The following is a 115343-nucleotide window of genomic DNA, read 5'->3' on the forward strand; positions in this document are numbered from 1 at the left end:
GAAACTAATCCACCATGACAGTTTATTTCAACTACATCCTCACGTGTGAATGTTTTTGGCCCACGCATCAGCGATAGCATTACTTCCTCTACTACCTCATTAGTTTTAGGATCGACTAAATGTCCATAATGAATAGTGTGCGAATCTTTGGTTGTTAAACTTTTTCCCCCGGGTGATTTGAATATTTTATCTGCAATCGTCACAGCCTCGTCTCCACTTAAACGAACGATGGCTATTGCACCTTCACCCATCGGTGTGGATATCGCAGCAATTGTATCGAACTCCATTTAATGACCTCCTCAACGTTATCCACATGTGGATAATCAAAACCGACCAATACTTACTAACACCTTAGACTAACATATTTTCAACAAAATCTAAAGTAAGGATCATTTCCAAATGTGGATAAAATCAATTTTTCGCTAATCATATTTTCGACAAAATTTGCTATGTTTCATTAAAAAAGGTCATTTTATCTAAAAGATAAAATGACCTTTCAAAATATATTGTCTGTATGATTATGTGAAACAGTTTAATTATTTTTTTACTGGTTCGATTACTAAATAACGATTAGGCTCGGTACCTTCTGAATACGTTTCAAGATCTAGACGATTTGCTAATTGATTATGAATTATCTTTCGTTCGTAAGACGGCATTGGTTCAAATGCCACACGTTGATTTAAGCGTAATGCTTTATCCGCCATTCGATCCGCAAGTAATTCTAAAGCTACTTGTCGACGCTCGCGATAATTTTCTACATCCAGTTTCACCATTAAGAACTGCTTTGCGCTTTTATTTAATACGAGTTGTGTTAATTGCTGTAAGGAATTTAATGTTTGACCTCGTTTCCCTATAAGCAGGGCAGCTTTCTCACTTTTGAGTTGAAAAAATACATATTTCCCTTCGCGTGTCGTAGCAATTTCAAGATCATGAATAGCCAATTGTTCAGCGATACTACTTATATAAGCCTTTGCCTCTTCAATTGGATTTGCTGAGTCTCCATCCTCATCTTGTTCTTTAACGACTTGTTGAACTTCTTCCATTTCACTTGGTTGTTCAGAAACTTGTGAACTTAGCGTTTCAACATCATCTACTACTATTGGTTCATATAATTGAGTTACTACCTGCAAGTGAGCATTGTCGCTTTCAATTGTTGGAACCTGAACTTCTTTTACTGTTACACGTACCTCTGCAGAACGTGCACCAAAACCTAAAAATCCTTTTTTACCTTCTTGTAAAACTTCAACATCTACTTGTTCACGGGTTTTGCCAAGTTTCTGTAACGCCAATGAGATCGCTTCTTGTGTTGTTGCGCCTATTTGCGTAAGTTGTTTCACTTTTTAGCCCCTCCATTTTGAGCAGGTTGTGTTTTATCTTTATTCCAAGGTTTATAAATGTACAAGTTTTGGAAAATCGAAATAATGTTTCCGATTACCCAGTATAATGATAATGCAGCTGGTAAGGCCATACCAAAACCAATAATCATGAATGGCATAATATACATCATAATTTTCATTTGAGGATTATCCATTGCTGGTCCTGTACGTAACACGATAAATTGCATTAAGCCAGCTGTAATAGCTAATGCAGGTGCAGGATCTGCTAGCGGGAAGATAAAGAAATTCCCTAAATCAAATGTTGATGTTGCATTCATACGGCTAATTGCATGATAGAAACCAATTAAGATTGGCATTTGAATGATTACTGGTAAGCATCCTGCAAGTGGATTTACTCCAGATTCACTCATTAACTTCATCATTTCTTGCTGATATTGTTGTTGTGTCTGAGCATCCTTAGAAGCATACTTCTTTTGCAGTTCCTTCAATTTTGGTTGAATTTCTTGCATCTTTTTAGAACTCTTTGTTTGTTTGATCATCAATGGCAAAATTGCTAAACGAATAATAATCGTTACGGCAATGATCCCCCATGCATACGTACCTAGCAGATCAGCAAAGTATTTTATTGCTGATACCAACGGCCAAACAATGAATTCATTCCAGAAGCCTGTGCTTTCTTTGGAAATTGGTTCATTGAATTCTGTACAACCAGAAAGTAGTAAGGCTACTGATACTAGTGACAAAATTACCCAATGTTGTTTTTTCAACCTTCTTCCCCCTACAATTCCTATTCACTTTTTCTTACTTCTATATGCTTCTTTTTGTACCGACAGTTTCCTATCACATAATCGGTTAAATGACAGTAGCCTTATCTTTATTTCAGTCCACTTTTGAGAGTCCTGGATGAAGATAAAGTTATCAGTTATTTTATCATGCCTATAACATTCACTCTACTAAATATTCTAACTACACACGCTTATTCCTAAGATAAGATGTGAATTTTACATATTATTAAGCGAAAACTCTCGCCACGAATACCCCCGTGCGTATAATTCTCTTACATATAATTTTATGCAAAATCACATCTTATCTATTCTATTGCTAACAGTACAGGCGTAATTTCACCACTTGGTTGCATACATTACACTTTTTTCATTACCTTTGCGATTCGTAGTACATGCTGCAAACTTTGTTTCACTTCATGAAAATCCATAGTGGCCGCCGGATGTCTGGCGATAATAACATAATCCATATTCGGCTTTAGATCATCTTTTAATTCATGAATACTTTGTCGAATATAGCGTTTTACTTGGTTGCGTGTTACCGCATTCCCAAGCTTCTTACTAACTGATAAACCTACACGAAATTCCGTTTGTCCCTCTTTTACTAAAAAATAAACGACAAACTGACGATTAGCGAAAGATTTACCTTTTTTAAACACCTTTTGAAAATCATCATTCTTCTTCACTCGTTGGCGTTTTTTCATTTCTTTCACCTGCTATTAGATAATATCTTTTGATCCTCATTTCTAGGTTTACCAAAAATAAAGAAAAAAAAGACCACTGATGTGGCTCAGTGGACTTATTTTATGCTGATAAAACTTTTCTTCCTTTACGACGACGAGCAGCAAGAACTTTGCGACCGTTTTTCGTGCTCATACGTGCGCGGAAACCGTGTACTTTGCTGTGCTTACGTTTTTTTGGTTGGTAAGTACGTTTCATTTATATAGACACCTCCTGATATGAGTTGAATTTTTCAACATACAGACTCGAATATTATATAAAGTATCTAGTTATTTTGTCAATGAATTTCACAAATTTCTTTTAATCGGTCGAACTATCTATTTATTCTATTCTTAATTTTCTAGTGTTCGGCTCTCTACTAGAAATATTTTTTCTTCATAAACATAAAAATATTTATCCACAGAGTACTTGTTTTTTTTACACAGAGTTGTGTATAGTATTTTTTGCATTATTTTTTATCCACAACAATTATCTACAGGTTTCTCACATAAGCAGTGCTTGTGGACAACTATAAAGTGCATAACTGCAAACTATGTGGATAAGTTTCACAAACTATTGAAATAGCTTTGTTTTTCTGATACGATTACTGTGCTTCACTTTGTTGAAAACTAAAACGAACATTTTAATTATCCACAACTGTTAATATGCTGTGGATAATTTTCATCACAGCCTTTGGTTAACTTTTATCCACAACTTGTGATTATGTGGACGAGTTATAAAATGAACGTATTTACAATTCTATAAATGCGATTTTTTTTTGTATTGAACACTGTAAAGGAGATTAGCAGCTTGGAACATTTAGAAGAACTATGGAACAATGTCCTGGCTCAAGTTGAACAAAAAATTTCTAAACCAAGCTTCGAAACGTGGCTAAAGTCTACGAAGTTACTATCTTACAATGGTAGTGGGTCCACTGTGACAATTGCTGCGCCAAATTCGTTTGCTCGAGACTGGCTTGAAAATCATTATATTCATTTGATTACAGGTATATTAACGGAGCTAACAGGCGAAGACTTGCTTATTAAATTTGTTGTTCAAAAAAACCAGGATTCGGACGATTTTGATTTGCCAGCGCCGATTATCCAAGCAAAAAATAATGAACATCATGATATTTCACCAGGTATGTTAAACCCGAAATATACTTTTGATACGTTTGTTATTGGCTCTGGTAACCGCTTTGCACATGCAGCTTCGCTAGCTGTAGCTGAAGCACCTGCTAAGGCATACAATCCATTCTTTATATATGGGGGAGTAGGGCTAGGTAAAACGCACTTAATGCACGCTATTGGGCATTATGTACTAGAACATAATCCAAATGCAAAAGTAGTGTATTTATCATCCGAGAAATTTACAAATGAATTTATTAACTCAATTCGTGATAACAAAGCACTTGATTTTCGCAATAAGTACCGCAACGTGGATGTACTGCTAATTGATGATATTCAATTCCTTGCTGGAAAAGAATCAACTCAAGAAGAATTTTTCCACACTTTTAATACTTTACATGAAGAATCCAAACAAATTGTTATTTCAAGTGACCGGCCTCCTAAGGAGATTCCTACTTTAGAAGATCGGCTCCGTTCACGTTTCGAATGGGGGTTAATAACTGATATTGCGCCACCCGATTTGGAAACTCGTATCGCTATTTTGCGTAAAAAAGCAAAAGCAGACGGTTTAGAGGTACCAAATGAAGTAATGCTTTATATTGCGAACCAGATTGACTCCAATATTAGGGAGCTTGAAGGTGCGCTTATTCGCGTCGTTGCCTACTCATCACTTGTAAACAAAGATATTACTGCGACATTAGCTGCCGAGGCCTTGAAGGATATCATTCCTAATTCAAAACCGCGAACAGTGACAATATTAGACATTCAAAATGCAGTAGGGGAACATTTTAGTATACGCTTGGAAGATTTCGCTGCCAAAAAACGTACTAAATTAATTGCTTTTCCACGTCAAATCGCTATGTACTTATCACGCGAGTTGACAGATTTTTCGCTGCCCAAAATTGGCGAAGAATTTGGCGGCCGCGACCATACGACTGTCATCCATGCGCACGAAAAAATATCTTCTATGTTGAAAAATGACGTGCAACTTCAACAAGATGTTAAACAAATTCGTAGTATGCTAGGCAAGTAATTGCTGTGGACAAACTAACTATTTAAACACAAACTTATACACAGTCTATCTACATGTGGATAGACTGATTTTATTCATAAAAATACACTTATCCACAAATCCACAGGGCCTATTACTATATCTTTTTATTTTATATAAATAAATAATATAAATATGTGAGGGAAAACGAATGAAATTTGATATTTTACGTGACCGTTTATTAGAAGGTTTAAATGATGTCATGAAAGCAGTAAGTTCAAAAACAACTATTCCAATTTTAACTGGGATTAAAATTGACGTAACAGAGGAAGGTATCCGCTTAACTGGTAGTGATGCTGATATAACTATTCAAACATTTATTCCAGTAGAAGAAGATGGACAACAAATTATTCACATTACAGAAACAGGTTCAATTGTTGTACAAGCACGTATGTTTAATGAAATCGTACGTAAATTACCAACAAACGATGTTGAAATACAAGTAACACCTGGTTTCCAAACGCATATTCGTTCAGGGAAATCTGAATTCCATTTAATTGGCTCAGATGCAGCAGAGTATCCTTTATTACCAGAGCTTACAGAAGATCAAAAATTTACTATTCCTGCTGATCTCTTAAAAACAATTATCCGTGAAACAGTATTCGCTGTTGCCACTTCAGAAAGTAGACCCGTGTTGACAGGTGTAAACTGGCAGATCAAAAATGAAACATTAATCTGTGTTGCAACAGATAGCCATCGTTTAGCAAGACGTAAAGTGCAACTCGAAAATTTACCAGAAGTTGAACATAGTGTAGTAATTCCAGGGAAAAGTTTGAATGAATTAAATAAAGTTCTTGAAGATTCTACAAATCTTGTCCAAATCGTTATTACAAGTCAGCAAGTATTATTTAAAACTGGTGATGTATTATTCTTCTCTCGCTTACTGGAAGGAAATTATCCTGACACAACTCGTTTAATTCCCGAAGAGTATCAAACAAATGTAACAATTAATGGTAAATCTTTATTACAAGCTATTGACCGTGCATCACTTGTTGCACGAGGAGATCGTAATAATGTTGTCCGTTTTGAAATTTTAGATAACCAAGCAGTTGAAGTTTCTTCTAACTCTCCTGAAATCGGTAAAGTACAAGAAGAAATTCCTGTGGAAGCATTAGAAGGGGAAGGTTTGAAAATCTCATTCAGTGCAAAATATATGATGGAAGCATTAAAAGCAATAGATGGACAAGACGTAGTTATTCAATTTACTGGGGCAATGAGACCGTTTATTTTACGTTCTGTTCATGATGATGCTATTTTACAATTAATTTTACCTGTACGAACTTACTAAAGAATATAGGATCTGTTAAGATAGTCGCTCATAGTGACTATCTTTTTTTACTTATGGCGTAATTTTAGGTATGATAGAGAGATAGACAGTCTGTATTCGGAGGGGAACACACTATGCAAGACATTAAAATTGATGAGGAGTTCATCACGTTAGGGCAACTTTTAAAAATTACTGATGCCATTAGTTCAGGTGGAATGGCCAAGTGGTTTTTACAAGAACATGCTGTATATGTAAATGGAGAAGTAGACGATCGTCGAGGTCGAAAATTACGTAACGGAGATATTGTAAATATTCCTGGATGTGGTCGTTTTCAAATTATAGGACCAACTGGACAATAAATTATGTATATTGAGCAAATAAAACTTACAAATTACCGTAACTATGATGCCTTAGCTTTAAACTTCTCTCCAAAAATTAATGTTTTCATTGGTGAAAATGCACAAGGAAAAACAAATGTTATGGAGTCCATCTATGTTTTAGCAATGGCTAAGTCCCATCGAACAACGAACGATAAAGAATTGATACGTTGGGATTCAGACTATGGTAAAATAGAAGGGGCCGTTAAAAAAAGGCATGGTATTTTACCGATCGAACTTACGATTACAAAGAAAGGTAAAAAGGGCAAGATAAATCATATAGAGCAAAGTCGCCTTAGTCATTATATTGGTCAAATGAATGTCGTTATGTTTGCGCCAGAGGATTTGAACGTTGTAAAGGGAAGTCCGCAAATACGTCGGCGTTTTATTGATATGGAGATTGGGCAAATTTCGCCTGTCTATTTACATGATTTATTAACCTTTCAAAAAGTTTTAAAACAACGTAACCATTTTTTAAAAATGAACCAAGGCAAGTCCATGTCCAATGATGTGATGTATGAGGTCTACAATGAACAATATATTCACGCTGCTACCCAAATTATTCGTAAAAGATTTCAATTTATGGATTTATTGCAGGAGTGGGCGGAACCCATACACGCAGGTATATCACAAGGTAAGGAAACACTTGTTATAAAATATCGTACGGTAGCTGGTATTGAAAAAGAGCACTCTACTAGTGAAATTGAAAATACTTTACATCAAAAATTAATTGAAGCGAGAGAACGTGAATTTGATAGAGGCGTGACACTAGTTGGTCCACACCGAGATGATTTACAGTTTTTAGTCAATGGCTATGATGTCCAAACTTATGGTTCACAAGGGCAACAGCGAACTACAGCATTATCTTTAAAGCTTGCTGAAATTGAATTAATTAAACAAGAAACAAAAGAAACACCCATACTACTTTTAGATGATGTGTTATCGGAACTCGATGATTATCGCCAATCGCATTTATTAAATACCATTCAGGGTGAAGTCCAAACCTTTGTTACAACCACAAGTGTGGAAGGAATTCATCATGAAACGATGGAACAGGCTCAACTGTTCCACGTGAAACAAGGTGCGATTGAAAGAAGTTAGCCAGGGTAGTTTTTTAGATTACAAAAAGAATGGTAATAGTCAGCTCGGTTGACTGTTCATTCATTTACACACAATGATGTTATGAAGGAGTAGATGAAAGCCGTGGCTATAGAGAACGAAGGTTTACAAAACCAAGCTTATGAGGCCGATCAGATACAGGTATTAGAAGGTTTAGAAGCAGTACGTAAAAGACCAGGGATGTATATCGGTTCAACAAGCTCTAAAGGGCTTCACCATTTAGTATGGGAAATTGTTGATAATAGTATCGATGAAGCACTTGCAGGATTTTGTACAGATATCAAAGTAACAATTGAAAAAGAAAACTGGATTCGTGTAGAAGATAACGGTCGTGGTATTCCAGTTAGTATTCAAGAAAAAATGGGTAAGCCTGCTGTTGAAGTTATTATGACTGTTTTACATGCTGGTGGTAAATTTGGCGGTGGAGGCTATAAAGTTTCTGGTGGTCTTCATGGAGTTGGAGCATCAGTAGTAAATGCACTTTCTGTTGAAACAATTGTTCAAGTACATCGTGAAGGTCATATCCATGAAATAAAATTTGAACGTGGAAAAACAGTTCAAGAGTTAATGGTTATCGGTGACACAGATCATAATGGTACAACAACGCGTTTTAAAGCTGACCCAGAAATATTTAAAGAAACTACTGTTTATGAATATGATATTTTAGCTCATCGTATTAGAGAATTGGCTTATTTAAATCGTGGTATTAAGATTACGATTGCTGATGAACGTGAAGAAGAGATTCGCTCAACAACATATCACTATGAAGGTGGTATTCGTTCTTATGTTGAGCATTTAAACCAATCTAAAGACCCAATCCATGATCCAATTGATGTTCTTGGAGAGAAGGATGGCATCACAGTAGAAATTGCTATGCAATATAATGCTGGATTCTCTTCTAATATTTTTTCATTTGCTAATAACATTAATACGTATGAGGGTGGTACACATGAATCAGGGTTTAAAACAGCCCTTACACGCGTTATTAATGACTATGCACGAAAAAGTGGATTACTAAAAGAATCTGACGCTAATCTTACAGGTGAGGATGTACGAGAAGGGTTAACAGCTATAGTTTCTGTTAAACATCCAGATCCTCAGTTTGAAGGACAAACAAAAACAAAGTTAGGGAATTCAGAAGTAAGTCAAATTACCAATTCTTTGTTCTCAGATGGCTTTGAGCGTTTTATGTTAGAAAATCCAACGGTTGCACGGAAAATTGTGGAAAAAGGATTAATGGCAGCACGTGCTCGTGTAGCTGCGAAAAAAGCACGTGAGTTTACTCGTCGTAAAAATGCTCTCGAAGTATCTAGCTTACCGGGTAAATTAGCTGATTGTTCTTCTACTAACCCAGCTGATTGTGAAATTTATATTGTTGAGGGTGATTCTGCCGGTGGTTCGGCTAAATCTGGACGTGATCGACACTTTCAAGCAATTTTACCTTTACGAGGTAAAATCCTTAACGTTGAGAAAGCTCGACTAGATAAAATTTTATCGAATGCGGAAATCCGTGCAATGATAACAGCATTCGGCACTGGTATTGGTGAGGAGTTTAATTTAGAGAAAGCTCGTTATCATAAAATCATTATCATGACTGATGCCGATGTCGATGGGGCACATATTCGTACATTACTTTTAACATTCTTCTTCCGTTTCCTTCGACCACTAATAGAAGCAGGCTATATTTATATTGCACAGCCACCACTTTATCAAGTGAAACAAGGTAAACATATTGAGTACTGCTATGATGAAGAGACATTAAAAGAAATTTTAGAACGGCTACCAAAAATGCCAAAACCAAATGTGCAGCGTTATAAAGGTCTTGGTGAAATGAACGCTGAGCAGCTTTGGGAAACAACAATGGATCCTGAGTACCGCACATTATTACAAGTAGAATTAGATGATGCAATTAAAGCAAACCAAGCATTTGAACGTTTAATGGGCGATGAAGTTGAACCTCGTCGTCAATTTATCGAGGAAAATGCCGTATACGCTAATTTAGATATCTAATTTTTCTTGAGAGGAGGTCTACACTTTGTCAGAACAAGAACGCTCCGGTGTTAAAGGAATTAATATAACAGAAGAAATTGAAACATCCTTTCTTGATTATGCAATGAGTGTAATTGTATCACGTGCATTACCTGATGTACGTGACGGATTAAAACCAGTTCATCGTCGTATTTTATATGGGATGCAGGAATTAGGTAATACAGCAGATAAAGCCTACAAAAAATCAGCACGTATCGTTGGGGATGTAATGGGTAAGTACCATCCACATGGTGACTCTTCCATCTATGATGCAATGGTACGTATGGCACAAGATTTTAGCTATCGCTACATGCTTGTTGATGGTCACGGAAACTTTGGCTCTGTTGATGGTGATGGCGCAGCAGCCATGCGATATACAGAATCACGTATGTCTAAAATAGCAATGGAAATGCTCCGTGATATTAATAAAGATACAATTGACTATACAGATAACTATGATGGATCAGAAAAAGAACCAATAGTTTTACCAAGTCGCTATCCAAATCTTTTAGTCAACGGTGCTGCAGGGATTGCTGTAGGTATGGCAACAAATATTCCACCACATCAATTGGGTGAAACAATTGATGCTGTTATAGCACTTTCTGAAAATCCAGCCATTACGACTGAAGAGCTAATGGAAATCATTCCTGGCCCTGATTTTCCTACTGGTGGATTAATTTTAGGACGTAGTGGTATTCGTAGAGCCTATGAAACTGGTCGAGGTTCCATTATCATCCGTGCGAAAGTGGAAATTGAGCAAAAGGCAAATGGTAAGGAAACTATTCTTATTCATGAATTGCCTTACCAAGTGAATAAGGCTAAGCTCATTGAAAAAATTGCAGAGCTTGTACGTGATAAAAAAATAGATGGAATCACAAATTTACGTGATGAATCAGACCGTCGTGGTATGCGTGTAGTGATTGAAGTTCGTAAAGATGCAAATGCTAATGTTGTACTAAATAATTTATATAAACAAACAGCTATGCAATCTAGCTTCGGTATCAATATGCTATCTTTAGTAAATGGTCAGCCTAAAGTATTAGGCTTAAAAGAAATGCTATACCATTATTTAGAACACCAAAAAGTAATTATTCGTCGTCGTACAGAGTTTGATCTTCGAAAAGCTGAAGACCGCGCTCACATTTTAGAGGGCTTACGAATCGCACTCGATCATATTGATGAAATAATCGCTATTATACGTGGTTCACGTAGTGGTGAAGAAGCAAAACCTCAATTAATGGAACGTTTTAGCTTATCTGAGCGTCAGGCTCAAGCTATTTTAGATATGCGCCTTGTTCGGTTAAGCGGCTTAGAACGTGAAAAAATTGAGGCAGAATATCAAGAGCTTCAAGTTCTTATAGATGAATTAAAGGCAATCTTAGCAGATGAAGAGAAAATTGTAGATATTATTCGTACTGAAATCTTAGAGTTGAAAGAACGTTTTAATGATACACGCCGTACTGAGATTACATCAGGTGGAATTGAAATGATTGAGGATGAGGATTTAATTCCTGTTGAAAACTCAGTTGTTACTTTAACACATAATGGCTATATCAAGCGTTTAGCTGCGAATACATATCGTAGTCAAAAGCGTGGTGGTCGTGGTGTACAAGGAATGGGTACAAATGAAGACGACTTTGTAGAGCATCTAATGAATACTTCTACCCACGATACAATTTTATTCTTCACGTCTAAAGGTAAAGTATTTAGAGCAAAAGGATATGAAATTCCTGAGTTCGGTCGTACTGCTAAAGGGTTACCTATCGTAAACTTGCTCAATATAGAAAAAGGCGAAAAAGTAACAGCTATGATTCGTGTTGCGTCGTTTGATGACGATGCTTACTTTATCTTTACCACAAAAACAGGTATTACAAAACGTACTCCTGTATCGCAATTTGCTAACATCCGAACAAATGGTTTAATCGCAATCAGCTTGAGAGAAGACGACGATCTTATTTCTGTACGTCTTACAGATGGAGAGAAACAAGTCATTATTGGTACACGCGATGGCATGCTCGTTCGTTTCCAAGAAGACGACATTCGATCTATGGGCCGTACAGCTGGTGGTGTACGAGGCATTAAGCTACGTGATGGTGACGAAGTAGTGGGTATGGAGATTGTTGAGCCAGGGCAAGAAATTTTAGTAGTAACTGAAAAAGGTTACGGTAAACGTACTTCTGAAGAGGACTATCGTTTACAAAGTCGTGGTGGAGTAGGACTGAAAACTATCCAGATTACAGATAAGAATGGTCCAATGGTCGCTGTAAAAACCGTCGATGGTTCTGAAGATTTAATGCTTATAACTATTAATGGTATGCTTATCCGTATGGATGTGAACGATATTTCATTAATTGGGCGCAGTACGCAAGGTGTACGTTTAATTCGACTAGGAGATGACGAATTGGTTGCAACTGTCGCTAAAGTGGAAAAAGCAGAAGAGTCTTTAGAAGACGAAGAGGAAGTCGAAGAATAATATAATCCGATGATGACATTATTGAATGTCGTCATCGGTTTTTTTTACGTAAATAATGAAATATAAGTAATTATTTTGAATTCCATGATAAAATGAAAATACCTTATTTTGAAGCAAGAAATAGTGGAGAGGTGTTCATTCCGTGGAAACTATACATGTTCCAATTTCAGAGCTAGGTGTTGGCAAGGTAATTTCTGAAGATATATTTGCTAATACACAGTATCCGATTATTTTCAAAGATACAATGATTTCTTATGTACACTTACAAATTTTTCATGCATTTAATATTTTCACCGTCCCCGTTTACAAAAGTGAAAATGATATTCGTGTAGAAAAGAATGAGAGTGATGTCGAAGTTACAATAGAAGAAATTCCGACTTTTAGGAAAATCTATAATCATTCTGTTGAACAGTTTAAAAAAGAGTTTAAAAACTGGGAAGCGGGAGCTAAGGTTGATATTGCAAAGGCCAGAACAATTATTTTACCTCTGGTAGAGATGGTACTAGAAGATCGTACTATTATTTTTGATTTAAATGAGTATTCAAATCCAAAAGACTACCTGTATCATCATTGTGTAGCAACTGGTTTAATTGCCTCAGTTATTGCTCAAAAACTTGGTTATGATAGAGGGACAACTATTCAAGTAGCCATCGGTGGTTTATTAGCTGATTGTGGTATGGCTAAAGTACATCCTCGTATCAGGGATAAGAAGACACCATTAACAGAGCAAGAATATGATGAGATTTATAAACATCCCATTTATAGCCATAATATGGTGAAAGATTTGACGATTTTAAAAGAAACGATGAAAGAAGCAATCTTCCAACATCATGAACGTTTAAATGGTAGTGGATATCCGAAGAACGAAAAGATCGCCAATATTTCTATATTTGCACAAATCATTGCTGTTGCAGACGTTTTTCATGCTATGACATGTGAACGAGTGTATAGAACAAAACAATCTTCATTTAAAGTGATAGAAATGATCAATGAATCTGAGTTTGGTAAATTTGATATTAAAGTAGTACGTGCATTAATTGATATTGTTGCAGATCTTCCAATAGGTACAATTGTAGAACTTTCTAATTTAGAACGTGGGGAAGTAATGTTTGTAAATAAATTTGCCCCAACAAGACCACTTATTAAATTAATTCATTCAGGGGAAATTTTTGATTTAGGGAAAAATCGTAGCTTTTATATTTCACGTATCATAACTAATTTATAGATAAAGGGGCAAACTATATTATGCGGTTTGCCTTTTTTATCAGGTAAGAGACTTACTCTACGCAAGTGCTAGTATAAATAGCTGAGATATTAGTATTTTCCTTAAGAATCATTTCGCAATATTAATCAATTAAATAGTGAGGATTTTAACCATAATTGTGTTTTGAAACATTTATATATATTTTATTAAAATATTTTTTGAGAAAGTGTTGACTTTGTTTTAGAATCTTGATATTATAAATGAGTCGCCAAGAGGTGACGACGAAATAAAGAACATGAACCTTGAAAACTGAACAAGCAAAACGTAATCAATAAAGTTTTAAGTAGCTAGCTTTGCTAGTGAACGAAACACAATTTTGGACATCAAACATGATGCCAGCAAAACAATTTGAGCTAATCAAATTTCTTTTATGGAGAGTTTGATCCTGGCTCAGGACGAACGCTGGCGGCGTGCCTAATACATGCAAGTCGAGCGAACAGAAAAGGAGCTTGCTCCTTTGACGTTAGCGGCGGACGGGTGAGTAACACGTGGGCAACCTACCTTATAGTTTGGGATAACTCCGGGAAACCGGGGCTAATACCGAATAATCTCTTTTGCTTCATGGCAAGAGACTGAAAGACGGCATCTCGCTGTCGCTATAGGATGGGCCCGCGGCGCATTAGCTAGTTGGTGAGGTAACGGCTCACCAAGGCGACGATGCGTAGCCGACCTGAGAGGGTGATCGGCCACACTGGGACTGAGACACGGCCCAGACTCCTACGGGAGGCAGCAGTAGGGAATCTTCCACAATGGGCGAAAGCCTGATGGAGCAACGCCGCGTGAGTGAAGAAGGTTTTCGGATCGTAAAACTCTGTTGTAAGGGAAGAACAAGTACAGTAGTAACTGGCTGTACCTTGACGGTACCTTATTAGAAAGCCACGGCTAACTACGTGCCAGCAGCCGCGGTAATACGTAGGTGGCAAGCGTTGTCCGGAATTATTGGGCGTAAAGCGCGCGCAGGCGGTCCTTTAAGTCTGATGTGAAAGCCCACGGCTCAACCGTGGAGGGTCATTGGAAACTGGGGGACTTGAGTGCAGAAGAGGAAAGTGGAATTCCAAGTGTAGCGGTGAAATGCGTAGAGATTTGGAGGAACACCAGTGGCGAAGGCGACTTTCTGGTCTGTAACTGACGCTGAGGCGCGAAAGCGTGGGGAGCAAACAGGATTAGATACCCTGGTAGTCCACGCCGTAAACGATGAGTGCTAAGTGTTAGGGGGTTTCCGCCCCTTAGTGCTGCAGCTAACGCATTAAGCACTCCGCCTGGGGAGTACGGTCGCAAGACTGAAACTCAAAGGAATTGACGGGGGCCCGCACAAGCGGTGGAGCATGTGGTTTAATTCGAAGCAACGCGAAGAACCTTACCAGGTCTTGACATCCCGTTGACCACTGTAGAGATATAGTTTCCCCTTCGGGGGCAACGGTGACAGGTGGTGCATGGTTGTCGTCAGCTCGTGTCGTGAGATGTTGGGTTAAGTCCCGCAACGAGCGCAACCCTTGATCTTAGTTGCCATCATTTAGTTGGGCACTCTAAGGTGACTGCCGGTGACAAACCGGAGGAAGGTGGGGATGACGTCAAATCATCATGCCCCTTATGACCTGGGCTACACACGTGCTACAATGGACGATACAAACGGTTGCCAACTCGCGAGAGGGAGCTAATCCGATAAAGTCGTTCTCAGTTCGGATTGTAGGCTGCAACTCGCCTACATGAAGCCGGAATCGCTAGTAATCGCGGATCAGCATGCCGCGGTGAATACGTTCCCGGGCCTTGTACACACCGCCCGTCACACCACGAGAGTTTGTAACACCCGAAGTCGGTGAGGTAACCTTTTGGAGCCAGCCGCCGAAGGTGGGATAGATGATTGGGGTGAAGTCGTAACAAGGTAGCCGTATCGGAAGGTGCGGCTGGATCACCTCCTTTCTAAGGATTATTTCGGAATACAAACCTTGGGTTTGTAAGATTACGTTTTGCGTTCAGTTTTGAAGGTTTATGAAATTTAATAAAACTTCCAAGAGGGCCTATAGCTCAGCTGGTTAGAGCGCACGCCTGATAAGCGTGAGGTCGATGGTTCGAGTCCATTTAGGCCCACCATATATACCTCTTGGGGCCTTAGCTCAGCTGGGAGAGCGCCTGCCTTGCACGCAGGAGGTCAGCGGTTCGATCCCGCTAGGCTCCACCATTTTTTTGTTCTTTGAAAACTGGATAAAACGACATTGAAATTGTAACAAACACATTTATTTTTTAAGTTTTTTTATAGGCTTAATAACTTGGTTAAGTTATTAAGGGCGCACGGCGAATGCCTTGGCACTAGGAGCCGAAGAAGGACGGCACTAACACCGATATGCTTCGGGGAGCTGTAAGTGAGCTTTGATCCGGAGATTTCCGAATGGGGGAACCCACTACGTTTAATCGCGTAGTATCTTGACGTGAATACATAGCGTCTTGAAGGCAGACCCAGGGAACTGAAACATCTAAGTACCTGGAGGAAGAGAAAGAAAAATCGATTCCCTGAGTAGCGGCGAGCGAAACGGGAAGAGCCCAAACCAAGAGGCTTGCCTCTTGGGGTTGTAGGACACTCAATACGGAGTTACAAAAGAGCGAGTTAGATGAAGCGACTTGGAAAGGTCCGCCAGAGCAGGTAAAAGCCCTGTAGTCGAAAGTTCGTTCTCTCCTGAGTGGATCCTGAGTACGGCGGAACACGTGAAATTCCGTCGGAATCCGGGAGGACCATCTCCCAAGGCTAAATACTACCTAGTGACCGATAGTGAACCAGTACCGTGAGGGAAAGGTGAAAAGCACCCCGGAAGGGGAGTGAAAGAGATCCTGAAACCGTGTGCCTACAAGTAGTTAGAGCCCGTTAATGGGTGATAGCGTGCCTTTTGTAGAATGAACCGGCGAGTTACGATTACGTGCAAGGTTAAGCTTTAGAAGGCGGAGCCGCAGCGAAAGCGAGTCTGAATAGGGCGAAGTAGTACGTGGTCGTAGACCCGAAACCAGGTGATCTACCCATGTCCAGGGTGAAGGTGAGGTAACACTTACTGGAGGCCCGAACCCACGCACGTTGAAAAGTGCGGGGATGAGGTGTGGGTAGCGGAGAAATTCCAATCGAACTTGGAGATAGCTGGTTCTCTCCGAAATAGCTTTAGGGCTAGCCTCGTGATGAGAATACTGGAGGTAGAGCACTGTTTGGACTAGGGGGCCATCCCGGTTTACCGAATTCAGACAAACTCCGAATGCCAGATATTTATACACGGGAGTCAGACTGCGAGTGATAAGATCCGTAGTCAAAAGGGAAACAGCCCAGACCACCAGCTAAGGTCCCAAAGTAATCGTTAAGTGGAAAAGGATGTGGCGTTGCACAGACAACCAGGATGTTGGCTTAGAAGCAGCCATCATTTAAAGAGTGCGTAATAGCTCACTGGTCGAGTGACGCTGCGCCGAAAATGTATCGGGGCTAAACGATTCACCGAAGCTGTGGATTGACATCTACGATGTCAGTGGTAGGAGAGCGTTCTAAGTGCGTTGAAGTCAGACCGGAAGGACTGGTGGAGCGCTTAGAAGTGAGAATGCCGGTATGAGTAGCGAAAGACGGGTGAGAATCCCGTCCACCGTATGACTAAGGTTTCCTGAGGAAGGCTCGTCCGCTCAGGGTTAGTCGGGACCTAAGCCGAGGCCGATAGGCGTAGGCGATGGACAACAGGTTGATATTCCTGTACCACCTCCTCACCGTTTGAGAAATGGGGGGACGCAGTAGGATAGGGTAAGCGCGCCGTTGGTTGTGCGCGTCCAAGCAGTAAGGCGTGTGTGTAGGCAAATCCGCACACTGTAACGTTGAGCTGTGATGGCGAGTCCGTATGGACGAAGTTCCTGATTTCACACTGCCAAGAAAAGCCTCTATCGAGGTGAGAGGTGCCCGTACCGCAAACCGACACAGGTAGTCGAGGAGAGAATCCTAAGGTGTGCGAGAGAACTCTCGTTAAGGAACTCGGCAAAATGACCCCGTAACTTCGGGAGAAGGGGTGCTCTTGAGCGTGCAAGCGCATGAGAGCCGCAGTGAATAGGCCCAGGCGACTGTTTAGCAAAAACACAGGTCTCTGCAAAACCGTAAGGTGACGTATAGGGGCTGACGCCTGCCCGGTGCTGGAAGGTTAAGAGGAGTGGTTAGCGCAAGCGAAGCTGCGAATTGAAGCCCCAGTAAACGGCGGCCGTAACTATAACGGTCCTAAGGTAGCGAAATTCCTTGTCGGGTAAGTTCCGACCCGCACGAAAGGCGTAACGATCTGGGCACTGTCTCAACGAGAGACTCGGTGAAATTATAGTACCTGTGAAGATGCAGGTTACCCGCGACAGGACGGAAAGACCCCGTGGAGCTTTACTGTAGCCTGATATTGAATTTTGGTACAACTTGTACAGGATAGGTAGGAGCCAGAGATCTCGGAGCGCCAGCTTCGAAGGAGGCGTCGGTGGGATACTACCCTGGTTGTATTGAAATTCTAACCCATGCCCCTTAGCGGGGCAGGAGACAGTGTCAGGCGGACAGTTTGACTGGGGCGGTCGCCTCCTAAAAGGTAACGGAGGCGCCCAAAGGTTCCCTCAGAATGGTTGGAAATCATTCGTAGAGTGTAAAGGCACAAGGGAGCTTGACTGCGAGACCTACAAGTCGAGCAGGGTCGAAAGACGGGCTTAGTGATCCGGTGGTTCCGCATGGAAGGGCCATCGCTCAACGGATAAAAGCTACCCCGGGGATAACAGGCTTATCTCCCCCAAGAGTCCACATCGACGGGGAGGTTTGGCACCTCGATGTCGGCTCATCGCATCCTGGGGCTGTAGTCGGTCCCAAGGGTTGGGCTGTTCGCCCATTAAAGCGGTACGCGAGCTGGGTTCAGAACGTCGTGAGACAGTTCGGTCCCTATCCGTCGTGGGCGTAGGAAATTTGAGAGGAGCTGTCCTTAGTACGAGAGGACCGGGATGGACACACCGCTGGTGTACCAGTTGTCTTGCCAAAGGCATCGCTGGGTAGCTATGTGTGGACGGGATAAGTGCTGAAAGCATCTAAGCATGAAGCCCCCCTCAAGATGAGATTTCCCATTACGCAAGTAAGTAAGATCCCTCAAAGACGATGAGGTAGATAGGTTCGAGGTGGAAGTGTGGTGACACATGGAGCTGACGAATACTAATCGATCGAGGACTTAACCAAAAAAGTTTGAAACATTCAATGTGCCGTTTATCCAGTTTTGAAAGAGCAAATCTTTCTAAAAAGAGAGCTTCTAGTCACAGCAATACGCCGTGTATGGAAGGTCGACCATAGTCTAGTGATGATGGCAAAGAGGTCACACCCGTTCCCATACCGAACACGGAAGTTAAGCTCTTTAGCGCCGATGGTAGTTGGGGGCTTCCCCCTGTGAGAGTAGGACGTCGCTAGGCAACAAAACAGTCAGCTGTGCGCTGACTGTTTTTTTATTGTATCTTTTGAAAACTCCTTGCTATGCGAGGGGCTTCAAATGGATAATAAAAATTTAGCACACACTACATGGAATTGTAAGTATCACATCGTCTTTGTGCCAAAATATAGAAGGTAGATATAGGTAGAATTCTTCGTCGGTTATGTGAAAGAAAAAAGGAGTAGAAATCATTGAAGCTACAGTCTATCCTGATCATATTCGTATGTTGGTGAGATTCCGCCCAAAATAAGTGTTCCATCGTCTGTGGTTTATTTGAAAGGGAAGAGTAGTTTAATGATATTCGATTGCCAGATGAACCTGAAATAGAGATATGGAAATAGGAAGTTTTGGTGTCGCGGATATTATGTAGATACAGTAGAACGAAACAGAAAAATCATACAGGAATATATAAAATCAATTGCAAGAGGATAATCTTGAGGATCAAACGACCATGAAAGAATTCATTGATCCATTTACAGGAGAAGAAATACAAGCTAAAATAATAAAACCACTTTAGTGGTAGCGTCATGGGCCAGTACCCCAGCGTTTTAGACTGGTGGTTCTGATTCATTGTAATCTTAGCACTATATAGCAGAGGTTAGAAAGCTATTAACTAAGTCAGTTTAAAATTTTCAGGCCTTCAGTGAAAGGATAAAATTGGAAGTAAACAACAGCGTAACTTTTTTTCAATTAATTAATATTAATACCACCAGTAAACCCTTATAAGACATAGTTAATATAGATAAGAGCTTTCATTACTGTTAGGGGCTTGAGCCCTTTTTTTCTTATTAAAAATATGTTCTACACTAAAAATTTTCGAAACTGAAATTATTGTTGCAACATAAATTACCATTTAAGTAGATCTATACATTTATTAGAATAACCATATTTCGCTGCATATTCTTATATGGAATTTTAGCTAAACACTTGGTTAGAGTTTGCTGCTATCTACATAAGAAACGTCAAAAAAGTAGAAAATTTAGTTCTATTCGTCATTCTTCATCCTTATACTGTAAAGATTACATCAAAAAGGAGAGGAAATTTTGTGGATTGATGGCGTATTTTCTGGTGGCGGTTTGAAGGGCTTTGCATTAGTAGGGGCATATCAAGTACTAGAAGCTGAACATTTTCGATTTAAACGTGTAGCTGGTACAAGTGCAGGTGCCATTTTAGCTGCCTTTATTGCAGCAGGATATAGTGGAAAAGAGATAGAAATGATGCTAGAAGAGTTAGATGTTCCTTCATTACTTGATCCAAGAAGAACAATTTTACCTTTTCCTTTTATGAAATGGGTAAATGTTTATAATCATTTAGGTCTCTATAAAGGAAAGGCGTTAGAAAAATGGTTTTTCCAAAAGCTAGCGGCAAAAGGAGTATATACTTTTGGTGATCTGCCTAAAGATTCACTTAAGTTAGTAGCTTCAGATTTAACGAATGGTAGAATGATTGTTTTACCAGACGATTTGCATAAATATCAAATTGAAGCAGAGAAATTTTCAGTTGCTTGTGCGTTACGCATGAGTTGTGGTATACCTTTTTTCTTTGAACCAGTTACATTAAAGACTGGGAAGGGGGAATCTGTAATAGTGGATGGTGGTGTTTTAAGTAATTTTCCACTATGGATATTCGATGATAAAGAAGGTCGGAAAGTACGTCCGATTTTAGGCCTGAAACTGAGTAGAAGAAGAGAAGAACAATGCCCTCAAGAAATTAAGAATGGTCTAAATTTATTTGAGGCACTATTTTCAACTATGAAAGATGCACATGATGAAAGGTATATATCAAGACGACACGAAAGAGATATTATTTTTATTCCTGTAGAAGATTATAGTGCTACCCAATTTGATTTAAATGAAGAAACAAAAGAAACTCTATTAGAAATAGGAAGAAACCGTACAATTCAATTTTTACGAAATTGGCCAAGGTTGAGGTTATAATTCTTTTTAAGAAATAGTTATAAAACTATTGACCAATGACAAATAGGGTGTTATTATATAAAAGTTGCTGTTGAGATATGCAGCTACTAAAATATAAAATAAAATAACTGTTTGACATTAAATATAAAACATGTTATTATATAAAAGTTAACTCTTACAGAAGAGTAAACAAAATGAACCTTGAAAACTGAACAAGCAAAACGTAATCAATAAAGTTTTAAGTAGCTAGCTTTGCTAGTGAACGAAACACAATTTTGGACATCAAACATGATGCCAGCAAAACAATTTGAGCTAATCAAATTTCTTTTATGGAGAGTTTGATCCTGGCTCAGGACGAACGCTGGCGGCGTGCCTAATACATGCAAGTCGAGCGAACAGAAAAGGAGCTTGCTCCTTTGACGTTAGCGGCGGACGGGTGAGTAACACGTGGGTAACCTACCTTATAGTTTGGGATAACTCCGGGAAACCGGGGCTAATACCGAATAATCTCTTTTGCTTCATGGCAAGAGACTGAAAGACGGCATCTCGCTGTCGCTATAGGATGGGCCCGCGGCGCATTAGCTAGTTGGTGAGGTAACGGCTCACCAAGGCGACGATGCGTAGCCGACCTGAGAGGGTGATCGGCCACACTGGGACTGAGACACGGCCCAGACTCCTACGGGAGGCAGCAGTAGGGAATCTTCCACAATGGGCGAAAGCCTGATGGAGCAACGCCGCGTGAGTGAAGAAGGTTTTCGGATCGTAAAACTCTGTTGTAAGGGAAGAACAAGTACAGTAGTAACTGGCTGTACCTTGACGGTACCTTATTAGAAAGCCACGGCTAACTACGTGCCAGCAGCCGCGGTAATACGTAGGTGGCAAGCGTTGTCCGGAATTATTGGGCGTAAAGCGCGCGCAGGCGGTCCTTTAAGTCTGATGTGAAAGCCCACGGCTCAACCGTGGAGGGTCATTGGAAACTGGGGGACTTGAGTGCAGAAGAGGAAAGTGGAATTCCAAGTGTAGCGGTGAAATGCGTAGAGATTTGGAGGAACACCAGTGGCGAAGGCGACTTTCTGGTCTGTAACTGACGCTGAGGCGCGAAAGCGTGGGGAGCAAACAGGATTAGATACCCTGGTAGTCCACGCCGTAAACGATGAGTGCTAAGTGTTAGGGGGTTTCCGCCCCTTAGTGCTGCAGCTAACGCATTAAGCACTCCGCCTGGGGAGTACGGTCGCAAGACTGAAACTCAAAGGAATTGACGGGGGCCCGCACAAGCGGTGGAGCATGTGGTTTAATTCGAAGCAACGCGAAGAACCTTACCAGGTCTTGACATCCCGTTGACCACTGTAGAGATATAGTTTCCCCTTCGGGGGCAACGGTGACAGGTGGTGCATGGTTGTCGTCAGCTCGTGTCGTGAGATGTTGGGTTAAGTCCCGCAACGAGCGCAACCCTTGATCTTAGTTGCCATCATTTAGTTGGGCACTCTAAGGTGACTGCCGGTGACAAACCGGAGGAAGGTGGGGATGACGTCAAATCATCATGCCCCTTATGACCTGGGCTACACACGTGCTACAATGGACGATACAAACGGTTGCCAACTCGCGAGAGGGAGCTAATCCGATAAAGTCGTTCTCAGTTCGGATTGTAGGCTGCAACTCGCCTACATGAAGCCGGAATCGCTAGTAATCGCGGATCAGCATGCCGCGGTGAATACGTTCCCGGGCCTTGTACACACCGCCCGTCACACCACGAGAGTTTGTAACACCCGAAGTCGGTGAGGTAACCTTTTGGAGCCAGCCGCCGAAGGTGGGATAGATGATTGGGGTGAAGTCGTAACAAGGTAGCCGTATCGGAAGGTGCGGCTGGATCACCTCCTTTCTAAGGATTATTTCGGAATACAAACCTTGGGTTTGTAAGATTACGTTTTGCGTTCAGTTTTGAAGGTTCATTCTATCTGAATGAAACACTTCAAAACTTGTTCTTTGAAAACTGGATAAAACGACATTGAAATTGTAACAAACACATTTATTTTTTAAGTTTTTTTATAGGCTTAATAACTTGGTTAAGTTATTAAGGGCGCACGGCGAATGCCTTGGCACTAGGAGCCGAAGAAGGACGGCACTAACACCGATATGCTTCGGGGAGCTGTAAGTGAGCTTTGATCCGGAGATTTCCGAATGGGGGAACCCACTACGTTTAATCGCGTAGTATCTTGACGTGAATACATAGCGTCTTGAAGGCAGACCCAGGGAACTGAAACATCTAAGTACCTGGAGGAAGAGAAAGAAAAATCGATTCCCTGAGTAGCGGCGAGCGAAACGGGAAGAGCCCAAACCAAGAGGCTTGCCTCTTGGGGTTGTAGGACACTCAATACGGAGTTACAAAAGAGCGAGTTAGATGAAGCGACTTGGAAAGGTCCGCCAGAGCAGGTAAAAGCCCTGTAGTCGAAAGTTCGTTCTCTCCTGAGTGGATCCTGAGTACGGCGGAACACGTGAAATTCCGTCGGAATCCGGGAGGACCATCTCCCAAGGCTAAATACTACCTAGTGACCGATAGTGAACCAGTACCGTGAGGGAAAGGTGAAAAGCACCCCGGAAGGGGAGTGAAAGAGATCCTGAAACCGTGTGCCTACAAGTAGTTAGAGCCCGTTAATGGGTGATAGCGTGCCTTTTGTAGAATGAACCGGCGAGTTACGATTACGTGCAAGGTTAAGCTTTAGAAGGCGGAGCCGCAGCGAAAGCGAGTCTGAATAGGGCGAAGTAGTACGTGGTCGTAGACCCGAAACCAGGTGATCTACCCATGTCCAGGGTGAAGGTGAGGTAACACTTACTGGAGGCCCGAACCCACGCACGTTGAAAAGTGCGGGGATGAGGTGTGGGTAGCGGAGAAATTCCAATCGAACTTGGAGATAGCTGGTTCTCTCCGAAATAGCTTTAGGGCTAGCCTCGTGATGAGAATACTGGAGGTAGAGCACTGTTTGGACTAGGGGGCCATCCCGGTTTACCGAATTCAGACAAACTCCGAATGCCAGATATTTATACACGGGAGTCAGACTGCGAGTGATAAGATCCGTAGTCAAAAGGGAAACAGCCCAGACCACCAGCTAAGGTCCCAAAGTAATCGTTAAGTGGAAAAGGATGTGGCGTTGCACAGACAACCAGGATGTTGGCTTAGAAGCAGCCATCATTTAAAGAGTGCGTAATAGCTCACTGGTCGAGTGACGCTGCGCCGAAAATGTATCGGGGCTAAACGATTCACCGAAGCTGTGGATTGACATCTACGATGTCAGTGGTAGGAGAGCGTTCTAAGTGCGTTGAAGTCAGACCGGAAGGACTGGTGGAGCGCTTAGAAGTGAGAATGCCGGTATGAGTAGCGAAAGACGGGTGAGAATCCCGTCCACCGTATGACTAAGGTTTCCTGAGGAAGGCTCGTCCGCTCAGGGTTAGTCGGGACCTAAGCCGAGGCCGATAGGCGTAGGCGATGGACAACAGGTTGATATTCCTGTACCACCTCCTCACCGTTTGAGAAATGGGGGGACGCAGTAGGATAGGGTAAGCGCGCCGTTGGTTGTGCGCGTCCAAGCAGTAAGGCGTGTGTGTAGGCAAATCCGCACACTGTAACGTTGAGCTGTGATGGCGAGTCCGTATGGACGAAGTTCCTGATTTCACACTGCCAAGAAAAGCCTCTATCGAGGTGAGAGGTGCCCGTACCGCAAACCGACACAGGTAGTCGAGGAGAGAATCCTAAGGTGTGCGAGAGAACTCTCGTTAAGGAACTCGGCAAAATGACCCCGTAACTTCGGGAGAAGGGGTGCTCTTGAGCGTGCAAGCGCATGAGAGCCGCAGTGAATAGGCCCAGGCGACTGTTTAGCAAAAACACAGGTCTCTGCAAAACCGTAAGGTGACGTATAGGGGCTGACGCCTGCCCGGTGCTGGAAGGTTAAGAGGAGTGGTTAGCGCAAGCGAAGCTGCGAATTGAAGCCCCAGTAAACGGCGGCCGTAACTATAACGGTCCTAAGGTAGCGAAATTCCTTGTCGGGTAAGTTCCGACCCGCACGAAAGGCGTAACGATCTGGGCACTGTCTCAACGAGAGACTCGGTGAAATTATAGTACCTGTGAAGATGCAGGTTACCCGCGACAGGACGGAAAGACCCCGTGGAGCTTTACTGTAGCCTGATATTGAATTTTGGTACAACTTGTACAGGATAGGTAGGAGCCAGAGATCTCGGAGCGCCAGCTTCGAAGGAGGCGTCGGTGGGATACTACCCTGGTTGTATTGAAATTCTAACCCATGCCCCTTAGCGGGGCAGGAGACAGTGTCAGGCGGACAGTTTGACTGGGGCGGTCGCCTCCTAAAAGGTAACGGAGGCGCCCAAAGGTTCCCTCAGAATGGTTGGAAATCATTCGTAGAGTGTAAAGGCACAAGGGAGCTTGACTGCGAGACCTACAAGTCGAGCAGGGTCGAAAGACGGGCTTAGTGATCCGGTGGTTCCGCATGGAAGGGCCATCGCTCAACGGATAAAAGCTACCCCGGGGATAACAGGCTTATCTCCCCCAAGAGTCCACATCGACGGGGAGGTTTGGCACCTCGATGTCGGCTCATCGCATCCTGGGGCTGTAGTCGGTCCCAAGGGTTGGGCTGTTCGCCCATTAAAGCGGTACGCGAGCTGGGTTCAGAACGTCGTGAGACAGTTCGGTCCCTATCCGTCGTGGGCGTAGGAAATTTGAGAGGAGCTGTCCTTAGTACGAGAGGACCGGGATGGACACACCGCTGGTGTACCAGTTGTCTTGCCAAAGGCATCGCTGGGTAGCTATGTGTGGACGGGATAAGTGCTGAAAGCATCTAAGCATGAAGCCCCCCTCAAGATGAGATTTCCCATTACGCAAGTAAGTAAGATCCCTCAAAGACGATGAGGTAGATAGGTTCGAGGTGGAAGTGTGGTGACACATGGAGCTGACGAATACTAATCGATCGAGGACTTAACCAAAACGTTTGAAACATTCAATGCACCGTTTATCCAGTTTTGAAAGAATAATTCTTTCAACAAAAAAGAGAGCTTCAAGACGCCGTAATACGCCGTGTATTGGAGGTCGAATAAAAGTCTAGTGATGATGGCAAAGAGGTCACACCCGTTCCCATACCGAACACGGAAGTTAAGCTCTTTAGCGCCGATGGTAGTTGGGGGCTTCCCCCTGTGAGAGTAGGACGTCGCTAGGCAACAAAACAGTCAGCTGTGTGCTGACTGTTTTTTTACTTTCTCTTGATAACTTTTAACTTTACCAAAGAGTTTGATTAAATGTGTTTTTTGAATTTAAAAAATGCAAATAAGTGCCTCGAAATTGTAGTTAATTATTTGTATTGTTTATCTTAATTGTTATTTGTTAAAAATCTGAATTATCTTTCTTTTATAAGTTCCTTGACAGTAGCAGTCCACGTTGTTAATCTTACAATTAATATTCTTTTAACTATAGGAGGAAGTTACGAAAATGTGGGAGACTAAATTTGCCAAAGAAGGTTTAACTTTTGATGATGTACTATTAGTACCAGCTCATTCCGAAGTACTACCGAAAGATGTTGATTTATCAGTTCAATTAACACCAAAGATTAAATTAAACATCCCAATGGTCAGCGCAGGTATGGATACAGTTACAGAGTCTAAAATGGCGATTGCTATGGCACGTCAAGGCGGTATCGGTATTATCCATAAAAACATGGGAATTGATGAGCAAGCTGAACAGGTAGAAAAAGTAAAACGTTCTGAAAATGGTGTTATTACAAACCCATTCTTCTTAACTCCTACACATCAAGTTTTCGATGCTGAGCATCTAATGGGTAAATACCGAATCTCTGGTGTTCCTATTGTTGATAGTATGGAAAATCAAAAGCTAGTAGGGATTATTACAAATCGAGATTTACGTTTTATCTCTGACTACTCTTTAAAAATTGAAGATGTAATGACGAAAGAAGATTTGATTACAGCACCAGTTGGAACGACTTTAGAGGATGCTGAAAAAATTCTTCAACAATATAAAATCGAAAAGCTTCCAATTGTAGATGAAGAAGGTAGATTAACTGGACTTATTACAATTAAGGATATCGAGAAAGTGATTGAATTCCCGAATGCTGCGAAAGATACACATGGCCGTTTACTAGTAGGCGCGGCTGTTGGTGTATCAAAGGATACGATGGTACGTATTGAGAAGCTTGTAGAAGCACAAGTTGACATTGTTGTAATCGATACAGCCCACGGTCATTCAGAAGGCGTATTACAAACAATTCGTTCAATCCGTGAGACTTACCCTGAGCTAGAAATCATCGCTGGTAATGTTGCTACAGGAGAAGGCGCACGTGCATTATTTGAAGCAGGAGCAGATGTTGTTAAAGTAGGTATCGGTCCTGGTTCTATTTGTACTACACGTGTTGTAGCAGGAGTAGGTGTCCCACAAATTACAGCAGTATATGATTGTGCTACAGTAGCTCGTGAGCTAGGTAAAACAATAATTGCTGATGGTGGTATTAAATACTCTGGTGATATCGTAAAAGCACTAGCAGCTGGAGGCAACGTTGTAATGCTTGGTTCTCTTCTAGCAGGTACATCTGAATCTCCTGGAGAAACAGAAATCTTCCAAGGACGTCGCTTTAAAGTTTATCGTGGTATGGGTTCTATCGGCGCAATGGAAAAAGGTTCTAAAGATCGTTACTTCCAGGAGGATGCAAAAAAATTAGTACCTGAAGGTATTGAAGGCCGTCTTCCTTATAAAGGACCATTAGCGGATACAATCTACCAACTGATTGGTGGTATTCGCGCTGGTATGGGTTATTGTGGAGCTCCACATCTTGAACACCTACGCGAGAATGCACAATTTGTTAGAATGACAGGTGCTGGTCTACGTGAATCACATCCACATGATGTACAGATTACAAAAGAATCACCAAACTATTCCATGTAATATATTACTTGCAACTTTTATGCTTTCGCATCGTCTACAAAGATGGCGCGAGAGCATTTTTTATGGTAGAGAGTCAACACGTTTGTTGTTATCTATGATAAAATGTCGAGGACAAGATTATTTTTTGGAGGGCTTTAAAGGTGAAAAAGAAAATGAACACCGTATTACGCTTACTCCTAATTCCTGTTTTATTATTTAGTATTTTTGCAGGTATTCCTGCAAAGGCAAATGCGGAAACAGATTTAGGATTAACCGTGGATGCTGCGATTTTAATTGATGCAGATTCAGGGAAAATTTTATTTGAACAAAATGCAGATACTTCACTAGGTATTGCAAGTATGACAAAGATGATGACTGAATACCTGTTATTGGACGCGATTGATGCAGGGAAAGTTAAATGGGATCAAGAATATCACGTAACAGATTATACGTATCGTATGTCTCAAAATCGTGCATTAAGTAATGTACCTTTACGTAGAGATGGCTCTTATACGATTCGTGAGTTATATGAGGCAATGGCAATCTATTCAGCAAATGCAGCAACCGTAGCTATTGCTGAAACGATCGCAGGTTCTGAAACTGAATTTTTAAAGTTAATGAATAAAAAGGCAGAAGAACTTGGTTTAGAGGGCTATAAATTTGTCAACGCTACTGGTCTTAATAATGCTGATTTATTTGGTATGCATCCATCAGGCACAGGCCCAGAAGATGAAAATGTGATGCCTGCAAAATCTGTAGCAAAATTAGCGTATCATTTATTAAAAGATCACCCAAAGGTATTAGAGACATCTAAAATTGCAAAAAAGACATTCCGTGAAGGGACAGAAGATGCAATTAAAATGTCTAACTGGAACTTTATGTTACCGGGGTTAGTGTATGAATATCAAGGTGTAGATGGATTAAAGACAGGTACAACAAACTTTGCAGGTCACTGCTTCACAGGTACTGCAGAGCGCAATGGTACTCGTTTGATTGCAGTTGTAATGAAAGCTGTTGATGCAAAGGGACAAGGGTCATATGAAGCTCGCTTTGATGCCACTGCGAAACTATTTAACTACGGCTTTTCACAATTCTCAAAGCAGGAAATTTTACCAGGGAACTATACATTCAAAAATCAAAAAACAGTTAAAGTAACAAAAGGTAAAGAAGACAAAGTATCGATAGCAGTAAAAGAACCAATTTCATTTATGATTAAGTCTTCTGATAAAGACTTATATAAACCTACATTGGTTTTAGATAAAAAGAGTTTAGAGGCAGACGTTAAAAAAGACACTGTTGTAGGAAAGGTCGTTATTGAACGCACAGAAGGCACAGATTACGGCTTTATCGATGGCAAGGATATTTCATCCGATGTTGTCACAACAGAGGCTGTAGAGCGTGCTAGCGGTATCTCATTGTTCTTCCAAGGTGTAGGTAACTTCTTCGGTAATTTATGGGGAGGCATTACAGACTTTGTTGGTGGATTATTTTAATATTTAAATAAGAGCACATGAATGTACTTAAGCATTCATGTGCTTTTTCACATTTTTACACGCTACAGCATACACTAATAGGCGAAAGGATGTGGCTAAATGTGTGGCATTACAGGCTGGGCTAGTTTTCAAAAGGATTTAAGAACAAGTGACACAATATTAAAATCGATGACGCAAACATTAAATAAGAGAGGGCCAGATGATGAAAATATTTGGTGTAGTGAGCATATAGCATTTGGCCATCGACGGTTGGCTGTTATTGATTTAATCGGTGGTAAACAACCAATGAAAAAAATCCATGATGGTTTGAACTATGTCATTACATATAATGGCGAACTTTACAATACAGAAGAGCTACGTAAGGAACTCCAAAAAAGAGGGCACAGTTTTACAACACAATCAGATACTGAAGTACTATTAACTGCCTATATTGAATGGAAAGAGCAGTGTGTAGAATTTCTAAATGGTATTTTTGCCTTCGGTGTTTGGGATGAGCAAACACAGTCTTTATTTTTGTGTCGAGACCGACTAGGCGTAAAGCCCTTGTATTATACAGAGCAACAAGAAGGTGTACTTTTTGCATCTGAGGTGAAGGCTCTGCTAGCACACCCCACGGTTCAAGCATGTGTAAATGTTGAAGGGTTGGCAAGTATGATGGCTGTAGGACCTTCTAGAGAGCCAGGTAAAACCCATTTTCAAAATATTAAAGAATTACGGCCTGGCTATGCTATGCGATTCTCTAGAGAAGAAGGTTTAAGAAAGTGGCCGTATTGGCAGCTACAAAGTCGTAGACATGAAGAAACATTAGGAGAAACAATTGAACATGTTCGTTTTTTGTTAACGGATGCTATAGAACGTCAGCTAGTTTCGGATGTACCCATTTGTACGTTTCTTTCAGGAGGACTAGATTCCAGTATTATCACCGGCATTGCAGCAAATAGATTCCAGCAGCAAAGCCATCAGTTGCATACGTATTCTATTGATTATGAAGATAATGAGCGATTCTTTAACCCACATTCTTTCCAAACCTCCACAGATACGTACTGGATTCAAAAAATGACAGAAACTTTCAATACAGCTCACCACGCAGAGGAAATCACTCAGCAACAGTTAATTGATTTATTAGTGGAATCGGTCATTGTTCGCGATTCCCCAGGTATGGCAGATGTAGATTCTTCGTTATTATGGTTTTGTCGGGAAATAAAAAGGGAATTTACTGTAGCGCTATCAGGAGAGTGTGCAGATGAAATTTTTGGTGGTTATCCATGGTTTAAAGATAGGACTACTGGTTTCCCTTGGATCCGTTCATTGTCTGAAAGAAGTGCATTACTCCAAGAGAAGTGGAACAAAAAATTAAAAATTGAAGCCTATGCACAACAACTATATACACAAACAATAGCTGAAGTTCCTTTGTTAGATGGAGAAGGTCTAGCAGAGGCAAAGCATCGCGAAATGTCCTACTTAAATATGCTATGGTTTATGCAAACATTATTAGAGAGGAAAGATCGTATGAGTATGGGGGCAAGTTTAGAGGTACGTGTCCCTTTTGCAGATCATCGGCTTGTAGAATATGCCTGGAATATTCCGTGGGAAATGAAGAATTTAGATGGAATAGAAAAAGGATTACTTCGAAAATCAATGGCACATCTATTGCCGAATGAAGTGTTATATCGTAAAAAAAATCCTTACCCAAAAACATATCATCCTGTCTATACAGCAGGAGTGCAAAAATGGTTGAAGGAAATTCTACATGATAAAAACTCAATTTTGCATGAACTATTTGAACGACAAAAGCTTGCGGAGTTAATTGAATCGGGAGGTAGCTCTTTTAATGTTCCGTGGTATGGGCAATTAATGGCAGGTCCCCAGCTTTTAGCTTATCTAGGGCAAATTCATACTTGGTTTGAGCATTATCAAATTCAATTAATTGAGACTTAATATAAAACGACCCATCTACGTAGATGGGTCATTTTTTTGTATACTCCAGCAATCCATCAACTGCTCAATGGATGATTCGATTGCTTGTACGGGAATCCCTCCAAAACCTAATAAAAATTTAGCTTGTGAAGATTCATAATCATCTAGTCTATAGGCTGATAATGGGTAAATACCGATCTCTGCTTGAGAGGCGAGCTGTTGTAATTTTTTTTCTGAGAATGTGTGTTGAACCTCTAATAAAATATGCATACCCGCTTGTTCACCAGTAATGTTAATGGATGATGAATATTTTTCTAAAATAGAAGTTAGTTTATCATGTTTTTTACGATAAATTTTACGCATACGATTGAGATGCTTTGCAAAATGTCCATCACCCATAAAATTTGCCACAATATGCTGATCAAAACGAGGCACAGTTGATGAGTAATAATTAAAGACATCGTTATAAGTAGCAAGTAGCTTAGGTGGAAGTACAAAATAAGCTACTCGCAAGGATGGCATTAAAGATTTGGTAAAAGTACTCATGTAAATAACTTTATCGTTTCGATCTAATGCGTGTAGGGCAGGAATTGGTTTTCCAGCATAACGAAATTCCGAATCATAATCATCCTCAATAATATAACGAGAGGTGCTTTGTGCCGCCCAATTTAAAGCCTGTGCTCGTCTTGTAGCAGATAATACAGCTCCAGTTGGGAACTGATGTGAGGGTGTAATATACACAACATTAGCATCTGTTTTTTCAAGATCATGAATAATTATGCCCTCTTCATCAACTGCAATTGGATAAACTTTTCTTTTATGCTGTGAAAACATTCGATGGACGGCAGGGTATCCTGGATTTTCTAATGCAAAGCTGGTGTCCTCACTAAAAAGACGGAGAATCATAGGGAGGAGCTGCTCTGTCCCTGAACCAATAACAATTTGTTCAGGGTGACATACAACACCACGGGATTGATATAAATAATTAGCAATCTCTGTGCGTAAAGACAGTTCTCCTTGTGGTTCCCCTGTTAATAATAGCTCCTTTGAGGTATCGTCAAAAAGCTCTTTTGCATACTTTCTCCATGTTTGAAATGGAAAAGCATCGATATCAATAGATCCTGGATTAAAATCGATTTTGTAAGACTTTTTCTTAGGATGTTCATTAATGGACGCCACAGTATCTTGTTGAATGTAGGGCAGTTCATCTATTTCTTCTACAAAATAGCCAATACGTGATTTGGACATAATATAGCCTTCAGCTAATAGCTGAGCATAGGCAATTTCAATTGTTGTTTGGGAAATGTTTAAAAAATCTGCTAATTTTCTTTTTGAAGGCAGTTTTTCTCCTACAGTTATTTTCTTAGAAATAATAGCTTCTTTAATACCGTTATAAAGCTGATCATAAAGCGGTTTATCACTATCTCTTTCAAGCTGGAATAAAAGCATATCCATGATTTGGAACCTCCTGACCTTATAGATATTTTGGAAACTGGATATTTTGATATGGTCAATTTCTATTATACTAAACTTCATCATAAAGGTGGAGGTTAGAAAATGAAACGAACAGGTACAGAGCTAGTAAAACGTGGAATGGCAGAAATGCAAAAAGGCGGCGTCATTATGGATGTCATTAATGCAGAGCAAGCAAAAATTGCAGAAGCTGCAGGTGCTGTAGCAGTTATGGCATTAGAAAGAGTACCTTCAGATATTCGGAAAACAGGTGGCGTTGCACGCATGGCTGATCCTCGGATTGTTGAGGAAGTAATGGGAGCGGTAACTATTCCTGTGATGGCCAAAGCACGTATTGGGCATATTGTTGAAGCACGTGTTTTAGAAGCAATGGGTGTTGATTATATTGATGAAAGTGAAGTTTTAACACCAGCAGATGAAGAATACCATTTATTAAAAAGTGAATACACAGTACCGTTTGTGTGTGGCTGTCGTGATTTAGGGGAGGCAGCCCGTCGTATCGGGGAAGGTGCCTCGATGTTACGAACAAAAGGTGAACCAGGAACAGGGAATATTGTGGAGGCAGTTCGCCATATTCGTAAAGTAAATGCACAGGTTCGTAAAGTCGTAGGTATGACAGAGGATGAATTAATGACAGAGGCGAAATTACTAGGGGCTCCTTTCGAGTTATTAAGAGAAATGAAACGTCTTGGTCGTTTACCAGTAGTAAACTTCGCAGCAGGAGGAGTGGCGACGCCTGCCGATGCAGCCTTAATGATGGAACTTGGAGCAGATGGCGTTTTCGTTGGTTCAGGTATTTTTAAATCTGAGAACCCTGAAAAATTTGCACGTGCCATTGTAGAGGCGACTACTCATTATAAAGACTATAAGCTTATTGCGGAAATATCAAAAGAACTCGGCGTGCCAATGAAGGGGATTGATATTGCACAGCTTGGACACAACGAGCGTATGCAAGAGCGAGGTTGGTAGCATGAAGCGAATTGGTGTATTAGCATTACAAGGAGCAGTTCGTGAGCATATAAAAATGTTAGAGGCTCTTGGTTGTGAAGCAATTCAAGTAAAACAAAGAAAGGATTTAGGAAACCTAGATGGACTTGTGTTACCAGGTGGAGAAAGCACAACAATGAGAAAATTGCTGGATCGATTTGATCTGCTAGAGCCAATTCGTGGACTTGCACAGCAAGGATTATCAATACTTGGTACATGTGCGGGATTAATTTTATTAGCCAAGGATCTAATTGAAGATGAACCACATTTGGCTGTGATGGACGTGACTGTAGCAAGAAACTCATATGGACGTCAGTTGGATAGCTTCGAAGTACAACTAGATATTCCTAAAATAGGTATAGGGATTCCAGCGGTATTTATTCGTGCACCTCATATTGAAGCCGTAGGTAAAGGTGTTGAAATTCTTGCACAACATGAAGGGAAAATAATCTTGGCACAAGATGGCCATTTATTGGGTTGTTCGTTTCATCCCGAATTAACAGAAGATACACGAATTCTTGAATATTTTGTATCCTCTATGGTATGACTTGCAAAATTTGTTTTCATATAGTACAGTATGGTTAAATTTTAAATAACTGAACACGATGATGGGAAGTAGTAGCAAGCACGTTTTTTTTAGAGAGTCAGCGGTTGGTGGAAGCTGATAAAAGCACTTGTGAATCCGTCCTGGAGTTGCACAGTCGAAGTGAATGAAGTAGGCTGTAGCCGGCTGAAATGCCGTTATGAAATAAGTGGATTAGGCAGAAGTATGTCTAGTCAATTAGGGTGGCAACGCGGGTAGCTCTCGTCCCTTTTTAGGGATGAGGGCTTTTTTGTGTTCATTTCACTGCAACAATTTTCCATCATGAAGAAACTATTGGAGGTATGAAGATGTTAGATATTAAACGCGTACGTGAGAATTTCACGGAAATTAAAGAGATGTTATTAACACGTAATGAGGACTTGGGAAATTTAGATGACTTTGAAGACTTAGATGCAAAACGTCGGGAATTGATTGCCAAAACAGAAGATTTAAAAGCAGAGCGCAATAAAGTATCTGAACAAATCTCAGTTATGAAACGTAACAAAGAAAATGCTGATGAAGTCATTACTCGTATGCGTCAGGTTGGCGATGAAATTAAAGAATTAGATGTGCAATTAAATGATGTGGAAGAACGCTTTAAAGATATGATGATGCGTTTACCAAACATCCCACATGAATCTGTACCAGTAGGCACAACAGAGGACGACAATGTTGAGGAATATACATGGGGTGAAATTCCGACATTTGATTTTGATATTAAAGCACACTGGGACCTTGCTACGGATTTAAAAATTGTAGACTTTGAACGCGGCGCGAAAGTAACAGGTAGCCGTTTCTTATTCTATCGTGGTCTTGGTGCTCGTTTAGAACGGGCATTAATGACTTTCATGATGGATTTACATGCAGAGGAGCATGGTTACGAGGAAATGCTACCACCTGTCATTGTTAATCGTGATAGCCTAACAGGTACAGGGCAACTTCCGAAATTTGAGGAAGATGTATTCAAATTAGAGGAAACAGATTATTTCATGATTCCAACGGCAGAAGTACCAGTAACGAACTTCTATCGAGATGAGATTTTACCGGCTGAAGCTTTACCACAAGGCTTTGCAGCGTATAGTGCGTGCTTCCGTTCAGAAGCGGGTTCAGCAGGTCGTGATACACGTGGTTTAATTCGTCAACACCAGTTCAATAAAGTAGAATTAGTACGTTTTGTAAAACCAGAGGAGTCATACGAACAATTAGAGCTATTAACAAGTCATGCAGAAAAAGTATTACAATTATTAGGCTTACCATATCGTAAGTTAAAAATGTGTACAGCTGATTTAGGTTTTACTGCAGCGAAAAAATATGATTTAGAAGTTTGGATTCCTGCACAAAACATGTACCGTGAAATTTCTTCTTGCTCTAACTTTGAGGATTTCCAGGCACGACGCGCAAATATCCGCTTCCGTCGTGAGCCAAATGCTAAACCAGAATATGTGCATACATTAAATGGTTCAGGTCTTGCCATTGGCCGTACAGTTGCTGCTCTTCTAGAAAACTACCAACAAGCTGATGGCAGCGTAGTAATTCCTGAAGTTTTAAGACCTTATATGGGTGGTAAAGAAGTAATCGCACCAAAATAAACAAGAGATAAAGCTATTTTAGACAATTCCTTTATGAATGTTCTAAAATAGCTTTTTTGTGTTGCAAAAATTGAATTCTCTCATAATTTTTGAAAATTCGTTATAATGGGTAATATTCATGGGGACAAGGGGGAGAAATTCATGGAATTGCAACAATTTGCACAGGCTTTCAGTGAATTTGATAATGTTTTAATTACAGATGATAAAGGCTGTGCAATCTTTTATGACTTAGCAGATTTAAATATATTATTGGAAATCGGCTTAACACCAGATGAATTTTTTCACAGCACTGTGACTGATAATTATCAAAATTTATCACCTGAGACAAGTACTGTCTTTCAAGTCATACAAACAGGGCAGCCAGTTTTATACTATGAACAACAACTTACAACATTAAACGGATTTAGTTATTTATCACTGAGTTCGACCTATCCCATTATGGAGCATGGAAAAGTCATGGGTGCCATTGAGTTTTCAAAACATTTTTATGAAACTAAGCAAATTAAATACTTAGATAATTTCCTGGGACATAAATTATATCGAGATAATCATACGACCTACCGTTTGGAGGATTACATTACGACAAACGCCGAAATGAAAACTCAACTTGAAAAGGCACGTCGTAGTGCTCAAAAAAGTGCACCAGTTTTACTAACTGGGGAAACTGGAACTGGGAAAGATATTATCGCACAAGGCATACACAATGAAAGTGAACGCTATACAAAGCCGTTTATTACTTTGAACTGCTCAACATTAACAGAGGATAATATATTTACTCAGCTATATGGCTCAGACAATGAAGCAAAAAGTGGAAAGTTACAGGAGGCTAATGGTGGGACACTACTCATTGACCACCTAAATTTATTGGATATATCTTTGCAGGCGAAACTTTTACATGCGGTAGATATAAAAGTGTTAAATGGTGAGCCCTTAGATATACGGTATATTACTACTGTCAATGAAGATGTAGATAAACTATTAGCTGAAAAAAGGCTACGTGAGGACTTATTTTATCGCTTAAATGTTCTCCAAATTGATTTGCCGCCGCTAAGATTAAGGAAGGAAGATATTCCACTTATCCTTGATTTTTATATACAATTTTACAATGAACATACACTACAGAAAAATGTAAGCTACCGTAATGAAGTAATTCAATTATTTTATGCCTATCATTGGCCGGGGAATGTGCGTGAACTAAAAAATGCCCTTGAATCGGCATATAATAATTTGCTTGGGGATGAAATACTTGTTGAACATGTTCCAGAGAGGATTAAAAAAATGTTCAACATTCAACTCAATCGATCATGCAAAACAACCAATCTGGACATTTAAGAGATTTAACGGAAGCCTACGAGCGTCTAATAATAGCGGAAAAGTTGCGTGAAACGGATGGCCGATTAGCGGAAACAGCTAGACGTTTAGGTATTTCTCGTCAATTACTAAAATATAAGTGTTTAAAATATGAATTGTTGTAAAAAAAATTTTACAAAAAGGGGATAAAAATTTATCTCCTTTTTTCGTGTTCTTAAATTTTTTATTATTTAGATAAATCTTCTGTAAACGATTATAAAGGGGTTGAGGATATGTCTAAAGTTGTGCAGCATACGATAATCGTGGGGCTAGCCTTATTTGCTATATTTTTTGGTGCTGGGAATTTAATATTTCCGCCATCCATAGGAAATAGTGCAGGGGAATCTTGGATTTCCGCTTTGATGGGCTTTAGCTTAACGGGTGTTATTTTACCTGTGCTTGCGGTGTATGCAATTTATAATACTGGGGGAACTGTGGAAGCGCTCACAAGACCAATCGGAAATTGGTTTTATAAAGCCTTTAATACGGTCATGATGGTTTGTATTGGGATGGTTGTCACAATACCGAGGATGTCAGCGACAACTCATGAATTAGGGGTATCCCAAATTATTCCGAGCGTCCCTTTAATTGTGTCAGTATTAGCATTTTTCGCGATTTGCTTTTATTTTGCGATGGACCAATCAAATGTGATCGATAAGATTGGGAAATGGTTGACGCCTGTTCTTGTTCTTATCCTTATCATCCTCATTGGTAAAGGAGTACTAGACCCAATAGGAGGGGCAATTAATACAGGAGCAGAAAGGGTTTTTGCCAACTCCATAATAGCAGCCTATCAAACAGGAGATGTGGGAACAGGTATTCTTTGTGCGCCAATCTTTTTAGCAGCAATAGTTGGCTATGGCTATAAAGGGAAACAATCTAAAAAGGTCGCGCTTGGTGGAATGGCTATTGCTGCAATAGGGTTAATTGCAGTATATGGTGGCCTGCTCTATTTAGGGGCTACAAGTAGTGGTATCATCACCAATCCTGGCAGTGATACAGAACTATTAGCGGGCATTGCCTTTAGTGTCATTGGTAATTTGGGTAAAGCGTTACTAGCTATATGTGTTGTTTTTGCCTGCTTAACATCAGCGATTGGCGTCATGGTCATATCATCACAGTTTTTAAATGAACTAACAAAAGAGAAGCTTGGCTATAGAACGTGGGTCTTTATTATGTGTGTAGTAGGCGCAACTATTGGCTCCTTAGGTGTAGGTGCCATCGTTGAAATAACATTGCCGATTTTCTTGGTAATTTATCCTGTCATTATTGTACTTGTGCTACTGGGAGCCTTTGATCGTTTTGTACCAAATGCAGGAGCCTATAAAGGGACTGTACTATTTGCATTTTTAGTAAGCATTGTTGAAACATTCGCTAGCTATGAAATTACGATACCTGGTGTGACACAGTTGGTCATGCATTTACCATTGCAGTCTAGTGGTTTTGCTTGGATCGTGCCATCTATTGTTGGCTTTATTATCGGTACTATTTTGCATAGGGTACTGAAAGCAGAAGATCCTGAAAAATCTACTTTTGGTATGGAAGAAATAGGAGTTGAAAAATGATGAAAATTATTTGTAACGCAAAGATTTACACGGCAGATACTAATCAGCCATCTGCAACGGCTATGGTAATTGAAGAAGGAAAGGTACTTTGGATTGGACAACAGGAAGATTTACCTCCCTATCAGGGAGAAGTAATAGATGTACAAGGAAAGCTCATTATTCCTGGGATTATTGACGCTCATATGCATCCCATTATGTTAGCGGATGTTTTGGAACAAGTGGCTTGTTTACCTCCGTATATTTATTCTATTGAGGATATAATTAATGCACTAGCAAACTATGATGCAAGTCAGCGGGGATGGCTATTAGGCTGGGGCTATGATGAAGGGAAACTAAAGGAAAGAAGAGCGCCTTTAAAAGAGGACTTAGACCGTGCCTCTACAGAACTACCTGTCATTGTTATGCGTACATGTGGTCATATTATATCGGTCAATAGTAAAGCATTAGCAATCGCAGGTATTACGAAGGATACGCTTGATCCACAGGGTGGACAAATCGATCGGGATGAAAATGGAGAACCTACAGGCGTACTGCGTGAAAATGCACGTAATCTAGTACTACAGCATTTACCTACACCATCTGAAGAAGAGATTGTCAAAAGGCTCCTAAAGCTATCACAAACTTTGGCATCCTATGGTGTAACAAGTATTACAGAATTAATGGCTACGGTAGCACCAATTGATTATTTAGGCCTGTATCGTAAAGCCCGAGAAAAAGGTTTTAAGCAACGCGTAGCAGTTTATTATATCTGGGAAGATATTCAACGATATGAGCTGTTGACAGCAAATACTATTGATCGTTCTGCAGGAGCCTATATCGGAGGCATCAAGCTATTTTCGGATGGGAGTGTTTCAGGCCGTACAGCACTTGTTTCTGAGCCATTTTTGGGAAGTGATGAAAAAGGCATAGCGATGACTTCGAAAGAGGAGCTGCTAGTGGCTGCTGCGGTAGCAAAAGAATATGGTATTCAATTAGTGGTTCATGCAATGGGGGACAGAGCCATTGATCTAATTGTCGACACATTTTATGAGGAAAAGGCTTGGTTAACAGATGCACCGTCTGTTCGTATTGAGCATGCAGCCATGCCATCTAAAAGTGCCTTGCAAAAAGCTGCTGAATGGGGGATAGGCTTTGTGCCACAACCGATCTTCTTATTTTGTGAAATTGAGAGTTATTTAGAGAATCTAGGTCTAGAAAAAACACAGACATTATATGGTGTACAAACATTTCTCAAGAGGGGGATTGCGACAGCGCTCTCTTCAGATGCGCCTGCTACATCATGGGCAGAAGCGGCTAATCCCTTTGTTACGATACAAGCAGCTGTTACACGAAGAGCCTATGATGGAACAGATTTAGGCGCGGCAGAAAAAATCTCTGTAGAGGAGGCATTACAGCTATATACAGTTGATGCCAAGACGATGATTCGTATGGAGAACGTTGGTCAGTTAAAAGAGGGCTATGAAGCTAATTTTGTTGTACTAACAGAAGATTTGCTGACGCTTTCACATAACCAGCTTATGCATGTAAAACCATTTGCTACATATATCGAAGGAGAATGTGTTTTTACACAATCCACTATTCAAGCTCAATAAATTAGTTATGAAGATGTTCGCTGCTACGACACATTTTATATATATCGCCATTCCCTTAAATATTAAAGAAGGTGTCTCATTAGGAGGCACCTTCTTTAATGACCATTTACATCGTTGGAAGCTAATCGCGCTTTTTTCTCAGCTTTTTTACGATCTCGTAATGCCTTAAAAAAGTCTGTTAAAATTTGACCACATTCCTCGGCTAAAATCCCTTCTGTTACATCACAATCATGATTAAAACGTTCATCATTTAATAAATGGTAAAGAGAATCTACACAACCAGCTTTTTGATCTCTTGCCCCATAAACAACTCGGGGTACACGTGATTGGAGAATGGCTCCTGCACACATTGGACAAGGCTCCAATGTAACATAAAGAGTAGTATCCTCCAGTCGCCAACTCCCTATTTTTTTGCAGGCTTCTTGAATCACTAACAGCTCCGCATGTGTTGTTGCATTTTGCGTTGTTTCTCTTAAATTATGCGCACGTGCAATGATTTTTCCTTCATAAACAAGTACTGCACCAATTGGTACTTCCCCAAGTAAGGCAGCCTGTTGAGCTTCCTCTAATGCTTGTTTCATAAATAAACGATCTGCGTCAAAAATATCCACTCATATCTCTCCTTAACAGTAGTGTAGCGTGCTGAATTGGTAATTGCTACTGTTAACTTCTTTTCGGATGTTATATTCATCTAAAATCATTGCAGCCATGCGTAAGTGATTGACCTGTAATATGTCGAAGCATAAATACTTGTTGACATTCCTTATATATCCATATATATTTATATATGAACACATGCTCATATATAAATATTGAAGAATGGGGTAAACTTCTATGGATGAAAAATTAAACAGTTCAGAAATGCAAAAAAATATTGATCAGCATTTAGATGAAGAGACATTATTTGTAGTATCTCAGACTTTTAAAGCATTGAGTGATCCAACACGAATTCGTATTTTAAACTTACTTTGTTCAGATGAACATTCTGTTAATGATATTGCAGAAATTTTAGATTTAGGCCAATCAACCGTTTCCCACCAATTACGCTTTCTTAAAAATTTAAGATTGGTGAAATTTAGGAGAGAAGGAACAACCATATATTATTCTAAGGACGATGATCACATTATGAATTTATTGAAGCAGGCTATTGAGCATGCGGCTCATAATTAAAATGAAATGGGGGAATAACAATGGGACATCAACACGACCATGGCCATGATCATACACATGGTGCAAATAAAAAGGTATTATTACTGTCATTTATTATTATTACAGGGTATATGGTAGTAGAAGCCATTGGTGGCTTTTTAACAAATAGTTTGGCTCTTTTATCAGATGCAGGGCATATGTTAAGTGACTCTATCTCTTTAGGTATAGCAATGTTAGCTTTTATGTTTGGGGAAAAAGCTGCAAGCTATAGTAAAACATACGGCTATAAACGATTTGAGATTTTAGCTGCAGTATTGAATGGCATTACATTAATAGGAATCGCATTATTTATTTTCTATGAAGCAATTGAACGATTTACAAACCCACCAGAAGTAGCTACAACTGGAATGCTTATAATTAGTATAATTGGTTTGTTCGTTAACATTTTAGTTGCTTGGATTATGATGCGTGGAAGTGATACAAAGGATAATTTAAATATGCGCGGAGCATTTTTACATGTACTAAGTGATATGCTAGGGTCTGTAGGCGCTATTGTTGCGGCACTATTAATTATGTTTTTCGGCTGGGGATGGGCAGATCCTCTTGCAAGCGTTATTGTTGCATTATTGGTCGTACGAAGTGGCTACCATGTCACAAAAGCCTCCATTCATGTCTTAATGGAGGGGACACCTTCAAATGTAGATGTTCAGGAGATTATTCAGTTAATAGAACAGACTGATGGAATAGAAAGTATCCACGATTTACACATCTGGACAATTACTAGTGGAACGAATGCATTATCCTGTCATGCGGTTGTCAATGATCAATTGAAAATAGCTGAGAGTGAGCATATCTTGCGGAAAATTGAACATAATCTTCAACATAAGGGCATTAAGCATGTAACAATTCAATTAGAAACATCCTTACATCGACATGATAATTCCATTTTATGTAAATTAGAAAGTGACCATGAACATCATCATGATGATAAATAAAATTTTCAATGACTTGCATACCCTTCTTGGGTATAGTATGATAATTCCAAATAGGAGGTGTAGTGAATGGAGGAGACAGTAAAAGAGGATGCTTGTCATACAGAGGAAGCTACGTCTTGCCGAAAAAGTCATCACCCTGAGCGTGTGAAAAAGGATCTAACAACTCGCTTAAATCGAATTGAAGGTCAGATTCGTGGTATTAAGGGAATGATTGATAAAGATGTTTACTGTGATGATATTATTACGCAACTATCTGCTACACAATCTGCATTAAATAGTGTGGCAAAAATATTATTAGAAGGTCATTTAAAGGGCTGTGTTGTGGATCGTCTATCAGAGGGCGATGAAGCAGTATTAGATGAGTTAGTAATAACGATCCAAAAGTTAATGAAAAAATAGATTGAAAACATACAAAAGGAGAGATTTTTTTATGCAAAACGTAACATTAAACGTACAAGGAATGTCATGTGGTCATTGTGTAAATGCTGTGGAAAAAAGTGTTGGTGCTCTAGCTGGTGTTGAACAAGTAAAAGTTAATTTAGCAGATGGCTTAGTGGATATTGCATTTGATGATGCACAAGTATCACTTGACCAAATTAAAGAAACAATTGATGACCAAGGATATGACGTAAAATAATAATTGTAGAGTGCTCTAGTAGCACTCTCTTATTTTCAAAATTATATACCCCCTGTTGGTATAAGGAGAGGTGAATGGTAAATGAGTTCTGCTAGTAAAGAAGCTAATTTGCAAATAACGGGTATGACATGTGCAGCCTGTGCCACTCGTATAGAAAAAGGTTTAAATAAAATGGATGGTGTAGAACATGCAACAGTAAATTTAGCACTTGAAAAATCATCTATTAAATATGACCCAACTAAACTATGTGAAGCAGATTTTGAAAAGAAAATAGAAGCACTTGGCTATGGCGTTGTTAAACAAAAAGCTGAACTTGATATTACCGGTATGACATGTGCAGCCTGTGCAACTCGCATTGAAAAAGGATTAAATAAATTAAGTGGTATTTCCTCTGCTAATGTCAACTTAGCACTGGAAAAAGCGATGATTGAGTTTAATCCTTCGGAAGTGTCCATCGCAGATATCATTACAAAGGTTGAGAAGCTAGGCTATGAGGCACATCAAAAGGCAGATGAACAGGAAACCGTAGATCATCGCGAAAAAGCTATCAAACAGCAACAACATAAATTTATTATATCGGCTATACTTTCTTTACCACTGCTTTGGACGATGGTTGGTCATTTTTCCTTTACGTTATTTTTATACGTTCCAGAGTTTCTAATGAATCCTTGGGTCCAAATGGTATTGGCTACGCCTGTGCAATTTATTATTGGTAAACAATTTTATGTAGGGGCATATAAAGCATTACGCAATGGTAGTGCAAATATGGATGTGCTTGTTGTTATGGGGACATCAGCGGCCTATTTCTATAGTGTCTATCAAGCGATTGTAACGATAGGATCACACCATGGTCCACATCTTTATTTTGAAACCAGTGCTGTATTAATTACACTTATTTTATTAGGTAAATTATTTGAGGCAAAGGCAAAAGGACGTTCATCTGAAGCCATAAAAAAATTAATGGGACTTCAAGCAAAGACAGCGATCGTTGTACGTGACGGTATAGAAAAGGAGATCCCATTAGAGGAAGTTATCATTGGCGATGTTATTTTAGTGAAACCAGGTGAAAAAATTCCTGTAGATGGTGAGGTAATAGAGGGGACAACAGCTGTTGATGAATCGATGTTAACAGGAGAGAGTCTACCAGTTGATAAAAAGCAAGGTGATCAATTATTTGGCTCAACTATTAACAAAAATGGTTTTATTAAAATGACTGCAACAAAGGTTGGTCGTGATACAGCATTAGCACAAATTATTAAAGTGGTCGAAGATGCTCAAGGATCGAAGGCACCTATTCAACGTTTAGCAGATCAGATCTCAGGAATTTTCGTACCTATTGTTGTTGGCATAGCCATTGTAACCTTTTTCATTTGGATTATTTGGGTCCGTCCAGGGGAATTTACACCTGCTTTAGAGGTATTAATCGCAGTTCTTGTCATTGCTTGTCCATGTGCACTTGGGTTAGCAACACCAACTTCAATAATGGCAGGCTCTGGACGTGCAGCTGAGTTTGGTATTTTATTTAAAGGTGGAGAACATTTAGAGCAAACACAAGGCATAGATACAGTTGTTGTAGATAAAACAGGAACAGTGACACATGGTAAACCTGAGCTTACAGATGTTCTGTTAGCGCCAGAGCAAGATGAAGCACGTTTTTTATCCTTAATCGGGGCAGCAGAGAAGCAGTCAGAGCATCCACTAGCAGAAGCCATTGTTCAAGGCATAGAAAAACGCGGCATAGCTTTAGGTGACGTTCAGTTCTTTGAAGCAATACCGGGTTATGGTGTGCAGGCAACTGTCTCAGGTCAAGGTGTTATCATTGGCACACGTAAATTAATGCAACAATATGATATTCGTATTAATGATATTTTACCAACAATGGAGCAACTAGAACGAAATGGTAAGACAGCCATGTTAGCAGCCATCAATGGGCAATATGCAGGTTTAGTAGCTGTGGCTGATACCGTGAAAGATACATCAAAAGAAGCTATTCGTCGTTTACAGGATATGGGTATTACGGTCATCATGATGACTGGTGATAACGAGCGTACTGCTCAAGCAATTGGAACAGAGGTAGGCGTGAATCATGTTATTGCAGAAGTCTTACCAGAAGGTAAAGCTGATGAAGTGAAAAAACTTCAAGCCCAAGGGAAAAAAGTAGCGATGGTAGGTGATGGTATTAATGACGCACCTGCCTTAGCAACAGCGAATATTGGGATGGCAATTGGTACAGGGACAGATGTTGCAATGGAAGCAGCAGATATTACGCTAATTCGTGGAGATTTAAATAGTATCGCGGACGCCATTCTAATGAGTAGAAAAACAATGCGTAATATTAAACAAAATCTATTTTGGGCATTTGCTTATAATACATTAGGTATTCCAATTGCTGCACTCGGTCTGCTTGCTCCATGGGTAGCAGGCGCAGCGATGGCCTTTAGTTCAGTTTCGGTCGTATTAAATGCACTTCGTTTACAACGAGTGAAATTATAAGTAGGTATAAAGGCATCGGGAAGTAGATTCTCGATGTCTTTTTTCTATGTCACCAGGAGAAGAATACCACAGGTAAATTTACTAGAACAATAGGTTGATTCTGTTTTTCATTTTCCTACTATGATAAAATGAAAGGTACTGATTCATTTTATGTAGGACACAATGATCGAATCCATAGAACAAAAGGAGGAGCTTCTGGTGACGGTTCCATTTGTTACGGTAGAAGGTCCGATTGGTGTTGGTAAAACCTCTTTATCGAAAGAGATAGCAGCGACATTTAATTACCATCTATTAAAAGAAATTGTAGACGAAAACCCTTTTTTAAATAAGTTTTATGAAAACATTGAGGAGTGGAGTTTCCAAACGGAAATGTTCTTCCTTTGTAATCGCTATAAGCAACTAACTGATATTAAAAAATTTCGTTTAGCACATGCCAAACCTGTTGTAGCAGACTATCATATTTTTAAAAATTTAATATTTGCGAAGCGTACATTGGCACCAACAGAATACGAGAAGTATGAAGAGATCTATAGAATTTTAACGAAAGACATGCCTGTTCCAAATGTAGTGGTTTATTTACATGCCAGCGTTGAGACATTAATGAAGCGTATCGCCATGCGAGGGCGAGAGTTTGAAAAGATGATTTCACGTGATTACATGGAGCAGCTTGTGGCCGACTATCATTCTTTTATCGAGCATTTTGAAAGCATGCATCCCGAAATTCCAGTTATTCGATTTAATGGAGATCAGCTTGATTTTGTAAAAAATCCAAATGATTTAAATCATGTTTTAAAAATAATTAAAGATACGTTACAACAAAGGAGTTTGCAATAATGAATCTAAGAGAGAAGTACGATATTCCACCACAAACGGTTATTACAATTGCTGGTACTGTTGGGGTAGGAAAATCGACGATGACAAAGGCTTTAGCAGAGGCACTGAACTTTCGTACCTCGTTCGAGAAAGTAGACACAAATCCATACCTTGATAAATTTTATGAGGACTTTGAAAAATGGAGCTTTCATTTACAGGTCTACTTTTTAGCAGAGCGTTTTAAAGAACAGAAGCGTATTTTTGAATATGGTGGAGGATTTGTACAAGATCGTTCTATTTATGAGGATACTGGCATTTTTGCTAAGATGCATTATGATAAGGGAACAATGAGCCCAACAGATTATGAGACTTATACAAATTTGTTTGATGCAATGGTGATGACACCTTATTTTCCACATCCAGATTTGCTTGTTTATCTTGAAGGACCTATTGAAGCAGTTATTGGACGTATTCAAGAGCGTGGACGTACAATGGAGCAACAAACACCAAATGATTATTGGATAGAAATGCATGAACGCTATGAAAATTGGATAAACAATTTTAATTCTTGTCCAGTTCTACGTTTAGATATTAATGATTATGATTTATTAAAAAATCCTGATGCCATTGAATCAATTGTAAGCCGTATCAGTCATATGCTAAAACAAACAAGCCATTTACGAAAATAAAAGTAAAATAAATGACCAAAAAACGTGAGACAATATATAGCCGATTGTTTCACGTTTTTTGAATAGGAGGGATTATTATAAGAATCGCAGTGTATTGCGGATCCGGTTTGGGTAAAAGCCCTATTTATGCAGAGAAAGCGGCTGAGCTTGGTACAGCATTGGCAAAAAATGGTCACGGGGTTGTCTATGGTGGTTCTAAAACAGGCCTAATGGGGAAGGTGGCCGATGCTGTTTTAGCAGCTGGAGGAGAAGTGATTGGTGTGATGCCAACACATTTACAAAAGCGTGAATTGGCCCATGCCTCATTAACAGAAATTCATATCGTAGACTCTATGCATATTCGTAAAGCTAAAATGGCCGAGTTAGCAGATGCTTTTATTGCTCTGCCAGGTGGCGCAGGCACTTTAGATGAATATTTTGAGGTATTTACTTGGGCTCAGATTGGACTTCATACCAAACCTGTCATTTTATATAATGTCCATGGTTTCTATGATGCACTTCTACAGCATTTTAAAACAATGCTAGAGGAAGGCTTTATACGTGCAGAGCAAAAGAAGTTCTTACGTGTAGCGGCTACCTCTGAAGGGATTTTACGTTTATTAAAAAAACATGGATGAACACTCTCCATGTTTTTTATCTTGATGCAGCAGGTACACTAACATCCGCTGCAATTACACTGAGGCATAATTAATGTAATATAAAAGTAAAATAGTTAAATTTTAAGAAAAAATTAGTAATGGATGGGGTGTTCTTTATGCATAGTGTAGAGGCTCAAGTAACCGATGATTTAGTAGTACAGGCTATTGAACGCAATATAGCCATTATACGCTTCGATATGGATAGAAGAGTAGCGTATGTCAATGAACTATTTGCTCAAACATTAGGCTATACAGTGCAGGAAATGCTAGGAAAACATCATCAAGACTTTTGTTTGCCTGATTTCATTAATAGTATGGAGTACGATAAATTTTGGCGCAACCTAACGGCAGGAAACAGCTATCAGGACAAAATAGAAAGAATTGATGCTAGAGGTAATATAATTTGGCTGGAAGCGACATATATGCCTGTCTTCGCAAATAATGCAAGAAAAGTAATAGGTGTATCCAAAATAGCTACCAATATCACTGAACGGCAACATGAGATTGTTAGTGTTGCTAACAAGTTGAAGGGCATGTCTAATAAGCTTTACCAGCGTTCAGAGGCGGGCATTCAAAATAGCCAAGATCTACTAGAAACCATTAAAGTAGTTTCAAAGGAATCAAATGAAAATGTAAGTAATCTTGTGCAACTTCAGAAACAAGCAGATTCTATTAAAGGAATAGTCAAGACTATACAAGAAATTGCCTCACAAACTAATTTATTGGCATTAAATGCAGCTATTGAAGCCGCTAGGGCTGGAGAATATGGTAGAGGTTTTGATGTAGTAGCGAAAGAGGTACGCAAGCTTTCTGTAAGAGTTGAACAATCTATTTCAGAAGTGAAGGATAATGTAGAGGGCATTGAGCGAGAAATTGGTCAGGTGACTGATAGTATTACAAAAATAGCAGAAAAAATAGATAAAACAAATGAACAAATTACTGTCACAGCGAAAGACTTTAGTGAAATAGCGTCTGCTGCTGAAGCCTTAGACGAGCAATCAAAGCAATTTATTGAAATTATTTAACTCTACTAATGACTACTATTTTCGAGATATATTGAAATAGGATATATTTTTTATTTACAATACTAGTGTAAGTCATTAATCATAATAGGGGTGTTATGTATGACAAAAATGGAAGTAAGCTTTCAGCATTTACCAACAACAGCTATTTCAGATGCAACAGGCGGACATACTAATGTGCGAAGTGATATTAAGCCGTTAGCAGACCATTTTAAAGTTGCTGGGCGAGCTGTAACTGTACGTTTACCAGATGGTGAAAATGGGGCAGTTTTGGAAGCGATTAGGGCTGCAAATGAAGGGGATATTTTAGTCATTGATGCAAAAGGAAATACAAACCGAGCTGTTGCTGGAGATTTTGTAATCTCCTTAGCAAAAGGGATAGGTGTACAGGGTTTTGTTGTGGACGGCGTAATCCGCGATATTGCAGCAATTCGTGAATTAAATTTCCCTGTATTTTCGTTAGGCACTACTGTAGCAGCAGGCAATAAAAACGGCGGTGGACAAGTAAATGTACCGATCGCCATTGGAGGAGTTACGGTTCATCCTGGTGATTATATTATTGGGGATGTGGATGGTGTAATTGTTGTGCCACAACAAGATGCTGAAAAAATTGTTGTAGCAGCAGAGGCTAAGCTTGAAAAAGATGAAAAGCGCGCTCAAGAAGCACATGCCAATGGAAAAGAATCAATTATCGCTTATTTAGATAAAGTGTTAGCAAAATAAAAAAACCCTCACGATGCCATCCAACATCGTGAGGATTTTTTTAAATTACGCTAGATTTTCATTATCATTAAAGTAATTTTTCATTTTTTCTCGATCGAAACGGCCTTCCCACTTAGCCATTACTAATGACGCTAATGAGTTACCAATTACGTTAACAACTGTACGTCCCATATCAAGAATACGGTCAATACCAGCAATGAAGGCTAGTCCCTCAAGTGGAATACCTACAGTACCTAAAGTTGCTAGAAGTACTACGAATGATACCCCTGGAACACCTGCAATACCTTTAGATGTAACCATTAATACAAGCATTAACGTAATTTGTTCACCAATGCTTAGGTGTATACCGTACATTTGAGCAATAAATAATGCTGCAATGGCTTGATATAGTGTTGACCCATCTAAGTTAAAGGAGTAACCGGTCGGTATAACAAAAGATACAATATCCTTTGGCGCCCCTAATTTCTCCATTTTCATCATAACACGTGGTAATACAGCTTCAGAACTTGCTGTTGAGAAGGCTAAAATTAGCTCATCTTTTAATACTTTAATTAAATAGAAGATGCTGATTCCTGCGAATTTTGCCACAAGTCCAAGAACGATAAAGATAAAGAATAGCATTGTTGCATAAACAAGAATAGCCAATTTGGCAAGTGGAACCAGTGAAGCAAACCCATATTTGGAAACGGTTACACCAATTAAACCAAATACCCCTAGTGGAGCGAATTTCATTACGAGGTTTGTTACCCAGAACATAGCATCTGCTACCCCTTGGAAGAAGTCTAAGACTGGTTTCCCTCGATCACCTACTGCAGCAACCCCTAAACCGAAAATAACTGAGAAGAAGATAATTGCTAGCATATTACCTTCAGCCATTGACTGAATAATATTTGTTGGGACAATGCCTACAATGATATCAAATGGTCCTTCATGCTGTACTTCCTCAGTTGTTGATACATACTTCGAAATATCCCCTTGAGATAATTCATTCATGTTAATACCTGCACCAGGTTGGAAAATGTTTGCAGAAAGTAATCCAACTACGATTGCAACTGTAGTAATAATCTCAAAGTAAATTATTGATTTCCCGCCTAATCGTCCAAGTTGCTTCATATCTCCAGTACCAGCAACACCAACGATTAATGTCGAAATAATAATCGGTACAACAATCATCTTAATAAGATGTAAAAATATATCCCCTAATGGTTGTAGATATGTCTCAATTTTGGGGTTTCCGTAAAAGATACCACCAACAATGATCCCTAAAATCAAACCGATTAAAATCTGAGCGGCTAAACTGACTTTAAATTTCTTTTTCAAATCCTTTGTACCTCCCCTAATATTAAATTTTTAGGACACGCCTTACTTTAATAATACGGAGGACTTATGGAATCCGACAAAATCCGAGAAAATTAATTTACTTTTGTTAAAATGTCTGAATATAACACTTGAATAAACTTCTTAATATTTACCTTTGCTTTACGATTATCGTGATCTTCAATCTGTGTCATGAGCTGACGAATTTCTTTAAAATCAAAATAACGAGGAGCATAGTACTCGAATTCTGAGTTTGTGTAATCAACAACCCCTAAATTAGCAAGATTAATCATGGCAGCTAATATTGTACGACGCACACGCTGCTCGATGGCCTTACTCTCTTTTAAAATTTCATCTGGCGTAGCCTTGGTCACAGCTGCAATTTCTTCATAAAGCTCCTTTAATGGAGGAAGGGGTGCAATCTTGTGCTGGTGGGCAAGTAATGTTTCTATAATGGCAATGATATCCTCACTACCAATTTCGCCGACAATCCCCATATCATTCAAAATAGATTGAATATGGTCTCGTGATGTAGCTTTATGAGTCTTTTGTTCACTTAACTCAATGTTTGTAAGTGATTGACGTATCACTAATAGTGAATTTTTAAGTCGAAATTGTTCAGTTGTTTTTTTTAAAACATTTTCAACTTCAATACGATTGATTGGTTTATGAATGAAGAATTCAATTCCTTGCTCATATGCTTCGCCAACCATGTCCTTATTCACTACCTGTGAAATCATAATAAATTGTCCCTCGAAACGATTTTGCATAAGTTGTTCCACAGTTGCGATACCATCAAGCTTAGGCATCAGTAAATCAATAAGTACAAACTCTGGCTGTGTCATTAAAATTTGTGGAATGGCATCTTCACCATTTCGAGCCTCACCAATAACTGTTCCTAACCCGCTATCTTCAATAATTTGCTTTAACATAACACGACTTGCACGATCATCATCTACAATAAAATACCTCATTTAAGTCTCTCCCGTTTGAATAGTTTGCGTAGGAATTATGATTTTAAACGTTGTGTATTGATTGTTTGATTCAACGGTTATTGAGCCTTTTAATTTTTCTACTAGTTCAGCAACATGTGAAAGCCCAATGCCAGTTGCTGCAACACCATCAACATTGAATTTAGTGGTGTATCCAGGTTCAAAAATAACAGAAATATCTGCTTGTGAAATCCCTTGTCCATTATCACATACTGTTATTACAGTATTATCCTCTTGGCGCTCAATAGCAATAGAAATGATCCCTTGCTTTTCAATAGCCTCAACAGCATTGGCTGATAAATTATTTAATAGAGCAAGCAATGCAATATGATCTTTCGTTTGAAAATCGAAGTCTATACATGTATTAAATTGTATTTCCTTACCGAGTAATTCTGCATACTTCCTATTACCTTCTTCAATATAATGCAATAATTCAGATAATACGAAAGGGCCAAAGCTCTTTTCACCGACAATCTTTGAAATCCCAGCATATATCCGTTGAGAATCCTTTTTCACTTCATGGATTTCCTGGGCAATATGAAGTGCTTGTAAACTCTCGGCTCGAAAACCTAGCGTCTTTAACTGACGATATAATTCATAACCACTACCTGTAATTGTTTCAATATGATTCATTGATTTTTTTAAATATAGTGTCTCCACATAGAGGTCAGATCCAATATTCAGCATTTCTTGTACCCGTTTTTTTTGTTCCGCTACCAAAATAGAGCTATAAATCCCTACTACAAAAAAGCTTCGTAATAATGCTACTGCTAATAGGATCAAGAGATCATGGAGAAATAAAAAAGTATATGTTTGGACAAAAAAGCGGAAAATTTGTTCAGCTAAATTACTGATGACCTCACTAAAAGCAACGAGTAAACCAAGTTTTAGTGGTTTTTCTCTGTATTGTTGAATATCTAAAACTTGCAGGCATACTGCAAACAATACATAAAATAAACCGGCTGGTAAATGGTTAAATATACTCTCGGCAATCGGAACATCATGTAATGTCGAATTAATAACCCGAAAAATAGTTGTCACAATACTGGTAGCTACACCAGCTAAAATAATTGGTGTAGGTTTAATTAATGTGCATAAAAAGAAGACAATTGTTCCTAAACCAAAACGGAATGTTGTATTAGCAAAAGGCATAATTTTAATTTCACTACCTATTGCGGTCATAACAGCAATAATGAAAATCCAAGTAAGGGAAGCACGTGTCATAAGTAATTTCGATTGCAATTCAACAACCTCCCATCATTGATATAATAAAAAATACCACAACCGAGGCGGAAGTGGTATCTAACAAGTAATACATACAATTTAGGCAAAAAAAAACGGCTACATTCGTAGTCGGAGATTTAAAACTGGAGGAGGTAGAGGGATTCGAACCCCCGCGCGGTGTTACCCGCCTGTCGGTTTTCAAGACCGATCCCTTCAGCCAGACTTGGGTATACCTCCATGTTATATTGCTTTACTGTCTTATCGACAAAAATAAATTTATCATAACTAGAAACGAACGTCAAGATAATTTTTAAAAAAATATATATTGTTTAAATCGTCACTTAGAAATAAATAATTTGTGCATTAAGTTGCATTTTATACAAACAGTCAGTATACTAGTTATTGCCGTGCTAGGTGGGAAGGTAGCGGTGTCCTGTAACTCGCAATCCGCTCTAGCGAGACTGAATTCCTTTTTCGAGGCTGTCCGTATTGTTTGGTCTGCCTTTTGCACGTAGTGTTGACGATTGGGTCCTGCGCAATGGATACCCATGAACCATGTCAGGTCCGGAAGGAAGCAGCATTAAGTGGTCTTATTCATGTGCCGCGGGGTTGCCTAATCTGAGCTAACGACAAGAGTAACGCTTATGTGCGGCTGTCAAGGAAAGGTGCACGGCATTAAATTGCCAATTCAAAGCATCCGTCTATTATAGGCGGATGCTTTTTTATTTTAAATTTAGCAACTTCATTTTCTATATAATGCAGCAAATGCTATAATAAAAGTATTCAATTAAATGGAGAAGGAGAGAGGAAGTCAGTGACGTATCAAGCATTTTACCGTGTGTATCGACCGCAATCTTTTCGAGAAATGTCTGGTCAAACACATGTCAAAAGAACGCTACAAAATGCTCTCCTAGCAAATAAAACAACACACGCTTACTTGTTTTCTGGGCCCCGTGGTACAGGGAAAACAAGTACTGCTAAAATCTTTGCGAAGGCCTTGAATTGTGAACATGCACCGTCGAAAGAGCCGTGTAATGAATGTGCTACATGCATAAGTATTACAGATGGTTCACATCCAGATGTTATTGAATTTGATGCAGCCTCAAATTCACGTGTTGAAGAGATTAGGGATATCATAGAAAAGGTTCGTTTTGCTCCCGCAAGCAGTAGATATAAGGTGTACATCATAGACGAAGTGCATATGCTTTCTACAAGCGCTTTTAACGCTCTTTTAAAAACGTTGGAAGAACCACCTCCTCATGCTGTGTTTATTTTAGCAACTACAGAGCCTCATAAATTGCCTGCTACGATCATTTCTCGTTGTCAGCGCTTTGATTTTAAACGACTTTCTACTAATGATATTATTGAACGTATGAAGGTTGTTTTAGAAGATATTGACTTACCATATGAAGAACAAGGTTTAAAGGTGATTGCACAATCAGCCGCAGGGGGAATGCGTGATGCTTTAAGCTTATTGGACCAAGTTGTGTCTTTTAGCGGCGAAAAATTAAAACTTGAGGATACGTTATTAGTGACAGGTTCTATTAGTCAGGATATTTTTTATGATCTAGCAGAGGCACTCAAAGTAAAAGATGTTGCGCAAATGCTTGCCCTTTTAGAGCAACTAATAGCTGACGGTAAGGACCCTTTGCGGCTCTCAGAAGATTTAATTACATTTTTCCGCGATTTATTATTACTTCAAACAAGTGATGATTTAGCTGAACTTTTAGAGCTTGTATCTCCTGAGGAACGTGTATTCACTTTAGCACACGAATTTGCACCAAATATGCTTTATGGGTATATTGATATACTTGCAAAGACACAGCAAGAGATGCGTTTCTCTCACCATACTAAAATTTATTTAGAGACGGCTTTGCTTAAAATGGTACAGTTTTCAGGAGGGATAGCCCATCAGACGGTGACTACAAATGAAATGGGAGAAAACCCTGATCTCACTCAAAAAATTGTAGCTCTTGAACAGCTGGTTCAGCAACTATCCTTACAACTGCAAACGGGGACACCTATGCAAACGACGTCGACAGCACAAAAAGAGCAACGGCCTCGAGCTAAAAGTCCGAATGGTTATAAAGCACCTACAGGTCGTATTCAGGAAGTGCTGAAAGATGCCACAAAGCAAGATGTGCAACGTATTAAGTCCATTTGGGCACAAGCCTTAAGTCAAATGCAAAAATCACAATCTGCTCTTTTGGCAGAAGCCGAACCTGTTGCGGCATCTTCAAGTGCTTTTGTGTTAAAATTCAAGTATGATATTCATTGTCAGATGGTTGCCGACAACCAGTCTTTAAAGGCTCACTTTACACAATTAATTGCAGGGCAAACTGGTACAATGTACGAAATGCTATGTATACCAGAAGAATCATGGTTAAAAATGCGTGAAGAGTTTATTCGTGATCATGGTCTGCAGCAAAAGAAATCACAGACTGAATCAGAGCATGGAGAAGAATTATTAGAGCCACCACCGGCAGAAATGCCAGAAGAACCATTTATCGATGATGCCCAACCTCTTGCTTCACAAGATCCACTTGTGACAGAGGCTGAAAAGCTCTTTGGTAAAGATTTTGTTGAAATTATTGAAGATTAAATTTTTAGGAGGAAACATTTATGCGTGGAATGGGAAATATGCAAGGTATGATGAAAAAAATGCAAAAAATGCAAAAGGAAATGATGGAGGCTCAAGAAGCTCTAAATGCTGAGCAATTTGAAGGTGTTGCAGGCGGCGGTATGGTGAAAGTAACAGTTTCTGGTCAGCGTGAAGTAGTTTCAGTAAATCTAGATGAATCTGTAGTAGACCCAGAAGATATCGAAATGCTACAAGACCTAATTGTTATTGCAACAAATGAAGCGTTGAAAAAAGTAGAAGAAAAAACAAACTCAACTATGGGTAAATTCACGCAAGGCTTAAACCTTCCGTTCTAGGAGGTATTCATATGTACTACCCAGAACCAATATCTAAATTGATCGATAGTTTTATGAAATTGCCAGGTATCGGGCCGAAAACTGCGGCTCGTCTGGCGTTTTTTGTGTTAACAATGAAGGAAGATGATGTATTATCTTTCTCTAAAGCACTGATTGATGCTAAACGAAACCTAAGCTACTGTTCTGTTTGTGGCAATATAACAGATGTAGATCCATGTCACATATGTACAGATAAGCAACGAGATCATTCTATTATTTGTGTTGTACAAGATACAAAAGATGTGATTGCAATGGAAAAAATGCGTGACTACAACGGTATGTACCATGTACTTCAAGGAGCAATTTCACCAATGGATGGTATTGGTCCAGAAGATATTAATGTTGCTTCTTTGCTAGTGCGCTTGCAAAATGAAAGTGTCCAAGAACTTATTTTAGCTACAAATTCAACAATCGAGGGTGAGGCAACCGCTATGTATATTTCTCGCCTTGTCAAACCGTCAGGCATTCGTACAACTCGTATTGCTCATGGATTGCCAGTAGGTGGAGATCTAGAATATGCAGATGAGGTTACGCTGTCTAAGGCAATGGAAGGCCGACGCGAGTTATGAGTGAGGGATTAGTATGTTCTTCCGTAGTAAAGGGAAATTAAAAAAGGAATTTGATGATAAGCTTGTGAATCTGATTAAAGAAACAAAAGAGGATTTACAACAGGCAAAGATAATAGAAGAATTAATGGATGATTATGACCTAGGTGTAATTGCTCAACGCAAAACAGCCGAAAGTATTCATTTCTATTTGTTTAAGGAAGCCAGAATTCGTAAGGTATTAATAAAATAGGTCTTTGTAAAATATTCATAGAAGCAAAACAGGAAACATAAACTTTCATAATTATTTAATTGAGGGGGCAACTATATGTCTGAGTTAGTAATTATGAGTATTTGTATTCCTGTCGGGCTTCTTTTTCTTTATGTAATAATAAGACATGCTAAAATGGGTAAAATCTTAGAAGGATTATCGGTGTTTTGGTTTAGATTTGCATTTGCTTTTCTACTATTATTCGTAATCCATTTAGGTATTGGTTATATAGGATATAATGTGCCAATCAATCTGTTTTCGGTCTTAACAATTGCTGTTTTAGGTATTCCTGGTGTCTTAGGAATAACAGCTTTAATATTTATTTTATAAAAGGCTTGCAATATAAAAAGATTATGGTATATTTATATAAGTCGCTAATACAACTGATTGAAACGAAAAAATAATTTTAAAATTATTGTTGACACGGTGTGCAGCGCATGATATTATATAAGAGTTGCTGCTGAAACAGCAGTAAACAAAATGAACCTTGAAAACTGAACAAGCAAAACGTAATCAATAAAGTTTTAAGTAGCTAGCTTTACTAGTGAACGAAACGCAATTTTGGACATCAAACATGATGCCAGCAAAACAATTTGAGCTAATCAAATTTCTTTTATGGAGAGTTTGATCCTGGCTCAGGACGAACGCTGGCGGCGTGCCTAATACATGCAAGTCGAGCGAACAGAAAAGGAGCTTGCTCCTTTGACGTTAGCGGCGGACGGGTGAGTAACACGTGGGCAACCTACCCTATAGTTTGGGATAACTCCGGGAAACCGGGGCTAATACCGAATAATCTCTTTTACTTCATGGTGAAAGACTGAAAGACGGCATCTCGCTGTCGCTATAGGATGGGCCCGCGGCGCATTAGCTAGTTGGTGAGGTAACGGCTCACCAAGGCGACGATGCGTAGCCGACCTGAGAGGGTGATCGGCCACACTGGGACTGAGACACGGCCCAGACTCCTACGGGAGGCAGCAGTAGGGAATCTTCCACAATGGGCGAAAGCCTGATGGAGCAACGCCGCGTGAGTGAAGAAGGTTTTCGGATCGTAAAACTCTGTTGTAAGGGAAGAACAAGTACAGTAGTAACTGGCTGTACCTTGACGGTACCTTATTAGAAAGCCACGGCTAACTACGTGCCAGCAGCCGCGGTAATACGTAGGTGGCAAGCGTTGTCCGGAATTATTGGGCGTAAAGCGCGCGCAGGCGGTCCTTTAAGTCTGATGTGAAAGCCCACGGCTCAACCGTGGAGGGTCATTGGAAACTGGGGGACTTGAGTGCAGAAGAGGAAAGTGGAATTCCAAGTGTAGCGGTGAAATGCGTAGAGATTTGGAGGAACACCAGTGGCGAAGGCGACTTTCTGGTCTGTAACTGACGCTGAGGCGCGAAAGCGTGGGGAGCAAACAGGATTAGATACCCTGGTAGTCCACGCCGTAAACGATGAGTGCTAAGTGTTAGGGGGTTTCCGCCCCTTAGTGCTGCAGCTAACGCATTAAGCACTCCGCCTGGGGAGTACGGTCGCAAGACTGAAACTCAAAGGAATTGACGGGGGCCCGCACAAGCGGTGGAGCATGTGGTTTAATTCGAAGCAACGCGAAGAACCTTACCAGGTCTTGACATCCCGTTGACCACTGTAGAGATATAGTTTCCCCTTCGGGGGCAACGGTGACAGGTGGTGCATGGTTGTCGTCAGCTCGTGTCGTGAGATGTTGGGTTAAGTCCCGCAACGAGCGCAACCCTTGATCTTAGTTGCCATCATTTAGTTGGGCACTCTAAGGTGACTGCCGGTGACAAACCGGAGGAAGGTGGGGATGACGTCAAATCATCATGCCCCTTATGACCTGGGCTACACACGTGCTACAATGGACGATACAAACGGTTGCCAACTCGCGAGAGGGAGCTAATCCGATAAAGTCGTTCTCAGTTCGGATTGTAGGCTGCAACTCGCCTACATGAAGCCGGAATCGCTAGTAATCGCGGATCAGCATGCCGCGGTGAATACGTTCCCGGGCCTTGTACACACCGCCCGTCACACCACGAGAGTTTGTAACACCCGAAGTCGGTGAGGTAACCTTTTGGAGCCAGCCGCCGAAGGTGGGATAGATGATTGGGGTGAAGTCGTAACAAGGTAGCCGTATCGGAAGGTGCGGCTGGATCACCTCCTTTCTAAGGATATTTTCGGAATACAAACCTTGGGTTTGTAAGATTACGTTTTGCGTTCAGTTTTGAAGGTTCATTCTTCTGAATGAAACACTTCAAAACTTGTTCTTTGAAAACTGGATAAAACGACATTGAAATTGTAACAAACACATTTATTTTTTAAGTTTTTTTATAGGCTTAATAACTTGGTTAAGTTATTAAGGGCGCACGGCGAATGCCTTGGCACTAGGAGCCGAAGAAGGACGGCACTAACACCGATATGCTTCGGGGAGCTGTAAGTGAGCTTTGATCCGGAGATTTCCGAATGGGGGAACCCACTACGTTTAATCGCGTAGTATCTTGACGTGAATACATAGCGTCTTGAAGGCAGACCCAGGGAACTGAAACATCTAAGTACCTGGAGGAAGAGAAAGAAAAATCGATTCCCTGAGTAGCGGCGAGCGAAACGGGAAGAGCCCAAACCAAGAGGCTTGCCTCTTGGGGTTGTAGGACACTCAATACGGAGTTACAAAAGAGCGAGTTAGATGAAGCGACTTGGAAAGGTCCGCCAGAGCAGGTAAAAGCCCTGTAGTCGAAAGTTCGTTCTCTCCTGAGTGGATCCTGAGTACGGCGGAACACGTGAAATTCCGTCGGAATCCGGGAGGACCATCTCCCAAGGCTAAATACTACCTAGTGACCGATAGTGAACCAGTACCGTGAGGGAAAGGTGAAAAGCACCCCGGAAGGGGAGTGAAAGAGATCCTGAAACCGTGTGCCTACAAGTAGTTAGAGCCCGTTAATGGGTGATAGCGTGCCTTTTGTAGAATGAACCGGCGAGTTACGATTACGTGCGAGGTTAAGCTTTAGAAGGCGGAGCCGCAGCGAAAGCGAGTCTGAATAGGGCGAAGTAGTACGTGGTCGTAGACCCGAAACCAGGTGATCTACCCATGTCCAGGGTGAAGGTGAGGTAACACTTACTGGAGGCCCGAACCCACGCACGTTGAAAAGTGCGGGGATGAGGTGTGGGTAGCGGAGAAATTCCAATCGAACTTGGAGATAGCTGGTTCTCTCCGAAATAGCTTTAGGGCTAGCCTCGTGATGAGAATACTGGAGGTAGAGCACTGTTTGGACTAGGGGGCCATCCCGGTTTACCGAATTCAGACAAACTCCGAATGCCAGATATTTATACACGGGAGTCAGACTGCGAGTGATAAGATCCGTAGTCAAAAGGGAAACAGCCCAGACCACCAGCTAAGGTCCCAAAGTAATCGTTAAGTGGAAAAGGATGTGGCGTTGCACAGACAACCAGGATGTTGGCTTAGAAGCAGCCATCATTTAAAGAGTGCGTAATAGCTCACTGGTCGAGTGACGCTGCGCCGAAAATGTATCGGGGCTAAACGATTCACCGAAGCTGTGGATTGACATCTACGATGTCAGTGGTAGGAGAGCGTTCTAAGTGCGTTGAAGTCAGACCGGAAGGACTGGTGGAGCGCTTAGAAGTGAGAATGCCGGTATGAGTAGCGAAAGACGGGTGAGAATCCCGTCCACCGTATGACTAAGGTTTCCTGAGGAAGGCTCGTCCGCTCAGGGTTAGTCGGGACCTAAGCCGAGGCCGATAGGCGTAGGCGATGGACAACAGGTTGATATTCCTGTACCACCTCCTCACCGTTTGAGAAATGGGGGGACGCAGTAGGATAGGGTAAGCGCGCCGTTGGTTGTGCGCGTCCAAGCAGTAAGGCGTGTGTGTAGGCAAATCCGCACACTGTAACGTTGAGCTGTGATGGCGAGTCCGTATGGACGAAGTTCCTGATTTCACACTGCCAAGAAAAGCCTCTATCGAGGTGAGAGGTGCCCGTACCGCAAACCGACACAGGTAGTCGAGGAGAGAATCCTAAGGTGTGCGAGAGAACTCTCGTTAAGGAACTCGGCAAAATGACCCCGTAACTTCGGGAGAAGGGGTGCTCTTGAGCGTGCAAGCGCATGAGAGCCGCAGTGAATAGGCCCAGGCGACTGTTTAGCAAAAACACAGGTCTCTGCAAAACCGTAAGGTGACGTATAGGGGCTGACGCCTGCCCGGTGCTGGAAGGTTAAGAGGAGTGGTTAGCGCAAGCGAAGCTGCGAATTGAAGCCCCAGTAAACGGCGGCCGTAACTATAACGGTCCTAAGGTAGCGAAATTCCTTGTCGGGTAAGTTCCGACCCGCACGAAAGGCGTAACGATCTGGGCACTGTCTCAACGAGAGACTCGGTGAAATTATAGTACCTGTGAAGATGCAGGTTACCCGCGACAGGACGGAAAGACCCCGTGGAGCTTTACTGTAGCCTGATATTGAATTTTGGTACAACTTGTACAGGATAGGTAGGAGCCAGAGATCTCGGAGCGCCAGCTTCGAAGGAGGCGTCGGTGGGATACTACCCTGGTTGTATTGAAATTCTAACCCATGCCCCTTAGCGGGGCAGGAGACAGTGTCAGGCGGACAGTTTGACTGGGGCGGTCGCCTCCTAAAAGGTAACGGAGGCGCCCAAAGGTTCCCTCAGAATGGTTGGAAATCATTCGTAGAGTGTAAAGGCACAAGGGAGCTTGACTGCGAGACCTACAAGTCGAGCAGGGTCGAAAGACGGGCTTAGTGATCCGGTGGTTCCGCATGGAAGGGCCATCGCTCAACGGATAAAAGCTACCCCGGGGATAACAGGCTTATCTCCCCCAAGAGTCCACATCGACGGGGAGGTTTGGCACCTCGATGTCGGCTCATCGCATCCTGGGGCTGTAGTCGGTCCCAAGGGTTGGGCTGTTCGCCCATTAAAGCGGTACGCGAGCTGGGTTCAGAACGTCGTGAGACAGTTCGGTCCCTATCCGTCGTGGGCGTAGGAAATTTGAGAGGAGCTGTCCTTAGTACGAGAGGACCGGGATGGACACACCGCTGGTGTACCAGTTGTCTTGCCAAAGGCATCGCTGGGTAGCTATGTGTGGACGGGATAAGTGCTGAAAGCATCTAAGCATGAAGCCCCCCTCAAGATGAGATTTCCCATTACGCAAGTAAGTAAGATCCCTCAAAGACGATGAGGTAGATAGGTTCGAGGTGGAAGTGTGGTGACACATGGAGCTGACGAATACTAATCGATCGAGGACTTAACCAAAAAAGTTTGAAACATTCAATGTGCCGTTTATCCAGTTTTGAAAGAACAAATCTTTCAATAAAAAAAGAGAGCTTCAAGACGCCGTAATACGCCGTGTATTGGAGGTCGAATAAAAGTCTAGTGATGATGGCAAAGAGGTCACACCCGTTCCCATACCGAACACGGAAGTTAAGCTCTTTAGCGCCGATGGTAGTTGGGGGCTTCCCCCTGTGAGAGTAGGACGTCGCTAGGCAAATTAGTAACCACTGAGAATTCAGTGGTTTTTTTGTTTATATAGAAACCTATAAAATGTTAAAGTTTAATAGAGCGATAAAAATAAACAAAGGGGTGCAATGGAGTGGCAACAGGACAATGTAGTAAGGAAATCAATATACAGAAAGAAAAATTAGAGAATTTTATTCAAAATAGAGAACAATGGGCTGTTTTAATACCAGGTTACTTACATCACGAATTACTAAATGAAGACGATATGATCTGGGTTTTCCAAGGAGACTTTGGCATAATTAAAAAAGCTGTTAAAGTAAAACTTAAAGTAAAAAAATCTGATGCTCATCAAATACAGTTTGATTTAGAGGGTTTATCTGATCCGATAATTGGTAATGGGTCTTTTGAAATAATGCAAAATCAAAATGAATCACCACAACTGATTGGTAATTTAACAATGAAAGCTAGTGGATTTTTAGCAGGAATGATGAATCCAGTATTAGATAATTTTGTACCTCGACTGATAGAGCAATTAGTGGAAGCAATGGCCATTCAAGCATTACAAGACTAGTGATATGAAAATAAGTGGTTAACCGATTATTACAGATAACAGCAATAATCGGTTTTATTTTAACAAGCAACTTTTACGGCTGCAAAAAGATGATTTAGGTATAGATGACTCTATTTTTGGATGAAGCGTCAACGATAATGATATCAAACGGTGATTAATTTTGATGAAAAGGTTGTTTACTAAATAAAGTGGATTACCTTGTGGAAGGATAGCTTTTTTCTCTCGTTATAATTTCGTATAATTAAACGAGAATCTAACGAAAATGGGTGTTTGTTTTGCAAAAGAAAAAACCAATTATAGAAGGGTTAGAACGTTTTCGACAGCAACAAAATATTTCTTTTCATGTCCCAGGTCATAAATATGGCGAACTGTCCCACCTTCCTCAAGCATTTAAAGATGTAATGCGTTATGATGTAACTGAATTATCGGGATTAGATGATCTACATTACCCTGAGAAAATGATCTTAGAAGCCGAAAATCTATTGGCAGATACATATGGGGCAACGAAGAGCTTCTTTTTAGTAGGAGGGTCTACTGTTGGCAATTTAGCAATGATTTATGCTACTTGTAACAAAGGTGATACCATTATTGTTCAGCGTAATGCACATAAATCAATTTTCCATGCTATTGAACTTGTTGGGGCTAAGCCAATTTTTGTGTCGCCGCTATGGGATGAACGGACATTGTCGGCGACACATGTAACTTATAGAGATTTAAAAGAAGCCGTAGAAAATTATTCAGAGGCGAAAGCAGTAGTTTTAACATATCCTACTTATTATGGGATGACTTCGAATGAAATACAGCAACAAATTGCTTATTGTCATGACAAGGGAATACCTGTATTGGTGGATGAAGCACATGGCGCTCATTTTAATGCATGTACGCTATTTCAGCCATCTGCATTGACACTTGGAGCAGACGTTGTTGTTCAATCAGCCCATAAGACTCTACCTGCTATGACGATGGCTTCTTTTATGCATGTTAAGTCGCAATTGATAGAGGCTGACAAAATACATCACTACTTACGCATGTTACAATCTAGTAGCCCATCTTACTTATTATTAGCATCATTAGATGATGCTCGTTATTATGTACAGACATATATGGAGAGTGATGGGGCATATATAATAGAAAAAAAGAATCAATGGATAGATGCATTACGAGCAATTGGATCATTAGAAGTAATTGAAGTAGATGATCCACTTAAAGTATTGTTACGTGTTAATGGTTATAGTGGCTTTCAATTACAGGAGGCATTAGAGGCAAAGCATGTGTATGGGGAACTGGCAGATGCCAATCAGGTTTTATTTGTGTTACCTTTGCTGAAGCAAGGACATACCTACCCATTTGCTGAAATCAGGGTTCGTATAAAAGAGGCTATATCAACGCTATTAAACACAGCTAAAACAGATAGCATAACGGCTTCTCAAACAGCCTATCATTTTGTACCGATTACTGAGCCTCTATATACCTTTAATGAGGTTGCATCATTAAAGAAAGAATGGTTACCATATATGCGTACAATGGGGCGAATTTCAGCAAATATGATCATTCCTTATCCACCTGGGATACCATTATTAGTACCAGGAGAAAGAATAACAGTAGCTAAGTTAAGTCAATTGGAAGAGCTACTAGCAGCAGGTGCAACATTCCAGGGGAATCATCGTTTAGCAGAAAAAATGATTCAGGTTATTAAATAGTTGGAGGCAATAACAGCATGAATAGCAATTTATTTATCACATTTGAAGGACCAGAGGGAGCAGGAAAAACAACGGTCATTCAAATGATAGCAAAGCGATTAACAGAAAAAAATATTGAAGTTCTAGCAACAAGAGAACCGGGTGGAATTGAGATTGCAGAAAAAATAAGAACGATTATTTTGAATCCTGCACATACTGCTATGGATGAACGAACAGAGGCATTGTTATATGCTGCAGCAAGAAGCCAGCATTATTTTGAAAAAGTACGTCCTGCATTAGATGCAGGGAAGTTAGTGATATGTGACCGTTTTATCGATTCCTCTTTAGCCTATCAAGGATATGCAAGAGGTATAGGTGTCAATGAGGTGCTTTCTATTAATGAATTTGCTATTGGGAAGAAATTACCTGACGTGACCATACTATTTGATCTTGCTCCAGAGGTTGGCTTAGCGCGTATTCATGCAACTGGCAATCGGGAAGTAAACCGCTTAGACGTTGAAAGCTTGCCGTTTCATCAGAAGGTACGTGAAGGATATTTACAATTAGTAGAGCAGTATCCAGAGCGAATACGTGTAGTCAACGCAGATCAAGATATTGAAAATGTTGTGGAAGATGTATGGTTATTATTATTGGAAGCAATGCAGTAAATGCATGAAGTTGTCTACAACAATGTGATATAATGATATTATCCATTAATTTATCTTCACTAAGAGGGCATCATTTGTGGAAGTACCTATTAGGTCTGACACACCTTTGTGTAGATACATTATGTGTTTAGGGAACCTTGTAGATGTCTCTTTTAAAACTTTCTTATAGAGTTTTTATGTCAACATGCTGATGTTCCTCTAGTTCAACAGTAGTTTAAACTTTCGATGAACTAAGATAATTATTTATAAGCTAAGACTTACGAATAGAATTGAAATCTATCTAGTGAATTTTATAAAAGGGGTGAGTGCGAATGAAGTTAGTCGTAGCTGTAGTGCAAGATCAGGATAGCAGCCGCTTATCAAATGCTTTAACGAAAAATCAGTTTCGCGCAACTAAATTAGCGAGCACAGGAGGATTTTTACGTTCAGGAAATACGACATTTCTTATAGGAACTGAAGACTCTCTCATACCCAAACTTTTAGATATTATTCGGGATAATTGTCGGGCAAGAGAGCAAATGGTTGCACCCGTTTCTCCGTTAGGAGGAAATGCTGATTCCTATATACCTTACCCTGTGGAGGTAGAGGTGGGAGGAGCTACCGTATTTGTTTTACCGATTGAACAATTCCATCATTTTTAAAAAGTAGCCTCCGAAGCTAAATCATGAATTATTTGTTACTATGAAACATTTTATTTAAAAACGATTATGCCTAGGAGAAATAGATAAAACTGTGGGGGCGAAACTAGCTTGAAGATTAATCAAGATATACGTGTCGGGTTAAATACAAATCGCAAAGAGCCACTACAAAATAATAATCAAAATAACCGATTTGGAGATATGGTCGTCAAGCAAGGTAATAAGCTGCAAACAGAACAACTCACGCGTTTGTTAGGGGATATATCTACTGCAGGGGACCGAGTAGCTAGATCACGTAATTTACGAGAACTTGCTAGGTTTAAAATGCTTGTTAAACGATTTCTACAAGAGACAGTAGAACATGGTATGGAGTTAAAACAATCACATACTTGGAATCGTTTTGGTGAAGGAAGACGTCTGAAAATCATTGAAACCATTGATACACGTCTTGTCGAACTTGCACAGGATCTTTTAGACGAAGAAAAAGAAGCAATAGATCTTCTTGATAAAATCGGTGAAATTAAAGGCTTACTAATTAATTTATATATGTAAAACCCGTGTCTCATTCTCATTTAGGCGCGGGCTTTTTTCAAATGTTGATATGGCTACTCGTCATTAAAGTAAACAACTGCAATATTTCTTTACAAGAGTGCAAGAAAGTATCACTTTTTGTTGTAGAGACAGGAAGGAATTTAAATGTATGGCCAAGAATGTTGAAGAGCTACTCACACTGCAACCAGTCGTAATGAAGCAGCTTCAAACAATATTTGACAAGAATAGATTAGCACATGCATATATTTTTGATGGCGAAAAAGGGACAGGCAAGGCAGATATTATGCACTTTTTTGTCAAATTAATGTTATGCGAGCAACCAAATGGAAATGTTCCATGTGAAACATGTCGAAATTGCAAACGTGTAGATTCGGGAAATCATCCAAATATTCATCAAATTTATCCAGATGGTCAATTCATAAAAATTGATCAGATGCGAGAGCTCATTGGAGAAATGAAAATGGTGGGTGTAGAAGAAGGACGTAAGATTTATGTGCTTCATCATGCAGACCGTCTTAATACAGCCTCTGCAAATATGATACTAAAATTTTTAGAGGAGCCAGAAGGAGAAGTAACTGCCATATTACTAACAGAGCAAATGCAGTCAATACTTCCAACTATCCGTTCTCGTTGTCAACATATCAAATTTCAAAAAATGCCACGTCATGTTTTGTTGAAGCATTTACAGGAAAATAATATCTCTCATTCAATGGCCTCAACAGTAAGCATGATGACAAACGAGGTAGAAACAGCGATATTTTTAGCAAATGATGAGCAGTTTGCACTCGCTCGAAAAACAGTGTTAAAATTAGTAGAGGCCATTCGGCAAAATGTACACGAAGCATTGCTTATTGTGCATGAAGAGTGGTTGCCTCACTTTAAAGAAAAAAGTGAGATGGAGCAAGCATTGGATTTACTACTATTTGCTTACCGTGATATAGTGTCAATAAAAGCTAATCCCGAGGCAGCTTGTACTTATCCAGACATGTTACCACTATTTAAAGAAGTTGCGCTATATTCCACTTATGAGAGATTATCAAATCAGATGGAATCTATTTTACAAGCACGTGCCTCTTTACAGCGTAACATGAATAGGACGTTATTGATGGAGCAGTTAATGCTAAATCTGCAGGAGGGATATACATTTGTATAATGTAGTAGGAGTCCGCTTTAAAAAGGCGGGTAAAATATATTATTTTGATCCGGCATCATTTCTACTAGAGGATAGTCAATATGTTATTGTAGAGACAGCCCGCGGTGTAGAGTATGGAAAAGTAGTTGTCCCTCAAAAGGTAGTGGGTGATAATGATGTTGTATTACCACTAAAACAAGTACTTAGACCAGCAGATGATCGTGATCGTATACAAGTAGAAGAAAATGCAGCGGAATCAAAGCGTGCATTTGAGCTCGCTAGTACGAAAATTATAGAGCATAATTTAGAAATGAAACTTGTAGATGTTGAATATACATTTGATCGTAATAAAATTATTTTTTACTTTACAGCTGAAGGACGAGTTGATTTTAGGGATCTAGTAAAAGATTTAGCCTCGGTTTTTAGAACACGTATTGAACTTCGTCAAATCGGTGTGCGTGATGAAGCCAAGCTTTTAGGTGGTATCGGTCCATGTGGTAGAATGCTTTGCTGCTCCACATTTTTGGGTGATTTTGAGCCTGTTTCTATTAAAATGGCTAAAGATCAAAACTTATCATTAAATCCTTCAAAAATATCTGGCCTTTGTGGACGTTTAATGTGTTGCTTAAAGTATGAAAATGATGAATATGAAGAAGCAAAAGAGGGCATGCCAGATGTTGGTGAGATAACAATGACACCAGATGGCCGTGGGAAAGTAGTAGGGCTAAATGTGCTGGAAAGACTTATTCAAGTATATTTACATGAGCAGGAACGCACAGTTGAGTATACACTAGAAGAACTGCTAGCATGCGAAAAAAATCTTATTTAAGATAGAGAATTTAACGAGGTGGCTTGGGTGAAGGACCGTAATTTCTTAGATACCGTTATGGAGTTCGAACAACAGCTCGAAGCAATGCAAGAGCAATTTGGTGCATTGAAACAATTTGTAGCGTTAATGATGGAAGAGCATAAGGCACTTGAAACAGAAAATCATCATCTACGTACACGTCTAGAAGAACTACTTTCTAATACAAACTCCGTACAAGCTGCTGAAGTAAAGAAAGAGAGTCCGCTAGATATTGGTGAGGGATATGATAACTTAGCTCGCCTCTACCAAGAGGGCTTCCATGTTTGCCATGTTCATTTTGGAAGTTCACGTAAGGGTGAGGATTGTCTGTTTTGTCTATCATTTTTAAATAAACAAAATGTGTAATAAAAGGCTGATTCCCGCTAAGGTGGTGTCAGTCTTTTGTTTTGTAGTGTAGGAGGAGTAAGCATGGAAAAATGGCTAAAAGGTGACGAGCGGTTAGATTATTTGTTGGCTGAGAATTTACGTATTATTCAAAGTCCCTCTGTCTTTTCGTTCTCATTAGATGCAGTACTGCTTTCGAAGTTTGTCAGTATTCCTTATCATAAAGGAAAAATTGTTGATTTATGCTCAGGAAATGGTGTGATACCACTTTTTTTAAGTGCACGTACAAAGGGACAGATAACGGGAGTAGAAATTCAGCCACGTTTATTTGAGATGGCAGAGAGAAGTATCCGTTACAATCAGCTAGAACAGCAAATTCAAATGATTCTTGGAGATGTTAAAGAAATACCGAAACAACTTGGCATTGAAAAGTATGATGTGGTTACCTGTAATCCGCCCTATTTTTTAGCACATGAAGCAAGTGATAAAAATCTTAGTGAGCATCATGCCATAGCACGCCATGAATTGTATTTAACATTGGAAGAAGCCATTCAATCAGCAAGTAAATTATTAAAGCAAGGGGGCAAGGCCGCATTTGTCCACCGACCAGGGCGATTATTAGATATTGTGACAGCTATGCGAGCAAATCGCTTAGAGCCTAAACGGATGCAGCTCATTTATCCGAAGGAAGGGAAAGAGGCGAATACATTATTAATAGAAGGAATAAAAGATGGAAAGCCTGATTTAAAAATTCTGCCGCCGTTGTATGTTTATGATGCTAAAAATGAATACACGGCAGAAGTGAGAGAAATTCTTTATGGAAAAGAGCAATAATCACTACTTTTATGTGTTAGAGTGTGCTGATCAAACTCTTTATGCAGGGTATACAAATAATATAGAAAAACGTGTTGCTGTACATAACGCTGGTAAAGGAGCAAAATATACAAGGGCTAGAGGTCCAGTGAAATGTATTTATAAAGAAATATTTGAGACAAAGCAAGAAGCAATGCGTGCTGAATATGCCTTTAAGCAATTAACAAGAACACAGAAAATTAATTATATAAGGAGGGGCGAATCGTGAAATCACAAAAAAGTACAATACACGAACAGACAGGTTGTTTATATCTGGTAGGAACACCTATTGGTAATTTAGAAGATATGAGTGTGCGTGCACTTCGCATTTTAAAAGAAGCCGATATTATCGCGGCAGAAGATACTAGAAACACCAAAAAGCTGTGTAACTACTTTGAGATTGAAACACCGCTAATCAGCTATCACGAACATAATTTAGCCGTAGGTGGAGAAAAATTGTTAACATTACTACAGGAAGGAAAAACAATTGCATTAGTAAGTGATGCAGGTTTACCTTGTATTTCTGATCCAGGTGCAGATATAGTTGAAAAAGCAATTGCTCAAAACTTTTCTGTTGTACCAGTGCCAGGGCCTAATGCAGCGATTTCAGCATTAATTGCATCTGGGTTATCGCCACAGCCGTTTTTCTTTTATGGATTTTTGAATCGCGGAAAAAAGGAACGTCGCCAGCAATTAGAACAATTAAAAAAACGCCAAGAAACGATTTTACTCTATGAGGCACCACATCGCTTAAAGGATACATTAAAAGATATGGAAGCTATACTCGGGGAACGTCGTATTGTTTTAGCTCGAGAGCTGACAAAGAAGTTTGAAGAGTTTTTAAGAGGTACTTTGTCTGAAGCTGTAGAATGGTCACAAACAGAGGAAATACGAGGAGAGTTTTGTATTGTTCTTGAAGGTAATAGCTGTGTAGAAGAGGAAGATCATGAAGAAGCTTATTGGCAAAACATGTCCATTGTTGAACATGTTGATTTCATTATCAATCAATCGAATGTATCTTCAAAAGAAGCCATTAAAGAAGTAGGTAAGTTAAGGCAAGTGTCAAAGCGAGATGTTTATAATGAATATCATAGTAATTAATAGTAAAGAGTTACCTTATTAGGGTAGCTCTTTATTTTTATTTAGTTCATGACTTCGAAACTTAAAAGTTGAGAAGTAATAATTTTGAGACTCAATTTTAAATTGATAATAATTGTAAATAATAGTAACCTAAAATAGAAAGGTCTGACATGGACATTATAAGGGATTAAGAAATTGGTTATATTAATAAACAGAAACACCTAAATCACTGTTTTGATTTAGGTGAGTAACTAATTATTTTTTTAAGTTAGATTGAATTTCTTTAACTAACATTTCAGCGCCTTCTGGACTTAAAATTAATTTGCCTCCAACTAGACGGAAGTTATCATCTGAAACTTCACCAGTAACAGCACATGTCATATTAGGCATATATTTTTTTAAGATGATTTTATCATCATCCACATAGATTTCTAAAGCGTCCTTTTCAGCAATTCCTAGCGTACGGCGTAACTCGATAGGAATTACTACACGACCTAACTCATCGACTTTACGAACAATCCCTGTTGATTTCATAATAGATTTCCTCCTAATTTATAAAAGTTATATTGGTATTTCGTCAAATTTCGACATTATTTCTTTGTCTGATAGTTATCATACCAAGTAATGCCATAAACGTCAATTAATTAATGCACTAATATTATGCTTTTAAAAAAAATTTTTGAGAAGAATGCAGGTATTTTAATTTTTTTAAAAGGTTTTTAATAAATATTTTTGTTAGTAGTAAAAAAGGTTCTTATTTAAGTCATTTAATGGATTAAATATATTATTCGACAATTTTCGCGATTAATAAACTTTCATTGAAACGAATTTCGTACTTCGTTAGAATAGAAAGTATATTGTAAAACAATGGAGGCAGTTCTAGTGAGTGAACAACAAAAAACATTCTATATAACAACACCCATTTACTATCCAAGTGGGAAATTTCATATTGGTACGGCATATACAACAGTAGCATCTGATACTATTGCACGCTATAAACGTTTAAAAGGTTATGATGTACGCTTTTTAACAGGAATGGACGAACATGGCCAAAAAATTCAAGAAAAAGCAGCAGAAGCGGGCAAACATCCTCAAGATTATGTAAATGAAATTGCAGATGCTGCGAAAAAACTTTGGGGTTTAATGGATATTTCTTATGATGACTTTATTCAAACAACCCAGGATCGACATACGAAAGCTGTCGAAAAGATTTTCCAAAAGTTTTTAGATAATGGTGATATCTATAAAGGTGAGTATGAAGGCTGGTACTGTACACCGTGTGAATCATTCTTTACTGAGACTCAACTAGTTGACGGGAACTGTCCTGATTGTGGTCGTCCGGTGCATAAAGTTAAAGAAGAATCGTACTTCTTTAATATGAAGAAATATGCAGATCGTTTATTAGCTTATTATGAAGAGAACCTTGAATTTATTGAGCCAGAATCACGAAAAAATGAAATGATTAACAACTTCATTAAACCAGGACTAGAGGATTTATCGGTATCAAGAACATCCTTCGACTGGGGAATTAAAGTACCAGGAGATCCAAAGCATGTTATTTATGTGTGGGTTGATGCATTAACGAATTATATTACAGCCTTAGGTTATCTATCAGAAGATGAATCATTATTCAACAAATATTGGCCAGCAGATGTACATGTAGTAGGGAAGGATATTGTTCGTTTTCATACGATTTATTGGCCAATCTTCTTAATGGCACTAGATTTGCCATTACCGAAAAAAGTATTTGCTCATGGTTTTATTATGATGAAAGACGGTAAAATGTCTAAATCAAAAGGTAATGTAATTTATCCTGAAATGTTAATCGAGCGTTATGGTCTAGATGCGACACGTTATTTCCTATTACGAGAATTACCATTTGGCTCTGATGGGGTATTTTCACCAGAATCATTTATTGAACGTACAAACTTTGATCTGGCTAATGATTTAGGGAACTTATTAAATCGTACAATTTCAATGATTAATAAATATTTTGATGGGATTATTCCGACAGAAAATCTTCAACCGACAGAATTTGATGCAGCTTTAAAAGAGCAAGCTGAGTCGGTACGTATTAAATATGAAGAAAGTATGGAAAAAATGCAATTTAGTGTCGTTCTGGCAGACTTATGGACGCTTGTTTCACGCACAAATAAGTATATAGATGAGACACAACCATGGGTGTTAGCAAAAGAGGAGTCAGACAAGCCAAAATTAGGTGCAGTTATGCGAAATTTGGCAGAAAGCTTACATCAAATCGCTGTCATGTTGCAACCATTTATGACAACAACTCCGAAACGTATGATCGATCAGTTAGGATTAGATGACAAATTCTTAGCATGGGATACAATTGAAACATTCGGCAATACTATTCCAGCAAACATTAAAGTGGTAGAAAAAGGGATACCGATTTTCCCACGCTTAGAAAATGAGGTTGAGATTACTTATATTCGTGAGGAAATGCGTGGCTCTGTGAAAACACCACAGGATGAAGAAATTAAAAAGGTAGCAAAAACTGAAGAAAATCCAGAAATTCCTGAAATTACTATTGATGATTTTATGAAAGTAGACTTGCGTGTAGCTACTGTGACTGCATGTGAAACTGTTCCGAAAGCAGATAAATTATTAAAGCTTCAAGTTGATCTAGGATATGAGCAACGTCAAGTAGTTTCAGGTATTGCGAAATTCTATACACCAGATGATTTAATAGGTCAAAAAGTAATTGTCGTAGCAAATTTAAAACCAGTAAAATTACGTGGTGAAATATCACAAGGAATGATTTTAGCCGGTGAGAAAGATGGAATTTTAAAATTAGCATCAGTTGATCCTAAACTCGAAAATGGTGCAAAAGTAAAGTAATGAACTTAAGGAAGGCCTGCTGAATATGAATTATTCAGCAGGCTTTTCAAATCTGTTAGAGAAAATGGAATTAAATTATTTTGAAATAATTTGCGGTATGTGAAAAATATAGTTTTGTGGGTTTAAAGAACTACTTTAGGTAATGTCGATTAAGTGGAATGTCACAATGTCGAATAGTTTGTAATGAAATTGTAATGATCACGAAAAATATGAAATAATAAATTTTAATAAAATCAATGTTAGGAGAATGAAGATGTATATAGATACGCACGTACATTTAAACGCAGATCAGTATGAGGAAGATCTTCAAGAAGTGATTGATAGAGCTCTTGAAGCTAAAGTAGAAAGAATGGTAGTTATTGGTTTCGACCGTAAAACCATTGAGAGAACAATGCAATTAATAGAGCAATATGATTTTGTTTACGGTGTCATTGGCTGGCATCCCGTAGACGCTATTGATTGTACCCAACAAGATTTAGAGTGGATTGAGCAATTAGCTTCACATCCAAAAATAGTTGGCATTGGTGAAACGGGATTGGACTACTATTGGGATAAGTCTCCAAAAGACGTTCAACAGGAACTTTTTCGCAAGCAAATTCAATTAGCTCAAAAGATCAATTTACCAATCGTTATTCATAATAGGGATGCAACAGGTGATGTTGTACAAATTTTACGTGAAGAAAATGCTGCATCCGTAGGGGGTGTTATGCACTGCTTTAGTGGAAGTGTAGAAACAGCGCGTGAATGTATAGCTATGAATTTTAAGATTAGTCTTGGGGGACCAGTGACATTTAAAAATGCACGTCTACCAAAGGAAGTAGCGACAGAAATAGCTCTTGAGCACTTGATGATTGAAACAGACGCTCCTTATTTAGCTCCACATCCACATCGAGGTAAGCGCAATGAACCCGCTTTCGTGCCTTTAGTTGCTGAGGAAATCGCACGTTTGAAAGGGTTGACAATTGAGGAAATTGCACAAGCAACTACAGCCAATGCGAAAAATTTTTTTGGGATTGACAATTAACTAGCTTAGATGCCTCCAATACAGGGTTTGTGGTTGGCAAAAAACAAGAAGTCAATTTTCAGAGAAATACTTTCGGGTTGACAGTGCCAAAACTAGTCCGTATAATCCAACCTTGTATTAAGGAGGCGTTTTTTCATGTCAAATAATTCCATGAAAAACTTGTTCTTAGGATCATTGAGGAGTAAGCAAACAGTGATAAGAATTATTTCACTTGTCCTGTTTGTGTCTGTAATCTCTTTCGTGCTTTATCAGGGTACGAAAAAATCCGTTAAGCTTGAAGCAAATGGAGAAACAATCGAAGTATCAACACATGCCAAAACTGTAGAACAATTATTACAAAATCAAAATATAGATATAGCAGAGCATGACAAAATTTCACCCTCTCTGAACACCAAAATTGTTAATGGATTAGCAATTACATGGGAACAGGCAAAAGAAGTAACTATTTCAGTTGATGGAAATCAGTCAAAAGTTTGGACAACTGAAACACTTGTGAAGGACATTTTGAAGGAAGCAAATATTAAAGTATCTGAACATGACTCTTTAGCGCAAGGTCTAGATACTGAACTAGGAGCAGAAAACAAAATCGATATTCAAAAAGCGTTTCAAGTAGCGCTTGTCGATGGCGTAAATAAAAGACAAGTATGGTCCACTTCGACTACGGTCGCTAACTTTTTAAAACAACAAGGAATTCAGCTAAATGAATTCGATCGTGTCGAAAATAACCTGGAGAACGTCATTACTCCGGAGAGTAAAATCACAGTAGTTCGCGTAGAAAAGGTTATCGATGTAGTGGAAGACTCTTTAGATTTCGCAGTTGAAAAGAAGCAGGATGCTTCATTGCAAAAGGGGAAACAAAAAGTAGTAGCAACGGGCGAGAAGGGTTCGGTTTCTCGTACGTATGAAGTTGTAAAAGAAAACGGTAAGGTTGTGGCAAAAAACCTGCAATCTGAGAAAGTATTAAAAGAACCGAAGAAACAAGTGGTTGCAGTAGGCACAAAAACAATCGTTGCAAGTGCAGCAACTGTGTCACGTGGTTCTGCAGAGCCTGCTAACGGTAAAGAATTTTATGTAACGGCAACAGCATATACACCATATTGCAACGGTTGTACTGGTACATCAGCAACTGGTATAAACCTACGTTCAAATTCTGGCTTGAAGGTGATAGCAGTTGACCCTTCTGTTATTAAGCTAGGATCAAAGGTTTGGGTAGAAGGCTATGGAACTGCTATAGCTGGGGATACTGGTGGGTCAATTAAGGGTAATAAGATTGACATACTTGTACAAACAGATGCTCAAGCACGTAACTGGGGACGTAAGAAAGTGCGCGTTAAAGTATTAAATTAAAAAAATTGTAAAATTAATCAAAATGTTTTTCACAAATGGAGCTTTCCTGTTTTGACTGGCGGGAGGGCTTCTTTATTTTTTTTAGCAAATGATGCTGTAAGGTATGTAGAGAGTAAGTTGAATAAGATAAGCTCATCGGGACCTTGTATTCCTGTACAAATCGTATAGAGCAGTTGTAAAATGGTCAGAAGATAAGGTAGATAGAAAAGAGGAGCCTTTTTGCAAATTAAAGAAATTATTGTTGTTGAAGGAAAAGATGATACGACAGCTATTAAACGTGCTGTACAAGCAGATACTATAGAAACAAATGGATCTGCAATTTCTGAAGAAACGTTAAAGCGAATTCAACATGCCCAAGAAAAACGTGGAGTTATTGTATTTACTGATCCAGACTATCCAGGACGTCGAATACGGGCCATTATCGAGGAGCGTGTAAAAGGGGTGAAACATGCCTTTTTACCAAAAGCGAAAACGATTGCTAAAAACGGTAAAGGGTTAGGGATTGAGCATGCTGCTGATGAGGATATACGTGAGGCATTACAACATGTCTATACCCCTATACATGAGGTGTTAAACAAAGAGGTAATTACACTGGAAGATTTAATGACTGCTCGTTTAATTGGACATCCACAAGCAAAGCAGCGTCGTGATAGACTAGGGGAAATCTTAAATATAGGTGCTACAAATGGTAAACAACTTCATAAAAGATTGAAAATGTTTCAGATTACAGAGGAGCAATTTGGTGCGGCTATCGCACAGTTAGATCAGGAGGAAAATGATGCATAAGGATATTGCGACACCAATTCGAACACAAGAAATTTTAAAAAAGTATGGGTTTTCATTTAAAAAAAGTTTAGGTCAAAACTTCTTAATTGACCCGAACATTTTAAGAAATATAGTGAGTCACGCCAATTTAACTGAGAATAGTGGCGCAATTGAAGTTGGTCCTGGGATTGGGGCATTAACTGAGCATTTGGCGAGAAGCGCTAAAAAGGTAGTTTCCTTTGAAATTGACCAACGTTTATTACCGGTACTAGAAGATACGCTTAGTCCATATAATAACGTGTCTATTATTCATTCTGACATACTTAAGGCAGATGTGGAGAAAGTAATTGCAGATGAGATGCCAGGTATTGATGATATTATGGTTGTAGCAAATTTACCGTATTATGTAACGACTCCAATTTTACTGAAATTACTCAATGACCGATTACCGATCCGTGGTTTTGTTGTGATGATGCAGAAAGAGGTAGCAGACCGTATAACGGCTAAGCCAGGGACGAAAGAATATGGTTCTTTATCAATTGCAATACAATATTACGTGAAAGCAGATATTGCGATGACAGTGCCAAAAACAGTTTTCATGCCTCAACCTAACGTCGACTCTGCAGTAATTCGCCTTATCAAGCATGAGGAACCACCGGTAAAAGTAATAGATGAGGATTTTTTATTTGTTGTAACGCGTGCCTCATTCGTACAGCGAAGAAAAACAATCTATAATAACCTGCAATCTGGTTTACCAAATGGAAAGGCACAGAAGGATCACATTTTACAGGCATTAGAGCTAGCGAATATTGAGCCAACTCGCCGTGGAGAAACACTTTCAATTCAAGAGTTTGGGAAATTAGCCGATGCACTGCATCCTGTTTTTGCAAAGTAAAAATTTTTGTTAACAATTTTTCGGATATGTAAAAAAATATATATTTTTTATAAAAAATAAGTTGACAAGATTTATAAGAGGCTGATAAAATATTATATTTTGTTGACATTTTTGGGCCATTAGCTTATACTTGTTATTAGTGAGGTGTAAGCGAAAATGCCAAAAACTTTAGCGGACATTAAAAAGTCGTTGGATTGTCATTTGGGTAAACGTTTGCAATTAAAAGCAAACGGTGGTCGCAAGAAAACGGTTGAGTGTGCAGGGATACTACGTGAGACATATCGCGCCATCTTTGTAGTAGAGCTCGATCAAGAAGACAATACGTGCAAGCGCGTATCGTATAGCTACACAGATATTTTAACTGAAGCAGTAGAGATTACATTTTTAGACGAAGCAAAGGCTGCTGTCGCAAAATAGTTTCTAGTACTTATTTCTATATTTTAGAAACACTCATGTATATTAAAAATACATGAGTGTTTTGCGTTTTCACGGGCATACTAAATTCGTCAGTTGTTAAAGGAGGAGTTTATATGCCTAGAAAAGGTATCATGTCACCTCGTTTAAAAGAAGAGATCGCAAAAGAACTTGGATTTTATGATGTTGTGCAAAAGGAAGGCTGGGGCGGCATAAAAGCTCGTGATGCTGGTAATATGGTCAAACGTGCCATAGAAATGGCTGAACGGGCAAGTAGTGAGCAAGAGCGTAAGTAGGCTGTTTTTGCTAAAATAGTCATCTTATAAAGTTTCATTCAGCAGGGATGAAAATCCTTACTGACACAACAAATACAACTGACGAGAGAGAGCCGTTACTCCGAATAGGGTAAACGGTTCTTTTTTTCCATTTTCGTATTCTCAATATGGTAAAATAAAATGAATAATCTTGCGCGAAAAAAGAACTGTTTATACGTGTAGCTATAAGGAGGAAGAAATATGCTTTATGTAAAGGCGCCTGCAAAAATCAATTTAACATTAGATGTACTTTATAAAAGACCGGATAATTTTCACGAAGTGGAGATGGTAATGACAACAGTCGATTTAGCTGATCGTATCAGTCTTGAATCTCGAGAAGATGGTGTTATTCAAATAACTTCAACAGATAATTTTGTACCAAATGACCATCGTAATTTTGCTTATCAGGCAGCGCGTCTCATTAAAGATACATATGGCATTAGACAAGGTGTATCCATTACGATTGAAAAGGAAATACCCATAGCAGCAGGACTCGCAGGAGGTAGTAGTGATGCAGCTGCAACATTAAAAGGGCTAAATGAACTGTGGGATTTAGGTTTATCAATAGATGAATTAGCGGAGCTTGGTGCTAAAATTGGTTCGGATGTTTCGTTTTGCGTTTACGGAGGCACGGCACTCGCTACAGGGCGAGGCGAAAAAATAAAAGAATTACCAGCTCCACCTAATTGTTGGGTTGTACTAGCTAAGCCTAAAATTGGTGTGTCGACAGCAGAAGTTTATGGGGGTCTTAAGGTTGAAGGGCTGCAACATCCCAATACACAGCAGATGATACAAGCTATAGAGACAAAAGATTATGAGCTATTATGTTCGTCATTAGGAAATGTTTTGGAAACTGTAACATTTAAGCTACACCCAGAAGTTGTGATGTTAAAGGAACAAATGAAGCGCTTTGGGGCAGATGCTACGTTAATGAGTGGAAGCGGTCCAACTGTATTTGGGCTTGTGGATAGTGAAGCTCGTGTAAGTCGCATTTATAATGGTTTACGTGGTTTTTGTGAGGAAGTTTATGCAGTACGAATTTTAGGTGAGCGAAATACGCTTGCTTAGAAACGCAAATTTGTGTTAATTTTACCTATAAATATTCGTGTTTAGGAGAGGGTCGCATGAAATGGAAGCGTAGTGAACGACTAGTTGATATGACGTACTACTTACTAGAACATCCACATCAGCTGATCCCGCTAACTTATTTTTCAGAACTATATCAATCTGCTAAGTCATCCATTAGTGAAGATTTAACGATTGTAAAAGAAACTTTCGAAGAAAAAGGAATCGGGTTATTGATGACAGTGCCGGGTGCTGCAGGAGGAGTAAAGTATATTCCGAAAATGTCCGAGGCTGAAGTACGTTTAGTGATTCAAGATTTAAAAGCAGAGTTAGAACATTCAGATCGATTGTTACCAGGTGGATATTTATTTATGACAGACCTGCTTGGAAACCCAGATTTAATTAATCGTGTAGGGAAGGTCTTTGCTTCTGCCTTTGCAGATCAACAAATCGATGTCATAATGACAGTAGCAACTAAAGGGATATCCATCGCCCATGCCATCGCAAGACATTTAAATGTACCAGTGGTAGTTGTGAGAAGAGATAGTAAAGTAACGGAAGGTTCTACAGTAAGCATTAACTATGTATCTGGTTCTTCCAGAAGAATTCAGACAATGGTATTATCAAAAAGAAGCATGAAAAGTGGACAACGTGTATTAATTACGGACGACTTTATGAAGGTCGGCGGTACAATGAATGGCATGAAAAACCTCTTAGAGGAGTTTGACTGTCAGCTAGCAGGCATTGCAGTGCTTGTGGAGGCTGAGCATGCGGACGAAACATTAGTAGATGATTATTATTCACTTGTAAAGCTTCATGAAGTTAATGAAAAAGATCGAACAATTGCATTAAGTGAAGGTAACTATTTTTCTAAAAGGGGACATGACAAATGAAAGTAGTAGCAACAACAAATGCACCAGCAGCAATCGGACCATATTCACAAGGTATTATTGTTAACGGAATGTTTTATAGCTCTGGTCAAATTCCATTAACAGCTACAGGGGATTTAGTGGAAGGCGATATAACTGTACAAACAAATCAAGTATTTGCTAATTTAAAAGCTGTTTTAGCGGAAGCTGGAACTTCTTTAGATAATGTTGTGAAAACAACGGTCTTTATGAAAGATATGAATGACTTTGTAGCGATGAATGAAGTTTATGCAAATCATTTCGGTGATCATAAACCAGCTCGTTCAGCTGTAGAGGTAGCCCGTCTTCCGAAAGATGTAAAAGTAGAAATCGAAGTAATCGCAATCGTAAAATAATTAAAACTTGTTAAGCTCACTAAAGAGAACCTTTATTCTTTTTAGTGGGTTTTTTTACGCTGACAAACAATTGTCAAAAATTACGTATATAAGAAAAAATATTATTCTAATAAGTATTCAAATTTTTTAGAAAATTTGATAGACTATGAAAAGGAAAATATTCGGTAATTGAGAATATGATATTTTCATTTAGGCATCCAAGAAGAGAGGTGGTGAGAAAATGGAAGTTACTGATGTGAGATTACGTCGGGTACAGACGGATGGTCGCATGCGTGCGATTGCTTCCATTACACTTGATAATGAGTTTGTTGTTCACGATATTCGTGTCATTGATGGAAATACTGGTTTATTTGTAGCTATGCCTAGTAAACGAACACCAGATGGGGAGTTTAGAGATATTGCTCATCCAATTAATTCTGATACTCGAAATAAAATTCAGGAGATCATTTTAAACGAGTATCATAACTCTAGTGAAGTAGAGGAAGCTGGTAAAGAGGAAGAATTAGAGGGAATCGGTGTGTAATAAATAGTAAATAACTTACTTTTTAAGGATATGTTACAAACTGATGGTAAAAAAGATAGGAAGAACTCTTCTAGTTGGAAGGGTTCTTTTTATTTTGATAAAAAGATAATATGAGCAATTTCAGGATATACTTCATGACATTCGAGCATAAGGTGCATTGGATTTGTGAATTCATGTTTTTGTCAACTCTACATGCCTTGAAAATAGATGAATTTTGCTATATAGTCATAAGAGAAAATGAGCGTATTGGAGGACTTACTGATGAGCAATGTTTTTGCTGTCATTTTGGCTGCAGGTCAAGGTACACGTATGAAGTCCAAATTATATAAAGTGCTCCATCCAGTATGTGGGAAACCGATGGTACAACATGTGGTGGATCATATTCAGACGTTAGATGTGAATCGCATTGTAACGGTTGTCGGACATGGTGCTGAAAAAGTGCAACAACAGCTTGGTGATAAAAGTGAGTATGTGCTGCAGGCTGAACAACTAGGTACAGCGCACGCTGTGCAACAAGCAGAGGCCATTTTAGGTAATGAAGAAGGTACAACGTTAGTTGTATGTGGAGATACACCACTAATTCGTCCTGAAACGATGCAAGCTCTATTCGAACATCATCATGCAAAGAATGCTAAAGCAACTATTTTAACTGCAATTGCTGAAAACCCAACTGGCTATGGCCGTATATTACGTGGCAATAACGGACAGGTGGAGCAAATTGTTGAACAAAAAGATGCTTCAGCAGAGCAGCAATTAGTAAAAGAAATAAACACAGGCACATATTGCTTTGATAACAAATTATTATTTGAAACATTGAAACTTGTGAAAAATGATAATGCCCAAGGTGAATATTATTTACCAGATGTCATTGAAATTTTACAAAAGCAAGGTGATATTGTTGAAGCATATGTCACTGATGATTTTGAAGAAACACTAGGTGTTAATGATCGCGTGGCTTTGTCACAAGCCGAGACATTAATGCGTACAAGAATCAACGAGAAGCATATGCGGAATGGTGTAACAATTATCCATCCTGAAACAACGCATATTAGTGCAGATGCAGTTATTGGGCGTGATACGGTGATTCAACCTGGCTCAATGATTGAAGGTGCTACTGTGATCGGTGAAGATTGCATTATCGGTCCAAATACTCAAATCATAGATAGCCGCGTTGGTGATCGTACAACTATACATTCTTCAGTTGTCCGTGAAAGCGCTATTGCAGAGGATACTGCTATAGGGCCATTTGCTCATATTCGACCACTTTCAGACATCGGTAGTCATGTAAAAATTGGTAACTTTGTAGAAGTGAAGAAAAGCAAGCTAGATAATGGCTCGAAAGTTTCACATTTAAGCTATATTGGCGATGCCGAGATCGGTAGTAATGTCAATATTGGTTGTGGTTCCATTACAGTAAACTATGATGGAAAAAACAAGTTCAAAACGATTATTGAAGATGATGTATTTGTAGGATGTAATACTAACTTAGTAGCGCCAGTGAAAGTTGGAAAAGGTTCATTTATTGCAGCAGGTTCTACAATTACAAAAGAAGTTCCTGAAGATGCACTTGCCATAGCTCGTGCAAGACAAGAAAACAAACCGAATTATGTAAGCAAATTAAATTCAAAATAATTATCAACTAAACAGGAGGCCATCATGCCGTATCATTATGCAAACTCACAATTAAAAATATTTTCACTTAATTCTAATAATCCATTAGCTCAAGAAATTGCGCAGGAAATGGGCGTAGAATTAGGTAAATCTTCTGTTAAGCACTTCAGTGATGGAGAGATTCAAATTAGCATTGAAGAAAGTATTCGAGGTTGTGATGTGTTTATCGTGCAGTCTACTTCTGCACCTGTAAACGAACATTTAATGGAGCTTTTAATTATGGTAGATGCAGTTAAACGTGCATCTGCTCGTACAGTAAACGTTGTAATGCCTTATTATGGTTATGCACGCCAAGACCGTAAAGCAAAAGCGCGCGAGCCAATTACAGCTAAATTAGTGGCAAACCTACTTGAAACTGCTGGTGCAACACGTGTTATCGTATTAGATTTACACGCACCTCAAATCCAAGGTTTCTTCGATATCCTAATCGACCACTTAATGGCAGTACCATTACTATCTGATTACTTCAAATCTAAAGGTATTCCAGGAGATGAGATCGTTATTGTTTCACCAGATCATGGTGGGGTAACACGTGCTCGTAAAATGGCTGAACGATTAAAAGCACCGATTGCAATTATTGACAAACGTCGTCCGAAACCAAACGTTGCGGAAGTGATGAACATTGTTGGTAATGTTGATGGTAAAGTGGCAATCTTGATTGATGATATTATTGATACAGCAGGTACAATTACGATTGGGGCAGATGCGTTACGTGCTGCTGGTGCAAAAGAAGTTTACGCTTGCTGTTCACATCCTGTATTATCTGGTCCAGCAATTGAACGTATTGAAAACTCTGCTATTAAAGAGTTAGTAGTGACAAATACAATTCAGCTATCAGACGAGAAAAAATCTCCAAAAATTACAGAGCTTTCTGTAGCTAAATTAATGGCGGATGCTATCTCTCGCGTTTATGAAAATAAATCTGTAAGTACTCTATTTGATTAATAAATATTGTAAGTATGAGACCAATCTATTCTTTGAGTAGATTGGTCTTTTCAATATAAATTAGGCACTATTTCATTGAGGCGAAGAAATAGATGAGTGTTTTATGTGTGAGCCTTCTCACAAAGGGGTATAATAATAATGTGTCTTAATAATATTTACTCTACCTTAAACAAATAGAGCTAAATATTATCATAGCCTACAACGAATTATTGTTGAGGCGTAAATAATTTTCTTGGAAGGGGAATAAAGAAGTATGAGTACAGTATTAAGTGTTACAAAGCGCGAAACTGGGCATCGTTCAACATTAACCCAACTTAGAAAAGGGGGAGCCATTCCTGCAGTTATTTACGGCTACAAAGTAGATTCAACCCCAATTTCTATTGCTGCAAAAGATTTTAAAAAATCCATTCAAAAAAATGGACAAAATAGTGTGTTTTCACTAGAGTTAGAGGGGAAAAAGGTGAATGCTGTTGTGTCAGAGGTTCAGCAATGTTCATTGAAAGATGAAGTAAATCATATTGATTTTTTAGCCATTAATATGGCGGAAGAGCTAGAAGCTGATGTCCCGATTAAATTACTTGGACAGTCAGTTGGTGTGAGTGAGGGCGGTATTCTAATGCAGCCTAACTTAGAATTAAAAGTAAAAGTAAAGCCAACAGAGTTACCTGAATCAATTGATGTGGACATTTCATCGTTGAAAATTGGGGAATCCCTAACAGTAGCAGATATTCGCGATGCTACACCTGTTGAAATTATTAGTGAAGATGATTATATGTTAGTAACCATTGTGGCACCTGTTTCTGTAGAGGAAGAGACTACAGAAGGTGAAGAAGGGCAAGAGACAGTATAAAAGTAATTGACGCTTAAGGCTAATAAGAAGGCTATAGCTTTCTTGTTAGCCTTATTTTTTTATGCCTTTTAACAATTGTACAAAATGCTTTCTAGGCGTGCTATATGGTAAAATAATGACTATTAGATTTGAAAGAAGAGAGGTACTTATGAAAATTATCGTTGGTTTAGGAAACCCGGGTAAACCTTATGAGCACACAAGACACAATATTGGCTTTGATGTTATTGATGCGTTAGCAGAAAAATGGGGAACACCTTTAACAAATTCAAAATTTAATGGGATGTACACTACTGTACATCGACCAGAAGGAAAGGTTCTACTTGTTAAACCATTAACATATATGAATTTATCAGGGGAATGTGTTGGTCCCCTAATGGACTATTTTGACATAGAGATAGAAGATTTAATTGTCATTTATGATGACTTGGATTTAGAGACAGGTAAATTACGTCTGCGACAAAAAGGGAGTGCAGGTGGTCATAACGGCATTAAATCGTTAATTCAACATTTAGGTACTCAGGAATTTAATCGTATTCGAGTGGGCATTAATCGCCCGCCAGCAGGCATGAAGGTAGCAGACTATGTTTTAGCTAAATTTTCGAAGGAAGACCAAGTTCTTATGCAAGACGCAATTGTAAATTCTGTAAACGCTGTTGAAGCATCTCTTTCAAAGCCGTTTCTTGATGTGATGAATCACTTTAACGTAAGCAAATAGATGAAAGTAATAAAATTTCTGTTAAAGTTTTTGGATAATTGGCATGGTGTAAGGTGAGTAATGAACTGCCTTACACTATTATTACAGCTAATACTTGTAGTGAATAGTCTTAGCTACAGGTAAAAATTAATTCTCTAATTTTCAAGTTATTGCAATGACGATGACAGTGAAAAGTGCATAATCCTTTTTATAAATGTCTATACTTTAAGTAGAAAGTTGCTTAAAGGAGGATGATTTGGAGATGTCAGTTCGCTATCGATGTCGGCATTGTGAAGTAGAAATAGGGACACTACCATTTGATGCAGATGATACAATTCGAAAGTTGCATATTTTCGAATTGGGAGAAGCGGATGATTATGTTGAGAAAGATCAACATGGTCAAACGACTGTGCACTGCATTTGTGAGCAATGTGAGGATTCGCTGAAACAATATCCAGATTATCACGCACTCAATAAATGGATTCAATAATTGGAAGGATGCTTTGACACACTTATGTGTGTTCAAGGCTTTTTCCATTTCATAAAACAGCCATTAATAGAGATATGTAAAATAACGCTAGAATAATAGAAATAAAAATATAGAATTTATGCTGAAAGGAGCTTGACTGTGGAGGTTTTACGACAGCTTGTGTCGCAAGATAAACATATTACATCTTTTTTAAAGGAAATTCAGAGCAGTCAAACTGCATCACAGCTTATAACAGGTTTAACAGGAAGCGCACGCCCAGTAATGGTTGATGTGTTATTTGAATATGTTAAGAAGCCAATCTACATTATCTCTCCTAATCTATTGCAGGCACAAAAAATGGCGGATGAGCTTGTTGGACTATTAGGCGAGGAACATGTTCACTATTACCCTGCTGATGAATTTATTGCAGCCGATCTTTCTGTCGCTTCACCAGAACTTCGCGCGGAGCGAATCGCGACGCTCGATTGCTTAGCTAGAGGTGAGAAAGCCGTATATGTAATACCTGTGGCTGGTCTACGTAAAATAATGCAACCAAAAGAACACTGGCTACACTATTTTTTACAAACCGCAGTAGGCGAAGATGTTGAAATTGATAAATGGTTGCAAACATTAGTTGAGATGGGCTATGTACGGAATTCAATGGTGACATCACCTGGAGAGTTCGCATTACGTGGGGGAATTTTAGATATTTATCCACCTTATTTAGAATCACCAATTCGTATCGAATTATTTGATACAGAGGTTGACTCCATACGAACATTTTCAGCAGATGACCAACGTTCTATTGATAAATTACAAAAAATTCGTATTCTCCCTGCTTCAGAGGTTATTCTTACAAAATCAGAAAGACAGGCATTAGCAGACCGTTTAGAAGTGGCATTAGCAGCCAGCCTAAAGAAGGTTAAAAAGCAGGAGACAAAAGAACTTCTGTATCAGCATATTCAATATGATATTGAGTTGCTACAACAAGGGAATTTACCTGATTATGTAAACAAATATGGCTCATTATTATACGATAAAACAGCCTTTTTAGGAGATTACTTTGAACATGATGGTATTGTACTTTTTGACGAGCTTGGACGTATTCAAGAGGTAATGGATGCATGGGAGCGTGAAGAAGATGAGTGGTTTTTATCTTTAATCGAAGAGGGAAAAATGGTTCATGATGTCAAACCTGCCTTCTCATTAAAAGAAATATTGGCGATGTTGTCACAACAAAAGCTTTCATTTTCATTGTTTTCGCGAACATTTGCAGGGATTACATTTAATAAAACAACCAACTTTTCTTGCAAGCCAATGCAACAATTTCATGGACAAATGTCCTTGCTTCAAAGTGAGGTTGAACGCTGGTTACTAGGCAAATTTACAGTTCTCATCATAGCAAGGGATAAAGAACGAGTGAAAAGAGTTCAGCAAATGCTTGAAGAATACGATATTCATACAGCAATAGGTGAACCAACAGAACCTGGTATTTATATTGTAGATGGGGGCTTGTCGAGTGGCTTTGAATTGCCCCTACAGCGTTTAGCAATTGTAACAGAAGACGAGCTCTTTAAACAGCAGGCAAAGAAAAAAACACGCACACAAAAAATGACCAATGCTGAACGTATTAAAAGTTATACGGAAATTAAGCCAGGTGATTATGTTGTACATGTTCATCATGGGATTGGTAAATATATTGGTGTAGAGACATTAGAGGTTAATGGTACACATAAGGATTATCTGCATATTCGATATCGTGCAGACGATAAATTATATGTACCTGTTGAGCAAATAGACTTAATCCAAAAATATGTGGCGTCAGAGGATCGAGAACCAAAGCTACATAAATTAGGTGGGGCAGAGTGGAAAAAGGCGAAAGCAAAGGTATCCTCTGCTGTACAGGATATTGCGGATGATTTAATAAAGCTGTATGCAAAGCGTGAAGCAGAGAAAGGGCATGCTTTTACACCTGATAACGATGACCAGCGTAATTTTGAAGCAATGTTCCCCTATGAAGAAACAGAAGATCAACTACGCTCAATTGTTGAAGTAAAACGAGATATGGAACGTGAACGCCCTATGGACCGTTTAGTCTGTGGTGATGTAGGCTATGGTAAAACAGAGGTAGCCATTCGTGCCGCATTTAAGGCTATTCAAGATGGAAAGCAAGTGGCATTCCTTGTCCCTACAACCATTCTAGCCCAGCAACATTATGAGACTATTCGTGAGCGCTTTCAAGGCTTTGCCATTAATGTTGGATTGTTATCTCGCTTCCGTTCGAAAAAGGAGCAAACAGCAACATTAAAAGGCTTAAAAGAGGGCCGAGTCGATATAGTTATTGGAACACACCGTATTTTATCTAAAGATTTAATTTTCCAAGACCTTGGTCTGCTAATTGTGGATGAAGAGCAACGTTTTGGTGTGACGCATAAGGAAAAAATTAAGCAGTTAAAGACAAATGTCGATGTCTTAACTTTAACAGCTACACCAATTCCAAGGACACTTCATATGTCCATGGTAGGGGTCCGAGATTTATCTGTTATTGAGACGCCTCCTGCTAATCGTTTCCCAGTTCAAACATATGTGATGGAGCACAGCGGTGCATTAGTACGAGAAGCTATTGAGAGGGAAATGGCACGTGGCGGACAAGTATTTTATTTATATAATCGGGTAGAGGATATGGCTCGAAGGGTTGAGGAGATTCAAGTGCTGGTCCCTGAAGCACGTATAGGCTTTGCTCATGGAAAAATGACTGAGTCAGAGCTAGAATCAGTGATTTTAGCCTTCTTAGAGGGCGACTATGATGTACTTGTTACGACAACGATTATCGAGACAGGCGTCGATATACCGAATGTAAATACATTAATAGTCCATGATGCTGATCGCATGGGCTTAGCCCAGCTCTACCAATTACGCGGGCGCGTTGGACGTTCTAACAGAGTAGCCTATGCATATTTTATGTACCAACGCGACAAAGTTCTGACAGATGTAGCGGAGCAACGTTTACAAGCAATTAAAGAATTTACAGAACTTGGCTCAGGCTTTAAAATTGCGATGCGAGATTTATCTATTCGGGGCGCAGGAAACTTACTTGGAGCGCAGCAACATGGCTTTATTGATTCAGTTGGCTTTGATTTATATTCACAAATGCTTCAGGATGCCATCGCAGAACGTCAAACAGGCGTGAAAAAAGAAGAAAAGCCAGATATTGAAATTTTGTTGAGTATTGATGCTTATATTCCAGACGCTTATATTCCAGATGGTTATCAAAAGATCCAAATGTATAAACGAATTAAAGCCATGGATCAGGTGGAAGAGTATGACGAAATCATGGAGGAATTAGAGGATCGATTTGGCGATCTTCCAATTGAAACAGAGCGTTTACTTCGAATAGCACGAATGAAAGTTTGGGGCTTAGGTGCGGGAGTAGTATCTGTAAAGGAGAAGCAAAAACTTATTACAATACTATTATCAGAACAAGGAACGGCAAGTGTCGATGGCAGTAAGATTATTGAAGAATCGATGAAATTCGAGCGTGCTGTTGGTTTTGGTATGGATGGCATGCAGTTAAAATTAACAATAGATGAACGCAAGAGTGGGAAATATCAACCCTTTGATATGTTGGAAGAACTAATGCAAATTATTGATAATGCAAAAAAGCAGCAATAGTAGTTAAAAGGCTATTCTTATCTTTTACTGTAAAAGATAAGAATAGCCTTTTTCACGGTGATTCAGTAATCACCATATCATATTTGCTCACAGGAATAATGGATTTTTTCCACTATTTTTCTGAATTAATTATAGAAACTTATTACTTGGGTAATCTAATAAGGAGTTGATTGATGTAATACCGTATTTTGAAAAAAATTGATGGTTGTGAAATCCTTTTTCTTCAGTTTTTGCATAGATTGCTCAAATAAAAACCATACTATCATTGAATAAAAATTTCATTGTAGCGAAAGCGAGGCATTAGAATGAAGGCAACAGGAATTGTTCGTCGTATTGATGATTTAGGGCGTGTAGTTATTCCAAAAGAAATTCGTAGGACGCTACGTATTCGTGAAGGCGACCCGCTTGAAATTTATACGGACCGAGAAGGCGAAGTCATTTTAAAAAAATATTCTCCCATCAATGATTTGGGGGAATTTGCAAGAGAATATGTTGAAACACTTTATGAAACAATGGGCACACCGGCATTTGTCACTGACCGTGATGAAGTAATCGCTGTTGCAGGGATTGGGAAAAAGGAATATATAAATCGTCGCATTACGTCCTTTGCGGAAAGCTTTATGGACGAGCGCTCCACAAAAATTGAAAAAATGGAGACAACGATTGAAATTGTCCCTGGGCAATATGAGCAAGTGAAATCATATTGTGCGACACCTATAATGGTGAATGGTGATCCTATTGGCTGTATTATCGTCTTGTCTAAAGTACACTTTGTTGGTGAGGTAGAAGTTAAAGTAGTGGAAACAGCTGCAAACTTCTTAGCAAAACAAATGAATAGTTAATGCATGGAAAAGTTATTGCGATGACCTTTAAGGCTGAACAATAACTTTTTTGCGTACATAAGGATGAATCATTATAGGAACAGTAGTGCCACCTTGCACGTCAAACTTTTGAGATATGCTATACTATTGGCATTGTTAAGAAGGAAAGAGGGCAATTTATGTCGCAACGTTTTGGTATGAAAAGCTACATGAAGGGTGCCGCCTTATTGACGATAGCAGCCCTTATTGTAAAAGTTCTTAGTGCCATTTACCGTGTGCCTTTTCAAAATCTAGTAGGTGATGAAGGCTTTTATATCTATCAACAGGTATATCCAGTTATTTCAATCTTCGTTGTTTGGACATCTAGTGGCTTTGCTATAGCCATTTCTAAAATGCTTGCAGACAATGATTGTATTGTTGATACAATAGAACGTGATGAAAGACGTCGCACTATAACACAGGTAGTTTTCGGGTATTTAACGGTATTATCACTACTGTTTTTTGCCATTTTATTTGGAGGTGCTGAAAAGATTGCCCATTTAATGGGAGATATTCAATTAGCACCACTTATTCGTACAGGCTCCTTAGTAGTATTGGTTATGCCGGCGCTGGCTATTTTAAAAGGTAGCTTTCAATCTAGAGCAATTATGGAGCCCATTGCTTATGCCCAAGTTCTTGAACAAGCAGTGAGAGTAACTGTCATATTAGCAGGTACCTTTCTTATTATGACAACGACGAAATCTCTTTATGGTGCAGGAAGAATGGCTGTTATCGGTACAGTAATTGGAGAAATTACAGCCTTGCTATTACTTGCTTATATCTCGCATAAACGATTTGGTCTACTGCAAGTTAAACAGCATCTACATCGTAATTCAAGTTTACCTATCATTAAAGAGGTCACATGGCTGAGTTTGAGTGTCAGTATGAGTGGTCTACTACTACTTGGCTATCAATTGGTCGATTCATTTACAATCTATTCGTCATTAATTAATAATGGAATGACTCCTACAATAGCGAAGGAAACGAAAGGGATTTATGATCGAGGACAACCGTTAGTTCAACTAGGTGTTGTCATTGCATCCTCATTGTCGTTGGCCATTGTGCCACTTGTCGCCCATTTGTCGAAAAAACAAGCGGGACGTAGTGCAGTGCCATTCATACAATTAACATACAAAGCATCCGTCCTGTTCGGCTGGTCTGCAGCACTAGGCTTAATGCTAGTTATGCCTTATTTAAATGAAATGCTTTTTAAAACCAATTCCTTATCGGAGGTATTGATTGTCTATGTATTTCAAATTGTCCCTTTGTCAATTATCCTTACATTTACAGCGATCTTACAAGGCTATGGGAAATTAAAAAAACCTGCGTTATTTCTCATAATCGGTTTTCTAATAAAAATTATTTTAAATGTACGATTAATTGGTGGATTAGGTGTACTAGGAGCTGCCATCGCTAATGATATAGGATTATTATTAACAGCAATCTTGCTAATTATTTATTTAAAAACATTGACTGGCATTCAATTAGCTTCAGGCGCATTTTATAAAAAAGTAGGAATCGCCTCTTTCAGTATGACAATCGTCGTTCTTATATGGTTACAGCTAGTATCGTCCTTTTTAAATCACCTGATGTCTTCACGTATGATAGCCATGGTGGCGGGTTTGACAGCAGTATCTATTGGAGCATTTGTTATGCTAACAATTATTGCAAAGAAAAGAGTACTAGTAGAAAAAGAATGGTATTTACTGCCGTTTGGACGTAGAATGGCCGTTTATCAACTTTGGCTAAATTCAAAGAAGTAGGTGTAAAAATTGAATACATTATCAATTATTGGTTTAGGTGCAGGTGACTTTAATCAGCTGCAAATGGGTGTTTATAAAAAATTAAAGGCTGCAAAAAAATTATATGTACGGACAGTGGATCATCCGGTTTTAGAGGAATTAGCAGCAGAGGGTGTGGTATTCGAAAGTTTTGACAATGTGTATGAAAAACACGATACATTTCAACCTGTTTATGCGGAAATAGCTGATTCTCTTATGAAAGCTACCGCTGTTGAGGATGTTATGTATGCTGTGCCAGGGCACCCATTAGTTGCAGAGCAAACAGTGCAATTACTTATTGCCGCAGCAAATGAAGGGAAAATTGAGCTAGTCATTGAGGGTGGTCAGAGTTTCTTAGATCCCATTTTTGGTGCCTTAAAAATCGATCCAATTGAAGGCTTTCAATTACTTGATGGTACTAGCTTTTCAATGCATGACATTAACATGCGTCAGCACATCTTGATTGCTCAAGTATACGATACATTCAGTGCATCAGAAGTGAAGCTGACGTTGATGGAGAAATATGATGATGAGTATCCTGTAACAGTTGTGACAGCTGCTGGATCTTCACAAGAACAGATTGTCACAGTGCCGCTCTATGAACTCGATCAAAGTGTAGAAGTAAATAATTTAACAACAGTCTATGTACCACCTGTAAAATCACAGGAGGAGTCATTAAGAGATTGGACAACATTCCGCCAAATCATTGCAACGCTGAGAGGCCCAAATGGCTGTCCTTGGGATCAAAAGCAAACACATGAGTCGTTGAAAAAATACTTACTTGAAGAAGCACATGAATACTTGGCAGCGGTTGATGCTGAAGATGATTTTGCCATGATTGAGGAACTTGGCGATGTGTTGTTACAAGTATTTTTACATGCACAAATAGGAGAAGATCAAGGCTACTTTACACTAGAAGATGTGTTAGCTTCAATTAGTGAAAAAATGATTCGTCGCCATCCACACGTTTTTGGGGATGTTGCAGTAGAAGATGCGGAGGGTGTTGTGGCTAATTGGGAGGCCATCAAGGCTGAAGAAAAGGGAACTAGCGATAATCCGTTATTAAACGAAGCGTATAGAGCATCTTCTGCTTTACAAACAGCCTACAATTATCAAAAAAGAGCAGCACAAGTGGGCTTTGATTGGCCAAATGTGGAGGGAGCATGGGATAAATTTACCGAGGAATGGCAGGAATTTCGCCATGAGGTGACGAAAGGCTCTAATGCGTCCCGTCTTGATGAATTTGGTGATGTATTGTTCACATTAGTAAACTTAGCACGTTTCTATAAATTATCACCAGAAGAAGCCATGCTACATGCAAATGAGAAATTTGCAAGACGTTTCGGCTATGTTGAGCAACAGGTAAAGGCAAGTGGAAAACCATTTTCCGATTTTACATTAGAACAATTAGATGCATTTTGGAATGAAGCAAAGCAACTAGAAAAGGAGTAAGATTATGAGATTAGATAAGTTTTTAAAAGTATCCCGTTTAATAAAACGCCGTACTTTAGCTAAAGAAGTGGCCGATCAAGGACGTATTACAATCAATGAAAAGATTGCAAAAGCAAGTAGTACAGTGAAAGCTGGTGATGAGCTTGCTATCCGTTTTGGTCAAAAAATAGTAACGGCACGTGTAGAAGAAATACGTGATACTGTGAAAAAAGAAGATGCAGCAAAAATGTTTACCATTTTGAAAGAAGAACGACTTGAAAAGATTGAGCCTGAATTTATTGATGATGAGGAATAAAGCTAAATTTAATTTCTAGCCCTCCTAATGTTGTCCAGCCTTTCTTTTTGTAGGTGAAAATATTACACAACTTAAATAAAGTTGTCATTCTTTGAAGGTTGTCCGCATAAAGTGAACAGAAGCTAGGACGACTAAAGGAGGAAAAAAATGACGCTACATCAAGAAAGTAATCGTTACACAATTCCATCTGGAGAGCATATTTTAACGATTCGTAATCGTAAAAGAATGGACATGACTTCTGTAAAATCAATTGAACGCTTTGATCAGGAAGAGTTTTTCATTAAGACGTCCCAAGGGCACTTGTTAATCCGTGGAGAGGAACTGCATATCGTTCATTTAGATGTTGACAAAGGATTATTGACACTTGAAGGAACTGTAAAAACTTTACAGTACGACGAGGAGGAAAGCGGCTTCTCGAAAGGTTTCCTTCATAAGTTATTTGGATGATTGTCAGTGAACAATTTTATCAATTAATTGTCATGGTTTTGAGCGGTATAGCAGTTGGTTTTATAATTGATAGTATAAGGCTCATTGTTTTTTCAACTCCAAAAAGGTCAAGCCTTCGAAAGTGGATGATGGTTGTTGAGTTAATAACGTGGATTCTACTTGGAGGGGTGACATACTATTTATTATTTTGGCTAAAAGATGGCGCTTGGCGGGCTTACGACCCGCTAGCGCAAATAGCCGGAATTTTTTTGTATCAATCATTTTTTCAAACCTTTTTACGTTTCGTTGCTAGAATTTTGGTGAATATAACATGGAGACCCTTTTGGTTCATAGTACGCTTTATAATTACGGTTATTCGACAAATTTTGCAATTATTAATAAATATTGTTATGTTTGTTATAAGACCTTTTGTCAAAATTTATTCGTATTTGTCCTACACTTTTTTTAAAAAACTACGATATTTGAAGTATAATAAAAAGCAACAATAATTATCGGAGGTGCGGACATGACTAGACGTCATTCATCAAATGATGAATCCCAAAACTTCACTAAGCTTGATAATGACTATGTCCGTAGCACGGATAGAGCTATAAATCGCAAACAACAGGCTCGAAAACGTAAGATGCGTCGTATTGTCTTTTTTGCGATTGTACCAGTCATTATTATTGCTCTTCTCTTAAATGTGCTGTCACATCAGAATGAAACATTAGCAGCAAAAGAGAAATCAAAGGAAGAAGCGAATCGGCATCTCACTGAATTGAAAGAAGAACAAGATACATTAAATCTTAAAATCAAACAATTGCAGGATGATGAATATATCGCAAAGCTATTAAGAAAAGAGTACTACTTATCGGAAAAAGGTGAGATTATTTTCATCATTCCAGATAAGGAAGATAAAAAAGACGACTGAAAAGCTATGTATTGTTGACACTCTTTTATTGTTATATATAATGAAAAGAGAAGCTTATTGCAGTAAAAAGTTTGATTAAATTGATTACATGGCTCAAAAGAGTCGCTTAATTTTTAAGGAGGAGCATTTTTTTTATGTCAATTGAAGTAGGCAGCAAGGTACAAGGTAAAGTAACAGGAATCACAAATTTTGGAGCATTCGTTGAGCTGCCAGATGGCAAAACAGGCTTAGTTCACATTAGTGAAGTTGCTGACAATTATGTAAAAGATATCAATGAGCATCTAAAAGTTGGAGATGAAGTTGAAGTAAAAGTGATGAATGTTGAAGCGGACGGAAAGATTGGTCTTTCAATCCGTAAAGCAAAGCCTCAAGCTGAAAGACCAGAGCGTCCAGCACGTCCACGTCGTGATAATCGTTCTAATGATCGCAACGAACGCCACCAGCCAAAAGAAAATTTTGAGCAAAAAATGGCACGCTTCTTAAAAGATAGTGATGAACGTCTAGCAACACTTAAACGTGCTACAGAATCAAAACGCGGAGGTCGCGGAGCTAGAAGAGGGTAGTTTGCTGACTGTTTTAATCGTAGAAAAAGTGTATGAAATAGAGTTGGGAGTAGCTTTTTAAAAAGCTACTCCCTTTTTTAATATACCTATAAAGTAGAAGAAGGTCTCTTTTTCTTTTTTGTGGGTGTTATCGTTTTTTCATCGGTAAGACTAATGGATTCTTTCTTCACTGGATGGATAACCATTTTGACAAGTAAAGCAACACCATATACACTCACAGCTAGTCCACCAAGCAATAAGATTATTTGAACAAAAAACGGTAAGTTTATTAGAATTGAAATAAGAATAATCATTGAGCCACTTCCACAAATTAAAGCAGCTTTTGTTAATGCACTCAAGGGAATTAAACCTCCTAAAAACGCTGTTTTTACTAGTATGCCATACTTTTATATTCTGTCACATAGCTTTACTCGAGCTAGCGGATAGAATTTGCAAAGAAATAGATAGATGGTATAAATAGATTGTAAATTAAAAATAGGTATCTCAGAATCTAGTTCTGAGATACCTATTTGAGATGACCCGTACGGGATTCGAACCCGTGTTACCGCCGTGAAAGGGCGGTGTCTTAACCACTTGACCAACGGGCCTATATGGTGGCGGCCGAGGGGATCGAACCCCCGACCTTACGGGTATGAACCGTACGCTCTAGCCAGCTGAGCTAGGCCGCCAAATTTAGAAATGGAGCGGAAGACGAGGTTCGAACTCGCGACCCCCACCTTGGCAAGGTGGTGTTCTACCACTGAACTACTTCCGCATGTCGTTTAAGCAACAAGTTAAATAATACAAGCCAATTGTGCTAGTGTCAAGTAGGTTTGAAAAAATATTTAAAGATATTTCAGGACATTTAACTATAGAAGAATATTTTAGCGGATTTTTTGTTCTTACGTAGAAATATATCCCAGAGAAGAGCTGAATCAAACCATTAATAGTACGTAAAATCCCTTCAAAATAGGCTTTAAGATGAATAGTAATTGATTATTATATAGATTCAATAAGTGAATTTTCCGATATTTATATTGATCAAAAGCCTTTTGCTATAGAAATTGTTGCCAATTCTCGTATTTATGAATAGCTATTAGTCGAAATATTTATATTTTTTTCTGTCAACGTCAGACAATCTTTCCACACATAATTTTTTATAATAACCAAAAGTGCGGAAAGGGGATAGTTAAATGACAAGTATTGAATGGTATAATACAACGAATGTAGATGACCAAAAAATAGGTTTGAAAAAGAAGCAGATCCTAATAGGCTCTCTCTTTTTTTTAACCGCCTTTTTCTTGGCTCAATCTGTTGTATTTGAAGCGGCTGTACCGTTCTCAGTTCCTTTTTGGGCCATTATTCGAACAAAATATAGGGAGTATGCCAAATTCGTATTATTTGGGAGTTTAGCGGGTTGCTTTTTCTTGGGCTTTGGACAAGTCTTAATTCTCGCTTTACAAATTATCCTGTATGAATGTATTATGCGTTTTCGTTACTGGCAACTGCCCCAAAGTATTGCGGTGTCTTTAGCTGTATTACTGGTACAAATAATGTGGCAAGGGGTGATGTATCAGGGTTTACCACCCGTGCTTGTACAATTTTATGTGGGCTGTGAAGCAGCTTTAGCTCTTATTATGACATTGTTTATGCAAGTATTATTTGTTAATTCGTATGAATGGTTTACGACGCATTGGACATATGAAAAGCTGGGTTCGGGATTAGTCGTCTTTGCAGCTATGCTTACTGGAATGCAAACGGTTGTAATTAGCTATTTTTCTCTCCCTATTTTTTTACTGCAGCTCTTTATCTGTTTTGGTGCATTGGTTGGAAGTGTTCCTTTAGCAACTGTCATTGGAGCAGTGCTAGGGACGCTTATTGGTGTGGCCAAGCTTTCGTTTACCGGTATGCTATCGGTGGCTACCTTAACTGGATTGTGTGCAGGTATGGGAGCGAAAGGTGGTAGATTTGGTGTTGCTATCGGTAGTATTTTACCTAGTGTGTTTTTTTTATTTTATGACGCCACATTGCCCTTGGATAGTGTTTATTTCACCTCAATTGCCATTGGGAGTATTTTATTTCTAACCATTCCCAAGAAATATTCAGATAGAGTAAGGGACAAGCTCTTTCCACAACGAGAGGAAGTTTTACTAGCCCGACAGAATTGGTTAACGGAACATGTAACGTATAAATTAGAGCACTTTCAGCATTTTGTGCAATTCATGAAGGAACTTGTGTTTGATCGCTTTATGACAGCACCAGTTGAAGCGGCGAAGGAAGTAGCACCAATGAATACTTGTTTAAGTTGTTTCCGTTATGATCATTGCTGGGGTGCGCAAAATAATGGTATGGACAAGCTGATGACAGATTGGTTTCATATGAAAGGAGTAGGCAAGGAATCAGCTATTCATCGTGTTGAAGAACAAATACGCTATAAATGTGTGAAGTCCACGAAAATCTTTGAGGAATTAGATACAGAACTTTATAGAGAACGAATCAACGGGCAGTATTTCCATGGTAAAAAAATGATTGCCCTTCAACTGCGCGATATGAGCAATCATTTAAATCAGTTAATTGCTGAGATGAAGGAAGATACAATTTCTTTTGTAAGTGTTGAGAAGGACATTGTTGAACGCTTAAAGGAAGCCAATATTGAATGTTTTCAACTTGATGTCCTAAGCAATAAGCCTGGGGCAAGAAAGATTGTTTGTGCCTTAGCACCAGCACGTGTCAACTGGGAGAAAGATACGACATTAGCTGAACGTATGATTTTGCCGATTCTTTATGAAATTTTTGATGAACCTTTTGAAATTGAAAAAGTAGTAGCCTGTGAAATACCATTTCGTCATGTTCAAATTTGCTTTAGATCAGCTATTAGCTTTGAAGTAGAGTATGATATATATAGCATGTCTAAAGATGCAACACTATATTCGGGTGATTCTCACGCCCTTTTCCAATTGCATCCAGGATTATTTGCGATATTGCTGTCTGATGGTATGGGGCAAAGTAAAGAAGCACAACATGAAAGTAGAAAATTGATTCATTTAATGCGAGAGTGTCTAAATTACAATATGAATCCAGAAACTGCGATGCATACGCTCCATTATGTCATGGCATTAAAGCAGCAAGATGATATGTATGCAACGCTTGATTTTGCACTTGTCGATTTACAGCACGGAGATTTGTGGTCGTGGAAAGCGGGTGGAATGTCAACCTACATTTTGCGTGGAAAAGAGGTACTGAAAGTTGAAAGTAATGCAGCACCTGTAGGATTCTTATCTATATCAGCAGTAGAAGCTGAAAAAAGAAAACTGAAGGCAGGTGATGTTATTTTAATGCATTCAGATGGACTGTTCTCAAGTGTAGCTGATTGGGATGAACAAGAGGAAACATTTTTAGCTTTCGCACAGCAGGTAGCAAGTACAAATAAAACGATTCAAGAAAAACTAACAACCATTATGCAATCATTCCAAGGTTATTTTGAAATAGAAGATGATTGTACAGTATTAATGTTAGAGGTGACACATGTTGTACCGACATGGGCTGTCTTTAGACCAGCTCAGTATTCAATGAGTAAATCATCTTAAACTAACAACGAAAAGGGGAGGAGAAGCGTTTGTCATTTGAATTAAAGGTCAAAGCATTTATAGAAGAAGAGCAATTATTACAGCAAGGCGACCATCTTCTCATCGCCGTTTCGGGTGGGGTAGATTCTATGGCTTTACTTCATTACTTTATTCAAACACAGGAGCAGTGGAACATTCAGGTAGAAGCCGTACATGTTGATCATATGTTGAGAGGAGAAGCCTCTTCTGAGGATAGGGCTTTTGTTCAAAAATATTGTGACGCTAATAGTGTTTACTTACATGCCAAGGAAATTCCTATACCTACAATATTGGCACAGGAGAACGGTAATACACAGCTAATTTGTCGTAGGGAAAGGTATCAATTTTTCAAAGAAGTTCTGCAAAAAACAAATGCTAATAAGCTTGTAACTGCACATCATGCGGATGACCAACTGGAGTCAGTATTAATGGCCCTTACAAAAAATGCAACAATGAATAGCATGCAGGGCATACGTCCTCAAAGAATTTTTGGAGGAAAATCATTAATTCGTCCGTTTTTAACGGTTACAAAGTCTGAAATAGGGGAATATTTACTTAGAAAAGGTTTAGATTATCGAGAAGATGCTAGCAATTCTAAAGATACCTATGTACGTAATCGTTTTAGACATCATGTAGTGCCTTTACTGCAGGCAGAGAATCCGCGAGTGACTGAACAGGTGACCCATTTCACAAAGCAATTGCAAGAAGATGATACCTTTTTAATGACATTGGCCCAAGATGTATTTTCCCAAATCATCATAAGAAATAATGAAAATACATATCGCATGGAAATTGAGGCATTTCAATTGGTACCACTTGCTTTACAAAGGAGGCTCATTTTAATACTATTAAACTATCTTTACAAAGATTCAAATACGATACAAAGTTATGCCTTATTGACTTCAATTTTAAAGCTTTGTGATACAACAGCAGGGTATGCTGAAATTCACTTACCTGAAGATTTTCTAGCAGTTCGCCGTTATGGAAATTTAACGATTCAGAAAAAGAAGCCGTTAGAAGGCCTAGCTTCTCCTGAGAAACAGGTTATTTCAACTGCTAATGGCTGGACAACACTGACAAATGGTGAGCGCTTACGCGTAGTCAATTTGCATGATTTATCGTCTGAATTGCTGACGGATACTGCACAACTTTTTTATTTTAACGCTAGCAAACTCCACCTACCGCTCTATGTTCGGGCACGCAGGGATGGAGATAGAATGCTGTTAAAAGGAATGGATCAGCCAAAACGCTTATCTCGCCTTTTTATAGATGAAAAGATTCCTTTAAATGAGCGAAATAGCTGGCCGTTACTGATTTCTCAATCTGATGAGGTGGTAGCGGTAATTGGTGTGCGTATGGGAATATTTTTTTCAACCACTCCGCAACCAAACGATGATACAGTGCTCATCGTAGACTAAGGTCTTTGTAAAATATTTCACCGAAATAGGGTGAAGATTTTTTGATACATCACGAGGAGGAATCGATATGTTACAAAACGACATCGAAAAAATTATGATTACAGAAGAACAATTGCAAGAAAGAATTGCAGACTTAGGCGCGCAATTAACAGAGGAATACAAAGATGCATTTCCATTAGCTGTTGGCGTACTGAAAGGGGCAATGCCATTTATGACAGACCTCATGAAACGATTCGATTCTTTCATCGAACTTGATTTTATGGATGTGTCTAGCTACGGTAATGCTACCGTGTCATCTGGTGAAGTGAAGATTTTAAAGGATTTGAATACAAGCGTTGAGGGACGTGACGTATTAATTATCGAGGACATTATTGATAGTGGTTTAACTTTAAGCTATCTAGTAGATTTATTTAAATATCGCAAAGCAAAGTCCATTAAAATTGTTACATTACTTGATAAACCATCAGGTCGGAAAGTGAATTTGTCTGCTGACTATGTTGGTTTCGAAGTGCCAGATGGTTTTGTTGTAGGATATGGCTTAGATTACGCTGAAAAATATCGTAACTTACCTTATATTGGTATTTTAAAGCCTGAGGTATATTCTTTCTAAGATACAAAAGACCAGCTATAAAAAGAAAAGGTCTCCAGCGCAGGTCACGTATTTTTAGTTATGTTGAACATAATTCAAAATCTTGACACAATGTTTAGCTATATCGAGCCCGAGGAACAGGTACAATTACGCTGGGACATATAAAGATGGCCTAAAAACTGTTGTGATAACGGCAATAGGTGAACGAAACATTTTTTAAGTAGGGCTTTTCGTTGTATGATGAAATCATGATATGTTAAGATTTTACTTATAATTTTTCTGTTTGTAATGAGGAGGCTGGAGATGAATCGAATATTTCGATATACCATATTCTATCTACTGATTTTCCTAGTGATAATCGGTATTTTTGGTACTTTCAATGGTGGAAAATCCCCAACGAAAGAATTAACTTATCATGAGTTTCAAGAAGCTCTAGATAAGAAAGAAATAACAAGTGCTACAATTCAACCTGATAAATCAGTTTACGTCGTTGAAGGAACACTGAAGGGGTATGAAAAAGGGGAAAGCTTTACTACAAACATCCCTCGTGAAAACCAATCTTTAATGGACCGCATCGATGAGGCTGCTAAGGATAAAAATAGTAATATTAGTTTTTTAGCAGCACCAGAAACAAGTGGATGGATTCAATTCTTTACAGGAATTATTCCTTTCATTATCATCATTTTCTTATTCTTCTTCCTAATGAGTCAATCTCAAGGTGGCGGTAATAAAGTGATGAGCTTTGGTAAAAGTAAAGCTAAACTTTATGATGATCAGAAGAAAAAAGTACGTTTTACAGATGTAGCAGGTGCTGATGAAGAGAAAGCAGAGCTTGTTGAGGTGGTAGAATTCTTAAAAGACCATCGCAAGTTCACTGAAATTGGTGCCCGTATTCCAAAGGGTATCTTACTTGTAGGTCCTCCAGGTACAGGTAAAACATTACTTGCACGAGCAGTAGCAGGTGAAGCAGGTGTTCCATTCTTCTCTATCTCAGGTTCTGACTTCGTAGAAATGTTTGTCGGTGTTGGGGCTTCACGTGTTCGAGATCTATTTGAAAATGCTAAGAAAAATGCTCCATGTATCATCTTTATCGATGAGATTGATGCAGTAGGTCGTCAACGTGGTGCTGGTCTTGGTGGAGGTCATGATGAACGTGAACAAACATTAAACCAGTTATTAGTTGAAATGGATGGTTTCGGTGCCAATGAAGGAATTATTATCATTGCCGCAACAAACCGCCCTGATATTTTAGATAAAGCATTATTACGTCCAGGTCGTTTTGACCGTCAAATTACAGTAGGGCATCCTGATGTAAAAGGACGTGAGGCAATTCTTAAAGTACATGCACGTAATAAGCCTTTAGCAGATACAGTTGATTTAGCAGCTGTTGCTCAACGTACGCCAGGTTTCTCAGGTGCGGATTTAGAAAATCTACTTAACGAAGCGGCGCTTGTAGCTGCTCGAAAAAGTAAGCGCACTATAAATATGGCAGATATTGATGAAGCATCAGACCGAGTAATTGCTGGTCCTGCAAAAGCCAGTCGCGTATATTCTGCGAAAGAGAAGAAACTGGTATCCTTCCATGAAGCTGGCCACGTAGTCGTTGGTCTTGAGCTAGATGAGGCTGATACAGTACACAAAGTAACAATTGTTCCTCGTGGGCAAGCGGGTGGATATGCGATTATGTTACCGAAGGAAGAGCGCTTCTTTACGACAAAGCAAGAGCTTTTAGATCGTATTGCAGGTCTTCTTGGTGGTCGTGTAGCTGAAGAGATTGTTCTTGGTGAAGTTTCTACGGGAGCACATAACGATTTCCAAAAGGTTACAAGCATTGCCCGTGCTATGGTTACTGAATACGGAATGAGTGAGAATCTTGGAGCTATGCAATTTGGTTCAAGTCAAGGTGGTAATGTATTCCTTGGCCGCGACTTTAATTCTGACCAAAACTATTCTGATTCAATAGCCTATGAAATTGATAAAGAAATGCAAAAAATTATTGATACACAATATGAGCGAACTAAGCGTATCCTTACGGAAAAACGTCACTTGCTTGATTTAATTGCCAATACACTAATGGAAAAAGAAACATTAAATGCACAAGAAATTGAGCATTTACGTGATCATGGTGTGTTACCAGAACCTGAGGCTACAGAAAAAATTGAGGAGAACACTCCAAAGATTGAAGCAAAGCCTACATTAGATACTATTGGCGAACCAGTTGTTGAAAAAGAGCTACTAAGTAAAGAGTCAAATCCAACAACTTTGGATTTAGCAAAAGAACGTAAAGAACCGAATGATGCACCTAAGGGCATCGATGAAAAACGTGATTAAAAATAGGGAAGACTGTTTACTAGTTCAGTAAGCAGTCTTTTTCTTTGCCTTTTCTTACTAATAAGCATTAGGATAGAGTAGTAAAAAAGACAAGCTGCATACAACTCTGCCATTTAGAGAGATGTTAGCCAAAGCAGATAGGAGTGTATACGCGTGGGAAATGTTGTATTGAATAATGGTTTTAATATGCCATTGGTTGGTTATGGTGTCTTTCGAGTACCCGAAGGAGATGACCTAGCTGAAGCAGTCAAAACAGCTATAGCAAAAGGTTATCGTAGTATTGATACAGCACAAGTATATCGCAACGAAGAAAGTGTTGGACGAGGAATACGAGCAGCCATTGAAGAAGGCTTAGTAACACGTGAAGAATTATTTATAACATCGAAAGTTTGGAACGATGGACTTTCCTATGAAGAAACACTTGCGGCATATGACAGCAGTCTAGAAAAAATAGGATTAGACTATTTGGATTTATATTTAGTACATTGGCCTGGAATAGACCAAAATTTTATTGAGGTTTATAAAGCACTAGAAAAGATTTACCAGGATGGTCGAGTACGTTCGATTGGTGTTAGTAATTTCCATGTATACCATTTAGAAAGCCTTTTGAAGGAAACGACTGTCGTCCCTGTTATTAATCAAATTGAATTCCATCCGAACTTAATACAGGAGGAAGTACGTGCCTACTGTAAGGATAAGGGCATACAGGTGGAGGCATGGTCTCCGTTGATGAATGGTTCTCTACTGGAAGAGGCATTGATTCAAGAACTAGCATCAAAATATGGCAAAACGCCAGCACAGATTGTACTTCGCTATGATGTGCAACATGATGTTGTTACGATTCCAAAAACGATGACACCAGCACGTATGGTTGAAAACCTGGCTGTTTTTGATTTTACGTTAACTGAGCAGGAAATGGCACAGTTAGATGCAATGAATGACGGACTACGTTGTGGCCCAGATCCAGAAAAATTTAATTTCAAATGATTGTAAGAGAGGCTACCATATTTGGGGGGCCTCTTTTTAAAGAGGGATGATAACATACAATTGTTTTTAACAAAAATATAGGTGTTTATCTTCACTTGTAGTACAAACAACATCTGCTGAATCAAGAGAAAAAGTATGGTATCATTTTCTAAAGTGTTTTATCCTCATTCCAGCTAGAGAGAATGTTGTAATATGAGGATTGCAAAAGTTACAATGACGATGGGAGGTGTCATTCTTGATTTTAGTTTTAGATGCAGGGAATTCAAATATTGTATTAGGTGTCTATGATGACAACGATCAATTAGCCTTCCATTGGCGTATGGTGACGGATCTTCATAAAACAGAAGATGAATACGCCATGCAAGTTCTTTCATTTTTTAATCATGCAGGCATTTCATTTGAACAAATAACAGGCATTATTATATCCTCAGTTGTGCCACCAATTATGTTTTCACTAGAGGCGATGTGCCAAAAGTATTTTCGAAAAAAGCCTTTGGTAGTAGGACCAGGTGTGAAAACAGGTTTAAATATTAAATACGACAATCCACGTGAGGTTGGGTCTGATCGAATAGTGAATGCCATAGCAGCTCTAGATTTATATAAGGCCCCTTGTATCATAGTTGATTTTGGGACAGCAACAACCTATTGTTACTTGAACGAAAAGGGTGATTACATGGGTGGAGCTATTGCGCCAGGCATCACTATTTCTACAGAGGCTCTTTATACACAAGCTGCAAGATTGCCACGTATTGAAATCGTTCGACCTACACATATCGTGGGGAAAACGACCGTTTCTGCCATGCAGGCGGGAATTTTTTATGGCTTTGTCGGGCAAGTTGAGGGCATTGTTAATCGTATAAAAGCACAAAGTAAAGAGGAGCCATTAGTTATTGCTACAGGTGGATTAGCAAATCTAATCGCAGGGGAGACACAAATTATAGATGTTGTAGATCCATTTTTAACGTTAAAGGGTTTATATAAGCTCTATAAACGTAACCAATAGGAAATGAGGGACATTCCATTTATGAGTGATTATTTAGTAAGAGGTTTAGGATTTAATGGACAAGTTCGTGTGTTTGCAGCACGCACAACAGCCACAGTAGGAGAAGTGCAACGCCGTCACGATACATGGCCAGTTGTATCGGCAGCTTTAGGTCGATCAATGACAGCGGCTGTTATGATGGGAGCCATGCTAAAAGGTGAAGAGAAAATCACTATTAAAATTGAGGGCAACGGTCCAATTGGCCCAATGGTAATTGATAGTAATGCACATGGAGAAGTGCGTGGATTTGTGACAAACCCTCATGTTCACTTTGATTTAAACGAGCAAGGTAAGCTAGATGTTCGAGCAGGTGTTGGAACAGAAGGTGCTCTTACAATTGTTAAAGACCTTGGTTTAAGAGATATGTTTTCAGGACAAACACCAATTGTTTCAGGCGAAATTGCTGAAGATTTTACTTATTATTTTGCTACATCTGAGCAAGTACCATCATCTGTAGGTTTAGGCGTATTAGTTAATCCAGACAACACTATACTTGCAGCCGGCGGATTTATACTTCAATTAATGCCAGGCTGTGAGGAAGAAACGATAACTGAAATTGAGCAACATCTTGCTACAATAGAGCCTGTTTCAAAAATGATTGAAAAAGGCTTTACACCAGAGCAAATTTTAGAAGCTGTATTAGGAAATGGACATCTACAAATTTTAGATTCCATGCCAGTTGAATTTAAATGTCAATGTTCAAAAGAGCGGTTTGGTGCGGCAATTTTAGGTCTAGGAACAGCAGAAATTAGAGAAATGATTGATGAGGACGGCGGTGCAGAGGCACAATGTCACTTCTGCTTAGAGACATATAGCTTTTCTAAAGATGAGCTAGAAGGGTTTATCGATGAGCTCAACGCGTAATCGTCGACCTTCAACCAATGTAACACCAAACCAAACTCCTTTATTGCAACGTCGTTTAAAGACAAAGCCTGCTTTAGCTGTCATAGCCGTTTTGTTATTAGGAAATGTATTATGGTTCATTAGTTGGTTGATCCCGAACAAAGGTCAGGAAATTGGTAGCGACGAACAAGTCGCTGCCATTGACGGGGATGTTATCACACGCCAAGAGTGGATGATTGCTATGGAAGAACGATATGGTAAAGAAACACTCCAAAATTTAGTAAATGAAACGGTAATGGAAAAAGCCGCAAAAACATATAAAATTAAAGTTACTGATAAAGAAATTGATCTTGAATTAGCGTTAATGCGATCTGCTCAAGATAAGTTTGATACAGCCATGCAAAATCTTTCGGCAGAGCAACTACGCCAAAAGATTCGATCACAGCTTATATTGGATAAGGTACTCACGAAAGACGTAGTGATAGAGGAAGAAAACGTTGAAAAGTATTATGAAGAAAATCAAGGCTTATATAATACAAAAACAAGCTATCGTACGAATTTTATTGAGGTCGATTCAAAAAAAGCTGCTGATGAGGCACTGGGTGAATTGAAAAATGGCTCTGACTTTACAGTGCTGGCACGAGAAATTTCTGTTGATAGTGCTTCAGCGAGTTTAGGAGGGGATATTGGTTTCCTTACAGAAAATCAGGAAAATGTAGACCCTGCAATTATTAATACTGTAAAATCACTAAAGGCAAATGAGGTAAGTAAAGCCTTTAAGTTAGATAATGGTCATTATGGCATTGTTCAAGTACAAGAGGTATTAGAAGGACAATCCTTTACATATGACGATGTGAAAGAACATATTGAGCGAGAATTAGCTTTAGAGCAATTACCGCAATCTGTTACGCCAGAAGCATTTTGGTCTGAATTTGATGCTACTTGGTATTATGGAGAGACTAAAAAAGAAAAATAATACATGAAAAGAGTCTGCAGGTTTTGCGGGGTACAATGAGTCTGATCAAACTTACAGGCATTCGTAGTGAGTTACCCAATAAATGCAGGTTCTTTTTCTTTAGCAGAGGATAAGGTTTTTCCTTTTCAAAGCAATGATAAATATTCTGAAAATATGAGTTTTATTTATTGACAATCGAATGGAAAAATTGATAAAATACAAAATAAGTAAAACCTATAAAAATAGTAGGGATTGGGAGTGGATTAATAAATGAGTAGATTAGCAAACTCGGTAGCTGAATTAGTTGGTAAAACACCAATTGTAAAATTAAACCATGCAACAAGTGAAAATGAAGGTACTGTGTATGTAAAATTAGAATATTTTAATCCGGGAAGCTCGGTGAAAGACCGTCTAGCTTTAGCCATGATCGAAGCTGCCGAAAAAGACGGAACATTAAAACCTGGTGGTACAATTATTGAGCCGACATCTGGTAATACAGGTATTGGTCTTGCAATGATTGCCGCTGCCAAAGGTTATAAAGCCATTTTAGTTATGCCAGAAACAATGAGCTTAGAGCGTCGTAATTTATTGCGTGCTTATGGTGCAGAGCTTGTATTAACGCCTGGTCCAGCAGGTATGAAAGGTGCAATTGCTAAAGCGGAAGAACTATCAGAAGAACATGGCTACTTCCTACCACAACAATTTACAAATCCTGCGAACGCGGTAATTCACCGTTTAACAACAGGCCCCGAAATTGTAGAAGCATTTGATGGCTTAACACTTGATGCTTTTGTAGCTGGTGTTGGCACTGGAGGTACAATTACTGGTGCTGGTGCGGTCTTAAAAGAAAAGTATCCAAACATTGAAATCATTGCAGTTGAACCAAAGGATTCACCAGTTCTTTCTGGTGGTCAACCAGGACCACATAAAATTCAAGGAATTGGTGCTGGCTTTGTACCAGCAGTTTTAGATACGGAAGTCTATTCTTCAGTATTCCCTGTTGAAAATGAGGTTGCTTTTGAAGTAGCACGTAAAGTAGCACGTGAAGAAGGAATCCTATGTGGTATTTCATCTGGTGCTGCAATCTATGCTGCAATTGAAGCGGCAAAACGTTTAGGTAAGGGTTCGAATGTCCTTGCTATTGTGCCTTCTAATGGTGAGCGTTATCTATCAACACCTTTATATCAATTTGAAGACTAATTCAATTTTTTATGTAAGGGCTCCTTTATAAAGGGGCCTTTTTTAGTGCAAAAACTTGGACACTATGAAAATTATAAAAATATTCGCTTCTGTGTAATAATCAAGTTAAGATGGAATCACAGCATATGTTTAAAGGGGAAAATAACTTGAAAACAATACTTACAAAAACATTAACGATGGATGCAGATTCATTTTTTTATAGCTATAAAAGGCAGACAGAGACTCAGCAAGCGCATGTGTTTTTAGAAAGTGGACGTGGTGGACATTTTTCAATAGCTGCGTGGAATCCATTAGCTACCGCACGATCAGTAGATGGTGGGCTTTTGGTCAATTGGAGAAATGGCAGACAGGAAGTTTTACAAGGGGAGTCCCTCGACTTACTGGAAGAGCTTGTGGCGGAATATCAGGTTTCTTATAATGGAGAGCTACCTGTTTTTCAGGGAGGGGCTATTGGATTTGTGTCGTATGATTATGCTCGTAAAATTGAGGAGCTTCCTAATACGGCAACAGATGATTTACAAGTGCCAGATATCTATTATTATATCTTTGATTGCTGGGCCGTACATGATGTGAAAACGAATACAGTGACACTTATGAAGTTAGAAGAGAATGAGGTTAACTTGGAAGAATGGGCTAACATCTGGCAGGTTGCAGCACAGGCTGGATTAGACGCGCGAAAATTTGAGAAAACAACCGCTATAGAAGTTAAGAATGATGAAAATGAGTTGCTTGTTTCATTTGCAGGCGACGATTTCGAGGCAGCGGTTAAAAAAATCCAAACGTATATCGCGCAAGGTGATGTCTTTCAGGTGAATTTATCTGTTCGTCAGTCTAAGAAACTCAATGCAACTGCACTAGATGTCTATGAGGCACTACGAGCGTTTAATCCGTCACCATATATGGCTTATATTGAAGCACCTGATTTCTCTGTTGTTTCTGGATCGCCAGAGTTACTAGTCAAGCGTCAAGGCAATGAGTTGTCGACGAGACCAATCGCTGGCACTCGACCAAGAGGAAAGTCCGAAGAGGAAGATTTAGCATTGGCTCAAGAATTAATTGATAATGATAAAGAACGTGCTGAGCATGTGATGTTAGTGGATTTAGAGCGCAATGATTTAGGACGCGTATCTACCTATGGAACAGTGAAAGTGGATGAGTTTATGGTTATTGAGCGCTATTCGCATGTTATGCATATCGTTTCGAATGTGCGTGGAGAAATAGCAGAAGGGAAAACGAATGCAGACGTTATTCGTGCGATGTTCCCAGGTGGCACAATTACAGGAGCACCAAAAATCCGCACTATGGAAATTATTGAAGAATTGGAGCCTGTACGACGTGGTTTATATACAGGCTCAATTGGCTGGCTAGGCTTTACAGGTGATATGGAGTTTAATATTGTAATCCGTACAGCGTTTGTAAAAGATGGGGTTGCGCATATTCAAGCTGGAGCAGGCATTGTCATTGACTCTGTTCCGGAAAGAGAGTATCAGGAATCTTTAAATAAAGCGAAGGCAATGTGGCAGGCAAAGGCAATGGCAGAGGAGCGAGTAAAATGATTTTAATGATCGATAACTACGATTCATTTATTTATAACATCGTCCAATATTTGGGCGAATTTGGTCATGACATAGTAGTAAAACGTAATGATGTTATTACAGTAGAAGAAATAGAACAACTTGCGCCAGATATGATTGTTATTTCTCCAGGGCCATGTAGTCCAAATGAGGCAGGGGAAAGCCTGAACATTATTAAATATTTCGCGGGAAATATTCCGATTTTAGGGGTTTGTCTTGGACATCAGGCACTTGCACAAGTGTTTGGTGGTCATGTCATACAAGCGGAACGTTTAATGCATGGGAAGACATCACCCGTGCTGCATGCTGAAGTAGGTTTGCATAAAGGCATGCCAAATCCATTCCAAGCAACTCGCTATCATTCTCTTATTGTCGATAAGGAGACATTACCAGCGTGTCTAGAAGTAACAGCTTGGACAGAAGAAGGAGAAATTATGGGTTTACGTCATAAGGAATATCCTATTGAGGGTGTGCAATATCATCCGGAATCCATTATGACCGAGAAAGGGAAACAACTACTTCGCCAATTTATAGAAATGTATGTAGAAGGAGTGAAATAGATGCAGTGCTGGATGAACGGAAACTATATGGCGGCCCAGGATCTGAGAATTTCGCCATTTGATCATGGATTTTTATATGGATTAGGATTTTTTGAAACGTTCCGAACATATGGTGGTCAGGTATTTTACTGGGAAGCACATATGGAAAGATTACAGCGTGCTTTATCACAATATCACATTCATTTAAACTATCCTGAAAGTGTATTACTTGAGGCTGTGCAACAACTAAATCAACTTGCTGGCGGTCAGGATGGTTACTTCCGTTTAAATGTATCTGCGGGTGAACATAATATTGGATTACAGCCAACAGAATATAGACAACCTAATATCATCATTTTTCGCAAGGAACTTCAAGACACACCGCGTGGTACTGAAAAGTTTGCACAATGGCTTACCATACCACGCAATACACCTGAACAAGCCTTTCGTGTTAAATCGCACCATTACGGCAATAACGTGCTTGGTCGCTTTGAAATGCCATCACTTGCCCAACAAGAAGGTTTCTTTTTAACAGAATCAGGCTATGTAGCTGAAGGTGTGACATCAAATATATTTTGGATAAAAAGTGATATACTATATACGCCTTCTTTGGAGACAGGTATTTTACCAGGAATTATTCGTGCATGGGTTATAGAAAAGGCTAGTGCGCTAAACCTTGACGTACAGGAAGGCTTTTATACAAAAGAAGATTTACTACAAAGTACGGAATGCTTCATTACCAATTCAGTACAAGAACTTGTGCCTATTAGTAGCTTGGAGAACCAGCGATTTTTAGGCAATAAAGGACCTATTTATTCCATTTTGCATAGCGCATTTGTTCAAGAAGTGGAACGAGGATAGAAGGAGCGTTTACATGCTAGAAAAATATACGAAACCATTAACGATTAATGGCATTACATTAGACTATAGACAAGAAACATTTGTTATGGGGATTCTAAATGTTACACCGGACTCCTTCTCTGATGGAGGAAAGTATAACAATGTGGAGGCTGCAGTTACTCAAGCAAAAAAAATGGTGGCTGAAGGAGCAAAAATTATCGATGTAGGTGGAGAATCTACACGTCCTGGGTACGAACGAATTTCAGATGAAGATGAAATTGCACGCATCGTGCCTGTTATTCGAGCGTTAGCACAAGAAGTAAAGGTCATTATTTCAGTTGATACGTATAAAGCAAGTGTGGCGCGTGCCGCAATTGAAGCCGGCGCACATATCATCAATGATATTTGGGGAGCAAAGGCAGAACCAGAAATTGCTCAGGTTGCTGCAGACTTACATGTTCCAATCATTTTAATGCATAACCGTGAAAATATGGATTATGGTGTTGATTTTTGGACGACTGCAAAGGCAGATTTAGAAAAAAGTATTGCCATTGCACAGCAAGCGGGAGTTCCCGATCATCATATCATCTTAGATCCAGGTATCGGCTTTGCTAAAAATACAGCACAAAATATAGCTATGATGCAACACTTATCGGATTTAGTGGCTATGGGCTATCCCGTATTATTAGCAACATCACGTAAATCAATGATTGGTAATGTCTTGAACTTACCTGTTGAGGAGCGTCTTGAAGGGACAAGCGCCACAGTGGTTTATGGAATTGAAAAGGGTTGTCATATGATAAGAGTTCATGATGTAAAGGAAATGGCGCGGGCAACGTATATGACGGATGTATTAGTGGGTAAACGTTTGTTTAAGGAGGAAGCGTGATGGATTATATTCATTTAAAGGACATGCAGTTTTATGGTTATCATGGTGTATTAGCAGCTGAAACCACTCTAGGCCAACGCTTTCGAGCAAATGTTTCGCTTGCAGTAGACATGACAAAAGCCGGTGAAACGGATGATCTTTCTTATACCGTAAATTATGCAGAGGTATATGCGTTATGTCGGGATATTGTAGAGGGTGAACCATTTAAGCTTATTGAGGCTCTTGTTGTGAAAATAGCAAATGTGATTTTAGCAACCTATCCTGATAAAGTAAAAGGAGTTCGTGTAGAGCTTATTAAACCAGACCCACCTATTCATGGTTATTATAAAGAAGTCTCTGTTGAGGTTACGAGGGGGGATTTCTAATGAAGGATGTCTATTTATCTATCGGAACAAATATGGGGGAGAGATATGAGAATCTTCAGCACGCAGTAGACCTTTTAAAGGACAAGAAGGAACTAGATTTGATTCGTGTTTCATCTGTTTTTGAGACAGCTGCTGTAGGTTATACGGATCAGGCAGATTTTTTAAATATAGCTGTTCATCTAAAAACAGCTATATCGTCTGTTGAGATGTTGAATATTTGCCAAGAAATCGAACGGGAATTAGGGCGTGTAAGAGAATTCCGCTGGGGACCAAGAGTTATTGATCTTGACATTTTACTTTACAATCAAGAGAATATTGAAACGGAGAATTTAATTGTTCCTCATCCAAGAATGTACGAGCGAGCGTTCGTCCTAGTACCACTTGTAGAGATTACACCATCACCATTCGATGAACAGCTACAACAAGCGCATGATCTGCTACAGCAAATGGATTGTGAAAAGGAAGGCGTAATCTTCTGGAACCACTTTAATGAGCCGTCAGCGGTGAATTAAGTATTTGTATAGAAATGAATTATCAGCGTATAGCATTAACGATAGATAGAGAAAATAGGTAAAGCCTATAGAGGAGGAAGAAAAACGTTGGGTCAGTCAACAGAGAAGCCATTTCAAATTGGCGATATTGTCATGGACAACCGAGTAGTATTAGCGCCAATGGCTGGGATTTGTAACTCTGCTTTCCGATTAACGGTTAAGGAGTTTGGGGCAGGTCTCGTATACGCTGAAATGATTAGTGATAAGGGCATTGTCCAAAAAAATGAAAAAACATTAGGTATGCTTTATATCGATGAACGTGAAAATCCTCTTTCACTGCAAATCTTTGGTGGAGATAAAGAAACCTTAGTGGAAGCAGCGAAATATGTGGATGAAAATACGACTGCTGATATTATTGATATCAACATGGGGTGTCCTGTTAATAAAATTATAAAATGTGAAGCTGGAGCACGTTTACTACTTGATCCTAATAAAGTATATGAGATGGTAGCGGCTGTTGTAGATGCAGTTAAAAAGCCTGTTAGTGTAAAAATGCGTATTGGTTGGGATGAAGAACATATCTTTGCAATTGAAAACGCTCAAGCTGTTGAGCGTGCAGGTGCAGCTGCAGTAGCAGTTCATGGTCGTACACGTGTACAAATGTATGAAGGTAAAGCGAACTGGGATTACATTCGTCAAGTGAAGGAAAATGTCAGCATTCCTGTGCTAGGTAATGGTGACGTGGAAACACCCCAAGATGCTAAACGTATGCTGGAAACTACAGGTGTAGATGCAGTAATGATTGGACGTGCTGCTTTAGGTAATCCATGGATGATCTATCGTACGGTGCAATACCTAGCAACTGGTGAATTAAAAGAAGAGCCAAGTGTACGAGAAAAAATGGACGTATGTTTACTACACTTTGAACGACTTCTTCAATTAAAGGGAGAAGGAATTGCAGTACGTGAAATGCGTAAGCATGCATCATGGTATTTAAAAGGAATCCGAGGCAATGGTAAGGCCCGCAATGCTATTAACCAAACAGAAACGGCGGCAGAACTTCGAGTACTATTAAATAGTCTTGTACAGGAGTATGAAGAAAGCGAATCTAAATTAATTGTTCCAGAAGTCAAAGAATTAATTATATAGTTTTTATTATGGGCGCCTCTATGATTTAATAGAGGCGCCTTTTCAGCAACACCTTTAATTTTTAGAATTATTAATTATTTTGTATTGGATTGAAAATAAATTGAAACAGATGATTACAGCACTAAAATTGTGTACAATAGAAATATTATGGACGTAAACGCGGACAATTTACTTAAGGAGTGAAACAAGTGTCAAATATAGAAGAATTAAATGATCAACTATTGGTGAGACGCCAAAAGATGACAACTATACTAGAAAATGGACAAGATCCATTTGGAAGCCGTTTTGAGCGTACACATTTATCAACAGAAGTACGTGAACAATTTGCAGATCAAACAAAAGAACAGCTTGAGGAAAACCTTCAAGAGGTAATTATTGCGGGCCGTATTATGACGAAACGTGGTAAAGGAAAAGCTGGCTTTGCACATATTCAAGATTTAAATGGTCAAATTCAAATTTATGTTCGTCAAGATCATGTAGGCGAAGAAGCGTATGAATTATTTAAACAAGCTGATTTAGGAGATATCGTAGGTGTGCGTGGTAACGTGTTCCGTACACAAGTGGGGGAACTTTCTGTAAAGGCTGAGGAATTCACATTCCTTACAAAAGCGCTACGTCCTATGCCAGAGAAATTCCACGGCTTACAGGATGTTGAGCAACGTTATCGCCAACGTTATCTAGATTTAATGACAAACGAAGATAGCAAAAAGACATTTATCACGCGTTCGAAAATTATTCGTGCAATCCGAAATTACTTAGA

Annotated in this window: 98 protein-coding genes, 6 tRNA genes, 9 rRNA genes, 1 other RNA gene, 1 pseudogene and 1 other annotated feature (2 of these 116 cut by a window edge); of the genes and pseudogenes, 99 read left to right on the forward strand and 16 right to left on the reverse strand. The window is 39.1% G+C overall.

What is annotated here, in order from left to right; translation table 11 throughout:
- The 5 genes from mnmE to rpmH all read right to left on the reverse strand — a co-directional run.
- A protein-coding gene (gene mnmE, locus LCP48_RS00305) for a tRNA uridine-5-carboxymethylaminomethyl(34) synthesis GTPase MnmE (RefSeq protein ID WP_004233320.1) crosses the window boundary here: on the reverse strand, positions 1-287 show its 5' end (the start). Its footprint begins 1099 nt before the window's first position; 287 of the gene's 1386 nt are visible here — the first part of the coding sequence; its start codon is at positions 285-287; its stop codon lies beyond the left edge, outside the window.
- Positions 288-536: 249 nt separating this feature from the next.
- Positions 537-1337, reverse strand: a complete 801-nt coding sequence (jag, locus tag LCP48_RS00310) for an RNA-binding cell elongation regulator Jag/EloR (RefSeq protein ID WP_004233319.1) — start codon at positions 1335-1337, stop codon at positions 537-539.
- Positions 1334-2104 carry a membrane protein insertase YidC gene (gene yidC / locus LCP48_RS00315; RefSeq protein ID WP_004233318.1) on the reverse strand — a complete coding sequence of 257 codons (771 nt, stop codon included), beginning with the start codon at positions 2102-2104 and terminating at the stop codon, positions 1334-1336. The genes jag and yidC overlap by 4 nt, the downstream gene beginning before the upstream one ends.
- A gap of 374 nt (positions 2105-2478) precedes the next feature.
- Positions 2479-2823: a ribonuclease P protein component gene (gene rnpA / locus LCP48_RS00320; protein ID WP_004233316.1), complete on the reverse strand. Its 345-nt coding sequence runs from the start codon at positions 2821-2823 to the stop codon at positions 2479-2481.
- A 100-nt stretch (positions 2824-2923) separates the two neighbouring features.
- A complete protein-coding gene (gene rpmH / locus LCP48_RS00325; protein ID WP_004233310.1) occupies positions 2924-3058 on the reverse strand; it encodes a 50S ribosomal protein L34 in 135 nt (44 codons plus the stop codon).
- A 546-nt stretch (positions 3059-3604) separates the two neighbouring features.
- On the opposite strand from rpmH, the gene dnaA reads away from it, so the two are divergent.
- The 20 genes and pseudogenes from dnaA to asnB all read left to right on the forward strand — a co-directional run bounded on the left by dnaA (position 3605) and on the right by asnB (position 31264).
- The gene (dnaA, locus tag LCP48_RS00330; RefSeq protein ID WP_369700628.1) at positions 3605-4999 is read left to right on the forward strand and encodes a chromosomal replication initiator protein DnaA; all 1395 of its coding nucleotides are present in this window, start codon (positions 3605-3607) and stop codon (positions 4997-4999) included.
- 169 nt (positions 5000-5168) lie between these two features.
- Positions 5169-6305: a DNA polymerase III subunit beta gene (dnaN, locus tag LCP48_RS00335; protein WP_004233305.1), complete on the forward strand. Its 1137-nt coding sequence runs from the start codon at positions 5169-5171 to the stop codon at positions 6303-6305.
- 113 nt (positions 6306-6418) lie between these two features.
- Positions 6419-6643: a S4 domain-containing protein YaaA gene (yaaA, locus tag LCP48_RS00340; protein WP_004233303.1), complete on the forward strand. Its 225-nt coding sequence runs from the start codon at positions 6419-6421 to the stop codon at positions 6641-6643.
- Between the two features lie 3 nt (positions 6644-6646).
- Positions 6647-7762 (forward strand): DNA replication/repair protein RecF, encoded by a 1116-nt coding sequence (gene recF, locus LCP48_RS00345; protein WP_004233301.1) that lies wholly within the window; start codon positions 6647-6649, stop codon positions 7760-7762.
- 93 nt (positions 7763-7855) lie between these two features.
- Positions 7856-9790: a DNA topoisomerase (ATP-hydrolyzing) subunit B gene (gyrB, locus tag LCP48_RS00350; RefSeq protein WP_004233299.1), complete on the forward strand. Its 1935-nt coding sequence runs from the start codon at positions 7856-7858 to the stop codon at positions 9788-9790.
- 25 nt (positions 9791-9815) lie between these two features.
- Entirely contained in the window at positions 9816-12281 is a 2466-nt protein-coding gene (gene gyrA / locus LCP48_RS00355; RefSeq protein ID WP_004233298.1) for a DNA gyrase subunit A, read from the forward strand.
- 142 nt (positions 12282-12423) lie between these two features.
- Positions 12424-13506 (forward strand): HD-GYP domain-containing protein, encoded by a 1083-nt coding sequence (locus tag LCP48_RS00360; RefSeq protein ID WP_004233296.1) that lies wholly within the window; start codon positions 12424-12426, stop codon positions 13504-13506.
- Between the two features lie 406 nt (positions 13507-13912).
- Positions 13913-15465 (forward strand): 16S ribosomal RNA (locus LCP48_RS00365).
- A 94-nt stretch (positions 15466-15559) separates the two neighbouring features.
- Positions 15560-15636 (forward strand) — tRNA-Ile (locus LCP48_RS00370).
- 12 nt (positions 15637-15648) lie between these two features.
- Positions 15649-15724 (forward strand) — tRNA-Ala (locus LCP48_RS00375).
- A gap of 90 nt (positions 15725-15814) precedes the next feature.
- Positions 15815-18742: ribosomal RNA gene (locus LCP48_RS00380) — 23S ribosomal RNA — on the forward strand.
- A gap of 111 nt (positions 18743-18853) precedes the next feature.
- Positions 18854-18969 (forward strand): 5S ribosomal RNA (gene rrf / locus LCP48_RS00385).
- Together the 16S, 23S and 5S rRNA genes with 2 tRNA genes alongside form the textbook arrangement of a ribosomal RNA operon.
- A 77-nt stretch (positions 18970-19046) precedes the next feature.
- A pseudogene (gene tnpA, locus LCP48_RS00390) lies at positions 19047-19503 on the forward strand (IS200/IS605 family transposase).
- Positions 19504-20029: 526 nt separating this feature from the next.
- Positions 20030-20923: a patatin-like phospholipase family protein gene (locus tag LCP48_RS00395; protein ID WP_004233775.1), complete on the forward strand. Its 894-nt coding sequence runs from the start codon at positions 20030-20032 to the stop codon at positions 20921-20923.
- A 305-nt stretch (positions 20924-21228) separates the two neighbouring features.
- A 16S ribosomal RNA gene (locus tag LCP48_RS00400) occupies positions 21229-22781 on the forward strand.
- 182 nt (positions 22782-22963) lie between these two features.
- Positions 22964-25891 (forward strand): 23S ribosomal RNA (locus tag LCP48_RS00405).
- A gap of 114 nt (positions 25892-26005) precedes the next feature.
- Positions 26006-26121: ribosomal RNA gene (gene rrf / locus LCP48_RS00410) — 5S ribosomal RNA — on the forward strand.
- A gap of 269 nt (positions 26122-26390) precedes the next feature.
- Positions 26391-27854: an IMP dehydrogenase gene (guaB, locus tag LCP48_RS00415; RefSeq protein WP_004233999.1), complete on the forward strand. Its 1464-nt coding sequence runs from the start codon at positions 26391-26393 to the stop codon at positions 27852-27854.
- Between the two features lie 140 nt (positions 27855-27994).
- Complete coding sequence (locus LCP48_RS00420; RefSeq protein WP_004233998.1) at positions 27995-29326, forward strand: D-alanyl-D-alanine carboxypeptidase family protein; 1332 nt, start codon at positions 27995-27997, stop codon at positions 29324-29326.
- Between the two features lie 99 nt (positions 29327-29425).
- Positions 29426-31264 (forward strand): asparagine synthase (glutamine-hydrolyzing), encoded by a 1839-nt coding sequence (gene asnB / locus LCP48_RS00425; RefSeq protein WP_004233997.1) that lies wholly within the window; start codon positions 29426-29428, stop codon positions 31262-31264.
- A gap of 15 nt (positions 31265-31279) precedes the next feature.
- Here asnB and pdxR read toward each other — a convergent pair whose 3' ends face one another.
- Positions 31280-32698, reverse strand: coding sequence for a MocR-like pyridoxine biosynthesis transcription factor PdxR (pdxR, locus tag LCP48_RS00430; protein WP_004233996.1), 1419 nt, complete (start codon positions 32696-32698; stop codon positions 31280-31282).
- Positions 32699-32800: 102 nt separating this feature from the next.
- On the opposite strand from pdxR, the gene pdxS reads away from it, so the two are divergent.
- From pdxS to LCP48_RS00465, 7 genes are all read left to right on the forward strand, one after another.
- A complete protein-coding gene (gene pdxS, locus LCP48_RS00435) occupies positions 32801-33685 on the forward strand; it encodes a pyridoxal 5'-phosphate synthase lyase subunit PdxS (RefSeq protein ID WP_004233995.1) in 885 nt (294 codons plus the stop codon).
- A 1-nt stretch (position 33686) separates the two neighbouring features.
- Entirely contained in the window at positions 33687-34250 is a 564-nt protein-coding gene (pdxT, locus tag LCP48_RS00440; RefSeq protein ID WP_004233989.1) for a pyridoxal 5'-phosphate synthase glutaminase subunit PdxT, read from the forward strand.
- Positions 34251-34299: 49 nt separating this feature from the next.
- Positions 34300-34519, forward strand: a binding site (T-box leader).
- 75 nt (positions 34520-34594) lie between these two features.
- Positions 34595-35875: a serine--tRNA ligase gene (serS, locus tag LCP48_RS00445; protein ID WP_004233987.1), complete on the forward strand. Its 1281-nt coding sequence runs from the start codon at positions 34595-34597 to the stop codon at positions 35873-35875.
- Positions 35876-36016: 141 nt separating this feature from the next.
- Complete coding sequence (locus LCP48_RS00450; protein WP_225340579.1) at positions 36017-37207, forward strand: sigma 54-interacting transcriptional regulator; 1191 nt, start codon at positions 36017-36019, stop codon at positions 37205-37207.
- Positions 37180-37350, forward strand: a complete 171-nt coding sequence (locus tag LCP48_RS00455; RefSeq protein ID WP_225340580.1) for a helix-turn-helix domain-containing protein — start codon at positions 37180-37182, stop codon at positions 37348-37350. The genes LCP48_RS00450 and LCP48_RS00455 overlap by 28 nt, the downstream gene beginning before the upstream one ends.
- 108 nt (positions 37351-37458) lie before the next feature.
- On the forward strand, positions 37459-38790 hold the full coding sequence (brnQ, locus tag LCP48_RS00460) for a branched-chain amino acid transport system II carrier protein (protein WP_009374244.1): 1332 nt from the start codon (positions 37459-37461) through the stop codon (positions 38788-38790).
- Positions 38787-40382: an amidohydrolase gene (locus LCP48_RS00465; RefSeq protein ID WP_009374245.1), complete on the forward strand. Its 1596-nt coding sequence runs from the start codon at positions 38787-38789 to the stop codon at positions 40380-40382. The genes brnQ and LCP48_RS00465 overlap by 4 nt, the downstream gene beginning before the upstream one ends.
- 95 nt (positions 40383-40477) lie before the next feature.
- On the opposite strand, the gene tadA is transcribed toward LCP48_RS00465, so the two are convergent.
- On the reverse strand, positions 40478-40993 hold the full coding sequence (gene tadA / locus LCP48_RS00470) for a tRNA adenosine(34) deaminase TadA (RefSeq protein ID WP_004233980.1): 516 nt from the start codon (positions 40991-40993) through the stop codon (positions 40478-40480).
- Positions 40994-41216: 223 nt separating this feature from the next.
- Here tadA and LCP48_RS00475 point away from each other — a divergent pair, with 223 nt between their 5' ends.
- From LCP48_RS00475 to LCP48_RS00520, 10 genes are all read left to right on the forward strand, one after another.
- Complete coding sequence (locus tag LCP48_RS00475; protein ID WP_004233978.1) at positions 41217-41552, forward strand: ArsR/SmtB family transcription factor; 336 nt, start codon at positions 41217-41219, stop codon at positions 41550-41552.
- 20 nt (positions 41553-41572) lie between these two features.
- Positions 41573-42526 (forward strand): cation diffusion facilitator family transporter, encoded by a 954-nt coding sequence (locus LCP48_RS00480; protein WP_009374246.1) that lies wholly within the window; start codon positions 41573-41575, stop codon positions 42524-42526.
- A gap of 66 nt (positions 42527-42592) precedes the next feature.
- Entirely contained in the window at positions 42593-42925 is a 333-nt protein-coding gene (locus LCP48_RS00485) for a metal-sensing transcriptional repressor (RefSeq protein WP_004233976.1), read from the forward strand.
- Between the two features lie 31 nt (positions 42926-42956).
- On the forward strand, positions 42957-43163 hold the full coding sequence (gene copZ / locus LCP48_RS00490; protein WP_004233974.1) for a copper chaperone CopZ: 207 nt from the start codon (positions 42957-42959) through the stop codon (positions 43161-43163).
- Positions 43164-43244: 81 nt separating this feature from the next.
- Positions 43245-45656, forward strand: coding sequence for a heavy metal translocating P-type ATPase (locus LCP48_RS00495; protein WP_009374247.1), 2412 nt, complete (start codon positions 43245-43247; stop codon positions 45654-45656).
- Positions 45657-45854: 198 nt separating this feature from the next.
- A complete protein-coding gene (locus LCP48_RS00500; RefSeq protein ID WP_004233969.1) occupies positions 45855-46490 on the forward strand; it encodes a deoxynucleoside kinase in 636 nt (211 codons plus the stop codon).
- Complete coding sequence (locus tag LCP48_RS00505) at positions 46490-47158, forward strand: deoxynucleoside kinase (protein WP_009374248.1); 669 nt, start codon at positions 46490-46492, stop codon at positions 47156-47158. Before LCP48_RS00500 ends, LCP48_RS00505 begins: the two co-directional genes overlap by 1 nt.
- A 107-nt stretch (positions 47159-47265) precedes the next feature.
- Positions 47266-47775 carry an LOG family protein gene (locus tag LCP48_RS00510; protein ID WP_009374249.1) on the forward strand — a complete coding sequence of 170 codons (510 nt, stop codon included), beginning with the start codon at positions 47266-47268 and terminating at the stop codon, positions 47773-47775.
- A 137-nt stretch (positions 47776-47912) separates the two neighbouring features.
- On the forward strand, positions 47913-48821 hold the full coding sequence (locus LCP48_RS00515) for a methyl-accepting chemotaxis protein (protein WP_004233966.1): 909 nt from the start codon (positions 47913-47915) through the stop codon (positions 48819-48821).
- Between the two features lie 99 nt (positions 48822-48920).
- The gene (locus LCP48_RS00520; RefSeq protein ID WP_004233965.1) at positions 48921-49541 is read left to right on the forward strand and encodes an RraA family protein; all 621 of its coding nucleotides are present in this window, start codon (positions 48921-48923) and stop codon (positions 49539-49541) included.
- 45 nt (positions 49542-49586) lie between these two features.
- Here LCP48_RS00520 and LCP48_RS00525 read toward each other — a convergent pair whose 3' ends face one another.
- The 4 genes from LCP48_RS00525 to LCP48_RS00540 all read right to left on the reverse strand — a co-directional run bounded on the left by LCP48_RS00525 (position 49587) and on the right by LCP48_RS00540 (position 53311).
- A complete protein-coding gene (locus tag LCP48_RS00525; RefSeq protein ID WP_004233964.1) occupies positions 49587-50861 on the reverse strand; it encodes a cation:dicarboxylate symporter family transporter in 1275 nt (424 codons plus the stop codon).
- A 92-nt stretch (positions 50862-50953) separates the two neighbouring features.
- Positions 50954-51832 (reverse strand): response regulator, encoded by an 879-nt coding sequence (locus LCP48_RS00530; protein ID WP_009374250.1) that lies wholly within the window; start codon positions 51830-51832, stop codon positions 50954-50956.
- Positions 51833-53092, reverse strand: coding sequence for a sensor histidine kinase (locus tag LCP48_RS00535; RefSeq protein ID WP_004233962.1), 1260 nt, complete (start codon positions 53090-53092; stop codon positions 51833-51835). It lies immediately after the preceding gene.
- Positions 53093-53218: 126 nt separating this feature from the next.
- Positions 53219-53311, reverse strand: a tRNA-Ser gene (locus LCP48_RS00540).
- Positions 53312-53479: 168 nt separating this feature from the next.
- On the opposite strand from LCP48_RS00540, the gene ffs reads away from it, so the two are divergent.
- The 20 genes from ffs (at position 53480) to rsmI (ending at position 70729) form a co-directional block, all read left to right on the forward strand.
- An RNA gene (gene ffs, locus LCP48_RS00545) (signal recognition particle sRNA large type) lies at positions 53480-53747 on the forward strand.
- A gap of 141 nt (positions 53748-53888) precedes the next feature.
- Positions 53889-55676: a DNA polymerase III subunit gamma/tau gene (gene dnaX / locus LCP48_RS00550; protein ID WP_004233959.1), complete on the forward strand. Its 1788-nt coding sequence runs from the start codon at positions 53889-53891 to the stop codon at positions 55674-55676.
- A gap of 20 nt (positions 55677-55696) precedes the next feature.
- The gene (locus LCP48_RS00555) at positions 55697-56011 is read left to right on the forward strand and encodes a YbaB/EbfC family nucleoid-associated protein (RefSeq protein WP_004233957.1); all 315 of its coding nucleotides are present in this window, start codon (positions 55697-55699) and stop codon (positions 56009-56011) included.
- A gap of 11 nt (positions 56012-56022) precedes the next feature.
- Positions 56023-56619: a recombination mediator RecR gene (gene recR, locus LCP48_RS00560; RefSeq protein ID WP_004233956.1), complete on the forward strand. Its 597-nt coding sequence runs from the start codon at positions 56023-56025 to the stop codon at positions 56617-56619.
- Between the two features lie 13 nt (positions 56620-56632).
- On the forward strand, positions 56633-56848 hold the full coding sequence (locus tag LCP48_RS00565) for a YaaL family protein (protein ID WP_004233954.1): 216 nt from the start codon (positions 56633-56635) through the stop codon (positions 56846-56848).
- 75 nt (positions 56849-56923) lie between these two features.
- Entirely contained in the window at positions 56924-57196 is a 273-nt protein-coding gene (locus tag LCP48_RS00570; protein WP_004233951.1) for a pro-sigmaK processing inhibitor BofA family protein, read from the forward strand.
- Positions 57197-57478: 282 nt separating this feature from the next.
- Positions 57479-59031: ribosomal RNA gene (locus tag LCP48_RS00575) — 16S ribosomal RNA — on the forward strand.
- Between the two features lie 181 nt (positions 59032-59212).
- Positions 59213-62140 (forward strand): 23S ribosomal RNA (locus tag LCP48_RS00580).
- Positions 62141-62256: 116 nt separating this feature from the next.
- Positions 62257-62372, forward strand: a 5S ribosomal RNA gene (gene rrf / locus LCP48_RS00585).
- Positions 62373-62477: 105 nt separating this feature from the next.
- On the forward strand, positions 62478-62915 hold the full coding sequence (locus tag LCP48_RS00590) for an SRPBCC domain-containing protein (RefSeq protein WP_004229238.1): 438 nt from the start codon (positions 62478-62480) through the stop codon (positions 62913-62915).
- A 275-nt stretch (positions 62916-63190) separates the two neighbouring features.
- A complete protein-coding gene (locus LCP48_RS00595) occupies positions 63191-64615 on the forward strand; it encodes an aminotransferase class I/II-fold pyridoxal phosphate-dependent enzyme (protein ID WP_004229234.1) in 1425 nt (474 codons plus the stop codon).
- Positions 64616-64632: 17 nt separating this feature from the next.
- Positions 64633-65262 carry a dTMP kinase gene (gene tmk / locus LCP48_RS00600; protein WP_004229232.1) on the forward strand — a complete coding sequence of 210 codons (630 nt, stop codon included), beginning with the start codon at positions 64633-64635 and terminating at the stop codon, positions 65260-65262.
- 311 nt (positions 65263-65573) lie between these two features.
- Positions 65574-65903, forward strand: coding sequence for a cyclic-di-AMP receptor (locus LCP48_RS00605; RefSeq protein WP_004229230.1), 330 nt, complete (start codon positions 65574-65576; stop codon positions 65901-65903).
- A gap of 108 nt (positions 65904-66011) precedes the next feature.
- Positions 66012-66452, forward strand: coding sequence for a YaaR family protein (locus LCP48_RS00610; RefSeq protein WP_004229228.1), 441 nt, complete (start codon positions 66012-66014; stop codon positions 66450-66452).
- 148 nt (positions 66453-66600) lie between these two features.
- The gene (gene holB, locus LCP48_RS00615; RefSeq protein ID WP_004229226.1) at positions 66601-67605 is read left to right on the forward strand and encodes a DNA polymerase III subunit delta'; all 1005 of its coding nucleotides are present in this window, start codon (positions 66601-66603) and stop codon (positions 67603-67605) included.
- Positions 67598-68413 (forward strand): PSP1 domain-containing protein, encoded by an 816-nt coding sequence (locus LCP48_RS00620; protein WP_048395431.1) that lies wholly within the window; start codon positions 67598-67600, stop codon positions 68411-68413. The genes holB and LCP48_RS00620 overlap by 8 nt, the downstream gene beginning before the upstream one ends.
- A 27-nt stretch (positions 68414-68440) precedes the next feature.
- On the forward strand, positions 68441-68797 hold the full coding sequence (gene yabA / locus LCP48_RS00625) for a DNA replication initiation control protein YabA (protein WP_004229222.1): 357 nt from the start codon (positions 68441-68443) through the stop codon (positions 68795-68797).
- Between the two features lie 63 nt (positions 68798-68860).
- Complete coding sequence (locus LCP48_RS00630; RefSeq protein WP_009374178.1) at positions 68861-69610, forward strand: tRNA1(Val) (adenine(37)-N6)-methyltransferase; 750 nt, start codon at positions 68861-68863, stop codon at positions 69608-69610.
- Positions 69594-69857 carry a GIY-YIG nuclease family protein gene (locus LCP48_RS00635; protein ID WP_004229219.1) on the forward strand — a complete coding sequence of 88 codons (264 nt, stop codon included), beginning with the start codon at positions 69594-69596 and terminating at the stop codon, positions 69855-69857. The genes LCP48_RS00630 and LCP48_RS00635 overlap by 17 nt, the downstream gene beginning before the upstream one ends.
- Positions 69854-70729 (forward strand): 16S rRNA (cytidine(1402)-2'-O)-methyltransferase, encoded by an 876-nt coding sequence (gene rsmI, locus LCP48_RS00640; RefSeq protein WP_004229216.1) that lies wholly within the window; start codon positions 69854-69856, stop codon positions 70727-70729. The genes LCP48_RS00635 and rsmI overlap by 4 nt, the downstream gene beginning before the upstream one ends.
- Positions 70730-70963: 234 nt before the next feature.
- Here the strand turns inward: rsmI and LCP48_RS00645 are convergent, their stop codons facing one another.
- Positions 70964-71242: a transition state genes transcriptional regulator AbrB gene (locus LCP48_RS00645; protein ID WP_004229214.1), complete on the reverse strand. Its 279-nt coding sequence runs from the start codon at positions 71240-71242 to the stop codon at positions 70964-70966.
- A 333-nt stretch (positions 71243-71575) separates the two neighbouring features.
- Between LCP48_RS00645 and metG the strand changes: the two genes are divergently transcribed.
- The 25 genes from metG (at position 71576) to LCP48_RS00770 (ending at position 95787) form a co-directional block, all read left to right on the forward strand.
- The gene (gene metG / locus LCP48_RS00650) at positions 71576-73567 is read left to right on the forward strand and encodes a methionine--tRNA ligase (protein ID WP_237497404.1); all 1992 of its coding nucleotides are present in this window, start codon (positions 71576-71578) and stop codon (positions 73565-73567) included.
- A gap of 253 nt (positions 73568-73820) precedes the next feature.
- Positions 73821-74591, forward strand: coding sequence for a TatD family hydrolase (locus LCP48_RS00655; RefSeq protein WP_004229210.1), 771 nt, complete (start codon positions 73821-73823; stop codon positions 74589-74591).
- A gap of 135 nt (positions 74592-74726) precedes the next feature.
- Positions 74727-75938: a resuscitation-promoting factor gene (locus LCP48_RS00660; RefSeq protein WP_009374180.1), complete on the forward strand. Its 1212-nt coding sequence runs from the start codon at positions 74727-74729 to the stop codon at positions 75936-75938.
- Between the two features lie 219 nt (positions 75939-76157).
- Positions 76158-76724, forward strand: coding sequence for a ribonuclease M5 (rnmV, locus tag LCP48_RS00665; protein WP_004229206.1), 567 nt, complete (start codon positions 76158-76160; stop codon positions 76722-76724).
- Positions 76717-77598, forward strand: coding sequence for a 16S rRNA (adenine(1518)-N(6)/adenine(1519)-N(6))-dimethyltransferase RsmA (gene rsmA, locus LCP48_RS00670; RefSeq protein ID WP_004229203.1), 882 nt, complete (start codon positions 76717-76719; stop codon positions 77596-77598). Before rnmV ends, rsmA begins: the two co-directional genes overlap by 8 nt.
- A gap of 156 nt (positions 77599-77754) precedes the next feature.
- Positions 77755-78015, forward strand: a complete 261-nt coding sequence (gene veg / locus LCP48_RS00675) for a biofilm formation stimulator Veg (protein WP_004229199.1) — start codon at positions 77755-77757, stop codon at positions 78013-78015.
- A gap of 113 nt (positions 78016-78128) precedes the next feature.
- The gene (locus LCP48_RS00680) at positions 78129-78308 is read left to right on the forward strand and encodes a small, acid-soluble spore protein, alpha/beta type (RefSeq protein WP_004229193.1); all 180 of its coding nucleotides are present in this window, start codon (positions 78129-78131) and stop codon (positions 78306-78308) included.
- A 219-nt stretch (positions 78309-78527) separates the two neighbouring features.
- On the forward strand, positions 78528-79394 hold the full coding sequence (ispE, locus tag LCP48_RS00685) for a 4-(cytidine 5'-diphospho)-2-C-methyl-D-erythritol kinase (RefSeq protein ID WP_009374181.1): 867 nt from the start codon (positions 78528-78530) through the stop codon (positions 79392-79394).
- 56 nt (positions 79395-79450) lie between these two features.
- A complete protein-coding gene (gene purR / locus LCP48_RS00690; protein ID WP_004229190.1) occupies positions 79451-80284 on the forward strand; it encodes a pur operon repressor in 834 nt (277 codons plus the stop codon).
- On the forward strand, positions 80281-80655 hold the full coding sequence (locus LCP48_RS00695; protein WP_004229189.1) for a RidA family protein: 375 nt from the start codon (positions 80281-80283) through the stop codon (positions 80653-80655). The genes purR and LCP48_RS00695 overlap by 4 nt, the downstream gene beginning before the upstream one ends.
- A 220-nt stretch (positions 80656-80875) precedes the next feature.
- Positions 80876-81178 carry a septation regulator SpoVG gene (gene spoVG, locus LCP48_RS00700; protein WP_004229187.1) on the forward strand — a complete coding sequence of 101 codons (303 nt, stop codon included), beginning with the start codon at positions 80876-80878 and terminating at the stop codon, positions 81176-81178.
- A gap of 261 nt (positions 81179-81439) precedes the next feature.
- Complete coding sequence (gene glmU / locus LCP48_RS00705; protein ID WP_009374182.1) at positions 81440-82810, forward strand: bifunctional UDP-N-acetylglucosamine diphosphorylase/glucosamine-1-phosphate N-acetyltransferase GlmU; 1371 nt, start codon at positions 81440-81442, stop codon at positions 82808-82810.
- Positions 82811-82834: 24 nt separating this feature from the next.
- Positions 82835-83794, forward strand: coding sequence for a ribose-phosphate diphosphokinase (locus LCP48_RS00710; protein WP_004229183.1), 960 nt, complete (start codon positions 82835-82837; stop codon positions 83792-83794).
- 253 nt (positions 83795-84047) lie between these two features.
- On the forward strand, positions 84048-84644 hold the full coding sequence (locus LCP48_RS00715) for a 50S ribosomal protein L25/general stress protein Ctc (RefSeq protein WP_004229181.1): 597 nt from the start codon (positions 84048-84050) through the stop codon (positions 84642-84644).
- A gap of 148 nt (positions 84645-84792) precedes the next feature.
- Positions 84793-85359 carry an aminoacyl-tRNA hydrolase gene (gene pth / locus LCP48_RS00720; RefSeq protein ID WP_004229178.1) on the forward strand — a complete coding sequence of 189 codons (567 nt, stop codon included), beginning with the start codon at positions 84793-84795 and terminating at the stop codon, positions 85357-85359.
- A gap of 241 nt (positions 85360-85600) precedes the next feature.
- The gene (locus LCP48_RS00725; protein ID WP_004229176.1) at positions 85601-85828 is read left to right on the forward strand and encodes an anti-sigma-F factor Fin; all 228 of its coding nucleotides are present in this window, start codon (positions 85601-85603) and stop codon (positions 85826-85828) included.
- Positions 85829-85966: 138 nt separating this feature from the next.
- Positions 85967-89479, forward strand: a complete 3513-nt coding sequence (gene mfd / locus LCP48_RS00730) for a transcription-repair coupling factor (RefSeq protein WP_202342953.1) — start codon at positions 85967-85969, stop codon at positions 89477-89479.
- 305 nt (positions 89480-89784) lie between these two features.
- Positions 89785-90321 (forward strand): stage V sporulation protein T, encoded by a 537-nt coding sequence (gene spoVT / locus LCP48_RS00735; RefSeq protein ID WP_004229174.1) that lies wholly within the window; start codon positions 89785-89787, stop codon positions 90319-90321.
- Between the two features lie 158 nt (positions 90322-90479).
- Positions 90480-92102, forward strand: a complete 1623-nt coding sequence (locus LCP48_RS00740; RefSeq protein WP_004229172.1) for a putative polysaccharide biosynthesis protein — start codon at positions 90480-90482, stop codon at positions 92100-92102.
- A 9-nt stretch (positions 92103-92111) separates the two neighbouring features.
- Complete coding sequence (gene yabN / locus LCP48_RS00745; protein WP_225340581.1) at positions 92112-93572, forward strand: bifunctional methyltransferase/pyrophosphohydrolase YabN; 1461 nt, start codon at positions 92112-92114, stop codon at positions 93570-93572.
- A gap of 4 nt (positions 93573-93576) precedes the next feature.
- Entirely contained in the window at positions 93577-93867 is a 291-nt protein-coding gene (locus tag LCP48_RS00750) for an RNA-binding S4 domain-containing protein (RefSeq protein WP_004229169.1), read from the forward strand.
- A 147-nt stretch (positions 93868-94014) separates the two neighbouring features.
- Complete coding sequence (yabP, locus tag LCP48_RS00755) at positions 94015-94314, forward strand: sporulation protein YabP (protein WP_004229167.1); 300 nt, start codon at positions 94015-94017, stop codon at positions 94312-94314.
- A 32-nt stretch (positions 94315-94346) separates the two neighbouring features.
- Entirely contained in the window at positions 94347-94802 is a 456-nt protein-coding gene (yabQ, locus tag LCP48_RS00760) for a spore cortex biosynthesis protein YabQ (RefSeq protein WP_225341001.1), read from the forward strand.
- Between the two features lie 17 nt (positions 94803-94819).
- The gene (locus LCP48_RS00765) at positions 94820-95224 is read left to right on the forward strand and encodes an FtsB family cell division protein (protein ID WP_004229155.1); all 405 of its coding nucleotides are present in this window, start codon (positions 94820-94822) and stop codon (positions 95222-95224) included.
- Between the two features lie 134 nt (positions 95225-95358).
- Positions 95359-95787, forward strand: a complete 429-nt coding sequence (locus LCP48_RS00770; protein WP_004229154.1) for a S1 domain-containing RNA-binding protein — start codon at positions 95359-95361, stop codon at positions 95785-95787.
- A gap of 86 nt (positions 95788-95873) precedes the next feature.
- Here the strand turns inward: LCP48_RS00770 and LCP48_RS00775 are convergent, their stop codons facing one another.
- From LCP48_RS00775 to LCP48_RS00790, 4 genes are all read right to left on the reverse strand, one after another.
- Complete coding sequence (locus tag LCP48_RS00775) at positions 95874-96125, reverse strand: hypothetical protein (protein WP_202342951.1); 252 nt, start codon at positions 96123-96125, stop codon at positions 95874-95876.
- 177 nt (positions 96126-96302) lie between these two features.
- A tRNA-Glu gene (locus LCP48_RS00780) sits at positions 96303-96374 on the reverse strand.
- A 4-nt stretch (positions 96375-96378) separates the two neighbouring features.
- A tRNA-Met gene (locus tag LCP48_RS00785) sits at positions 96379-96455 on the reverse strand.
- 11 nt (positions 96456-96466) lie between these two features.
- Positions 96467-96541: transfer RNA gene (locus tag LCP48_RS00790), tRNA-Gly, on the reverse strand.
- A 418-nt stretch (positions 96542-96959) separates the two neighbouring features.
- Between LCP48_RS00790 and LCP48_RS00795 the strand changes: the two genes are divergently transcribed.
- The 17 genes from LCP48_RS00795 to lysS form a co-directional block, all read left to right on the forward strand.
- Positions 96960-99353 (forward strand): SpoIIE family protein phosphatase, encoded by a 2394-nt coding sequence (locus LCP48_RS00795; RefSeq protein WP_004229149.1) that lies wholly within the window; start codon positions 96960-96962, stop codon positions 99351-99353.
- Between the two features lie 29 nt (positions 99354-99382).
- Positions 99383-100789, forward strand: coding sequence for a tRNA lysidine(34) synthetase TilS (tilS, locus tag LCP48_RS00800; RefSeq protein WP_004229147.1), 1407 nt, complete (start codon positions 99383-99385; stop codon positions 100787-100789).
- 67 nt (positions 100790-100856) lie between these two features.
- Positions 100857-101399 (forward strand): hypoxanthine phosphoribosyltransferase, encoded by a 543-nt coding sequence (gene hpt / locus LCP48_RS00805; RefSeq protein ID WP_004229145.1) that lies wholly within the window; start codon positions 100857-100859, stop codon positions 101397-101399.
- A gap of 282 nt (positions 101400-101681) precedes the next feature.
- The gene (ftsH, locus tag LCP48_RS00810; RefSeq protein WP_202342949.1) at positions 101682-103709 is read left to right on the forward strand and encodes an ATP-dependent zinc metalloprotease FtsH; all 2028 of its coding nucleotides are present in this window, start codon (positions 101682-101684) and stop codon (positions 103707-103709) included.
- A 153-nt stretch (positions 103710-103862) separates the two neighbouring features.
- Positions 103863-104696: an aldo/keto reductase gene (locus tag LCP48_RS00815; protein WP_318528164.1), complete on the forward strand. Its 834-nt coding sequence runs from the start codon at positions 103863-103865 to the stop codon at positions 104694-104696.
- Between the two features lie 235 nt (positions 104697-104931).
- Complete coding sequence (locus LCP48_RS00820) at positions 104932-105699, forward strand: type III pantothenate kinase (RefSeq protein WP_225340582.1); 768 nt, start codon at positions 104932-104934, stop codon at positions 105697-105699.
- A gap of 21 nt (positions 105700-105720) precedes the next feature.
- Positions 105721-106602: an Hsp33 family molecular chaperone HslO gene (hslO, locus tag LCP48_RS00825; RefSeq protein WP_009373570.1), complete on the forward strand. Its 882-nt coding sequence runs from the start codon at positions 105721-105723 to the stop codon at positions 106600-106602.
- Complete coding sequence (locus tag LCP48_RS00830) at positions 106586-107557, forward strand: peptidyl-prolyl cis-trans isomerase (RefSeq protein ID WP_004229134.1); 972 nt, start codon at positions 106586-106588, stop codon at positions 107555-107557. The genes hslO and LCP48_RS00830 overlap by 17 nt, the downstream gene beginning before the upstream one ends.
- 249 nt (positions 107558-107806) lie before the next feature.
- A complete protein-coding gene (cysK, locus tag LCP48_RS00835) occupies positions 107807-108736 on the forward strand; it encodes a cysteine synthase A (RefSeq protein WP_004229133.1) in 930 nt (309 codons plus the stop codon).
- A gap of 125 nt (positions 108737-108861) precedes the next feature.
- Positions 108862-110292, forward strand: a complete 1431-nt coding sequence (gene pabB / locus LCP48_RS00840) for an aminodeoxychorismate synthase, component I (RefSeq protein WP_004229131.1) — start codon at positions 108862-108864, stop codon at positions 110290-110292.
- Positions 110289-110870 carry an aminodeoxychorismate/anthranilate synthase component II gene (gene pabA, locus LCP48_RS00845; protein WP_004229129.1) on the forward strand — a complete coding sequence of 194 codons (582 nt, stop codon included), beginning with the start codon at positions 110289-110291 and terminating at the stop codon, positions 110868-110870. Before pabB ends, pabA begins: the two co-directional genes overlap by 4 nt.
- Entirely contained in the window at positions 110871-111710 is an 840-nt protein-coding gene (gene pabC, locus LCP48_RS00850; protein WP_004229128.1) for an aminodeoxychorismate lyase, read from the forward strand.
- A 13-nt stretch (positions 111711-111723) separates the two neighbouring features.
- The gene (gene folP / locus LCP48_RS00855) at positions 111724-112578 is read left to right on the forward strand and encodes a dihydropteroate synthase (RefSeq protein ID WP_004229126.1); all 855 of its coding nucleotides are present in this window, start codon (positions 111724-111726) and stop codon (positions 112576-112578) included.
- Entirely contained in the window at positions 112578-112943 is a 366-nt protein-coding gene (gene folB, locus LCP48_RS00860) for a dihydroneopterin aldolase (RefSeq protein WP_004229125.1), read from the forward strand. The genes folP and folB overlap by 1 nt, the downstream gene beginning before the upstream one ends.
- Positions 112943-113455 carry a 2-amino-4-hydroxy-6-hydroxymethyldihydropteridine diphosphokinase gene (folK, locus tag LCP48_RS00865; protein ID WP_004229123.1) on the forward strand — a complete coding sequence of 171 codons (513 nt, stop codon included), beginning with the start codon at positions 112943-112945 and terminating at the stop codon, positions 113453-113455. The genes folB and folK overlap by 1 nt, the downstream gene beginning before the upstream one ends.
- Before the next feature lie 87 nt (positions 113456-113542).
- On the forward strand, positions 113543-114583 hold the full coding sequence (gene dusB, locus LCP48_RS00870; RefSeq protein WP_004229121.1) for a tRNA dihydrouridine synthase DusB: 1041 nt from the start codon (positions 113543-113545) through the stop codon (positions 114581-114583).
- 179 nt (positions 114584-114762) lie between these two features.
- Positions 114763-115343 carry the 5' portion of a lysine--tRNA ligase gene (lysS, locus tag LCP48_RS00875; RefSeq protein WP_192807154.1) on the forward strand. Its footprint extends 922 nt past the window's final position, so only the first 581 of its 1503 coding nucleotides appear in the window; the start codon lies at positions 114763-114765; its stop codon lies beyond the right edge, outside the window.

Origin of the sequence: Lysinibacillus capsici (assembly GCF_020217405.1) — a bacterium.
Lineage (GTDB): Bacteria > Bacillota > Bacilli > Bacillales_A > Planococcaceae > Lysinibacillus > Lysinibacillus capsici.

Excerpts from the sequence above, each read along its gene's own strand:
- rnpA (WP_004233316.1), bottom strand. The coding sequence starts at position 2,823 with ATGAAAAAACGCCAACGAGTGAAGAAGAATGATGATTTTCAAAAGGTG.
- rpmH (WP_004233310.1), bottom strand. The coding sequence starts at position 3,058 with ATGAAACGTACTTACCAACCAAAAAAACGTAAGCACAGCAAAGTACAC.
- dnaA (WP_369700628.1), top strand. The coding sequence starts at position 3,605 with ATGCGATTTTTTTTTGTATTGAACACTGTAAAGGAGATTAGCAGCTTG.
- dnaN (WP_004233305.1), top strand. The coding sequence starts at position 5,169 with ATGAAATTTGATATTTTACGTGACCGTTTATTAGAAGGTTTAAATGAT.
- yaaA (WP_004233303.1), top strand. The coding sequence starts at position 6,419 with ATGCAAGACATTAAAATTGATGAGGAGTTCATCACGTTAGGGCAACTT.
- recF (WP_004233301.1), top strand. The coding sequence starts at position 6,647 with ATGTATATTGAGCAAATAAAACTTACAAATTACCGTAACTATGATGCC.
- gyrB (WP_004233299.1), top strand. The coding sequence starts at position 7,856 with ATGAAAGCCGTGGCTATAGAGAACGAAGGTTTACAAAACCAAGCTTAT.
- guaB (WP_004233999.1), top strand. The coding sequence starts at position 26,391 with ATGTGGGAGACTAAATTTGCCAAAGAAGGTTTAACTTTTGATGATGTA.
- asnB (WP_004233997.1), top strand. The coding sequence starts at position 29,426 with ATGTGTGGCATTACAGGCTGGGCTAGTTTTCAAAAGGATTTAAGAACA.
- pdxR (WP_004233996.1), bottom strand. The coding sequence starts at position 32,698 with ATGGATATGCTTTTATTCCAGCTTGAAAGAGATAGTGATAAACCGCTT.
- pdxS (WP_004233995.1), top strand. The coding sequence starts at position 32,801 with ATGAAACGAACAGGTACAGAGCTAGTAAAACGTGGAATGGCAGAAATG.
- pdxT (WP_004233989.1), top strand. The coding sequence starts at position 33,687 with ATGAAGCGAATTGGTGTATTAGCATTACAAGGAGCAGTTCGTGAGCAT.
- serS (WP_004233987.1), top strand. The coding sequence starts at position 34,595 with ATGTTAGATATTAAACGCGTACGTGAGAATTTCACGGAAATTAAAGAG.
- LCP48_RS00450 (WP_225340579.1), top strand. The coding sequence starts at position 36,017 with ATGGAATTGCAACAATTTGCACAGGCTTTCAGTGAATTTGATAATGTT.
- LCP48_RS00455 (WP_225340580.1), top strand. The coding sequence starts at position 37,180 with ATGCAAAACAACCAATCTGGACATTTAAGAGATTTAACGGAAGCCTAC.
- brnQ (WP_009374244.1), top strand. The coding sequence starts at position 37,459 with ATGTCTAAAGTTGTGCAGCATACGATAATCGTGGGGCTAGCCTTATTT.
- LCP48_RS00465 (WP_009374245.1), top strand. The coding sequence starts at position 38,787 with ATGATGAAAATTATTTGTAACGCAAAGATTTACACGGCAGATACTAAT.
- LCP48_RS00475 (WP_004233978.1), top strand. The coding sequence starts at position 41,217 with ATGGATGAAAAATTAAACAGTTCAGAAATGCAAAAAAATATTGATCAG.
- LCP48_RS00480 (WP_009374246.1), top strand. The coding sequence starts at position 41,573 with ATGGGACATCAACACGACCATGGCCATGATCATACACATGGTGCAAAT.
- LCP48_RS00485 (WP_004233976.1), top strand. The coding sequence starts at position 42,593 with ATGGAGGAGACAGTAAAAGAGGATGCTTGTCATACAGAGGAAGCTACG.
- copZ (WP_004233974.1), top strand. The coding sequence starts at position 42,957 with ATGCAAAACGTAACATTAAACGTACAAGGAATGTCATGTGGTCATTGT.
- LCP48_RS00495 (WP_009374247.1), top strand. The coding sequence starts at position 43,245 with ATGAGTTCTGCTAGTAAAGAAGCTAATTTGCAAATAACGGGTATGACA.
- LCP48_RS00505 (WP_009374248.1), top strand. The coding sequence starts at position 46,490 with ATGAATCTAAGAGAGAAGTACGATATTCCACCACAAACGGTTATTACA.
- LCP48_RS00515 (WP_004233966.1), top strand. The coding sequence starts at position 47,913 with ATGCATAGTGTAGAGGCTCAAGTAACCGATGATTTAGTAGTACAGGCT.
- LCP48_RS00520 (WP_004233965.1), top strand. The coding sequence starts at position 48,921 with ATGACAAAAATGGAAGTAAGCTTTCAGCATTTACCAACAACAGCTATT.
- LCP48_RS00530 (WP_009374250.1), bottom strand. The coding sequence starts at position 51,832 with ATGAGGTATTTTATTGTAGATGATGATCGTGCAAGTCGTGTTATGTTA.
- LCP48_RS00555 (WP_004233957.1), top strand. The coding sequence starts at position 55,697 with ATGCGTGGAATGGGAAATATGCAAGGTATGATGAAAAAAATGCAAAAA.
- recR (WP_004233956.1), top strand. The coding sequence starts at position 56,023 with ATGTACTACCCAGAACCAATATCTAAATTGATCGATAGTTTTATGAAA.
- LCP48_RS00565 (WP_004233954.1), top strand. The coding sequence starts at position 56,633 with ATGTTCTTCCGTAGTAAAGGGAAATTAAAAAAGGAATTTGATGATAAG.
- LCP48_RS00570 (WP_004233951.1), top strand. The coding sequence starts at position 56,924 with ATGTCTGAGTTAGTAATTATGAGTATTTGTATTCCTGTCGGGCTTCTT.
- tmk (WP_004229232.1), top strand. The coding sequence starts at position 64,633 with ATGAATAGCAATTTATTTATCACATTTGAAGGACCAGAGGGAGCAGGA.
- LCP48_RS00605 (WP_004229230.1), top strand. The coding sequence starts at position 65,574 with ATGAAGTTAGTCGTAGCTGTAGTGCAAGATCAGGATAGCAGCCGCTTA.
- holB (WP_004229226.1), top strand. The coding sequence starts at position 66,601 with ATGGCCAAGAATGTTGAAGAGCTACTCACACTGCAACCAGTCGTAATG.
- LCP48_RS00630 (WP_009374178.1), top strand. The coding sequence starts at position 68,861 with ATGGAAAAATGGCTAAAAGGTGACGAGCGGTTAGATTATTTGTTGGCT.
- LCP48_RS00635 (WP_004229219.1), top strand. The coding sequence starts at position 69,594 with ATGGAAAAGAGCAATAATCACTACTTTTATGTGTTAGAGTGTGCTGAT.
- LCP48_RS00645 (WP_004229214.1), bottom strand. The coding sequence starts at position 71,242 with ATGAAATCAACAGGGATTGTTCGTAAAGTCGATGAGTTAGGTCGTGTA.
- metG (WP_237497404.1), top strand. The coding sequence starts at position 71,576 with ATGGAGGCAGTTCTAGTGAGTGAACAACAAAAAACATTCTATATAACA.
- LCP48_RS00655 (WP_004229210.1), top strand. The coding sequence starts at position 73,821 with ATGTATATAGATACGCACGTACATTTAAACGCAGATCAGTATGAGGAA.
- LCP48_RS00660 (WP_009374180.1), top strand. The coding sequence starts at position 74,727 with ATGTCAAATAATTCCATGAAAAACTTGTTCTTAGGATCATTGAGGAGT.
- rsmA (WP_004229203.1), top strand. The coding sequence starts at position 76,717 with ATGCATAAGGATATTGCGACACCAATTCGAACACAAGAAATTTTAAAA.
- veg (WP_004229199.1), top strand. The coding sequence starts at position 77,755 with ATGCCAAAAACTTTAGCGGACATTAAAAAGTCGTTGGATTGTCATTTG.
- LCP48_RS00680 (WP_004229193.1), top strand. The coding sequence starts at position 78,129 with ATGCCTAGAAAAGGTATCATGTCACCTCGTTTAAAAGAAGAGATCGCA.
- ispE (WP_009374181.1), top strand. The coding sequence starts at position 78,528 with ATGCTTTATGTAAAGGCGCCTGCAAAAATCAATTTAACATTAGATGTA.
- purR (WP_004229190.1), top strand. The coding sequence starts at position 79,451 with ATGAAATGGAAGCGTAGTGAACGACTAGTTGATATGACGTACTACTTA.
- LCP48_RS00695 (WP_004229189.1), top strand. The coding sequence starts at position 80,281 with ATGAAAGTAGTAGCAACAACAAATGCACCAGCAGCAATCGGACCATAT.
- spoVG (WP_004229187.1), top strand. The coding sequence starts at position 80,876 with ATGGAAGTTACTGATGTGAGATTACGTCGGGTACAGACGGATGGTCGC.
- glmU (WP_009374182.1), top strand. The coding sequence starts at position 81,440 with ATGAGCAATGTTTTTGCTGTCATTTTGGCTGCAGGTCAAGGTACACGT.
- LCP48_RS00710 (WP_004229183.1), top strand. The coding sequence starts at position 82,835 with ATGCCGTATCATTATGCAAACTCACAATTAAAAATATTTTCACTTAAT.
- LCP48_RS00715 (WP_004229181.1), top strand. The coding sequence starts at position 84,048 with ATGAGTACAGTATTAAGTGTTACAAAGCGCGAAACTGGGCATCGTTCA.
- pth (WP_004229178.1), top strand. The coding sequence starts at position 84,793 with ATGAAAATTATCGTTGGTTTAGGAAACCCGGGTAAACCTTATGAGCAC.
- LCP48_RS00725 (WP_004229176.1), top strand. The coding sequence starts at position 85,601 with ATGTCAGTTCGCTATCGATGTCGGCATTGTGAAGTAGAAATAGGGACA.
- spoVT (WP_004229174.1), top strand. The coding sequence starts at position 89,785 with ATGAAGGCAACAGGAATTGTTCGTCGTATTGATGATTTAGGGCGTGTA.
- LCP48_RS00740 (WP_004229172.1), top strand. The coding sequence starts at position 90,480 with ATGTCGCAACGTTTTGGTATGAAAAGCTACATGAAGGGTGCCGCCTTA.
- LCP48_RS00750 (WP_004229169.1), top strand. The coding sequence starts at position 93,577 with ATGAGATTAGATAAGTTTTTAAAAGTATCCCGTTTAATAAAACGCCGT.
- yabP (WP_004229167.1), top strand. The coding sequence starts at position 94,015 with ATGACGCTACATCAAGAAAGTAATCGTTACACAATTCCATCTGGAGAG.
- yabQ (WP_225341001.1), top strand. The coding sequence starts at position 94,347 with ATGGTTTTGAGCGGTATAGCAGTTGGTTTTATAATTGATAGTATAAGG.
- LCP48_RS00765 (WP_004229155.1), top strand. The coding sequence starts at position 94,820 with ATGACTAGACGTCATTCATCAAATGATGAATCCCAAAACTTCACTAAG.
- LCP48_RS00770 (WP_004229154.1), top strand. The coding sequence starts at position 95,359 with ATGTCAATTGAAGTAGGCAGCAAGGTACAAGGTAAAGTAACAGGAATC.
- LCP48_RS00795 (WP_004229149.1), top strand. The coding sequence starts at position 96,960 with ATGACAAGTATTGAATGGTATAATACAACGAATGTAGATGACCAAAAA.
- hpt (WP_004229145.1), top strand. The coding sequence starts at position 100,857 with ATGTTACAAAACGACATCGAAAAAATTATGATTACAGAAGAACAATTG.
- ftsH (WP_202342949.1), top strand. The coding sequence starts at position 101,682 with ATGAATCGAATATTTCGATATACCATATTCTATCTACTGATTTTCCTA.
- hslO (WP_009373570.1), top strand. The coding sequence starts at position 105,721 with ATGAGTGATTATTTAGTAAGAGGTTTAGGATTTAATGGACAAGTTCGT.
- LCP48_RS00830 (WP_004229134.1), top strand. The coding sequence starts at position 106,586 with ATGAGCTCAACGCGTAATCGTCGACCTTCAACCAATGTAACACCAAAC.
- cysK (WP_004229133.1), top strand. The coding sequence starts at position 107,807 with ATGAGTAGATTAGCAAACTCGGTAGCTGAATTAGTTGGTAAAACACCA.
- pabB (WP_004229131.1), top strand. The coding sequence starts at position 108,862 with ATGTTTAAAGGGGAAAATAACTTGAAAACAATACTTACAAAAACATTA.
- pabA (WP_004229129.1), top strand. The coding sequence starts at position 110,289 with ATGATTTTAATGATCGATAACTACGATTCATTTATTTATAACATCGTC.
- pabC (WP_004229128.1), top strand. The coding sequence starts at position 110,871 with ATGCAGTGCTGGATGAACGGAAACTATATGGCGGCCCAGGATCTGAGA.
- folP (WP_004229126.1), top strand. The coding sequence starts at position 111,724 with ATGCTAGAAAAATATACGAAACCATTAACGATTAATGGCATTACATTA.
- folB (WP_004229125.1), top strand. The coding sequence starts at position 112,578 with ATGGATTATATTCATTTAAAGGACATGCAGTTTTATGGTTATCATGGT.
- folK (WP_004229123.1), top strand. The coding sequence starts at position 112,943 with ATGAAGGATGTCTATTTATCTATCGGAACAAATATGGGGGAGAGATAT.